76 protein-coding genes, 1 pseudogene and 2 riboswitches (1 of these 79 running past the window's edge) are annotated in these 106,341 nt (G+C 68.7%); of the genes and pseudogenes, 43 read left to right on the forward strand and 34 right to left on the reverse strand.

The window, feature by feature from the left end; genetic code table 11:
- Positions 1-732, forward strand: the 3' portion of a protein-coding gene (locus tag H5407_RS11640) for an efflux RND transporter periplasmic adaptor subunit (RefSeq protein ID WP_183104616.1). Its footprint begins 432 nt before the window's first position; only the last 732 of its 1,164 coding nucleotides appear in the window; its start codon lies beyond the left edge, outside the window; it ends in the stop codon at positions 730-732.
- 3 nt (positions 733-735) lie between these two features.
- A complete protein-coding gene (locus H5407_RS11645; RefSeq protein WP_183104617.1) occupies positions 736-3,957 on the forward strand; it encodes an efflux RND transporter permease subunit in 3,222 nt (1,073 codons plus the stop codon).
- On the opposite strand, the gene H5407_RS11650 is transcribed toward H5407_RS11645, so the two are convergent.
- Positions 3,954-5,381: an FAD-binding oxidoreductase gene (locus tag H5407_RS11650; RefSeq protein ID WP_310737639.1), complete on the reverse strand. Its 1,428-nt coding sequence runs from the start codon at positions 5,379-5,381 to the stop codon at positions 3,954-3,956. The two genes, H5407_RS11645 and H5407_RS11650, sit on opposite strands and share 4 nt — an antisense overlap.
- Positions 5,382-5,801, reverse strand: a complete 420-nt coding sequence (locus H5407_RS11655; RefSeq protein WP_183104618.1) for a DUF2069 domain-containing protein — start codon at positions 5,799-5,801, stop codon at positions 5,382-5,384. It abuts the gene before it with no gap.
- A gap of 19 nt (positions 5,802-5,820) precedes the next feature.
- On the opposite strand from H5407_RS11655, the gene H5407_RS11660 reads away from it, so the two are divergent.
- Positions 5,821-7,101 carry a YihY family inner membrane protein gene (locus H5407_RS11660; protein ID WP_183104619.1) on the forward strand — a complete coding sequence of 427 codons (1,281 nt, stop codon included), beginning with the start codon at positions 5,821-5,823 and terminating at the stop codon, positions 7,099-7,101.
- A 15-nt stretch (positions 7,102-7,116) separates the two neighbouring features.
- On the opposite strand, the gene H5407_RS11665 is transcribed toward H5407_RS11660, so the two are convergent.
- Positions 7,117-7,695 carry a helix-turn-helix domain-containing protein gene (locus tag H5407_RS11665; RefSeq protein WP_183104620.1) on the reverse strand — a complete coding sequence of 193 codons (579 nt, stop codon included), beginning with the start codon at positions 7,693-7,695 and terminating at the stop codon, positions 7,117-7,119.
- A gap of 134 nt (positions 7,696-7,829) precedes the next feature.
- Here H5407_RS11665 and kbl point away from each other — a divergent pair, with 134 nt between their 5' ends.
- From kbl to H5407_RS11680, 3 genes are all read left to right on the forward strand, one after another.
- A complete protein-coding gene (gene kbl, locus H5407_RS11670) occupies positions 7,830-9,035 on the forward strand; it encodes a glycine C-acetyltransferase (protein ID WP_183104621.1) in 1,206 nt (401 codons plus the stop codon).
- Between the two features lie 50 nt (positions 9,036-9,085).
- Positions 9,086-10,039, forward strand: coding sequence for an NAD-dependent epimerase/dehydratase family protein (locus H5407_RS11675; protein WP_183104622.1), 954 nt, complete (start codon positions 9,086-9,088; stop codon positions 10,037-10,039).
- 83 nt (positions 10,040-10,122) lie between these two features.
- Positions 10,123-11,001: a MipA/OmpV family protein gene (locus H5407_RS11680; protein ID WP_183104623.1), complete on the forward strand. Its 879-nt coding sequence runs from the start codon at positions 10,123-10,125 to the stop codon at positions 10,999-11,001.
- Positions 11,002-11,013: 12 nt separating this feature from the next.
- Here the strand turns inward: H5407_RS11680 and H5407_RS11685 are convergent, their stop codons facing one another.
- Positions 11,014-11,331 carry an Mpo1-like protein gene (locus H5407_RS11685; RefSeq protein ID WP_183104624.1) on the reverse strand — a complete coding sequence of 106 codons (318 nt, stop codon included), beginning with the start codon at positions 11,329-11,331 and terminating at the stop codon, positions 11,014-11,016.
- Between the two features lie 192 nt (positions 11,332-11,523).
- Here H5407_RS11685 and H5407_RS11690 point away from each other — a divergent pair, with 192 nt between their 5' ends.
- Positions 11,524-12,357, forward strand: coding sequence for a hypothetical protein (locus H5407_RS11690; RefSeq protein ID WP_183104625.1), 834 nt, complete (start codon positions 11,524-11,526; stop codon positions 12,355-12,357).
- A 3-nt stretch (positions 12,358-12,360) separates the two neighbouring features.
- On the opposite strand, the gene H5407_RS11695 is transcribed toward H5407_RS11690, so the two are convergent.
- Together H5407_RS11695 and H5407_RS11700 are read right to left on the reverse strand one after the other, a co-directional pair.
- Positions 12,361-13,167, reverse strand: coding sequence for an alpha/beta fold hydrolase (locus H5407_RS11695; RefSeq protein ID WP_183104626.1), 807 nt, complete (start codon positions 13,165-13,167; stop codon positions 12,361-12,363).
- A 10-nt stretch (positions 13,168-13,177) separates the two neighbouring features.
- Positions 13,178-14,497 (reverse strand): O-acetylhomoserine aminocarboxypropyltransferase, encoded by a 1,320-nt coding sequence (locus tag H5407_RS11700; RefSeq protein ID WP_183104627.1) that lies wholly within the window; start codon positions 14,495-14,497, stop codon positions 13,178-13,180.
- An 85-nt stretch (positions 14,498-14,582) separates the two neighbouring features.
- On the opposite strand from H5407_RS11700, the gene H5407_RS11705 reads away from it, so the two are divergent.
- The 5 genes from H5407_RS11705 (at position 14,583) to H5407_RS11725 (ending at position 21,959) form a co-directional block, all read left to right on the forward strand.
- Complete coding sequence (locus tag H5407_RS11705) at positions 14,583-15,050, forward strand: CBS domain-containing protein (protein WP_183104628.1); 468 nt, start codon at positions 14,583-14,585, stop codon at positions 15,048-15,050.
- Positions 15,051-15,152: 102 nt separating this feature from the next.
- Positions 15,153-16,253: a chorismate synthase gene (gene aroC / locus H5407_RS11710; RefSeq protein ID WP_183104629.1), complete on the forward strand. Its 1,101-nt coding sequence runs from the start codon at positions 15,153-15,155 to the stop codon at positions 16,251-16,253.
- Positions 16,254-16,444: 191 nt separating this feature from the next.
- Positions 16,445-17,674, forward strand: coding sequence for an efflux RND transporter periplasmic adaptor subunit (locus H5407_RS11715; RefSeq protein ID WP_183104630.1), 1,230 nt, complete (start codon positions 16,445-16,447; stop codon positions 17,672-17,674).
- 12 nt (positions 17,675-17,686) lie between these two features.
- Positions 17,687-20,926, forward strand: a complete 3,240-nt coding sequence (locus H5407_RS11720) for an efflux RND transporter permease subunit (RefSeq protein WP_183104631.1) — start codon at positions 17,687-17,689, stop codon at positions 20,924-20,926.
- Positions 20,927-21,188: 262 nt separating this feature from the next.
- Positions 21,189-21,959 (forward strand): ABC transporter substrate-binding protein, encoded by a 771-nt coding sequence (locus H5407_RS11725; RefSeq protein WP_183104632.1) that lies wholly within the window; start codon positions 21,189-21,191, stop codon positions 21,957-21,959.
- Between the two features lie 19 nt (positions 21,960-21,978).
- Here the strand turns inward: H5407_RS11725 and glk are convergent, their stop codons facing one another.
- The 8 genes from glk to H5407_RS11765 form a co-directional block, all read right to left on the reverse strand.
- The gene (gene glk, locus H5407_RS11730; protein ID WP_183104633.1) at positions 21,979-22,950 is read right to left on the reverse strand and encodes a glucokinase; all 972 of its coding nucleotides are present in this window, start codon (positions 22,948-22,950) and stop codon (positions 21,979-21,981) included.
- Positions 22,947-24,011 (reverse strand): ABC transporter ATP-binding protein, encoded by a 1,065-nt coding sequence (locus H5407_RS11735; protein ID WP_183104634.1) that lies wholly within the window; start codon positions 24,009-24,011, stop codon positions 22,947-22,949. Before H5407_RS11735 ends, glk begins: the two co-directional genes overlap by 4 nt.
- Positions 24,012-24,015: 4 nt before the next feature.
- Entirely contained in the window at positions 24,016-24,891 is an 876-nt protein-coding gene (locus tag H5407_RS11740; protein WP_183104635.1) for a carbohydrate ABC transporter permease, read from the reverse strand.
- Positions 24,888-25,769, reverse strand: a complete 882-nt coding sequence (locus H5407_RS11745) for a carbohydrate ABC transporter permease (RefSeq protein ID WP_183104636.1) — start codon at positions 25,767-25,769, stop codon at positions 24,888-24,890. The genes H5407_RS11740 and H5407_RS11745 overlap by 4 nt, the downstream gene beginning before the upstream one ends.
- 202 nt (positions 25,770-25,971) lie before the next feature.
- Complete coding sequence (locus tag H5407_RS11750) at positions 25,972-27,225, reverse strand: ABC transporter substrate-binding protein (RefSeq protein ID WP_183104692.1); 1,254 nt, start codon at positions 27,223-27,225, stop codon at positions 25,972-25,974.
- Positions 27,226-27,299: 74 nt separating this feature from the next.
- Positions 27,300-28,478, reverse strand: a complete 1,179-nt coding sequence (locus H5407_RS11755) for a carbohydrate porin (protein ID WP_183104637.1) — start codon at positions 28,476-28,478, stop codon at positions 27,300-27,302.
- A 261-nt stretch (positions 28,479-28,739) separates the two neighbouring features.
- Positions 28,740-30,212 (reverse strand): sensor histidine kinase, encoded by a 1,473-nt coding sequence (locus H5407_RS11760; protein ID WP_183104638.1) that lies wholly within the window; start codon positions 30,210-30,212, stop codon positions 28,740-28,742.
- 18 nt (positions 30,213-30,230) lie between these two features.
- Complete coding sequence (locus H5407_RS11765) at positions 30,231-30,932, reverse strand: response regulator transcription factor (RefSeq protein WP_183104639.1); 702 nt, start codon at positions 30,930-30,932, stop codon at positions 30,231-30,233.
- A 192-nt stretch (positions 30,933-31,124) separates the two neighbouring features.
- Here H5407_RS11765 and H5407_RS11770 point away from each other — a divergent pair, with 192 nt between their 5' ends.
- Complete coding sequence (locus H5407_RS11770) at positions 31,125-31,976, forward strand: PEP-CTERM sorting domain-containing protein (protein WP_183104640.1); 852 nt, start codon at positions 31,125-31,127, stop codon at positions 31,974-31,976.
- 200 nt (positions 31,977-32,176) lie between these two features.
- Here the strand turns inward: H5407_RS11770 and H5407_RS11775 are convergent, their stop codons facing one another.
- From H5407_RS11775 to gcvT, 5 genes are all read right to left on the reverse strand, one after another.
- Positions 32,177-33,568 carry an L-serine ammonia-lyase gene (locus H5407_RS11775; protein ID WP_183104641.1) on the reverse strand — a complete coding sequence of 464 codons (1,392 nt, stop codon included), beginning with the start codon at positions 33,566-33,568 and terminating at the stop codon, positions 32,177-32,179.
- A gap of 9 nt (positions 33,569-33,577) precedes the next feature.
- On the reverse strand, positions 33,578-33,955 hold the full coding sequence (locus H5407_RS11780) for an ASCH domain-containing protein (RefSeq protein WP_183104642.1): 378 nt from the start codon (positions 33,953-33,955) through the stop codon (positions 33,578-33,580).
- Positions 33,956-33,981: 26 nt separating this feature from the next.
- Entirely contained in the window at positions 33,982-36,882 is a 2,901-nt protein-coding gene (gene gcvP, locus H5407_RS11785) for an aminomethyl-transferring glycine dehydrogenase (protein WP_183104643.1), read from the reverse strand.
- 144 nt (positions 36,883-37,026) lie between these two features.
- A complete protein-coding gene (gene gcvH, locus H5407_RS11790; protein ID WP_183104644.1) occupies positions 37,027-37,401 on the reverse strand; it encodes a glycine cleavage system protein GcvH in 375 nt (124 codons plus the stop codon).
- Between the two features lie 91 nt (positions 37,402-37,492).
- Positions 37,493-38,617, reverse strand: a complete 1,125-nt coding sequence (gene gcvT, locus H5407_RS11795) for a glycine cleavage system aminomethyltransferase GcvT (protein ID WP_183104645.1) — start codon at positions 38,615-38,617, stop codon at positions 37,493-37,495.
- A 60-nt stretch (positions 38,618-38,677) separates the two neighbouring features.
- Positions 38,678-38,786: riboswitch (glycine riboswitch) on the reverse strand.
- Positions 38,787-38,795: 9 nt separating this feature from the next.
- Positions 38,796-38,899: riboswitch (glycine riboswitch) on the reverse strand.
- Between the two features lie 110 nt (positions 38,900-39,009).
- Between gcvT and H5407_RS11800 the strand changes: the two genes are divergently transcribed.
- The 3 genes from H5407_RS11800 (at position 39,010) to H5407_RS11810 (ending at position 42,713) form a co-directional block, all read left to right on the forward strand.
- Positions 39,010-39,669 carry a response regulator transcription factor gene (locus H5407_RS11800; protein ID WP_183104646.1) on the forward strand — a complete coding sequence of 220 codons (660 nt, stop codon included), beginning with the start codon at positions 39,010-39,012 and terminating at the stop codon, positions 39,667-39,669.
- A 38-nt stretch (positions 39,670-39,707) separates the two neighbouring features.
- On the forward strand, positions 39,708-41,081 hold the full coding sequence (locus H5407_RS11805) for an ATP-binding protein (RefSeq protein WP_255501202.1): 1,374 nt from the start codon (positions 39,708-39,710) through the stop codon (positions 41,079-41,081).
- Between the two features lie 75 nt (positions 41,082-41,156).
- Positions 41,157-42,713: a DegQ family serine endoprotease gene (locus tag H5407_RS11810; RefSeq protein ID WP_183104648.1), complete on the forward strand. Its 1,557-nt coding sequence runs from the start codon at positions 41,157-41,159 to the stop codon at positions 42,711-42,713.
- Positions 42,714-42,774: 61 nt separating this feature from the next.
- Here H5407_RS11810 and H5407_RS11815 read toward each other — a convergent pair whose 3' ends face one another.
- A complete protein-coding gene (locus H5407_RS11815) occupies positions 42,775-46,092 on the reverse strand; it encodes an amidohydrolase family protein (RefSeq protein WP_183104649.1) in 3,318 nt (1,105 codons plus the stop codon).
- A 122-nt stretch (positions 46,093-46,214) separates the two neighbouring features.
- The gene (locus H5407_RS11820) at positions 46,215-46,472 is read right to left on the reverse strand and encodes an AAA-associated domain-containing protein (RefSeq protein WP_310737640.1); all 258 of its coding nucleotides are present in this window, start codon (positions 46,470-46,472) and stop codon (positions 46,215-46,217) included.
- A 565-nt stretch (positions 46,473-47,037) separates the two neighbouring features.
- Here H5407_RS11820 and H5407_RS11825 point away from each other — a divergent pair.
- Both H5407_RS11825 and H5407_RS11830 read left to right on the forward strand, forming a co-directional pair.
- On the forward strand, positions 47,038-47,496 hold the full coding sequence (locus tag H5407_RS11825; RefSeq protein WP_183104651.1) for a hypothetical protein: 459 nt from the start codon (positions 47,038-47,040) through the stop codon (positions 47,494-47,496).
- 38 nt (positions 47,497-47,534) lie between these two features.
- Entirely contained in the window at positions 47,535-48,602 is a 1,068-nt protein-coding gene (locus tag H5407_RS11830) for a PHB depolymerase family esterase (protein ID WP_183104652.1), read from the forward strand.
- A gap of 120 nt (positions 48,603-48,722) precedes the next feature.
- Here the strand turns inward: H5407_RS11830 and H5407_RS11835 are convergent, their stop codons facing one another.
- Together H5407_RS11835 and H5407_RS24005 are read right to left on the reverse strand one after the other, a co-directional pair.
- Entirely contained in the window at positions 48,723-51,092 is a 2,370-nt protein-coding gene (locus H5407_RS11835) for a M4 family metallopeptidase (RefSeq protein WP_183104653.1), read from the reverse strand.
- Positions 51,093-51,771: 679 nt separating this feature from the next.
- Positions 51,772-53,553 carry an immunoglobulin domain-containing protein gene (locus H5407_RS24005; protein WP_220800575.1) on the reverse strand — a complete coding sequence of 594 codons (1,782 nt, stop codon included), beginning with the start codon at positions 53,551-53,553 and terminating at the stop codon, positions 51,772-51,774.
- A gap of 242 nt (positions 53,554-53,795) precedes the next feature.
- Between H5407_RS24005 and H5407_RS11855 the strand changes: the two genes are divergently transcribed.
- The 8 genes from H5407_RS11855 to cobA all read left to right on the forward strand — a co-directional run bounded on the left by H5407_RS11855 (position 53,796) and on the right by cobA (position 64,223).
- Complete coding sequence (locus H5407_RS11855; RefSeq protein WP_183104654.1) at positions 53,796-54,440, forward strand: ANTAR domain-containing response regulator; 645 nt, start codon at positions 53,796-53,798, stop codon at positions 54,438-54,440.
- 303 nt (positions 54,441-54,743) lie between these two features.
- Complete coding sequence (locus tag H5407_RS11860; RefSeq protein ID WP_404935623.1) at positions 54,744-55,961, forward strand: CmpA/NrtA family ABC transporter substrate-binding protein; 1,218 nt, start codon at positions 54,744-54,746, stop codon at positions 55,959-55,961.
- A gap of 40 nt (positions 55,962-56,001) precedes the next feature.
- Positions 56,002-56,883: a nitrate ABC transporter permease gene (ntrB, locus tag H5407_RS11865; protein WP_183104656.1), complete on the forward strand. Its 882-nt coding sequence runs from the start codon at positions 56,002-56,004 to the stop codon at positions 56,881-56,883.
- A gap of 10 nt (positions 56,884-56,893) precedes the next feature.
- A complete protein-coding gene (locus H5407_RS11870; protein WP_183104657.1) occupies positions 56,894-57,724 on the forward strand; it encodes an ABC transporter ATP-binding protein in 831 nt (276 codons plus the stop codon).
- A gap of 67 nt (positions 57,725-57,791) precedes the next feature.
- The gene (gene nirB / locus H5407_RS11875) at positions 57,792-60,218 is read left to right on the forward strand and encodes a nitrite reductase large subunit NirB (RefSeq protein ID WP_183104658.1); all 2,427 of its coding nucleotides are present in this window, start codon (positions 57,792-57,794) and stop codon (positions 60,216-60,218) included.
- A 9-nt stretch (positions 60,219-60,227) separates the two neighbouring features.
- Complete coding sequence (gene nirD, locus H5407_RS11880) at positions 60,228-60,623, forward strand: nitrite reductase small subunit NirD (RefSeq protein ID WP_183104659.1); 396 nt, start codon at positions 60,228-60,230, stop codon at positions 60,621-60,623.
- A gap of 4 nt (positions 60,624-60,627) precedes the next feature.
- Positions 60,628-63,426 (forward strand): molybdopterin-dependent oxidoreductase, encoded by a 2,799-nt coding sequence (locus tag H5407_RS11885; protein ID WP_183104660.1) that lies wholly within the window; start codon positions 60,628-60,630, stop codon positions 63,424-63,426.
- A complete protein-coding gene (cobA, locus tag H5407_RS11890; protein WP_183104661.1) occupies positions 63,423-64,223 on the forward strand; it encodes a uroporphyrinogen-III C-methyltransferase in 801 nt (266 codons plus the stop codon). The genes H5407_RS11885 and cobA overlap by 4 nt, the downstream gene beginning before the upstream one ends.
- On the opposite strand, the gene H5407_RS11895 is transcribed toward cobA, so the two are convergent.
- The 8 genes from H5407_RS11895 to nosZ form a co-directional block, all read right to left on the reverse strand.
- Positions 64,202-67,549 (reverse strand): EAL domain-containing protein, encoded by a 3,348-nt coding sequence (locus H5407_RS11895; RefSeq protein ID WP_255501203.1) that lies wholly within the window; start codon positions 67,547-67,549, stop codon positions 64,202-64,204. The two genes, cobA and H5407_RS11895, sit on opposite strands and share 22 nt — an antisense overlap.
- A gap of 97 nt (positions 67,550-67,646) precedes the next feature.
- Complete coding sequence (locus H5407_RS11900; RefSeq protein WP_183104663.1) at positions 67,647-68,321, reverse strand: nitrous oxide reductase accessory protein NosL; 675 nt, start codon at positions 68,319-68,321, stop codon at positions 67,647-67,649.
- The gene (locus tag H5407_RS11905; RefSeq protein ID WP_183104664.1) at positions 68,318-68,875 is read right to left on the reverse strand and encodes a nitrous oxide reductase accessory protein NosL; all 558 of its coding nucleotides are present in this window, start codon (positions 68,873-68,875) and stop codon (positions 68,318-68,320) included. Before H5407_RS11905 ends, H5407_RS11900 begins: the two co-directional genes overlap by 4 nt.
- The gene (locus H5407_RS11910; protein WP_220800577.1) at positions 68,872-69,708 is read right to left on the reverse strand and encodes an ABC transporter permease; all 837 of its coding nucleotides are present in this window, start codon (positions 69,706-69,708) and stop codon (positions 68,872-68,874) included. Before H5407_RS11910 ends, H5407_RS11905 begins: the two co-directional genes overlap by 4 nt.
- Positions 69,705-70,652, reverse strand: coding sequence for an ABC transporter ATP-binding protein (locus H5407_RS11915; RefSeq protein WP_183104665.1), 948 nt, complete (start codon positions 70,650-70,652; stop codon positions 69,705-69,707). Before H5407_RS11915 ends, H5407_RS11910 begins: the two co-directional genes overlap by 4 nt.
- Complete coding sequence (locus H5407_RS11920) at positions 70,633-71,940, reverse strand: nitrous oxide reductase family maturation protein NosD (RefSeq protein WP_183104666.1); 1,308 nt, start codon at positions 71,938-71,940, stop codon at positions 70,633-70,635. Before H5407_RS11920 ends, H5407_RS11915 begins: the two co-directional genes overlap by 20 nt.
- Complete coding sequence (locus H5407_RS11925; RefSeq protein ID WP_183104667.1) at positions 71,937-74,600, reverse strand: NosR/NirI family protein; 2,664 nt, start codon at positions 74,598-74,600, stop codon at positions 71,937-71,939. The genes H5407_RS11920 and H5407_RS11925 overlap by 4 nt, the downstream gene beginning before the upstream one ends.
- A 294-nt stretch (positions 74,601-74,894) precedes the next feature.
- On the reverse strand, positions 74,895-76,814 hold the full coding sequence (nosZ, locus tag H5407_RS11930; RefSeq protein ID WP_183104668.1) for a TAT-dependent nitrous-oxide reductase: 1,920 nt from the start codon (positions 76,812-76,814) through the stop codon (positions 74,895-74,897).
- A gap of 274 nt (positions 76,815-77,088) precedes the next feature.
- Between nosZ and H5407_RS11935 the strand changes: the two genes are divergently transcribed.
- The gene (locus tag H5407_RS11935) at positions 77,089-77,499 is read left to right on the forward strand and encodes a c-type cytochrome (RefSeq protein WP_183104695.1); all 411 of its coding nucleotides are present in this window, start codon (positions 77,089-77,091) and stop codon (positions 77,497-77,499) included.
- 23 nt (positions 77,500-77,522) lie between these two features.
- Positions 77,523-78,581 carry an FAD:protein FMN transferase gene (locus H5407_RS11940; protein ID WP_183104669.1) on the forward strand — a complete coding sequence of 353 codons (1,059 nt, stop codon included), beginning with the start codon at positions 77,523-77,525 and terminating at the stop codon, positions 78,579-78,581.
- Positions 78,582-78,603: 22 nt separating this feature from the next.
- Here the strand turns inward: H5407_RS11940 and H5407_RS11945 are convergent, their stop codons facing one another.
- Positions 78,604-79,524, reverse strand: coding sequence for an AraC family transcriptional regulator (locus H5407_RS11945; RefSeq protein WP_183104670.1), 921 nt, complete (start codon positions 79,522-79,524; stop codon positions 78,604-78,606).
- A gap of 129 nt (positions 79,525-79,653) precedes the next feature.
- Complete coding sequence (locus H5407_RS11950; protein WP_183104671.1) at positions 79,654-81,288, reverse strand: M64 family metallopeptidase; 1,635 nt, start codon at positions 81,286-81,288, stop codon at positions 79,654-79,656.
- 445 nt (positions 81,289-81,733) lie between these two features.
- On the opposite strand from H5407_RS11950, the gene H5407_RS11955 reads away from it, so the two are divergent.
- The 15 genes and pseudogenes from H5407_RS11955 to H5407_RS24865 all read left to right on the forward strand — a co-directional run.
- Positions 81,734-83,569 carry a TonB-dependent siderophore receptor gene (locus tag H5407_RS11955; RefSeq protein ID WP_183104672.1) on the forward strand — a complete coding sequence of 612 codons (1,836 nt, stop codon included), beginning with the start codon at positions 81,734-81,736 and terminating at the stop codon, positions 83,567-83,569.
- A gap of 65 nt (positions 83,570-83,634) precedes the next feature.
- A complete protein-coding gene (locus H5407_RS11960; protein ID WP_183104673.1) occupies positions 83,635-83,916 on the forward strand; it encodes a hypothetical protein in 282 nt (93 codons plus the stop codon).
- Positions 83,913-84,203 carry a hypothetical protein gene (locus tag H5407_RS11965; protein WP_183104674.1) on the forward strand — a complete coding sequence of 97 codons (291 nt, stop codon included), beginning with the start codon at positions 83,913-83,915 and terminating at the stop codon, positions 84,201-84,203. The genes H5407_RS11960 and H5407_RS11965 overlap by 4 nt, the downstream gene beginning before the upstream one ends.
- Positions 84,200-85,840, forward strand: coding sequence for a PepSY domain-containing protein (locus H5407_RS11970; RefSeq protein WP_183104675.1), 1,641 nt, complete (start codon positions 84,200-84,202; stop codon positions 85,838-85,840). The genes H5407_RS11965 and H5407_RS11970 overlap by 4 nt, the downstream gene beginning before the upstream one ends.
- A gap of 2 nt (positions 85,841-85,842) precedes the next feature.
- Complete coding sequence (gene fes / locus H5407_RS11975; RefSeq protein WP_183104676.1) at positions 85,843-87,132, forward strand: enterochelin esterase; 1,290 nt, start codon at positions 85,843-85,845, stop codon at positions 87,130-87,132.
- 27 nt (positions 87,133-87,159) lie between these two features.
- Complete coding sequence (locus H5407_RS11980) at positions 87,160-87,405, forward strand: MbtH family protein (RefSeq protein ID WP_255501205.1); 246 nt, start codon at positions 87,160-87,162, stop codon at positions 87,403-87,405.
- Positions 87,406-87,414: 9 nt separating this feature from the next.
- The gene (locus tag H5407_RS11985; RefSeq protein ID WP_183104677.1) at positions 87,415-94,815 is read left to right on the forward strand and encodes a non-ribosomal peptide synthetase; all 7,401 of its coding nucleotides are present in this window, start codon (positions 87,415-87,417) and stop codon (positions 94,813-94,815) included.
- Positions 94,812-96,083: an enterobactin transporter EntS gene (entS, locus tag H5407_RS11990; protein ID WP_183104678.1), complete on the forward strand. Its 1,272-nt coding sequence runs from the start codon at positions 94,812-94,814 to the stop codon at positions 96,081-96,083. The genes H5407_RS11985 and entS overlap by 4 nt, the downstream gene beginning before the upstream one ends.
- Before the next feature lie 99 nt (positions 96,084-96,182).
- A complete protein-coding gene (locus H5407_RS11995) occupies positions 96,183-97,418 on the forward strand; it encodes an isochorismate synthase MenF (RefSeq protein WP_183104679.1) in 1,236 nt (411 codons plus the stop codon).
- Positions 97,415-99,094 carry a (2,3-dihydroxybenzoyl)adenylate synthase gene (locus tag H5407_RS12000; RefSeq protein ID WP_183104680.1) on the forward strand — a complete coding sequence of 560 codons (1,680 nt, stop codon included), beginning with the start codon at positions 97,415-97,417 and terminating at the stop codon, positions 99,092-99,094. Before H5407_RS11995 ends, H5407_RS12000 begins: the two co-directional genes overlap by 4 nt.
- Positions 99,091-99,975, forward strand: a complete 885-nt coding sequence (locus H5407_RS12005; RefSeq protein ID WP_183104681.1) for an isochorismatase family protein — start codon at positions 99,091-99,093, stop codon at positions 99,973-99,975. Before H5407_RS12000 ends, H5407_RS12005 begins: the two co-directional genes overlap by 4 nt.
- A complete protein-coding gene (gene dhbA, locus H5407_RS12010) occupies positions 99,972-100,730 on the forward strand; it encodes a 2,3-dihydro-2,3-dihydroxybenzoate dehydrogenase (RefSeq protein WP_183104682.1) in 759 nt (252 codons plus the stop codon). Before H5407_RS12005 ends, dhbA begins: the two co-directional genes overlap by 4 nt.
- The gene (locus H5407_RS12015) at positions 100,731-101,876 is read left to right on the forward strand and encodes a 3-deoxy-7-phosphoheptulonate synthase (RefSeq protein WP_183104683.1); all 1,146 of its coding nucleotides are present in this window, start codon (positions 100,731-100,733) and stop codon (positions 101,874-101,876) included. It abuts the gene before it with no gap.
- A gap of 100 nt (positions 101,877-101,976) precedes the next feature.
- A complete protein-coding gene (locus H5407_RS12020; protein WP_183104684.1) occupies positions 101,977-103,062 on the forward strand; it encodes a 3-deoxy-7-phosphoheptulonate synthase in 1,086 nt (361 codons plus the stop codon).
- Between the two features lie 1,484 nt (positions 103,063-104,546).
- Positions 104,547-105,171, forward strand: a pseudogene (locus H5407_RS24865) (MaoC/PaaZ C-terminal domain-containing protein); the annotation flags it as partial.
- Positions 105,172-105,186: 15 nt separating this feature from the next.
- Here the strand turns inward: H5407_RS24865 and H5407_RS12030 are convergent.
- Positions 105,187-106,029 carry a helix-turn-helix domain-containing protein gene (locus H5407_RS12030; RefSeq protein ID WP_183104686.1) on the reverse strand — a complete coding sequence of 281 codons (843 nt, stop codon included), beginning with the start codon at positions 106,027-106,029 and terminating at the stop codon, positions 105,187-105,189.
- Positions 106,030-106,341 lie beyond the last annotated feature (312 nt).

Raw genomic sequence — 106,341 nt, forward strand, 5'->3', positions numbered from 1 at the left:
GGCATGACCTCCATGCAGGGCCTGGAGGATGCCGAGATGCGCCGCAACAACGCGCAGAGCGACCTGGTCGCCGCCAAAGCCCGCGTGGTCACGGCACGCCAGCAGCTGCAGCGCACCGAGGTCCGCGCCCCCTTCGATGGCGTGGTCAGCGACCGCAAGGTCTCGCCGGGCGACACCGCCCAGCTGGGCAAGGAGCTGGTCAAGGTCATCGACCCGCGCAGCCTGCGCTTTGAGGGCCTGGTCTCCGCCGACAAGCTGGCCGAGCTCAAGGTGGGGCAGGGCGTGCATTTCCGCGTGAACGGCTACGGCAGCAAGCAGTTCCAGGGCAAGATCAAGCGCATCGACGTCGCCGCCAATGCCACGACCCGCCAGGTCGAGGTGCTGGTGGACCTGGGCGAGGGCGAGAAGCCCCAGGCGGCCGGCCTCTACGCCGAGGGCAATGTGGAGGCCCGCTCTACCGAGGCGCTGATGCTGGAGGAGTCCTCCATCGTGCGCGCCGGGGACCAGGCCCATGCCTGGCGGGTGAAGGACGGCAAGCTGACCAAGGTCGCCCTGAAGCTGGGCGAGCGGGACACCCGCACCGGTCAGATCGCCGTGCTGGCCGGCCTCAGCAAGGGCGACAAGGTCCTGCGCAAGCCCAGCACCACCCTCAAGGACGGCCAGGCCGCCGAATTCGCCAAGGCTCCGGCATCGCCCGCGGCCTCGGCTTCTGCCGGCGTGGCTGGAGGCTGATCCATGTTCCTTTCCAACTTCAGCATCAAGAAGCCGATCGCGACCATCGTCGTGATCATCTCCCTGATGGCCCTGGGCCTGATGGCGCTGAACAAGCTGCGCGTCAACTCCATCCCCGACGTGCAGGAGCCCATGCTCTTCCTGAGCATCGCCTATCCGGGCGCCTCGCCGGACACGGTGGAGCGCGAGGTGGTCAACCGCATCGAGAAGTCCCTGCAGGGCCTCTCCGGGGTGCGCAAGGTCTACTCGACCTCGCGCGAGGGTGCGGCCGAGTTCCAGTTGATCTTCAACTTCAGCAAGAACCTGATCGAGGCCGCGGATGACGTGCGCAACGCCATCGCCACCGTGCGCTACAAGCTGCCGGTGGAGATGCGCGAGCCCGTGCTGCAGCGCTTCGACGTTTCAGCCCAGCCGGTGATGCAGGTCTCGCTCTCGTCCACCACACAGAGCCATGCCGAGATCAGCCACATCGCCGAGGACCAGCTGGCCGACAAGTTCCGCGCCATCAATGGCGTGGCCACGGTCAACGTCAACGGCGCCCTGCATCGTGAGCTGAGCGTGCTGCTGCGCGCGGAGAAGCTGCGCGAGTTCAATGTTTCGGTGACCGACGTCGTCGCTGCTCTGCGTGCCCAGAACATTTCGGTGCCTGTGGGCAAGGTGCGCGGCGCCATGGAGGACCAGAGCATCCGCCTGCAGGGCCGCATCGAGCGCCCGGCCGATTTCCAGCAAGTGGTGGTCAAGCGCAATGGCGACGAGTCCATCCGCCTGGGCCAGCTGGCGCAGATCGAGGACGGCTTCGCCGAGCTGTCCAGCTTCAGCGTGCGCAATGGCCACCCCAATGTGGGCATCGCGGTGACGCGCTCGCGCGATTCCTCCACCGTGACCGTGGCCAAGGAGGTGCGCAAGCTGGTCGACCAGATCGCCCCGACCCTGCCCAAGGGCACCACGCTGGAGGTCACGCGGGACGAGGGCAAAGAGTCGCAGGAGAACCTCAACAACGTGATCCACGCCCTGGTGTTCGGCGCGGGCCTGACCATTGCGGTGGTCTACGTCTTCCTGAATTCCTGGCGCTCGACCTTGATCACGGCGCTGAGCCTGCCCACCTCGGTGATCGCGGCCTTCATCGCCGTGTGGCTGTGCGGCTTCACGCTGAACTTCATGAGCCTGCTGGGCCTGTCGCTGGCCATCGGCGTGCTGATCGACGATGCCATCGTGGTGCGCGAGAACATCGTGCGCCACATGGAGCGCGGCTCGGACCGCCGCACGGCGGCCCTCAACGGCACAGCCGAGATCGGGATGGCCGTCGCGGCCACCACCTTCTCCATTGTGGCCGTGTTCATCCCTGTGGGCTTCATGCCCGGCGTGTCGGGAGAGTGGTTCCGGCCCTTCGGCCTGACCGTCGTGGCCTCGGTGCTGGTGAGCCTGCTGATCTCCTTCACGCTGGACCCCATGCTGTCGGCCTTCTGGGGGGATCCACCCCATGCCCACGACGCACCGCGCCGTGGCCTGGGCCGCGTGCTGGAGCGCTTCAACAAGTGGTTCGACCACCAGTCCGACCGCTACGGCCAGGTCATCGCCTGGGCCCTGCATCACCGCCGCTGGATGGCCGCCTTCGCGGTGGGCAGCCTGATCGGCGCCATCGTGCTGGCCGCCAAGTTCCTGGGCACGACCTTCCTGCCGTCCTCCGACGCCGGCATGCTGATGGTCAATGTGCGCACGCCGGCCAGCAGCAATCTGGAGTACGCCAAGCTCAAGCTGGAGGCTGCGGCCAGCCTGGCCCGCACCATCCCCGAGACCGTGGCCACCAACAGCCGCGTGACCGTGAGCGGCGGCACCATCTACGTGGACCTGGGCAAGGCCAAGAACCGCAAGCGCTCCGCCGAGGAGATCGCCGTCGATCTGCGCGGCAAGATCTCGCGCCTGGTCGGCGCCGAGTACACGGTGCAGTCCAACCTCAACAACGGCGGCCAGAAGCCGGTGCAGATCCAGTTCTACGGCACGGACGCCCGCCGCCTGCTGGACATCAGCAATGACTTCATCGCCAAGCTGCGCGAGGTCAAGGGCGCGGTGGACGTGGGCCTTTCCGAGCAGGCTCCGCAGGACGAGCTGCAGATCGAGCTCAACCGTGGCCTGGCCAACTCGCTGGGTATCTCGGTGGGCGATGCCGCGCAGGCGCTGCGCGTGGCCTTTGCCGGCGTCGAGGTCGGCGACTGGGTCGACCCCACCGGCGAGACCCGTGACGTGGCCGTGCGCCTGCACCCGCAGGACCGCGTGGACCTCAGCAATATCGAGCGCCTGCCCGTGGCCGTCACCGGCACCAGCCGCATGGTGCCGCTGGAGCAGATCGCCAGCATCCGCATGGGTCGGGGCCCGGCCCAGATCGAGCATGCCAATGGCAAGCGCACGATCACCGTCTCGGCCAATGCTCATGACCGTTCGCCGGGCGAGGTCACGCAGGACGCGCTGAAGATCGCCAAGGCCATCGACTTCCCGCCGGGCTTCGGCCTGGAGCTGGGCGGTGATTCGGAGACGCAAGCCGAGGTCTTCGGTGCCATGTTCATCGCCCTGATCAGCGGTGTGGGGCTGATGTACCTGATCCTCGTGATGCAGATGGGGTCCTTCACCGCGCCGCTGGGCGTGATGCTGTCCCTGCCGCTGTCACTGATCGGTGTGGTGGTCGCCTTGCTGCTCACCAATGGCACGCTGAACCTGATGAGCTTCATCGGCATCATCATGCTCATGGGCTTGGTGGCCAAGAACGCCATCCTGCTGCTGGACGCCGCGCGCCAGGAGGAGGCCGAAGGCATGGACCGCGAGGAGGCCCTGATGCATGCGGGCCGCAAGCGCCTGCGGCCCATCCTGATGACCACCTTCGCCCTGATCGCCGGCATGCTGCCGGTGGCCATCGGCGTGGGCGACGGCGGCGAGTTCTACCGCCCCATGGCCGTGGCCATCATTGGCGGCACCATTACCTCGACGCTGCTGACGCTGCTGGTGGTGCCGAGTTTCTATGACAGCATCGAGATCACCAAGGTCAGTCTGATCGAACGCTTTCCCCTGCGGCGTGCGCGCTGGAGCATGGTGGGCGCGATTCTTTTGACGCTGGGCGAGGTGCTCGTCATGATCGTCGCCTTCCTGACGCTGACGATCTTCGTCTACTGGGGCCTGTTGGGACTCTGGCGCAAGTTCCGCTCGCCAGGCTTGCCGGCAGGCAGCGCGGCCTAAAGTAGACGGCCCGGATTCATGAGGCCCTGGGGATCCAGGGCCTTTTTTATTTGCCGCATCAGCGCCAGGGCCACGGGGCCCTTGGTCATTGCGAGCTGCTCGCGCTTGAGCTGGCCGATGCCATGCTCGGCCGAGATGGAACCGCCCCGTTGCAGGACCCGCTCGTAGACCAGCGCATTGATGGCCGGCTCCTGCGCGCGCAGGAAAGCGGCGGGGTCATGGCCCTCGGGCGCCTGCACATTGAAATGCAGATTGCCATCACCCAGGTGGCCGAAGCAGACCAGGCGCACGCCCGGGCAATGCGCCTGCAGCGCGGCCTCGCAATCCGCCACGAAGGCCGGAATGGCCGAGATGGGCAGGGCGATGTCGTGCTTGATGTTGAGCCCTTCCTCGCTCTGCGCCAGCGGGATGTTCTCGCGCAGGTGCCACAGCTGCCGCGCCTGGCTCAGGGACTGAGCCACGGCGGCATCCAGGGCCTCGCCGGCCTCCAGCGCTTCGCCGAGGATGCGCTCCAGCAGCTGACGGGCATGGGCCTCGTCCTCGTGGTCGGACAGCTCCAGCAGCACCGCCCAGGGCGCGGCGGCGGCGTCGGCCAGAGGCTGGGGGATCTGCGGAAAGTGGCGGCGCACCAGCTGCAGGCAGAAGCGGCTGATCAGCTCGAAACCGGTCAGCGTGGCACCGGCCAGGGCCCGGGCGCGGTTGAGCAGCGCGACGGCCGCGTCCAACGTGGGGCAGGACGCCAAGGCCGTCATGCAGGCCTGCGGGGCGGGGAAGAGCTTCAGCGTGGCGGCGGTGATCACGCCCAGCGTGCCCTCGCTGCCGATGAAGAGGTCGCGCAGGTCGTAGCCGGTGTTGTCCTTGCGCAGGCCGGACAGGCCGTGCCAGACCTCGCCCTGCGGCGTCACCACCTCCAGGCCGAGACACAGCTCGCGCGCATTGCCGTAGCGCAGCACCTGGGTGCCGCCGGCATTGCTGGCGAGGTTGCCGCCGATGGTGCAGCTGCCTTCGGCGCCCAGGCTCAGCGGGAAGAGCAGGCCGGCGGTGCTGGCTGCGGCCTGGACCTCGGCCAGCAGGCAGCCGGCCTCGGCGGTGAGGGTCAGGTTGGCCGGATCGACCTGGCGGATCTGGCGCAGGCGGCGCAGCGAGAGCAGCAGCTGGTGGCCGCTGCCATCCGGCACGCCGCCGCCGACCAGGCCGGTGTTGCCGCCCTGGGGCACCAGGCTCACGCGCCGATCGGCACACAGGCGCACCAAGGCCGCCACCTCGGCCGTGGTGCCAGGTCTTGCCACGGCCAGGGCGCGGCCGGCGTAGCGCTTGCGCCAGTCTTTCTCGTAGGCGTCCAGGCCGTCGCCGCTCAGCAGGTGCTCGGCGCCGATCAGCTGGCGGGCCCGTGCCAGGAAGTCCTCATGCGCAGGCCCGTCCACTCAGGCCTCCGGCTGCGCATTCGCCGCACGGGCGGCCGCCAGGCGCTGGCGCACCTGCATCGAGCAGGCCACGAAGATCAGCACGCCCAGCAGCACCTCCACAGCGGCCAGCCACACGGAGAGCCCGCGGTCGCTGGTGGCGCGCACCAGGCCCTCGGCCACGTAGAGCCAGACCATGAGGCTCAGCCAGCGGAAGGTGTAGAGCCGGTAGCGCCAGAGCCCTGCCAGGGGCACGAGCAGGGGCAGGGCCTTGATGGCCAGGGTGCCTCGGCCCACCGGGGCCAGCCACAGCTCCCAGGCCAGGCACAGCACGAACAGCGCCAGCAGGCTGTAGAAGGCCAGGTTGCGCGACAGCGTTTCGGCGCTGCTGGGCGCCATGCGGGTCGTCGGGGGTAGGGGGGCGGTGGGGTGGCTTGACATGGCTGGCATCATAGCCAGCATGAGTGAAGAGAGCCGCTACGAGAGCCGAGACCACGGCCGCCAGGACAGCGCCCGCCGCCAGGAGGGCGGCAGCCACAATCCCATCGCCCTGATCCATGGATTCTTCGAGGAGTTCATCAGTTGGCCCTGGTTGCAGACCCTGCAGACCTTCAAGGTGCGCTTCAAGGAAGAGCGCCTGGGCCTCACCGCGGGCAGCCTGACCTTCACCACGCTGATTTCGCTGGTGCCCCTGCTGACGGTGATGCTGGCCCTGTTCACCGCCTTCCCCATGTTCTCGGCCTTCCAGGCGGCTCTTGAGAAGTACTTCCTCAAGAGCCTGATCCCACCCAACATCGCCAAGCCCGTGCTGGCCTCGCTGACCCAGTTCGCGGCCAAGGCCAACAAGCTGGGCGTGGTGGGCCTGATCGCTCTGGGCTTCTCGGCCAGCGCGATGATGCTCACCATCGACCGCACGCTCAACGCCATCTGGCGTGTGCAGAAGCCGCGCCCCATCGCGCAGCGCGTGTTGGTCTACTGGGCGGCCATGACGCTGTGCCCCCTGCTGCTGGGCGGCAGCCTGACGCTCACCAGCTATGCCATCTCCGCCGGCCAGGGCCTGGTGGACAAGCTGCCCCAGGGCCTCTCGGTGGTGCTCAACAGCATGGACGTGGTGGTGCTGGCCGCCGCCATGGCCGCGCTCTTCCACTACGTGCCCAACACCCATGTGCGCTGGCGCCATGCCATCCTGGGAGGCGTCTTCGTGGCCTTGGCCTTTACCCTGGCCAAGGGTCTGCTGGCCTGGTATGTCAAGCAGGTGCCGACCTTCTCCACCCTCTACGGCGCCTTCGCGACGGTGCCCATTTTCCTGATCTGGATCTACGTGGCCTGGGCCATCGTGCTGCTGGGCGCCATCCTGGCGGCCAATGCGCCGGCGCTCACGAACAAGATGCTGAGGCGCGGAGATGCGCCGGGCCTGGCCTTCGAGCTGGCGCTGGAGGTGATCCGCGAGCTGCGCCGTGCCCGCGATGCCGGGGAGGGCGGTGCCAGCAGCCTGAGCCTCGCTACGGCGCTGCGGGTGGATGCCCTGCAGTTGGAGCCGGTGGTCGATACCCTCATCGGCATGAGCCTGGTCGGCCGCCTCGAGGAAGCCGGCGCCCAGCGCCTGACCCTGCTGTGCGAACCTACCCACACGCCCGCAGCGCCGCTGATTAAGGAACTGCTGGCCGAGCACAGCGAGTCGCTCGCTCTGCTGTGGGCTCGCAGCGACTGGACGCGGATCCGCCTGTCCGAGCTGCTCTGAGCTGATCCCCTGCGCTCAGGGGTGGATGACCACCAGCAGCGCCGTCGCGGCCTGTTTGCCCGTATTGCGGATGGCGTGCGGGCCGTCAACGGCGTAGCGCGCTGTCTCGCCCGTCTTGAGTTTCTGCGTGGTGTTGCCCGCCGAGACCTCCAACTGCCCGCCCAGAACGCTGAGGTGCTCGCGCGATCCAGGCTCATGCGCGCCGGACTCCAGCGCGCCGCCGGGCTGCACCGTCAGCTCGTACCACTCGAACTGGCCCGCCATGTCGATGGGGCCCAGGATGCGCAGCAGGCACTTGCCGTCCGGGCTGCTCATGCCGGGGATGCCGTGGGCCGGTACCACCTCAATGGCCGGCGCGGCCGGCTTCTCGCCGCCCAGCAGCTCAGACAGCTCCACCCGCAGCGCATTGGCCAGCCGCCAGACCACAGCCACGGTGGGATTGGCCTGGTTTCTCTCGATCTGCGAGAGCATGCTCTTGGACACGCCGGCCCGGCGCGAGAGCTCGTCCAGCGAGAGGCCCTGGGCCTGGCGCAGCGCCTGCAGGGTGGCACCGACGCGCGGTGGTTCAAGGCTGTCGGGATGCGGGACGGACATGAGGGCGACCTTCAGAAGAGCCTGCAGTGCGAGCTGGTTCACTTGACCCTGGGATGCAATTCCCAGATACTGCACGAAAGTTCGATATAGTGAACTGAATTCGATTTAACGGATTGTGCCCCAGGAGACCGAACATGGCCAATGCTGACGACTTCTACGCCCACCTGCGCAGCGAACTGCAGTCCATCCGCGAGGCCGGCCTCTTCAAGAGCGAGCGCATCATCACCAGCCATCAAGGCGCCGTGGTGCAGACGAACGAGGGCCGCGAGGTGATCAACCTCTGCGCCAACAACTATCTGGGCCTGTCCTCTCACCCCCAGGTCATCGAGGCCGCCCACGAGGCCCTGCGCACCCACGGCTACGGCCTCTCCAGCGTGCGCTTCATCTGCGGCACCCAGGACATCCACAAGACCCTGGAGCAGCGCATCGCCCGCTTCCTGGGCACCGAGGACACCATCCTCTACGCGGCCGCCTTCGACGCCAACGGCGGTCTCTTCGAGCCCCTGCTGGGCGAGCAGGACGCCATCATCAGCGACGAGCTCAACCACGCCTCCATCATCGACGGCATCCGCCTGTGCAAGGCCAAGCGCTTCCGTTACAAGCACAACGATCTGGCCGACCTGCAAGCCCAGCTGCAGGCTGCAGACGCCGCAGGTGCGCGCTTCAAGCTGGTCTTCACCGACGGCGTGTTCTCGATGGACGGCACCATTGCCCAGCTGGACAAGATCCGCGAGATCTGCGACCGCCACGGTGCTCTGCTGGGCATCGACGAGTGCCATGCCAGTGGCTTCCTGGGCAAGACCGGCCGCGGCACGCACGAGCACCGCGGCGTCTTCGGCAAGATCGACATCATCACCGGCACCCTGGGCAAGGCCCTGGGCGGGGCCTCGGGCGGCTTCACCACCGGCCGCAAGGAAGTGATCGAGCTGCTGCGCCAGCGTTCGCGCCCCTACCTCTTCTCCAACACCGTGGCGCCCAGCATCGTGGGGGGCTCCATCGCCGTGCTGGACATCCTGGAAGGCTCTACCGAGCTGCGCGACAAGCTGGAGGCCAACACAGCCTACTTCCGCGAGGCCATCCAGGCCGCCGGCTTCGAGATCAAGCCTGGCACCCATCCCATCACACCCATCATGGTCTACGACGCCGTCAAGGCGCAGCAGCTCAGCGCGCGGCTGCTGGAGCTGGGTGTCTATGCCGTGGGCTTCTTCTACCCCGTGGTGCCCAAGGGCCAGGCCCGCATCCGGGTGCAGATCTCGGCCGTGCACGAGCGCCACCACCTGGAGAAGGCCGTGGCTGCCTTCACACAGGCCGGCCGCGAACTGGGCCTCATTCCCGCTTGAGCGTCCTCTGAACGTCGCCTGAATCCCGCCAGAACCGAAAGAGCTGCCCAATGAGCCGCCAAACCAAGATCCTCATCATCGGCGCCAATGGCCAGATCGGCACCGAGCTGGCGCAAGAGCTGGCCCTGCGCCACGGCAATGCCAACGTCATCACCAGCGACCTCGCCCCCGAGGGCCGGGTGAAGTCGCTGACGCACGAGATGCTGGATGCCACCGACGGCGCCGCCGTCGCCGCCGCCGTGAAGCGCCATGAGATCACCCAGATCTATCTGCTGGCCGCCGCCCTCTCGGCCACGGGCGAAAAGCACCCCATGTGGGCCTGGGACCTCAACATGAAAGGGCTGCTGAACGTGCTGGAGCTGGCCCGCACGCAGAAGCTGGATCGCGTCTTCTGGCCCAGTTCCATCGCCGCCTTCGGTCCCAGCACGCCGGCCGTGATGACGCCACAGAGCACGGTGATGGACCCCACCACTGTCTACGGCATCTCCAAGCAGGCCGGCGAGCGCTGGTGCGCCTGGTACCACGCCAAGCACGGCGTGGACGTGCGCAGCCTGCGCTACCCGGGCCTGATCAGCTACAAGACCCCGCCCGGCGGCGGCACGACCGACTATGCCGTGGACATCTTCCACAGTGCGCTGAAGACCGGTCGCTACAGCTGCTTCCTGGAAGAGGGTCAGGCCTTGCCCATGATGTACATGCCCGACGCGCTGCGCGCCACCATCGAGCTGATGGAGGCCCCGGCCGAGGCCATCACCGAGCGCGGCTCGTACAACCTGGCGGGCTGCAGCTTTACGCCGGCCGAGATCGCCGCCGAGATCCGCCGCCGCATCCCCGGTTTCGAGATCAGCTACGCGCCTGACTTCCGCCAGCAGATTGCCGCCAGCTGGCCGCAGTCCATCGATGACAGCGTGGCGCGGCGCGACTGGGGCTGGAAGCCTCAGTACGACCTCTCGGCCATGGTCGATGACATGCTCGTCAACCTCAAGCCGCTGCTGCAGGCCTGAAACTGCGGGCGCGGCACACGACGCTCCCGCTTTCGAGCAGGGCTGCTCATCGAGGCAGGAGCGGCTGCTGCTAAGCTGGACCCATGGGTCAAAGCCTGTGGATCTGCGGTTTCGGGGATCAGCTGCCTCTCCCGGGCGCCTGTCGTCTGGCGTTGGGCCTGCTGGCGGCAGCCCTGCTGACCCTGCCGGTCCTTGCGGAGCCAGCCGCTGCCGCCCCCCCGCCGGACGAGCCTCGCTACCTGCTGGGCCTGCGTGTCTCACGAGGGCCCGAGTACCCGGGCTCACGCCGCCAGGAGCAAGGCCTGACCCCCTTGTGGGCGCTCTACTGGGGCCGCTGGCGTATCACGACGGCCGGCACCGGGGCGATGATGGGCTTTGGCTCCGACGCCGCCGGCCCCGGGCCGGGAGCCTCGCGCGAATGGCTGCACGGGGATCACTGGAAGCTGGGCCTGGGCCTGCGCATCGACAGCGGTCGTGACAGCGAGCGCGCCGAGATCACCCGCGGTCTGCCCGACGTGCCGCGCACGCTGCGAGGCCGCCTGAACCTGCGGCTAGAGCTGGATCCGAAGTGGACCCTCAGCGTGGCGCTGTCGCCCGATCTGCTGAATCATCGCGGCGGCACCGAACTGAGCCTTGACCTCGGGCGCAGCCTGTACCGCAGCGGCCATGCCTCGCTCACTCTGGGGCTGGGACTCAGCGCCTCCGACCGTCGCCACCTGCAGAGCTACTTCGGCGTGCCCGAGGGCAGCGATGCCGCCAGGCGCCTGGGCCAGCACTACGAACCCGGCAACGGCCTGACGGGGGCCTACATCAACCTCAGCTACATGCAGGCCCTGAGCCCGCGATGGGTGCTGGTGGGCAGCTGGAGCGAAGGGCGGCTGCTGGACGCGGCGGCGGCCAGCCCTATCGTGGAGACGACGCGCCAGCGCAGTGCTTCGATCGGGCTGGCGTACCGGAACTGAAAGGGCTCGCGTTCAGAACGGGATCCGCCCGGTCCAGATCTCCCAGTACATGCGCCAGTCCCCCATGAAGCTCCACAGTGGCCGGCGGAAGCTGGCGGGCTTGTTCTTCTCGAAGACGAAGTGGCCCACCCACGCGAAGCCGTAGCCGCAGAGCAGGCCGGCCGGCAGCCACAGCAACTCGCCCGTCACCAGCAGCGTGCCCAGGCACAGCAGGGCCAGGCTGGAGCCCAGGAAATGCAGGCGTCGGCAGGTCCTGTTGCGATGCTCGCCGAGGTAGAAAGGGTAGAACTCGGCAAAGCTGCTGATGGCAGCAAGGGCGTCGTGAGCCATAGGGACTCCTGGAGGGAGAGGCGGGCGCTGCCCGCATTGAAGCGCAAGTGGAGCGTCCTGGCATCCGGTCCGATACCAGGGGCGATGTCCGCACGGCCTGTCCTTGCCGTCCTGCCGTTGGTCGCGCCTGGCTCGCCTCTTCTGGTGGCGCGCGCTAAGGTCGCGTGCATCGCATTCCTGAGCTCCTGCACCATGCCTTTTTCCCAAGCCCGCTCGCGCGCCTTCCTGTCACTGCCGGGCGCACTGGCGCTTGGCCTGCTGCCCGGCCTGGCCCAGGCGCAGGCTTCGGCCTTCTCGCGCCAGGCCGGCACATCCGTCGTCGCCGGCACTGTCTGGCACTACGAGAAGTCCAATCGCGACGGCAGTGACGCCTGGCATTTCGCCATCTACTTCGCCAGCCCCAGCCGCCTGGAAGTGCTCAAGTGGTTGCCTGGCGAGGACCTGGTGGAGGTCCACGCCGACCTGGACCTGGCTCGGGCCATGCCCGTGCACATGCAGCAGTGGAACCTTGTCAAGGGCGAGCGGCGGCCGACGCTCAGCGCCGATGCCGCGCCCAAGGCCCCGCGGCTGAAGGTCCACTTCGCCAAGGGTGGGACCGTCGAGCTGGACGGCGGCGCGTTGCCGCTGCATGTCTGGGGGTTCGACCTGGCCTCGCTGGCGCCCCTCCTGCCGATGCTGCGGCATCCGCAGCAGGGCTTCAAGCTCAGCATGGTAGACCCCAACCGCCCGGGCCGCCACGGCGAGCCCGCCCTGGTGGCAGAGGCCCGCTTCGAGTACCTCGGGCGGCGCGAATGGCAGGGGCGCCCAAGCCATCAGTACCGCATCGCCGGCCCCGCATTTGACGGCAAGGCCGGCCTGTTGGTCACCAGCCTGCAGGGGCAGCTCCTGCACGCCGAGCATCCCATCCCCACCAGCACGGACTGGAAGGACTGGCGCCTGAGCTTCACGCGGTCCGAGCAGCTGAACGGCAACCAGTGGGAGCAGTTCAAGCTGGAGCTGCAACGCCAGCTCGCGGCCGGCGACTGAGCCTCAGCAGGACAGGGCCTGGCGCAAGGCCGCCAGCACGGCGTCCGGCGCCTCGGCCATCATCGAGTGGCCGGCAGCCGGGATGCGGTGCAGCCGGGCCTTGAGCGCCTGCACCAGGGCCTGGGCCTGCTTGGGCGCGGTCATCACGTCGCGTTCGGCGGTCAGCACATGGCATTCGCAGCGGACCCGTGCCGCCGCCTCCAGCCCGCCCGCATAGCGGTCGCAGACCTGGAAGTCGTGCAGAAAGAGGTTGGCCTCGCTCGATCCGGCCTGCGTGTGCTTCATCAGCGCCAGATTGCCGCCATGCAGCCAGCTGCCCGGGCCCGGGTAGCCGGGCTTGGCTGCCTGCGTGCTGTGGGAGAAGACGTTGACCATGGCCATGGCCTTCTCCGGCGCCTCGGCGGCGGTGTTCAGCAAGGCCTCGGAGACCTTCATCGGGAAGGCCGTGCCCAACAGCAGCAACTGGCTGGCACGCTCTGGCGCCTGGGCGGCAGCCTCAAGCGCGATCAGGGAGCCCATGCTGTGCCCGGCCAGCGCGGCGCGCTCGGCGCCCGCGGCGCTCAGCAGTTCCAGCACCCAGGCGCCGGCGGCTTCCACGCTGGGCAGGGCCGGGCCTTCGCTGCGGCCATGGCCGGGAAGGTCCACGGCCAGCACGCTGAAGCCGTGATGGGCGAACCAGCGGGCCAGCAGCGTGAAGACGCTGTGGTCATGCAGGGCGCCATGCACGAAGACAAGGCAGGGCAGGGCGGGATCGAAGGCGCGCCCGCCGGTATAGGCATAGGCCTGGCGGCCTTGAACAGTCACTTGCATGGGGCGGCGCTCACTTGGATGCGATCTTCAGGGCGGTCTTGAGGTCGGCGATCAAGTCGTCGGCGTCCTCAAGGCCGATGGACAGGCGGATGGTGCCGGGCGTGATGCCCGCCTGCGCCAGCGCGGCGTCGTCCATGCGGAAGTGGGTGGTGCTGGCGGGGTGGATCACCAGGGAGCGGCAGTCGCCCACGTTGGCCAGGTGGGAGAAGATCTTGAGGCTCTCGATGAAGCGGCGGCCCTGCTCGCGGCTGCCGTTCAGGTCGAAGCTGAAGACGGCGCCGGCGCCCTTGGGCATGAGCTTGCGGGCCAGCGCATGGCCCGGGTGAGAGTCCAGCCCGGGGTAGGCCACACGGCTCACCTGGGCCTGCCCCACCAGGAACTCGGCCACCTTCTGCGCATTGCCCACATGGCGCTCCATGCGCAGGGACAGGGTCTCCAGCCCCTGCAGCATCAGCCAGGCCGTGTGCGGGCTCATGCAGGCACCGAAGTCGCGCAGGCCCTCGCGGCGGGCGCGCAGCAGGAAGGCACCCGTCGTGCTCTCCTCGGCGAAGACCATGCCGTGGAAGCCCTCGTAGGGCTCGCAGAGCTCGGCGAAGCGGGCCAGGCCGGCGGACTGGCTGCGCTCATAGGCTGATTGCCAGTCGAAGTTGCCGCTGTCCACCAGCACGCCACCCACCACGGTGCCGTGGCCGCAGAGGAACTTGGTGGCGGAATGGAAGACCAGGTCCGCACCATGCTGCAGGGGCTTGAGCAGGGCAGGGGGCGTCAGCGTGGCGTCCACGAGCAGGGGTAGGCCGGCTTCATGGGCGATGGCGGCCACGCCGGGGATGTCCAGCACGTCCATGCCGGGGTTGCCCAGGGTCTCGCCGAAGAGCAGTCGGGTCTCGGGGCGGATGGCGGCGCGCCAGGCGTCCAGCTCATCGGGGCGCACGAAGGTGGTGCTGATGCCGAATCGCTTCAGCGTGTAGTGCAGCAGGTTGTGCGAGCCGCCATAGAGTGCGCTGGAGGCCACGATGTGGCTGCCCGCAGGCGCCAGCGTGCTGATGGCAAGGAACAGCGCGGCCTGCCCGCTGGCCGTGGCAATGGCGCCACTGCCGCCTTCCAGCGCGGCCATGCGCTCTTCGAAAACGGCCGTGGTGGGATTGGAGATGCGGGAGTAGACGTGGCCCGCGCGCTCCATGTTGAAGAGCGAGGCCGCGTGCTCGGCGCTTTCGAAGACGAAGGAGGTGCTGAGATGCAGAGGGACGGCCCGGGCGCCGGTGCTGGGGTCGGGTGCCGCCCCCGCATGAAGCGCCAGGGTGTCGAAGCCGGGATCGCCGTAGCCTGACATGCTGTCTTTCGTGGTTTCAGGATGCCGGGATTGTGTGCTATGTTGGACCCAATTCTGATCTGCCCGCCTGTCGAGGAGAAAACACATGAAAGTCGCCGACATCCTGCGCGTGAAAGGCAACGCCCTGTATACCGTGCCGCCCGAACAGCCCCTGGCCGAAGCCCTGGCCACCATGGCCGAGCGGGACATGGGCTCCCTGGTCGTGATGGAGTTCGGCGAGCTGGTGGGCATGCTGACCTTCCGCGAGGTGATCGCCGCCGTGGTCCGCAATGGCGGCAGCGTGGGCTCCAGCCTGGTCCGCTCCGTCATGGACGACCACCCCCTGACCTGCACCCCCGAGACCGAGATCGACGAAGTCCGCCGCATGATGCTGGGCCGTCATGCCCGCTACATGCCCGTGCTCAACGGCCGCCAACTGATGGGCGTGATCTCCTTCTATGACGTCGCCAAGGCCGTGGTCGATAGCCAGGACTTCGAGAACCGCATGCTCAAGGCCTATATCCGCGACTGGCCGGTCGAGGAAGAGGGCGCTTCGCACGAGCCGAAGCTTTGAGCCGCTGATCGCCAAGCCCGCAGACCGGCGAGGCCGGGGGGCGCACCATAGAATCCAGGGCATGCCCGGGCGCTCCCGCCGGGGACCGACCCTGGATTTTTCATGGCTGGCAGCACCTTCGGCGAACTTTTCCGTGTCACCAATTTCGGCGAAAGCCACGGCCCGGCCATCGGCTGCGTGATCGATGGCTGCCCGCCGGGGCTTGAACTCAGCGAGGCCGACATCCAGCCCGAGCTGGACCGCCGCCGCCCGGGCACCTCGCGCCACGTCACCCAGCGCAATGAGCCCGATGCCGTGCAGATCCTCTCCGGCGTCTACGAGGGCCAGACCACCGGCGCACCCATCTGCCTGCTGATCCAGAACACCGATCAGCGCAGCAAGGACTACGGCAACATCCTGGACACCTTCCGTCCGGGGCATGCCGACTACACCTACTGGCGCAAGTACGGCCTGCGCGACCCGCGCGGTGGCGGTCGTTCCTCCGCCCGCCTTACCGCCCCGATGGTGGGCGCCGGCGCCGTGGCCCGCAAATGGCTCAAGGCGCAGTACGGCACCGAGTTTCGTGGCCACATGACCCAGCTTGGCGAGCTGCCCATTGCCTTTGAGGGCTGGGAGCATGTGCCGAACAACCCCTTCTTCGCCGCCAACGCCAGCCAGATCGCCGAGCTGGAGGCCTATATGGACGCGCTGCGCAAGTCCGGCGACTCCGTCGGCGCGCGCATCGAGGTGCAGGCCACGGGCGTGCCCGTGGGCCTGGGCGAGCCGCTCTTCGACAAGCTGGACGCCGACATCGCCTTTGCGATGATGGGCATCAACGCCGTCAAGGGCGTGGAGATCGGCGACGGCTTCGGCGTCGTGCCCCAGCATGGCAGCGAGCATGGCGATGAACTCACCCCCGAAGGCTTCGCCAGCAACCATGCGGGCGGTGTGCTGGGGGGCATCTCCACCGGCCAGGACCTGCGCGTGTCCATCGCCATCAAGCCCACCAGCTCCATCCGTCTGCCCAAGGCCTCCATCGATCGTGCGGGCCAGGTGACCGAGGTGGTGACCCATGGCCGCCACGACCCCTGCGTCGGCATCCGCGCCACGCCCATCGCTGAGGCCATGCTGGCCCTGGTGCTGATGGATCACGCATTGCGCCATCGCGCGCAGTGCGGTGACGTCCGGCACCCCCTGGCGCCGATTCCGGCCCAGCGCGCTTGAAGCCGGGCCGGAGTCAGTCCGGCCTTGCCTTCCTGCAGTTCATCCCCAACTGCAGCAGCAAATCCCGACGGGCGACGCCCTGACCCCTCTTTTGTGCGCTTCGTCGCAGGCGCGCTGCAAGGCTCGTGCGCTCTTCCTAGACTGCGCCGCAGTTCGACACTCGCGGTAACCCTGCAGCAATGGAGAGACACATGGACAAGAAGAAGCGCAATCGCTGGCTGGTGTGGGGAGGGGCGGCCGTCGTCGTCCTGAGTGCAGGCGCTGGCGCTGCCGTCTATGCCGGCAAGGCCGACAGCAAGGCTTCGGCCAGCAAGCAGGCGTCCAAGGATGCGGCCAAGGATGCGGCCAAGGACGGCAAGGACGACAAGAAGAAGGAAGCCACCCTGGAGTTCGCCTCCCGCGAGGTGACCAAGCCCCAGATGGCCACCATGCCCGGCAGCATCGAGTTCTCCGGCCCCCTGGTGGCGCCCAACACGGTGGTCGTGCGCAGCAAGGCCAGCGGCGTGCTGCTGAACCTGCACGTGGCCGAGGGCAGTCGCGTCCGCAATGGCCAGAGCCTGGGCGAACTGGACCTCGAAGAGCTGCGCTACCGCGTGGCCGAGCGCCGCGCCAGCCTGGAGGCCGCGCAGGCCCAGTTCCAGCAGGCTGAGCGCAGCTACAAGGCCAACGAGGATCTGGCCGCCAAGGCCTTCATCTCCAGCACCGCGCTGGACAACTTCCGCGCCAGCATGGAATCCGCCCGCGGCCAGTGGCTGGCCGCTAAGGCCCAGTTCGAGACGGCGCAGAGCAGCCTGCGCCTGGCCTCCCTGGTGGCGCCCATCAGCGGCGTCGTGGCCAAGCGCCATGCCGTGCCGGGCGAGAAGCTCAGCGCCGAGCAGCAGGTGCTCAGCATCGTGGACCTGGGCAAGCTGGAGTTGGCCGGTCTGGTCGGCACACACGAGGTCGCCCGCCTGAAGCCCGGCATGGCCGTGGCCGTGAAAGTGGAGGGTGACGAGCAGCCCGTGCAGGCCCGCATCTCGCGCATTGCGCCGGCGGCCGAACCGGGCACGCGCAGCATCGGCGTGACCCTGGAGATCGCCAATGCCGAGGAGCGCTTCCGCGCCGGCCAGTACGCCGTCGCCCGCGTTGAGCTGCCGGACAACGCCCAGCGTCTGACCCTGCCGGCCACCGCCGTGATCAACGCCTCCGGCCAGGATCATGTCTGGGTGCTGGAGAAGGGCACCCTGGTCCGCCGCGTGGTGACCACCGGCCGCCGGGATGCCCGCGAAGGCCGCATCGAGATCCTGCAAGGACTCAAGGCCGAGGACCAGGTGCTCGCCGCCCGCTTTGACAATCTGCGCGATGGCGCCGCGGCCAAGATCGTGGACGGCCGCGCGCCGCGCGTGGCCAGTGCCGCCGCCAGCGCCCCCGCGCTGCAATAAGGAGACCGCATCATGTGGATGACCCGCGTCTCCATCCAGAACCCGGTCTTCGCGACCATGGTGATGGTGGCCCTGTGCGTGATGGGCCTGTTTGCCTATTCCAAGCTGGGCGTCGAGCCCATGCCTGACATCACCTTCCCCGGCGCGCAGATCGACGTCGCCTACCCCGGCGCCTCGCCCGAGGCCATCGAGCGCGAGATCCTGCGTCCGCTGGAGGAATCGCTCAACACCATCTCCGGTGTGGACACCATCCGCTCGCGGGCCTACGAAGGCCGCAGCCAGGTCTGGGTCATGTTCAACCTGAACGCTGACATGAACCGCGGCATGCAGGAGATCCGCGACCGTGTAGGCATGGTGCAGGCCGGCTTCCCGCGTGACGTGAAGGCCCCCACCATCACCCGCTTCCAGGGGGACAATCAGCAGCCTGTCGTCGTGATGTCGCTGATGAGCGAGACCCGCTCGGCGCGCGAGCTCTCGATGATGGCCGAGCTGACCGTCTCCAAGCGCCTGACGCGCGTGGAGGGCGTGGCCCTGGTGGACATCGGCGGCATGGTCTCCCGCGAGGTGCGCGTGGACCTGGACCCGCAGCGCCTGCGTGCCTACGGCGTGACGCCGGCCGAGGTGGCCACCGCCCTGCGCGAGGCCAATGCCGACCAGCCCGTGGGCCTGCTGTCCGACAAGCTCAGCGACGCCATCCTGCGCGTCGAAGGCCGCGTCAAGGACCCCAAGGAGTTCGCCAAGATCGTCGTGGCCCGCCGCGGCAACCTGGTGCTCACCCTGGGCGACCTGGGGACGCTGGTCGAGCGTGAGCGCGAGGCCACCACCATCGCCCGCATCAACGGCAAGCCCGCCGTCACCTTCAGCGTCTTCAAGCAGCAGGACGCCAACGTGGTCGCCACCGGCGAAGCCGTCAAGGAGGCGATGGAGGAGCTGCGCAAGACTCTGCCCAAAGATGTCGAGCTGCGCCTCATCAATGCCAACAGCGACTGGGTCAAGGGCTCGCTGGACGGCCTGCGCCACACCCTCATCGAGGGCGCGCTGCTGACCGTGGCCATCGTCTTCCTGTTCCTGCACAGCTGGCGCTCGACCATCATCACCGGCCTGACCCTGCCCATCGCGGTGATCTCCAGCTTCCTGGCCGTGCATGCCTTCGGCTTCACACTGAACTTCATGACGATGATGGCGCTGTCGCTGTGCATCGGCCTGCTGATTGACGATGCCATCGTGGTGCGCGAGAACATCGTCCGCCACGTGGGCATGGGCAAGGACCATCACCAGGCGGCCTTCGATGGCACCAACGAGATCGGCGTGGCTGTGATGGCCACGACCTTCGCCATCTGCGCCGTGTTCGTGCCCGTGGCGTTCATGGGCGGCATCATCGGCAAGTTCTTCCATCCCTTCGGCATCACCGTGGCGGTGGCCGTGCTCGTGTCGCTGTTCGTGAGCTTCACGCTGGACCCGATGATGTCCAGCATCTGGAAGGACCCGCCCAGCACCTGGCTGCGCAAGTTCTGGGGCCTGCGCCATCTGATCAACGGCACCGACCGCGTCATGGACGTGCTGCACGGTACTTATGAGCGCGTGATCCGCTGGGTCTTCAGCGGCCGCCGCTACCGCGTCTTCGTGCCGCCGGTGCCCGCCTATGGCCGCCCTTTTGACGAGCAGGGCCAGCGTGACCGCAGTCAGAAGCGCCGCCTGCGCTTCGCCACCCTGACCCCGCGCGGCCTGGTGATGTGGGGCGGCTTCATGAGCTTCGTCATTGCCATCGTGCTGGCGGGTTTCGTGGGCAGCGAGTTCGTTCCCCAGACCGACCAGGGCTTCACCCAGCTGAGCCTGCGCATGCCCGTGGCGACCAGCCTGGAGCGCGGCGATGCCAAGGTGGCCCAGGTCGAGGAGATCCTCAAGGGCTATCCCGAGATCAAGACCGTGTCCACTGTCGTGGGCGCCTCTGGCGATGGCATGGCCACCGGCCGCAATCAGGCCGTGTTGAACATCGCGCTGACCGACCGCAAGGAGCGCAAGCGCACGCAGAAGCAGATCGAGGACGCCATGCGCGAGGACCTCGCCCGCATCCCCGGCATCGAGCTGTCGGTGGGCTTTGACCGTCCCGTGTGGATCAACCTGCTGGGCAACGACGCCGAGCAGCTGACCAAGGCCGCCAACGAGCTGGCCGCCGCCATCCGCAAGGTGCCCGGCGCCGTCGATGTGGACACCACTGTCAAGCCCGGCCTCCCGGCCTTCGCCGTCAGGCTGAAGGAATCGGCCGTGCGCGAGCTGGGGCTCACCGCCCCGCAGCTGGCCTCGTCCCTGCGCGCCTACGTCAACGGCGAGATCGCGACCTACTGGACCACGCCGGACGGCAACCAGGTCGAGGTGCTGCTGCGCCTGCCGCAGTCGCAGCGGGAGCGCATCGACCAGATGCAGAAGCTGCCTGTGGCCTTTGCCAAGGACGGCAGCCCCATCAGCCTGGACCAGGTGGCCACCATCGAGCCGGTGTTCAACCCCGAGGTGATCCGCCGGGAGTCCCTGCAGCGCCGCGAGGCGGTGTATGCCGCGGTCAAGGGCCGCAGCGCGGGTGAGGTCAATGCCGACGTGCAGAAGATCGTCAAGAACATGCAGCTGCCCCCGGGCGTCAGCTTCAAGGTGGATGGCGCCGGCAAGCAGCAGGCCGAAGCCTTCAAGGGCTTGCTCTCGGCCATGGGCCTGGCGGTGATCTTCATCTACATCGTGCTGGCCAGCCAGTTCGGCAGCTTCATCCAGCCCATCGCCATCATGGCCTCGCTGCCTCTGGCCCTGATCGGGGTGATGCTGGCCCTGCTGTTCTGGGGCTCGACGCTCAACGTCTTCTCCATGATCGGCCTGGTGATGCTGATGGGCCTGGTGACCAAGAACGCCATTCTGCTGGTGGACTTCGCCAACCATGCGCGCAAGGCCGGTGCCACGGTCAGCGAGGCCCTGCTGGAGGCCGGCCTGATCCGCATGCGCCCCATCATCATGACCACGGCGGCAATGATCTTCGGCATGCTGCCCATGGCCATGGCGCTCAACGAAGGCAGCGAGCTGCAGGCGCCCATGGGCCGGGCCATCATCGGCGGGGTGATCACCTCCACGCTGCTGACCCTGGTGGTCGTGCCGGTGCTGTACTCCTACCTGGTTCGCGACAAGAAGCGCAAACCCGCGGCACAGGCCGAGGCCGGAGCTCCGCACGCCCCCGTGCTGAGCGGCAATGCCGGCGTCGTGCCCGCCAAGTGAACCTGCTATGAGCGTCAAGTAAGCGCGGGATCGGCGGGGCTCTTTGCCCCGCCTGTCACCCTCCAGGCCGCAGGCACTGCCCGCGGCCTTTTTTCATGAGCCGCCGACCGGCGTGCCCTCCCGTGTGCGAACCGTGCACTGTTGCCGCGGCGGACGGATATTTGTCATCACGTCGTCGTCAGCTCCATGCAAGGCGGTGCAGACTTGCCTATCATCCGCGCCGCCTGTCTTCGGCCTGTCCCAGCCACGCCTTCTGTACACCATGCGCGCCCTCGTCCTCGCCCTGACCCTCTGCAGCCTCGGCTGCGTACCGCGGGCATGGGCGCAGGGCCTGCCGCCGCCGGCCAGCGAGCCGTTGCGCCTGCTCACCGAGGACTTCCCGCCCGTCAACTTCCAGCAGGATGGGGTGGTCAAGGGGCTCTCCGTGGAGATCGTGCAGGAGATCGAGCGCCGCCTTGGCCTCAAGGACGAGATCACGCTGATGCCCTGGTCCCGCGCTCTGCGCGAGGTGCAGGGGCCGGGCCGGGTGGCCCTCTTCGCCATGGCGCGCACGCCGGCCCGCGAGAAGCTGTTCAAGTGGGTGGGCCCCATCGTCACCTTCTACAGCTCGCTCTATGCACCGGCTCGTGGCGGCCTGCGCCTGCGCTCCATGGAGGACGCCAAGCGGGCGGAGTCCGTGCTGGTCGTGAGGGACTGGTACACCTCGGAACAGCTGGCCACCATGGGCTTTAAGAACCTGGTCCCCGTGTCGGATCCGGTGACCGGCATCCGCATGCTGCTGGCCGGGCGGGCTACGCTCTTCGCCACCGAGCGGCTTTCCATGCCGCAGACGCTGGCGCAGGCGGGCATCCCGGAGGAGAGCCTGGAGATCGTCTACAGCTATGCCAGCTCCGAGGGCTACATCGCCTTCTCGCACGAGACGCCCGACAGCCTGGTCCAGCTTTGGAACGAGAAGCTGCGCGAGATGAAGCGCGACGGCAGCTTCCGCACCATCTACAAGCGCTGGCTGCCAAACGACGCGCCGCCGCTGTGAGCGGCGAGACCGTGGCTGCCTAGGCCATGGCGAGGGCCATGCCTCGCAGGGCGGGCGACTCCTGGGCCGTGATCAGGTAGACCGGCATGCTCTGCAGCAGCGGCCGCATGCGGCCCTTGGCCAGGAAGCGCTCCATGAAGCCCGATGCCTGCAGCGCCTCAGCCATGCGCGGCAGCACACCGCCGCCCAGGTAGACACCGCCACGCGCTCCCAGGGTCAGCGCCAGGTTGCCTGCCACGGCGCCCAAGAAGCCGAAGAACAGGGTCAATGCTTCCACGCCCCACGCATCGGTCTGCGCCAGCGCGGCATCGGCCAGTTCGGGAGGCTGGGCGAAGCGCGGTGGCACGCCATCCAGCGCGCACAGGGCCTCGTAGGTCCAGACCAGGCCGGGCCCCGACAGCACGCGCTCGGCCGAGGCATGGCCGAAGCGCCGCTGCAACTGGCCCAGCACCTGCCACTCCCGTTCGGAGGCGGCACACAGGGAGGCATGGCCGCCTTCGCTCTCCAGCGCCCGCCATCCGCCACCGGGCTGGGGCAGCAGGCCCGAGACGCCCAGCCCCGTGCCCGGCCCGATCAGCGCGCGCGCCGCGTCGGGCAAGGCCGGGCCGCCGCCCAGGTGCAGCAGCTCGTCCTTGCGCAGGGTGGGCAGGGCCAGGGCCAGGGCGGAGAAATCGTTGTAGATGGCCAGCTTGTGCAGGCCCAGGGCCTGTCGCATCGCTTCGGTGGAGAAGGCCCAGTGGTTGTTGGTCATCTGGACCCAGTCGCCCGTGACCGGATTGGCCAGGCCCAGGGCCGCCTGCGCGGGGCGCTCGCGCCTGATGCGGTCCAGGTAGGCCTCGACCGCCTGCTGCAGCTGCGGGTAGTCCTGGCAGGGCAGTGTCTCCACGCACTCCAAGGGCGCCTGTGCGTGCGCCTGCCAGGCGAAGCGGGCATTGGTGCCGCCGATGTCGCCCACGAGTCGTGGGCGGGCACGGAGGGAGTCCTGCGTCATGCGATGCGCCTCTCATCCTGGCCCTGGAACAGATGGACGGCCTGGGGCGCCCACTGCAGATGGACCGTGTCGCCCACCTGGGCATGCAGCGCTCCCGGCACGCGGCTGGTGAGGCGGCCCACGGCTGTCTCGACTGTGGCGTAGGTGTCGGGCCCGGTGGGCTCGATCATGTGAAGGCGGCCAGGGAGGCCCTCGCTCGACAGGCGGACGTCTTCAGGCCGCAGGCCGTACAGCACATCCTGCCCAGACAGGGGCTGCAGCGCGAGGCGCTGAGCCTCCGACAGCGGCAGGGCCCGGCCCGCGGCCTGCGCCTGGCTGCCATCGAAGCGGGCGCCGACGAAGTTCATGGTCGGCGAGCCAATGAACTCGGCCACGAAGCGATTGGCCGGGCGGCTGTAGATGTCCTCGGGCGTGCCGAACTGCTGGACCTGGCCATCCTTCATTACCGCGATGCGGTCCCCCAGGGTCATGGCCTCGACCTGGTCATGGGTGACGTAGACCGTGGTGGTGCGGGTGCGCTGATGCAGCAGCTTGATCTCGGCGCGCATCTCCACGCGCAGCTTGGCATCGAGGTTGGACAGCGGCTCGTCAAAGAGGAAGAGCTTAGGGTCGCGCGCCAGTGCCCGGCCCATGGCCACGCGCTGGCGCTGGCCGCCGGACAGCTGCCCGGGCTTGCGCTGCAGCAGGTGCTCGATCTGCAGCATCTTCGCGACGCGGGCCACGGCGGCATCCCGCTCGACGCGCTTCATGCCGCGCATCTCCAGCGCGAAGGCGATGTTCTGGGCCACGTTCATGTTCGGGTAGAGCGCATAGCTCTGGAAGACCATGGCGATGTCGCGATCCTTGGAGGGCAGGTCGGTCACGTCGCGCTCGCCGATGTGGATGCGGCCCGTCGTGGGCTGCTCCAGCCCGGCGATCATGGCCAGCAGGGTGGATTTGCCGCAGCCCGAAGGGCCCACGAGGATGAGGAACTCACCGGCATCGATCTCCAGATCGATGCCCTTGAGGATCTCGACGCTGCCATAGCCCTTGCGAATCTGCTGGAGGTTCAGTGCACCCATGGTGTCATCCTTTCACGGCGCCGGCGGTGAGACCGCGCACGAAGTACTTGCCCGCCAGCACATAGACCAGCAGGGTGGGCGCGGCGGCGATAAGGGCCGCCGCCATGTCCACGTTGTATTCCTTGACCGAACTGGAGGTGTTGGCCAGGTTGTTGAGGCCCACGGTGATGGGCTTGGCGTCGGCGCCGGAGAACACCACGCCATAGAGGAAATCGTTCCAGATGGCCGTGAACTGCCAGATCAGCGTCACCACGAGGATGGGGCCGGACAGCGGCAGCACGATGCGCCAGAAGATCTGCCAGAAGCCCGCGCCATCGAGCATGGCGGCCTTCACCAGCTCATCCGGCAGGCCCGCGTAGTAGTTGCGGAAGAACAGCGTGGTGGAGGGCAGGCCCGCCAGCACGTGCACCAGCACCAGGCCCGCCAGTGAGTTGGCCAGGCCCAGCTGCCCCAGCACCTGGCTCATGGGCAGCAAGACCACCTGCATGGGCATGAAGACGCCGAAGAGCATCAGGGCGAAGATCAGCTCGCTGCCGCGGAAGCGCCACTTGGTCAGCACATAGCCGTTGATGGCACCCAGGGCCGTGGAGATGATCACCGCGGGCACCACCATGGCGACCGAATTCATGAAGAAGGGCTTGAGGCCGTTGCAGTCCGTGCCCGTGCAGGCGCTGGACCAGGCCTTGGCCCAGGCGCCCAGGTCCGGCGCCGAGGGGATGGACAGCAGGCTGCCCTGGCGCAGTTCCTCCATGCTCTTGAGCGAGGTGCTCACCATCACGTAGAGCGGGGTCAGGTAGAACAGGGCCAGCAGGCCCAGAGCCGCGAAGAGCGCCAGGCGCGCCAGGCTCAGGCGTGGCGAGACCGTCAGGGTGGAGCTCATGCGTGCCTCCCGCGTTGGCGCAGTTCGGAGTAGAGATAGGGCACGACGATGGCCGCGATGGTGGCCAGCATCACCGTGGCGCTGGCGGCCCCGAGACCGATCTGGCCGCGGCTGAAGGCCATGGTGTACATGAAGGTGGCGGGCAGGTCCGTCGCGTAGCCGGGCCCGCCGGCGGTGAGTGCCATCACCAGGTCGAAGCTCTTGATCGCGAGGTGGCTCACCACCATCAGCGTCGAGAAGAAGACCGGGCGCAGGCTGGGGATGAGGATGCGCCAGTAGATGCGCGGCAGGCTGGCCCCATCGACTTGCGCGGCCTTGATGATGCTGTCGTCGATGCCGCGCAACCCCGCGAGGAACAGCGCCATCACGAAACCCGAGCTCTGCCAGATGGCGGCGATGACGACGCAGTACAGCGCCATGTCGGCGTCCACGAGCCAGTCGAAGCGCGCGTTCTCGAAGCCCCATTGCTGCAGCAGGTGCTCCAGGCCCAGGCCGGGGTTGAGGATCCACTTCCAGGCCGTGCCCGTCACGATGAAGGACAGCGCCATGGGGTAGAGGTAGACCGTGCGCAGCACGCCTTCGGCACGGATGCGCTGGTCCAGCAGGATGGCCAGCAGCAGGCCCATGACGGTGGCGCCGCCGACGAACAGCGTGCCGAAGACGGCCAGGTTGCGCAGGGCCAGGGTCCAGCGCTCGGACTCGAAGAGCTGCGCGTATTGCGCCAGGCCCACGAACTCGTAGTTGGGCAGCAGGCGTGAGGCGGTGAGCGAGAGCACACCGTTCCAGGCCATCAGGCCGTAGATGAAGAACAGCGCCAGCAGGAAGGAGGGCGCCAGGACCAGCTTGGGCAGCCAGGGGCTGCGGGGAGGGGCATTCATGGCAGGCCTTTGGAAGGCGTCGAAGGAGTCAGCCGAGGGCTCAAAAAGACCTGCACGCCGCGCCCATCCTGGGCCTTGGAGGCGGCCTGCGGACGAGCGCAGGCGTGCAGGCAAGGGTCCACAGGGGGCACCCGAGCTACAAGAGATCCTTGAGGAAGAAGGGGCAGGGCGCTCGCCGTGGCGAACGTCCCTGCCGTGACGCTCAGCGCTGCTTGGCGGCGGCGAGGAGGCGGTCCATGGCCTGGGCCGTGCTCATCTTGTCGCTGTTCCAGAACTGGCTGACCACGTCCTTGATCGCGCCTTCAGCCGCCGAGGGCACGGCCATGCCGTGGGCGATGGACGGCACCAGGGTGGAGGCCTTGGCGCTGTCGGCGAAGTCCTTGGACGAGGCGCGGGCGCAATCGTCGAACTTGTCCATCTTCATGTTCATCCGGACCGGGATGGAGCCCTTGTTCAGGTTGAACAGTTCCTGGAAGTCCGGCGACATGATGGCCGAGGCCAGGTCGCGCTGCGCCTTCTGGTTGGCCTCGTTCTTTAGCTTGAAGAAGGCAAAGGAGTCGATGTTGAAGGTGAAGGCCTTGGCGGTGCCCGGCGCCGGCAGGCACAGGAAGTCCTTGCCGGCGGTCTTGCCTGCGGCCACGAATTCGCCCTTGGCCCAGTCGCCCATGATCTGCATGCCGGCCTCGCCCTTGATCACCATGGCGGTGGCCAGGTTCCAGTCGCGGCCGGGGGCATTGCGGTCGGTGTAGTCCTTGAGGCGGCGGAAAGTGCTCAGGACCTTCTCCATGGCAGGGCTCTTCAGTGTGGCCGGGTCCAGCTGGACCAGGGCCTTGCGATAGAAGTCCACGCCGCCCAGGCCGAGGGCCACGGCCTCGAAGCTGGTGAAGTCCTGCCAGTTCTGGCCGCCATGGGCCAACGGCACGATGCCGGCCTTCTTCAGGGCGTCGGCCGCTACGAAGAACTCGTCCCAGGTGGTCGGGGCCTTGGCGCCGGCCTTCTTCAGGGCCTCGGGGTTCACCCACAGCCAGTTCACGCGGTGCACGTTCACGGGCGCGGCGATGTAGTGGCCCTGGTACTTCATGATGTCGCTGACGACCTTGGGCAGGCTCTCGTCCCACTTCTCGGCCCGGGCCAGATCGTCCATATTGGCCAGCACGCCCTCCTGCGCCCATTCCTGCAGTGAAGGGCCCTTGATCTGCGCTGCCGCCGGGGCGTTGCCCGAAACCACGCGGGACTTCAGCACCGTCATGGCGGAATCGCCGCCGCCGCCGGCCACGGCGAAGTCCTTCCAGCTGTGGCCCTTGGCCTGCAGCGTGCCCTTCAGTGCAACGGCGGCCTTGGCCTCGCCGCCGCTGGTCCACCAGTGCAGGACTTCCACTTCGCCGGCCTGGGCCGAGGTGACCGCGCAGGCCGTGATCAGGGCCAGGGCCAGGGGGCGCAGGACGCCCTTGTTCATGCTTTGCATGCTTGTCTCCAGATTCTTTTGTGCGTTGAGCGTGATTGTGCGTTCATCTGTCGTTCATGGACGACTCAGAACCACCATTCCACCTGGGCGCCGGCACTGGTGCCGGAGGTCTTGTCCGCGAAGGCGGCCTGGCCGGTGACGTTGCCGGCGGCCTCGTTCCAGCGGGCGTGCGTCAGGTAGAGGCGGAACTCGGGGCGGCTCCAGAAGTCATTGGCGATGGACAGCGTCGGCGCAATCGTGAACTTGGTCAGGCGGGCCTTGGCGCCGCCGTCCGGCTTGTACTGCGACACGCCCACCTCGCTGACCAGCTTGAAGTTGCGGCTCATGCCATAGGAGGCGCGAGCACCGATGGACAGGGTCTTGGTGCTCTTGCCCGCCGCATCCGTCTCCTTGGCCAGCAGCAGCATGGCCTGGCCGCCGAAGACGCCTTCCTGCCAGCCGATGGAGTCCACCAGGCGGTAGCTCTTGGCGGAGGAGCCGGCGCCGAGGTCGCCGAAGTTGGAGTTCAGCCCGGCCGAGCCCTGGGCGTACTGCAGCCACAGGGTGTTGGACAAGCCCGTGCCGAAGAGTTTGGCCTGATCATGGCGCAGCGCGACGCCCAGCCCCGAGGTGCCGCCGTCAAAGCTGCCCCTGGTGGCCGTGAGGAAGACGTTCAGCTTGCCATCATCATTGGCGGCGATGTCCACCCACTCGACGTTGGCGCGATGGCCGGGCTTCACGGCGCTGGCCTCGGTCTTGTAGAAGGCCACGCCCAGCTTGCCGGCGCCGCCATCCAGACCCTTGACGCCGGCACCGACGCCGGCCATCTCGGTGAAGTAGGTGTCGACGATGTGCACGTCACCGCGGCGGCCGCGCTCCTTGCCGATCCAGAAGGTGGCATTGGGCGCGACGTCGAATCCCTTGGCCTCGGCAAACATCTGCTCGATGGCCAGGCCCTTGCCGTTGGTGTCGGTGGCGCCGGTCCAGTGGTTGGTCATCAGGGTGACGCGGTAGTCCACGCCATCTTTCTGGAAGCCCTGGCTCAGCTGGAATTCGCCGTAGAAGTCGCACTCGTTGCCCAGGCGGTACTTGATGCCGGCGCTGCCGCCGTTCAGGGCGTAGCAGGCGCGGGAGGCATTGTTGGAGGTGAGGCCGGGGCCGGCACGGAAGTAGCCGGTCCAGTCCAGCGCCTGAGCGCTGGCAGCAGCGCAGCCAAGGCTCAGCAGGAGGGTCAGGCGCGTCAGCGCTTGCGGGGGGAACTTCATTTGCATTGTCTCCGTCGTGGGGCTCCTGAGCGCCAGCGTCCGGTCGCCAGCGTTCATGAAGCGTTTATGTTCTGTGCATGCGACGTTAATGTTAATGTTTCGTTCATGTACGTTTATTGGTGATTACCATTAGGGTGCATCTGGCTCTCGGTTGGTGCAGGGGATGAGGCTTGTGGAGTGGCGCAGGGACCCCTAAGCGGCGTGGCCTGGCCTTCTGGTGAGGGCGGGCCTTGCACAAGGCAAGGAGGACCCTGCCAGGCCTCAATGCGCCAGCGGGAAGATCAGGTCCAGCTGCAGCCCATGCGGCTGCACTGGAGCGGCGCAGACGCGGCCGCCGTGGCGTTCCACGATTTCCTTGACGATGGCAAGACCCAGGCCGCAACCATTGCCGCCCAGCGTGCCACGGTAGAAGCGCTCGAAGAGCCGGCCTTCGCTGCCGGCGGGGACGCCGGGCCCGTTGTCGCGGATGCTGAGGCAGACATGCTCATTCGCCGAGCCGGCCTGCACGGTGACCGTGGCGCCGCGGCCGGCATAGCGCAGGGCGTTGTCGACCACGTTGACCAGCGCCTCCTTCAGCAGCAGGGGCACGCCGTGCACCCACAGGGGCGTGGCGCCGTCACTGTCATCCGCGGCCTCGAAGCCCAGGTCCACGCCCGCCTGCAGCGCGCGGGGCACCAACTCGGCCGTGACCTCGCGCGCGAGGCGGGCCAGGTCCAGCTTCACGCGGGACTGCGCCCCTTGCGACTCCGGCTCCGTGCGAGCCAGGGTCAGCAGCTGGTTGACCAGGTGGGCGCTGCGGCTGGCGCTCTCATGCACGCGCTGCAGGCGCTCTCGCAGCGCGGGCTCGCCAGGCAGTTCGGCGGCTTCCTTGAGCGCCAGCTCGGTCTGGCTCTTGAGGCCGGCCAGGGGCGTGCGCAGCTGGTGGGCGGCGTCGCTGATGAAGCGGCGCTGGGCCTGCACATTGCTCTGCACCGCTTCCAGCAGCTCATTGATGGCATGGGCCAGGCTGCGCAGCTCCTGCGGTGCCACATGCAGCTCGATGGGGCGCAGGTCATTGGGCTTGCGCCCCTCGACCAGGCTGCGCAGGCGCGCGATGGGCGCCAGGCCGGCGCGAATGCCCGCGGCCACGATCATGGTCATCAGCACCATCAGCAGGGACAGGGGCAGGACCATGTCGGTCAGCAGGCGTCGGGCGAGCTCCTCGCGGTTGGCACTGGACCGCGCAACCTGGACCAGCATGGTGCGGCCCTTGTCCTCCCCGTCGGCGTCACCGTAGTGCAGGTACAGGGCGGCCACGCGCAGACGGTCCGTGCTGCCGGACTGCGGATGGGCGACCTGGCTGTCGTAGTAGTAGGGCTCGCCCAGGCGCGGATGCTCGGGCACGGACTGGGGCAGGGGTAGGGGCAGCTGGCGGTTGCCCAGGATGAATTCGCCGGGGGGAGAGCTGACGGTGTAGAGCAGCTTGTCCGCCGGATCGGCCTCCAGCACATCCTGGGCGGCGCGGGGAAAGTCGATCAGCAGACCGGTGCCCATGGGCTTGACCTGCCGCGCGAGCGCCCGGCTGGCCTGCGAGAGGCTGGCGTCCACGGCCTGGTTGGCATAGCGCTCGGCCAGCTTGAAGGTGAAGAGCGCCCCACCCAGCCACAGCACCAGTTGGGGCAGCAGCAGCCACAGCAGCAGCTGCCGGCGCAGCGAGGTGCCGGCACCGAACCAGCGCAGGACGCGGTGCAGCATGCGCCTGCCTGCCCTGGCCTAGGCGCTGGCGGAGGTCTCGGCCTCCAGCAGATAGCCCAGGCCGCGCACCGTGCGGATGGCCACGCCGGCGCCTTCGAGCTTGCGGCGCAGGCGGTGGATGTAGACCTCCACCGCATTGGTGGCGCTGCCTTGCGGATCATTGCCGCCGCCGTCGGCCGAGGCCCAGGTCTGGTTGATCTGTTCCTTGGTGACCACGCGGTCCCTGTTGGACATGAGCAGGTCCAGCAGCATCCACTCGCGCGGGCTGAGGTCGATGGGCTCGCCGTGGATCAGTGCCCGGCGGGCGTCCTGGTCCAGGCTCAGCCCGGCCACCTCGGCGCGCGGGGCCTGGGCCCCCGTGCGACTGCGGCGCAGCAAGGCACGTAGGCGGGCTTCCAGCTCGGGGAAGTCGAAGGGCTTGGTGAGGTAGTCGTCAGCGCCGGCGTTGAGGCCGGCCACGCGGTCCTCCAGGCTGTCCAGGGCGGTGAGGATCAGCACCGGCAGCGCGGGCTTGGCCACGCGCACATGCTTGAGCACGGTGAGCCCGTCCACCATGGGCAGGCCCAGGTCCAGCACCGCGACATCAAAGGGCTGCTTGACCAGCAGGTACTCGGCGACCGCGCCATTGGGGGCGTGCTCCACGGCGAAGCCGCTGCGGCGCATCTGGGCACACAGGGCGTCGGCGAGCAGGGGATCGTCTTCGGCAAGCAGCAGGTTCATGAACGGGAGCTTAACAGCCGTTCAGATCGGAGGTGACAGGAGTTTCCTGCGGTTTCGGGAAGACTGGGCGCTCCGGGCGCCGTGCAAGCTCCCAGAGTTCGCAGCTGCGGGGGGTGTGATGCCGGACCAAGATCCCGGAGCCCTGGCCCGGCGGACGGGCGGGGGCTTGCTCAAGCTCTGGAGGAACTGAACATGAAATCAGCAACCATGGCGCTCGTTGCGTCTGCGTGTCTTCTTTCGGCGGGACTCTCGCCGGCCGCGCCGGTGAAGTCCACCGCCGTGCCCATACCCATCGAGGAGGAGTTTGTCGTGGCACAGCAGCTGCACGTCGATGCCAGCCTGGATACCATCGTGATGCAGCTGATCGGGGACGGCCTGTTTGCCCCCGGTGCCGCATGGCACTACAAGGGCGGATACGAGGTGTCTGAAACCTCCCCGGGCGTTTTCTCCGGCAGCTATACCGGGGTTCTCGCCGGCAGCTATCTCGGCGAGGACTGGGCCTTCGAGTACGCGGCCGCCATGGCGACCGATGCTGTGCTGAACAAGGTATGGAACCTCGACAGCAAGGGCAAGTGGAAGAAGGGGCCCAATGCCGGGAAGAACTTCAAGGACAAGGGGAAGCTGACCGAGAAGACCGACAGCACGGCTGATCTTGAACTCGAGATCGAAACCGACGGTGTCACGCCCAAGGCCCAGACCACCGCCTCCAACCTCAAGAAGGAAAAGGGGGGCGGCAAGCTGAAGGTGGGAGGGAACATTGACGTCACCGACGACAAGGGGAAGAAGCACACGGAGAAGCTGGCCATCGATCTGGATCAAGCCAGCAAGACCTTCACCTCCAAGCTGACCAGCCCGGTGCTTGGCTTTGATGTGGTCGTCCTGGAGAACACGGGCAGCTTCACTGCAGAGAAAGTCGGAAGCAAGATCACCGGGAATACCTCGTTCGACATCACGATCGCGCAGGTGCCGGAACCGGCCACGCCCTTGCTGTTCGCCGCGGGATTCGGCGGCTTCATGGCGTCGCGCCGACGCAAGCCAGCCTGAACGGGCACCCATGGAGGCTCCCTCGGCCCCCGTACTGGTTCACCGCGGGCTGGTCGCGAGCAGCAGCCCTGGCCGGCGGAACTCCGGCGGCGGCATCGGGCGCTTTGGAGAAACGAGGACTGGCCGGAACCGGCCATCGACCTCGTGGACAAAGGCCAGGCCGCGGTGAGGGGCGGCGCCCGCAACAGGACGCGGCGTGCTCAGCACTCGACGATGTTCACCGCCAGGCCGCCGCGGGCCGTTTCCTTGTACTTGGTCATCATGTCGGCGCCGGTGTCGCGCATGGTCTTGATCACCTTGTCCAGGCTGACGAAGTGGGTGCCGTCGCCGCGCAGGGCCATGCGGGCGGCATTGATGGCCTTGACCGAGGCGATGGCATTGCGTTCGATGCAGGGGATCTGAACCAGGCCGCCCACCGGGTCGCAGGTCAGGCCCAGGTGGTGCTCCATGCCGATTTCCGCGGCGTTCTCCACCTGCTCGGGCGTGCCGCCCATGACCTGGCACAGCGCGCCGGCCGCCATCGAGCAGGCCACGCCGACCTCGCCCTGGCAGCCGACCTCTGCGCCGGAGATGGAGGCGTTCTCCTTGTAGAGGATGCCGATGGCGGCGGCGGTCAGGAGGAAGTCCACGACGCCGTCTTCGCTGGCGCCGTGCACAAAGCGGCTGTAGTAGTGCAGCACGGCCGGCACGATGCCGGCGGCGCCATTGGTGGGGGCGGTCACCACGCGGCCACCCGCGGCGTTCTCCTCGTTCACCGCCAGGGCGTAGAGGTTGACCCAGTCCATCACCTGCAGCGGGTCACGCAGGGCGGCTTCCGGGTTGGCGGTGAGGTCGCGATAGAGCTGCGAGGCGCGGCGTTTGACCTTGAAGCCCCCGGGCAGGATGCCCTCGGTGCGCAGGCCGCGGCTGACGCAGTCCTGCATCACTTGCCAGATGCGCAGCAGGCCGTCCCGCGTGTCCGCGTCGCTGCGCCAGTGGCGCTCGTTGCGGCGCATCACCTCGGCGATGCTGATGCCGTGGGCCTTGGTCAGTGCCAGCAGTTCGTCGCCAGTCTTGAAGGGATAGGGCAGCACGGTGGCATCGGGCGCGATGACCTTCTGCTTGCTGCCGTCGGCCGCGACCTCCTCGCTGACGACGAAGCCGCCGCCCACCGAGTAGTAGGTCTTTTCCGAAAGGAGCGCACCCGCTGCATCGAAGGCACTGAAGCGCATGCCATTGGCATGGAAGGGCAGGCTCTGGCGGCGGAAGAAGACCAGGTCCTTGGCTTCGTTGAAGTCCACCCAGTGCTCGCCCAGCAGCTGCAGGCGGTTGCCCTGGCGGATGTCGTCCAGGTACTGCGGTACGCGCTCGACATCGACGGTGTCGGGCTCATGACCGGCCAGGCCCAGCAGCACGGCGGTGTCGCTGCCGTGGCCCTTGCCGGTGGCGCCCAGGGAGCCGTAGAGCTGGGACAGCACGCGCGCGGTGTGCGGCAGCTGGCCCTCGCTGCGCAGGCGCGAGGCGAAGAGACGGGCCGCACGCATCGGGCCCACCGTGTGGGAGCTGGAGGGGCCGATGCCAATCTTGAACAGGTCGAAAACGGAAACGGCCATGGGGCTCTCTCAGGTGACGGCAGTCTCGGCGAGGCTGCTCAGGCAGATGGTGTAGAGGCCGCCGCGCGCGGGCAGCGGGCTCAGCTTGGGGGTGATGGGGCGGACGTTGCCAAGCCTCCAGCCATACATGCCGGGCGCGCTCGGCCAGGGTTCCACCGACAGTACATCGACCAGGGCGACCCCTGCCGCCTCAGGGTCTAGCTGGTCCTCCGAGGCCACCTGGCGTCGGCTCTCGATGATCAGCAGGTCGCGCAGGGGCAGCTGCGGCGGACACCAGGAGCGCAGCTCCAGGCGGTGCCGGCCCTGCGCGATCAGCTTGCCCGCCGGGCTCAGTACGGCAAGAGCGGTGAAGCTCTGGTCCAAAGCGAATTCACTGTTGGGGTCCATGCTGGCTCCTGCCGTGGGCTGCGGTCTTATGCCTGGTCGAATTCGCTCATCGGAATGCAGGAGCAGAACAGGTTGCGGTCACCGTAGACGTTGTCCACGCGACCCACCGGCGACCAGTACTTCTGGCGGCGCAGGGTGGCCACCGGGTAGGCGGCTTCCTCGCGCGTGTAGCCATGGCTCCACTCGGTGGCCAGCAGCACCTCGGCGGTGTGCGGGGCATTGACCAGGGGGTTGTCCTCGCGGGCCCACTGGCCGGCCTCGACCTTGGCGATCTCGGCGCGGATGGCCAGCATGGCATCGCAGAAGCGGTCCAGTTCGGCCTTGGACTCCGACTCGGTCGGCTCGACCATCAGCGTGCCGGCCACCGGGAAGGACAGGGTGGGGGCATGGAAGCCGTAGTCGATCAGGCGCTTGGCCACGTCTTCGGCGGACACGCCGGAGCTGTCCTTCAGGGGGCGCAGGTCCAGAATGCACTCGTGGGCCACGCCGCCACCCTTCACGCCGGCGATGTTGCCGCTGAAGTGGATGTCGTAGGCGTCCGAGAGTCGGGCGGCCACGTAGTTGGCGGAGAGGATGGCCACTTCGGTGGCAGCCTGCAGGCCGTCGGCGCCCATCATGCGGACATACATCCAGCTGATGGGCAGCACGGCGGCATTGCCCAGCGGAGCGGCCGAGACGGCGCCCACATTGGTGGCCACGCCCACGCCGGCGCTGCGGTGCGCGGGCAGGAAGGGCACGAGGTCGGCGACCACGCAGACCGGGCCGACGCCCGGGCCGCCGCCGCCGTGGGGGATGCAGAAGGTCTTGTGCAGGTTCAGGTGGGACACGTCACCGCCGAACTCGCCGGGCGCGGCCACGCCGACCAGGGCGTTCATGTTGGCGCCGTCCACGTAGACGCGGCCTCCGTGGCTCTTGACCATCTGGCAGATCTCCTTGACCTGGGTGTCAAAGACGCCATAGGTCGAGGGGTAGGTGATCATGATGGCCGCCAGCTTGGCGCTGTGCTGCTCGCACTTGGCCTTGAGATCGACCAGGTCGATATTGCCTTCCTTGTCGCACTTGGTGACCACCACCTGCATGCCCACCATCTGGGCTGAGGCAGGGTTGGTGCCGTGGGCGGACTCGGGGATCAGGCAGATCTTGCGATGGCCCTCGCCGCGCGACTCATGCCAGGCCTTGATGGCCAGCAGGCCGGCGTACTCGCCCTGCGAGCCGGCATTGGGCTGCAGGCTGATGCCGGCATAGCCCGTGGCCTGGCACAGCCAGGCGGTCAGCTGCTCGTTCAGCAGTTCATAGCCGGCCAGTTGCTCGCGCGGGGCGAAGGGATGCACGTGGGCGAACTCAGGCCAGGTGATGGGGATCATCTCGCTGGTCGCGTTCAGCTTCATGGTGCAGGAACCCAGCGGGATCATGCTGCGGTCCAGGGCCAGGTCCTTGTCGGACAGGGCGCGCAGGTAGCGCAGCATCTCGGTTTCGCTGTGATGGGTGTTGAACACCGGGTGGGCCAGATAGGCGCTCGTGCGCACCAGCTCGGCCGGGATCATGGCGGCGACCCCCTTCTCAAAGGCGGCGAAGCCCGGCAGGGTCTTGCCTTCGGCGAAAACTGCCAGCAGGGCGCCGAGGTCCTCGCGGGTGGTGGTCTCGTCCAGCGACAGGCTCAGCGACTGAGCCGAGGCGCGGCGGAAGTTCATGCCGGCCTTGACGCCGGCGGCCAGCAGGGCGTCCGTCTTGTCGCCGGTCTGCACGTGCAGGGTGTCGAAGGCGGCGGCATTGGCGATGCAGAAGCCCAGACCCTTCAGGCCTTCGGCCAGGATGGCGGTGAAGGCCGCCACGCGCTGGGCAATGCGCTTCAGGCCTTGCGGGCCATGGTAGACGGCGTACATGCTGGCCACGACGGCCGGCAGCACCTGGGCGGTGCAGATGTTGGAGGTGGCCTTCTCGCGGCGGATGTGCTGCTCGCGGGTCTGCAGGGCCAGGCGGTAGGCCTTGTTGCCTTGCGCATCGACCGAGACGCCCACCAGGCGGCCCGGCAAGTTGCGCTTGAACTCGTCCTTGCAGGCCATGTAGGCGGCGTGCGGGCCGCCGTTGCCCATGGGCATGCCGAAGCGCTGGGTCGTGCCCACGGCGATGTCGGCGCCTTGCTCGCCCGGCGCCTTCAGCAGGGTCAGGGCCAGCAGGTCGGCGGCGGCGATCAGCAGGCCGTTCTGGGCGTGCACGGCGTCGGCGATCGGCTGCAGGCTGCGCACATCACCGTTCACACCGGGGTACTGCACCAGGGCGGCGAAACACTCGGTCTTGCCGGCTTCGGCGGCGGGGCCAACGACCACGGTGATGCCAATGGGCTCGGCGCGGGTACGCACCACTTCGAGGGTCTGCGGCAGCACGTCGTCGGCCACGAAGAACGTCTGGCTCTTGCTCTTGCCCACGCGGGCGGCCAGAGTCATGGCTTCGGCGGCGGCGGTGGCCTCGTCCAGCATGGAGGCGTTGGCGATGGCCATGCCGGTGAGGTCGGTCACCATGGTCTGGAAGTTGACCAGGGCTTCCATGCGGCCTTGAGAGATCTCGGCCTGGTAGGGCGTGTAGGCGGTGTACCAGGCGGGGTTCTCCAGGATGTTGCGCAGGATGACGCCCGGGGTCAGGGTGCCGTAATAGCCCTGGCCGATGTAGCTCTTGAGCACCTGGTTCTTGCCGGCGACGGCCTTCAGCTCGGCCAGCGCGGCGGCCTCGGTGGCGGCGGGCGGCAGCTGCATGCCGGCCGAGCGCTTGATGCTGGCGGGCACGATGGCTTCGATCAGGGCGCGGCGCGAGGCCTGGCCGATCACGGACAGCATCGCGGCTTCGTCAGCGGCATCGGGGCCGATGTGGCGGGCGTGGAATTCGGCGGCGTTCTCGAGCTCGCGCAGGGGCTTCAGAGCAGACATCAACATGGCAAATCCTTCATCGGTGACCGCGGCGGGCTCATGGCCTGCTGCGGCAGTCCGGGGCAGGGCGGCGGCAGGCTGGGGCCGCCCCGCAGATACGGAAACGGGCACGGACAGGACTGTCGGTGCCCGTTGTTCACCTCACGGCGATCAGCTGTTCTTGACCAGCTCGTCGTAGGCGGTGGCGTCCATCAGGGCGTCCAGCTCGGCCGGCTTGGACAGCTTGACCTTGAAGAACCAGCCCGAGGCCAGCGGGTCGCTGTTGGCCAGCGAGGGGTCGGCGCGCAGAGCTTCGTTCACCTCGGTGATCTCGCCGCTCACGGGCATGTAGACGTCGGCGGCGGCCTTGACGGACTCGACCACGCCGGCCACTTCCTTCTCGGCGAAGCTCTTGCCGACGTCCGGCAGATCCACGAACACCACGTCGCCCAGCGCGTCTTGCGCATGGACGGTGATGCCCACGGTGGCGGTGCCGTCAGCGTTGATCTGGATCCACTCGTGGTCGGCGGTGTACTTGATGCTCATGGTGTGCTCCGAATGTCGGGAGAAAAGACCAGGGAAAACTGGAAGGGGGAAAGCAGGCGAGGGGCCAGTATCGGCCCCCCACACGCGGATGTCAGCCGCGGAAGTAGCGGTGCGGTGCGAACGGCGTGGCGGCCACGGTCATGGCGACGCGCTTGTCGCGTACCAGGGCGAAGACCTCGGTGCCCTGGGCGGCGTAGGCCGTCTGCACATAGGCCAGGGCCACCGGCTGGTTGACCGTGGGGCCCAGGGAACCGCTGGTCACGACGCCGATCTCGGCGCCGTCGGCGTTCACCAGCTTGGCGCCTTCACGCACCGGCATGCGCTCGGTGGAGATGAGGCCCACGCGCTTGCGCTGCACGCCGTTGGCGAACTGCTCGTTGATGATGTCGGCGCCGGGATAGCCGCCGGCACGGGCGCCACCGGCGCGGCGCACCTTCTGGATGGCCCAGGTCAGGGCGCCTTCCACGGGGGTGGTGCTGGTGTCGATGTCATGGCCGTACAGGCACAGGCCGGCTTCCAGGCGCAGGGTGTCGCGGGCGCCGAGGCCGATGGGCATCACCTCGGGCTGGGCCAGCAGCTTGCGGGCCAGCTCGACGGCCTGGTCGTTGTGCACGGAGATCTCGAAGCCGTCCTCGCCGGTGTAGCCCGAGCGGGTCAGGAAGGTCTCGATGCCGTCCAGAGTGAAGTAGCCGCCAGTCATGAAGGTCAGCTTGGCAACTTCGGGGTTCAGGCGGGCCAGGGCGGTCACGGCCTGCGGGCCCTGCAGTGCCAGCAGTGCGCGCTCAGGGGTGGGGATCACCTCGCAGCGGCTGCCGATCTTGGCCTGCAGATGGGCGGTGTCCTGCTCCTTGCAGGCGGCGTTGACGACCACGAAGATGTCGTCGGGGCGGCGGCAGACCATCAGGTCGTCCAGGATGCCGCCCTGCTCATTGGTGAAGAGGGCGTAGCGCTGCTTGTAGACGGGCAGATCGACGATGTCCACCGGCACGATGGATTCCAGCGCGGCGCCGGCGTCGGCGCCCACGAGACGCAGCTGGCCCATGTGCGACACGTCGAAGAGGCCGGCGGCCGTGCGGGTGTGCTTGTGCTCGGCCAGGATGCCGGCCTTGTACTGCACGGGCATGTCGTAGCCGCCGAAGGGCACCAGCTTGGCACCGAGTTCGACGTGCAGGGCGTGCAGGGGGGTCTTCTTGAGATCGGCGGAGGGGGCGGACATGGCAATTTCCTGCGAGGGCATTCTGAAACCCCAGCCCGGCCTTTGATCCGGGGATGGGGAGCTGCCCTCGCTGTCCGCTTTACCTGAGAGATTGGCCGCCAGCGAATCGCCCGCAGCTTGCCCCTTCGGTGGGCGGGTTCAAGACCCGCCTCTCTCCAGTGAGGAACGTTCCGATCGGAACGTTTTGTCAGTCCTTTTGCCTGAGCGTTCGAAGCGTGGGATCACCAGTGCCTCTGCGCCTTCGGCGGCTCCCGCTAGAGAGCTCTCTCCTGACGGGCCGCATTGTAGCCATGGATTCACCCAGCCCGGCAAGAGATTAAGGGGCTGCTAAGGGCGGGGGCTTTCTTCCGTGGAGAATTCTCCTTTTCCCTCTGGAATTCCTGAGCCGCGCCATGAGACTGCTGCTGGTCGAAGACGACCTGATGATCGGTGAGCCCCTGCTGGATCTGCTGCGTGCGGAAGGCTATGCGGTGGACTGGGTCCGGGACGGCGAGATGGCCGACACCGCGCTGCTGAGCCAGAACTACGACCTGCTGATCCTGGACCTGGGCCTGCCCAAGGCCGATGGCATGACGGTGCTGAAGCAGCTGCGCAGCCGCAAGCAGGGCCTGCCGGTGCTGATCGCCACGGCGCGCGACGCCCTGGAGCAGCGCATCGCCGGCCTGGATGCAGGGGCGGACGACTACGTGCTCAAGCCCTATGAGTTCCACGAGCTGCTGGCCCGCATCCGCGCCCTGTTGCGCCGGGCCCAGGGCCGCGCCGAGCCGGTCTACGAGCACAAGGGTGTGGCCATCAACCCCGCCACGCGCGAGGTCAGCAAGGATGGCCGGGAGGTCGTGCTCTCGGCCCGGGAGTGGGCAGTGCTGGAGCCGCTGCTCGCACGGCCTGGCATCGTGCTCTCGCGCCAGCAGTTGGAAGAGAAGCTCTACGGCTGGAAGGACGAGATCTCCAGCAATGCCGTTGAGGTCTACATCCACGGCCTGCGCAAGAAGCTGGGGGCCGAGCTGATCCAGAACGTGCGCGGCGTGGGCTACCGCGTGCCCAAGGAATGAAGGGCGCCGAGCTCCTGACGACGCTGCGGCGCTGGCTGATGCCACGCTCGCTGCGACAGCGCCTCCTGATGTTTCTGCTGGCCGCCGTCTCGCTGGCGGCCTTTCTTCAGGCCTACAGCGCCTACCGCACGGCGCTGGCCGAGGCTGACCAGCTCTTCGACTACCAGATGCAGCAGATGGCCTTTTCCCTGAGGGGCAGCGTGGCGGGGCCGGGCAGCGGCACCATCTCCCTGCCGCTGGGCGAGCAGCAGAGCTTCGACTTCCATGTGCAGGTCTGGAGCCTGGACGGCGCCTCGCTGTTCCGCTCGCCCGGGCCCTGGCTGCTGCCGCAGCGGGCGGTGCTGGGCTTCTCGGACGTCAGCGACCGCGGCCGGACCTTCCGCGTTTTCTCGGTGCAGACGCCGCTGCAGGTGATCCAGGTGGCACAGGACCTCTCGGTGCGCCAGCGCATGGCCTCGCAGCTGGCCTGGCGCACGGCCATGCCCACACTGCTGATGCTGCCGCTGCTGGGTCTGGTCGTCTGGCTGGTGATCAGCCGCTCCCTGGATCCGGTGGAACGTGTACGGGCCCAGCTGGCGGACCGTTCCCCGGGCGACCTCGCCCCGGTGCCCGCAAGCGACCTGCCCAGCGAGCTGCGGCCCATGGTGCAGGAGTTCAATGCCCTGCTGGGCCGCGTGCGCAGCGCCTTCGAGGACCAGCAGAATTTCGTGGCCGACGCGGCCCACGAGCTGCGCACCCCGCTGGCGGCGCTGAAGCTGCAGCTGCAGGCGCTGCAGCAGGGCGGTGGCATCAACGGCACGCAGGGCGAGCCCGGCCTCAGGCGCCTCGAGCAGGGCATCGAGCGGGCGTCGCGCCTGATCGAGCAGCTGTTGTCCCTGGCCCGCCAGGAGGGCGCGGCGGCGCAGCGCGATCTGGAACCCCTGGCCCTGGATGAACTCTGCCGCCAGGCCGTCACCGACGCCAGCGAGCTGGGCGGCCTGCGCGGCGTGGACGTAGGACTGCAGGACTGTGACACCGCCTGGGTCATGGGCCAGCCCGAGGGCCTGAGCGTGCTGCTGCGCAATCTGCTGGACAACGCCATCAAGTACAGCCCCGCAGGTGGACAGGTGGACCTCAGCCTGCACGCCACGCCGGGCGAGGGTCAGGTCTTGCTGCTGGTAGAGGACAGCGGCCCCGGCATCCCCGCAGGCGAGCGCCAGCGGGTCTTCGACCGCTTCTACCGTAGCAGCGCTGCGGCCACGCAGGCGCCGGGCAGCGGCCTGGGCCTGGCTATCGTCAAGGCCATCGCCGATCGCCATGGCGCCCAGCTGCGCCTGAGCCAGTCCAGCCGCCTGGGGGGCCTGCAGGTGGAGCTGCGCCTGCCCGCCTGCGAACCGCCACAGGCCTCCTCAGACAAGGCTCAGCTTCATTAAGCGGCTTCTAAGCGAGGCGTTCGACAGTGCTGCTCATCGCGACCGCCCAGGTCGCAGCAGCCCAAGGAGAACGCCATGACTGACCACCGCTCCATCCGCATGATTCCGGCCCGCCGCCTGGTCTGGGCCCTCGTTGCCGCTGGCGTGCTTGGTGCCGCCGGCGGCGCCGGCGCCATGCACGCCAGCAACACGATCAAGACCAGCGCCACGGCAGCACCCCTGCCCGAAGCCGCCACCACCAGCCCGGTGCAGGCCGGCACGGCGCCTGTCGCTGGCGCAGTGGCGCCTGCTGCCGCCGCGGCCCAAAGCCCGGCCGCGTTGCCCGACTTCGCCACCATCGCCGCCCGCCAGGGCCCGGCCGTGGTCAACATCAGCGTCACCGGCACCGTGAAGACCCAGGGGCAGCGCCGCGGCGCCATGCCCGAGATGGACCCGGACGATCCCTTCTACGAGTTCTTCCGCCGCTTCCAGCCGCAGCTCCCGCGTGGGGGCGAGATGCCCACCCGCGGCCAGGGCTCGGGCTTCATCGTCTCCGAGGACGGCACCATCCTGACCAATGCCCATGTGGTGCGCGATGCCACCGAGGTGACGGTCAAGCTGACCGACCGCCGTGAGTTCAAAGCCAAGGTGCTGGGCTCCGACCCCAAGACCGACGTGGCCGTGCTGAAGATCGAGGCCCGCGGCCTGCCCACCGTGACCCTGGGCAATACCCGGGACCTGCGCGTGGGCGAATGGGTGCTGGCCATCGGCTCGCCCTTCGGCTTCGAGAACAGCGTCTCGGCCGGTGTTGTGAGCGCCAAGGGCCGCGCGCTGCCGCAGGAGAGCTTCGTGCCCTTCCTGCAGACCGACGTGGCCATCAACCCCGGCAATTCCGGCGGTCCGCTGTTCAATGCGCGCGGCGAGGTGGTGGGCATCAACTCGCAGATCTACAGCCAGAGCGGCGGCTACCAGGGCCTGTCCTTCGCCATTCCCGTCGAGGTGGCCCAGCGCGTGCGCCAGCAGATCGAGAAGGGTGGCAAGGTGCAGCACGCCCGCCTGGGCATCACCATCCAGGACGTGAACCAGGGTTTCGCCGATTCCTTCAAGCTGCCCCGCCCCGAGGGCGCGCTGGTGGCCAATATCGAGGAGGGCAGCGCTGGCGCCAAGGCCGGGCTGAAGTCGGGCGACGTGATCCTGAAGTTCAACGGCCAGCCCATCGTGGCCAGCAGCGACCTGCCGGCGCTGGTCGGCCAGGCCATGCCGGGCGAGACGGCCACGCTGGAAGTCTGGCGCCATGGCAAGCTCGAGACGCTCAAGGCCAGCCTGGGCGATGACGGCGAGAAGAAGGGTCGTCTGGCCAAGTCCGACGACGCAGCCGGTCCGCAGCAAGGCAGGCTGGGCCTGGCGCTGCGCCCGCTGGAGCCGCAGGAGCGCCGTGACAGCGGCGTCAAGGAAGGCCTGGTGATCGACGACGTGAGCGGTCCCTCGGCCCAGGCCGGCGTGCGCCCGGGGGACGTGCTGCTGGCGGTCAACGGCACGCCGGTGAGCTCGGTCGAGCAGGTGCGCAGCGTGGTGGCCGGCGCGGAGAAGTCCGTGGCCCTGCTGGTGCAGCGCGGCAAGGACCGCATCTTCGTGCCGGTGAAGCTGGGCTGAGCCGCGCCGCCATGAAGAAGGGCGCCCCGCGGGGCGCCCTTTGCCTTGCGTGGCGGGTGGCTCAATGCCCGTGGTGCCCATGCCCTTCGGCCAGGGCATCGCTGTCCAGCGGCGTGCCGGCAGCCTCGCCCTCGAAGAAGAAGGGCTTGCGGGCCTTCTGCCGCGGCGCGACCTCGTTCATGCTGGGCACGGCATAGAGGCGGCCACCCACCATGACCTGGCTGATGCGGTCGCTCTGGCGGATGTCCTTGAGCACATCGCCGTCGATCACCACCAGGTCGGCCAGCTTGCCTTGTTCGAGTGAGCCGATGTCCTTGTCCAGGCCGAGGTAGCGGGCCGGGTTGAGCGTCGCGCTGCGCAGGGCTTCCATCGGGCTCATGCCGCCCAGGCCGAACATCCACATCTCCCAGTGCGCACCCAGGCCCTCGCGCTGGCCGTGGGCGCCGATATTGGTACGGGTGCCGGCGCGCTCCAGTTCGGTGGCGGTCTTCGCGACCTGGATGACGTTGAAGTCCTCGTCGGGGGCCGTCTCGCGGCGCACGCTGCGCGGCTCCAGCACCGAGCGAGGCACGAACTTCGACAGGATGGGGTGCTTCCAGACGTCCGTGCGGGCGTACCAGTAGTGCTCGCCGTCTAGGCCGCCATAGGCCACGTTGAGGGTGGGCGTGTAGCCCACGGCCGTCTGAGGCCACAGCTGCTTGACGTCCTCGTAGACCTTGGCCACGGGCAGGGCGTGCTCAACGCCCGTGTGGCCGTCCACCACCATGCTCATGTTGGTCTGGAACAGCGAACCGCCCTCGGGCACCACCATCATGCCGGTCTCGCGCGCGGCGGCCAGCACCTGCTGGCGCTGTTCGCGGCGGGGCTGGTTGTAGCTCTTGACGCTGATGGCGCCCGCAGCCTTCATGCGCTTGAGGTGGGTGAGCGCGTCCTCGTAGCTGTTGACCAGGGCGCTGACATCGGCCTTGGCGCCGTAGAGGATGGTGCCGGTCGAATAGATGCGCGGTCCCACCACACGTCCGGCGCGTTGCATCTCGGACTGCGTGAAGATCTCGGCCGTGCTGTTGCTCGGGTCGTGGATGGTGGTGAGACCGAAGGCCAGCGAGGCATAGTTGACCCAGCTCTGCTGCGGGATCAGGCGGGACTCCGCCATGCCGCCGTGCCAATGGGCATCGATGAGGCCGGGGATCAGGGTCTTGCCGCTGACGTCCACGCGGCGCGCGTCAGCCGGCACGGCAACGGCGGAGGCAGCGCCCACGGCCACGATGCGGTCGCCCTCGACCAGCAGGGTGCCGTTCTCGATGACCTCATCGCCCTTCATGGTCACGATGCGCCCGCCGGTGAAGGCGATGCGGCCCTGCGGCTTGTCCGCTTTCTGCCTGAAGCCGATGGGCTGGCCCTGCTCCACGGGCTTGTAGGCCTGGCCCTCGCCCTTGGCGAAGACCTGGTCCAGCGGCACGCTGAAGAGCTGGTCGGCCAGGGCATAGTGCAGGGTCTTGCTGTCGCCGGACCACTGCAGGTATTCACCGGCATTGATGTCCAGCTGCTTCACTGGCACGGCGTCCATCTTGGGTGCCAGCGAGAGGGTCTTGCCCGTGGCCGGCAGCGGCACGACATAGGCGTGGAAGCGCTCGACGAAGCCCAGCCAGCGGCCGTCCGGCGAGAGGCTGAACTCGCTGGCGAACTCGCTCTTGGCGATCTCCAGCTCGTTGCGGTCCCTGAGGTTCAGGCGCACCAGCTTGTACACGCTGTCCACTTCGGTGGGATGAACGCTGCGGGTGAAGTAGACGTTGTCGCTGTCCCGGCCCCACTGCGGGGCGGCACCGTCCTTGCTGAGCAACTGGGGCTCGCCTTGGCCGTCGGCGCGGGCGAGGTAGAGGCCGGTCTCCAGGCCGTGAACGGGCGAGGTCAGGTAGCCACCCTTGGACTTCTGATAGACCACCCACTTGCCGTCCGGGGACAGGCGCGGCGAGAGGTACTTGCCCGGCGCCTGCGTGAGCCGGGTCTCGCGGCCCGAGGCCAGGTCCAGCTTCCAGACGCTGCCGAGCTGCGCGTCGTCCCAGCGCACATAGACCAGCTCGCGACCGTCGCGCGAGAAGCTGGGGTAGTAGGCGAAGCCGGCGTCATCCTTGCTCAGCGGGCGTGCAGGTGCCTGGCTCTTGAGGTCTTTCGCGTACAGACGGCCCAGGGCCGAGTAGACGGCTTGGCCGCCGTCCGGCGAGACGCTCACCCAGCGCAGCTGCCTGACGTCGAACTCGGCCGGTGCCACCTCGTGCGCAAAGCGCAGGGCCGGGCGAATCTCCCGCGTGTCCTTCACGTGGAAGGGGATCTCGAGGGCGCTGCCCTTGAAGGGGTCCACGCGCCAGAGCTTGCCCTGGGCCCACACAACGATGGCCCGGGCATCGGGCGTCCAGGCAAAGGCGGGGTAGACACCATGCACGGACCAGCTTTCCTGCAGGTCGCGCTCCAGCTGACCCCAGGCAGCGAACTCGCGGCCGCTGCGAAGGTCCTTGAGGAAAAGGGTGGACTGCGGCCCGTTGGCGCCGCGCACCCTGCGCACGAAGGCCAGGTACTTGCCATCCGGCGAAGGCGTGGGACGGACGGCACCGCCGGGGCCGCTCACGAAGGGCTCGGTCGTGCCCTCCTGCAGATCCTGGCGGTAGATGCGGAAGATCTCGCCGTTGCCGTCCTTGTTGTACTGGAAGCTGCTGCCGGGCGTGCTGTCCTGCGAGTAATAGAGGAAACGGCCGTCGGGCGAGACGGCCGGCTCGCCGCGGTCCTTCTGCCAGCTGGGCTTCTCGTTGAGCTGCACGCCCTTGCCGCCGTCCAGGTGATACATCCAGATCTCGCCGGAGCCCAGCGAGCGGGTGCCGGTGAAGTGCTTGCGCGCCAGCACGTACTGGCCATTGGGATGCCAGACGGGGTTGTTCATCAGACGGTAATCTTCCGTCGTGAGTGCGCGTGCGCCGCTGCCATCGGCGTTCATCACCCAGATGTTGTCGCCGCCACCGGCATCGGACATGTAGACGATCCTCTTGCCGTCCGGCGAGAAGCGGGCCTGCATGTCCCAGGCCAGGCCGCGGGTCAGGGGCTTGGCCTCGCCGCCGGCCATGGGCAGGGTGTAGAGATCACCCAGCAGGTCGAAGACCAGGGTCTGGCCGTCGGGGCTCACGTCCACACTCATCCAGGTGCCGCTGCGCACGTCGATGGACACGGTCTGCGCCTCGCCGGGCGGGTGGTTGACGTCCCAGGCCGGCTTCTTGGCTGGCGTGGTAGGAGCCGCCGCCTGTTCAGCGGCCAGGGCCAGGCTGCTGCAGAGCAGGGCGCTGGCCAGGGCCAGCAGGGCGGGAGCGGATGGGCGTTGGACAGGTATTTTCATGGCGCGCGAGCATAGCCCGCGCTTCCTCGGCCGCCATTGGGGCCACCATGAACGGCGGTTTTCGAGGGCTGAACGCAGGTGCCGCGCACGATGTGGGCGCAGGCCGCACCGCGCCCGTAGGCTCAGACCGGCTCGTCCTGCGCCTCCAACTCGCCGGTGGGCAGGCGCAGGACGGGCTGCTCGGGCAGTTGGCCGCTGCTCTGCTGCTCCAGGCTGTGGCGGATGTGGGCGACCAGGGGCACGCGGTCCAGCAGCTGCTGTCCAAAGAGCTCCTGGCGCAAGGCATGGCCGCCCTCCACGTTGCGTCGCCCCAGGGGGCTGAGCTGCAGATCGCCGCTTTCCAGCTGCGCCAGGCCCAGCAGTGCCAGGGCGTGGGCCACGGGCAGCATCTAGGCGGGCAACGAATTCGCGCGTGTTCTTGCCCATGGGCGGGACACTCATGCGGTGCGCTGTGGCCAGGGGGGGCAGGCTGCCGCTGTGGCCGCACGGGACCCAGGCCTGCAGCCGGCCACCGGCCAGCAGACGGGAAAGGAGATGACGGGACGAGGCGGTCCGCCGGAAGTGGAGGCCTTGAAGAAGGCCGGGTCCGGGGCGGCGATGGCAGCGGCAGGACGCCGTGCCGCCGGTCAACGGGGGCTCAGTGCGTCAGCGCTGCGAAGGCCGATGCGGCACGCTTCGCGAAGGGGCGTTGAGGGCTGGGACTGTCCACGTGGGGACTCCGTTGTGGTGACGGGCGCGCTTGTTCCAGTGCACCAATTCCGGCGTCAAGCGCAGGCGGGCCCCGCAGGCCAGCTTCAAGAACCTTTATATGGGCGCTTCGCAATTCTTGACCGACGGGACATGCGGCGCACCGGCAGCCGCGCTGCAATGGCCAGGGCCAGCCGCCGGAGCCGATCAGGGACAATGTCAGCCTCCGCCCGCAGGCGCTTCGTCAAGAGATTCACCATGACCCAAGTCTCCAAATTCCTGCCCCAGGGCCAGGGTCTGGCCGCCGTGCTGCTCAAGCGCGCCTGCCAGCTCAGCCTGGACGCCAGCCAAACCGGCGCGGCCGCCTTCCAGGCCACGGACAGCCTCGGCCGCACGCTGACGGTACAACTGCCCGCAGGCACGCAGCTGCACGACGGCGACGTGCTGGTGGGCGAAGACGGCTCGCTGATCCGCGTCCTCGCACCGCATGCGCCGGCGCCGCATGTGCACGGGCCCGGCTGTGGTCATGACCATGGGCACGCCCACCACGGGCAGCAGGATCAGCAGGGGCATGTGCACGGCCCGGGCTGTGGCCATGGGCATGAGCAGGCCCCGCGAGGCAAGCCCGTCGGCGTGGCGGTTAAGGCCGAGGCCCATGTGCACGGGCCCGGCTGTGGCCACGAGCACCACGACCACGACCATTCCCACAGGCACTGAGCCCGGTGCACGCCCGGGCGGCATCGAGGAAAACGCGCATGATGCTGTCGATGACCGGGCGTCGGCTGACGCTGCTGGCGGGCCTGATGGCCGCCCTGATGTGGCTGGGCCTCGCGCCGGTGGCCAAGGCACAGCAGGGCACCCTGCGTGAACGCATCCGTGAGCGCATGGCCGAGCGTCGCGAAGGGCGGGACACTCGCAAGACGGAGCCCGCCACCGACGCAGCGCTCGCCAGCCCAGGCACCCACCAGGGACGCATCGAGGTCATGGGCGTGGAGCGGCTTTTCATGATCCATGTGCCGCCCGGCTACCGGACGGACCAGCCCATGCCCATGCTGCTGGCCTTCCATGGCGGGGGCGGGAGCATGGCGCTGCAGGCCGACAACAGCCGCTATGGCCTCATCAGCAAGGCCGACAGCGCCGGATTCATCGCCGTCTTCCCCAACGGCCACAGCGGCACGCCCGGCCACCACCTGGCTACCTGGAATGCCGGTGGCTGTTGCGGCTCCGCGCGCGACAGCGGCAGTGAGGACGTGGCCTTCGTCCGCGCCCTGATCGAGCACCTGAAGCAGCGCCTGTCTATAGACGCGCGCCGCATCTACGCCACCGGCATGTCCAACGGCGCAATGATGAGCCACCGCCTGGCCTGCGAGCTCAGCGAGCAGTTGGCCGGCATCGCCGCCGTGGCCGGCACGGACGCCACCAGCCGCTGCCAGCCGCGGCGGCCCATCCCCGTGCTGATGATCCATGCTCTGGACGACGACCACGTGCTCTACCAGGGCGGCGCCGGCCCCGAGGCCTTCCGCGACCGCAGCAAGGTGATGGACTTCGTCTCCGTGCCCGAGACCACACAGCGCTGGGTGCAGCGCAACCATTGCAGCGGCACGCCCCTGAAGGTGCTGCAACAGCCGGGAGCCTGGTGCGAGCGCTACAGCGGCTGCGCCGAGGGCGTGCAGGTGCAGCTGTGCACCACCGAGACCGGCGGCCACAGCTGGCCGGGCGGGCGCAGCCGCCCGGGCAAGGGCCAGCCCAGCCAGGCCCTGGATGCCAACGACACGATGTGGGCCTTCTTCCAGTCGCAGTCGCTGTCGCAGCCACGGCGCTGATCCTCGCCCCCGCCTCGACAGACGAAAAAGGCGCCCTGCGTCGCAAGACACAGGGCGCCTCCAAGGGTCAGGTCTTGCGGCGGGCGAGTCTCCTCGTCCGCCGCGAGAGCCGCGAGTGCCTTACTTCGGCAGGGTGTAGTTCAGCGTGAAGCTGCCGCTGCCCGAGTAGGAGTAGACCTCGATGTAGTAATAGCCCGCCGTGCCGTTGTAGTTGATGGACTCAGTGGAGGTGGAACCCTCCGACTTCGCCACCACGGCCCAGTAGCTGCCGTTCCACTTGTACAGGTAGAGGTCGAAGTCAGCGCTGGACGGGCCGGTGAGGCTCATCTTGAATGCGCCGCCACCGGTGCTCTGGTGGTAGCCCGGGCTGCCGCTGGGGTAGGTGGCCGAGCCGCCGCTGCTCAGGGTGCCGGTCACCGTGGTGCCGCCGGTGCCGCCGCCATTGACGGTCAGGGTGGCGTTGCCGCTTGTGGTGCTGCCGTTGGCATTGGTGACAACCACGCTGAAGAGCGCACCGTTGTCGGCCGTGGTGGTGGCCGGGGTGGTGTAGCTGGCGGAGGTTGCACCGCTGATGGCGCTGCCGTTCTTGCGCCACTGGTAGCTCATCGCGCTGCCGCTGGTGGCCGTGACCGAGAAGGTCGCGGGGCTGCCAGCGTTGACGGTCACGCTGGCCGGCTGGCTGGTGATCACCGGCAGGGTGGTGTCGCTGCTCTTGACGGTCAGGGTGGCGTTGGCACTGGTCACGCTGCCCTTGGCATTGGTCACCACGACGCTGAAGAGCGCCCCGTTGTCAGCGGTGGTGGTGGCCGGCGTGGTGTAGCTTGCCGAGGTGGCGCCGCTGATGGCGCTGCCGTTCTTGCGCCATTGGTAGCTCAGGGTCGTGTCGCTGGTGGCGGTCACGCTGAAGGTGGCGGTGGAGCCGACCGTCACCGTCGCGCTGGCGGGCTGGCTGCTGATGGCGGGCAGGCCGTCCGAGGGCGGGTTCGGGCAGGTCACGCCGACCACGTTGAAGGCGCTGATGACGTTGGCGATCGAGTAGCCCCGGCTCTGCGCAGCCTTCATGACGCCGCAGGAGCCGTTGTTGAAGGTCTCGTTCTGGCCCCAGTACAGGCGGTTGGCGTCAGCGAAGACCTCGAAGGCCTTGCGCGTGTCCCAGCCTGCCGTCTTGGCCAGGGTGTAGAAGGCCTTGTTGTAGACGCCCGAGGTCAGGTGCACGTCCAGCGAGTCGGTGTAGTTGGAGGCATGGGCGATGGAGCGGCCGTCCTTGGTCGGGTCGTCCATGTAGCGCAGGGCGCCGGATCCCTTGAAGATCTCGTAGCCCACCAGCCAGTCGTTGCTGCCGCGGTCGTAGAACTCGGCGGCCTCGCCGGCCATGTCCGAATAGGCTTCGTTCATGCCGCCGGACTGCTTGGAGTAGACCAGGCCGGAGTTCTGCTCGGTGAAGCCATGGCTGACTTCGTGCGAGGCCACGTCCAGGGAGACCAGGGGGTAGAAAGTCGAGGCGCCGTCACCGAAGGTCATGGCGGTGCCGTCCCAGAAGGCGTTCTCGTAGCTGGAGCCGTAGTGCACGCGCATCTGCAGTTTCTGGCTGATGGGGCGCACGCCCAGCCAGTCGCGGTACATGCGGAACACCACATTGCCGAAGTGATGCGCGTCGTTCAGCGGCGAGTAGGCGCCGTTGATCTGCTTCACGGTGTTGCGGGGGCAGGTGAAGCTGTGGGCCGTGCTGCCGGAGGTGCCACCGTTGAGGTTGACCGTCACCACGTCGGCGCTGTCCAGCTTGCAGGTGCTGCCGCTCTGCGTGACATCCAGGTAGGGCCGGCCATTGCTGCCGTACTCGTATGAGCCCGTCTTCTGGTTGCCGCCGGGGCCGGTGCCGTTGGCGTGGTTCAGACCTTCCCAGCGATCGAGCACCGTGCCGGTGTTGGCATCGATCAGGAAGAAGGGGCGGCTCAGGGACTTGCCCTCACCGGCCAGCAGGGACACCTGGTAGACCAGATGGGCCTTGTCCTTGTCGTCCAGACGGACGAAGAGCTGTGCCTGCTCGTTGCGCGAATCGACCGCGCGAGCCAGACCGCGGGCCTGGGCCAGCACATTGGCCTGGCTCAGGGCTGGGCGTGCGCTGGCGAGGTCCTGCTCGATCTTGTTGACCAGCACGCCGGTGAACTGCGAGCTGGCCGCGGTCAAGCCACGGGCCGCCGCGCGGTGCTCGACGATGCCATGGCCCCAGACAGGCACGCCTTGGAAGAGCTGCTGATGGCGCGTCACCACCAGGCCATTGGCGTAGGTCTGGCTGCGGCTTGCGCGCAGGTCCTCGGCGCGCAGGCCCAGGGCGGCGGCGCCCTGGGCACCGGGGGCCAGCGTCTGGCCGAGTGCAAGGCCCTTGGCGCGTCCCAGCTCGACGCGTTCTGCCGCCAGCACCTGCGTGGCCGATGCCACGGCCGCCAGCGCGAACAGTGTTCGCAGGGTCTTGTTGGAAGTCTTGTTCATAGCTTGTCTCTCTCGCTCTGAGGATGGAAGTGCTGGCCATCGGTAGACGGCCAGGGAGGTACTTCTTTCAAACACCGGATCGCCACCGGGCGGCCTGACGGCCCAGGCCGGCCGGGCCGTACGACTTCAACGTCCCGGCCGGTCCCTGTGCAATCCGGTCTCTGCAAATGCAACGCGTCGCTGGCGCGTATCCCTCGTTGGCGGCCACCTGTTCGGCGCCGGCCTCTTTGGCTCATCGGCTCTTGTTCGGCACCTGGCCCCACGGCCCCGGGATGCTTCCTCGCTTGGGCCTGGTGTGGTGTGCGCGGCCCAGCTCTTTTGGTTTGGCCGGACTATTTCGCCAATCGCCCACATTCACTTGTACGATTCCAAGGGGATGGCGGCGAAAAACGTACAAGAAACGGGCGGGGCAGGGATACCTCGCCCCCCCGGATTACCCTCGGCGTCTCGGGTTTCCCCGGGCAAAAAAAGAGCGCCGATGGGCATCGGCGCTCAAAGAGAGAGCAAGCCAGGGCTTGGCGGTGTCAACGGGCGATGGCTTGTTGAGGGGCCTGTCCCCAGCTGCCTCGATCTTGCACTGCCTGGGCAGGGCTGGCTTGTATGCAAGTTGGGGTCATGTCCGAATGCCGCACAAATGCCTTGTTATTGAAGACGATTGCAATCATGCGGCACCCTCCGGTCAGGGATAGACGGAGTACTTCAGCGTGTAGCTGCCGCTGCCGGAATAGGACTTGAGCTGCAGGTAGTAGTAGCCGGCCTCGCCCACATAGCTGATGGCCTCCGTCGAGCTGGGGCCCTCGGACTTGGCGACCACCGTCCAGCTGCCGTTCACGTATTTGTAGAGGTAGATGTCGAAGTCAGCGTTGGCGGGGCCGCTCAGGTTGAAGCGGAAGTTGTAGCGGGTGGAGACCTGCCAGAAGCCCGGGCTGCCGCCGGGGATGCGGGCCTGCCCGCCCGCGCTGAGCGTGCCGGTGACGGTGGTGCCGGAGTCCGTGGGTCCGTTGACGGTGATGGTGGCCTGGGCGCTGCGGCTGCCGTCGGCCACGCTGGTGGCCTTGACGTGGTAGGTGCCCAGGCGGGCTGGTGCCGTGTAGAGGCCGCTGCTGCTGATGCTGCCGCCATCGGCCTCCACCACCGACCAGGTGACGGCCGTGTTGCCGCTGCCCTTGACCGTGGCCGAGAAGGCCTGGGTGGCGCCCATGTTCATCGTGACATTGGCCGGGCTGACGCTCACCTGCACCGCCGCGGGATTGACTGTGAGGCTGGCCGCGCTGCTGGCGATCGAGCCCAGGCTGTTGCTGACCACCACGTTGTAGCTGCCGGCGTCGGCCGCCTGCGCGCTGGCGATGCTGTAGGTGGCGGCGTTGCCGTTGGCGGGCACATTGCTGCCGTTCTTGCGCCACTGATAGCTCAGCCCCCCCCCGCTGGCCGTCACGCTGAAGCTGGCACCCTGGCCGGCCGACACCACGACGTTCTGCGGCTGGCCGCTGATCACAGGCGCGGTGCCGGTGCCCGAACCCATGCAGGTGTCGCTGATGCGGGTGGGGAACTTGTAGCCGCTGAAGTCTTCCAGGATGGCCAGGTTCTCCGGCGCATAGACCCGGCTGATCAGGGCCGGCACCTTGCTGCTGCCGAGCTTGGCGGCGTAGGCGTCGGACTGGGTGACGAAGTAGGCCGTGCGCAGGAACTGCACCAGCACGTACTTGCGCCAGGTGGCGTCGCTCTTGAGCTTGGCGTAATAGCCCGCGTGGCTGGACTTGGCCACGCGCAGGTAGAGCTGCAGGTAGTTGAGGTTGGTCAGCGCGATGTCGCGGGCGTTGCTGGCCCCGATGCCGTCAATGAACTCAGCCACCGCCAGCGAGGCAGGCAGCCCCATCAGGCCGGCATTGAGCTCGGCCGTCACGCCTTGCAGGTGGTAGTCGCCCTGGGCGCTGTCCTTGAGGTAGAGATTGTCCATGTCGGACGAGGCGTCGTCCTTGATGAGCGAGAGGATTTCCTTGCGCGGGAAGCCGCCGTCCGCGTCATAGAGCGGGAACTTGAGGAACTGCGTCGTGTCGTCGATCCAGGAAGAGGTGAAGCTGTTCCACTGGGTGCGGCTGCCGTCGAGGTCCCACATATGGGTCTCCTCGTGAATGGCCACCATGAGGGACTCGGCCAGCTTGTTGAAGCTGCTGGTGTCCACGAAGCCCTTGAAGTACTGGTCATTGGCCTGAGCCTGGGCGAGCGCCTTGCCGCTGGGCCAGCGCCGGCCGTAGACGCCGGAGAGCGTGGCCAGCCAATTGCTGGCATTGAAGCCGGCCTTGAGGTCACTGACATCGGCACGCAGGTTGAGGGGCTCGCTGTAGCAGAAGGTGCCCTTGTCGATGTCGCCCAGCGCGATGCTGGCGGGGCCGGCACGGCCGGACTGGGGAAGAAGAAGGGCACCGGCCAGCAGGCCGGCGCCAAGGAGTCGAGCAAACATGAAAAGCAGTCTCCATGGGGGTCAGAGAGGGCATCGCAGCGCCGGATCACGGCGCTGCCCGGGGGATCCCCTCTCTGGCGGTTCCGACCAAGGAGGGCCGCTGTGACGGAGGGCCTGCATCGGGCCCACTTTCTGTGCCGCGGATGATGACGCCCGGACCTCGCGCTGGCTTGTACGCATTTGGGCGCGAGGCTGGCAGCCCGCACAAGAGTGGCCCGGCACGCTTCTTGCGCCATGCGGGCATGGACAGTCATGAAAGCAAAGGGCAGGGCGACGAGCTCCGCAAGCCGCAAGCCGGCATGCGGGGCGTGCGTGTTCTGCTGATCGAGGACGGCGTCGCCAGCCCGCAGCTGCTGCGCCAGGAGCTGCAGTTGCTGGGCTGCGAGGTGCTGGGCACCGTGGACAACGCCGCCCTGATCCACGACTGCGTGCAGCGCCTGCAGCCTGATGTGGTGATCGTCAACGCCGAGTCGCCCACGCGCGACACGCTGGAGAACCTCGCCGCCCTCAATGACGCCCTGCCGCGCCCCGTGGTCGTCTTCGCCGAAGACCCGGCGGACGCGCCCATGCGCCGCGCCCTGCAGGCCGGTGTCAGCGCCTACGTGGTCGCGGGCCTGCAGCCGCAGCGCCTGGCGCCGGTGCTGCAGGTAGCCATCGCCCGCTTCGAGCAAGACCTGGCCCTGCGCCAGGAGCTGGACCGCGCCCAGGCCCAGTTGGCCGCGCGCAAGACCATTGAGAGGGCCAAAGGCATCCTGATGCAGGAGGCCGGCCTGGACGAGGAAGCGGCCTACCAGCGCCTGCGCAAACTGGCCATGGACCGCAAGCTGCCCATGGCCGAGCTGGCAGCGCGCATCATCGAGGCGCAATCCCTGCTGCGCCCGACATGAGGCGCACGCGCACCAAGGCGAGGCGCGAAGGGCTTGTTGCGGTGCATCAAACCGCAGCTCTGGCCCGATGCGGGCCCGGAAGCCCATTGAAATGCCCTGGCACGCTTCCTGCTGAATGAATTGTGAAGGCCACAAAGGCGTGGCCCTCGACGAGAAGCCGATTGCATCGGCATCCCTTTTCCGGACAAAGGCGTCTGACCCCTGAGCCGTGCTTTCGCGCACGCCGCCATGAGGTCGCGACGCCTTTTTTGTTTTTTAGTCGTCAGGAGCACACGCATGTCCCGCAGTCATAAGGAGGGTTTGATGAGCCAGGAGAGACGCCAGATGCTGGGAGCCGCCGTCGGCGGTGTCGCCAGCCTCGGCCTGCCCCAGGCCTGGGCCGCAGGCTCGGACAAGCCGGAGAAGGAGGAGGTCCGCATCGGCTTCATCCCGTTGACCGACTGCGCCTCCATCGTGATGGCCTCGGTGATGGGCTTCGACCGCAAGTACGGCATCCGCATCGTGCCCAGCAAGGAGGCGTCCTGGGCCGCCGTGCGCGACAAGCTCGTCAACGGCGACCTCGACATGGCCCACGTGCTCTACGGCCTGGTCTACGGCCTGCATCTCGGGGTCTCCGGTCCGAAGAAGGACATGGCCGTGCTGATGACCCTCAACCGCAACGGCCAGGCCATCACCCTCTCAAAGAAGCTGGCCGACAAGGGCGCGGTGGACGGCGCCTCACTGGCCAAGCTGATGGCGACGGAGAAGCGCGAGTACAGCTTCGCCCACACCTTCCCCACGGGCACGCACGCCATGTGGCTCTACTACTGGCTGGCCACGCACGGCGTGCACCCCTGGGGCGGCGCCAAGGTCATCACCGTGCCGCCGCCGCAGATGGTGGCCAACATGCGCGTGGGCAATATGGACGGCTACTGCGTGGGCGAGCCCTGGAACCACCGGGCCATCATGGACGGCATTGGCATCACCGCGGCCACCAGCCAGGAGATCTGGCCCGACCACCCCGAGAAGGTGCTGGGTGCCAGCGGCGACTTCGTCAAGAAGTACCCCAATACCGCCCGCGCCGTGATCATGGCCGTGCTGGAGGCCAGCCGCTGGATCGATGCCGGCCTGCAGAACAAGCTCAAGATGGCCGACACCATCGCCGACAAGAGCTACGTCAACACCAGCGTCGATGCCATCAACCAGCGCATCCTGGGCCGCTACCAGAACGGCCTGGGCAAGACCTGGGACGACCCCCGGCACATGAAGTTCTTCGACGACGGCGCGGTGAACTTCCCCTACCTCTCAGACGGCATGTGGTTTCTCACCCAGCACAAGCGCTGGGGCCTGATCAAGGAGCACCCGGACTATCTGGCCGTGGCGAAACAGATCAACCAGGTCGATCTCTACCGCGAGGCCGCCGCGCAGCTGAAGGTCAGCGTGCCCAAGGATGCCCTGCGCAGCAGCAAGCTGATCGACGGCACGGTCTGGGACGGCAAGGAGCCCGCGCGCTACGCCGAAGGCTTCAAGCTCAAGGCATGAGCCACCCCCCTGCGCATCGATCGCTTTCCAAGGAGTACCCATGGTGTCTGCCGTCTTCCATTCTCCGGGCGAGGCCACTGCGTCTGCCGTGCCCGCTGCAACGCCTCCAAAACCGCTGCCGGATCGCCCCAAGGCCCCGCGCCAGCCCGTGGACTTTTCTGCCCTGCTGGCCCGGGTGTTACCACCCGTGCTGGGCCTGGCCCTGCTGATCGGACTGTGGGCCCTGCTGACCTTCAAGGGCGGTCCCATTCCCACGCCGGCCGCGACCTGGGACTCGGCCGTGCAGCTTTTCAGCGACCCCTTCTATCGCAAGGGCCCAAACGACGTGGGCATCGGCTGGAACGTGCTGAACTCGCTGCAGCGCGTGGCCCTGGGCTTCGGCCTGGCGGCGGCGGTGGGCATCCCGCTGGGCTTCTTGATTGGCCGCTTCGAGTTCGCGAGCCGCATGGTCTCGCCGCTGATCAGCCTGCTCAAGCCCGTCTCGCCCCTGGCCTGGCTGCCCATCGGCCTGCTGGTCTTCAAGAGCGCCGACCCGGCCGCCATCTGGACCATCTTCATCTGCTCCATCTGGCCCATGGTGGTCAACACGGCGGTGGGCGTGCAGCGCGTGCCGCAGGACTACCTCAACGTGGCCCGCGTGCTGAACCTCTCGGAGTGGAAGCTGCTGACGCGCATCCTCTTCCCCTCCGTCCTTCCCTACATGCTGACCGGCGTGCGACTCTCGGTGGGAACGGCCTGGCTGGTGATCGTGGCGGCCGAGATGCTGACCGGCGGCGTGGGCATCGGCTTCTGGGTCTGGGACGAGTGGAACAACCTGAACGTGCAGCACATCATCGTGGCCATCTTCGTGATCGGCATCGTGGGACTGCTGCTGGAGTCGGCCCTGGTGGCCCTGGCCCGCCGCTTCACTTTCGAGGAATGAGGAGCCTGTCATGAGCAGCAACACCCCCTTCATCCAGATCCAGGGCGTGGACATGGTCTACAAGACCCGCAAGGGGCCGTTCAAGGCTCTGGAAGGCATCAACCTGGACATCCGCCGCGGCGAGTTCATCAGCCTGATCGGCCACTCGGGCTGCGGCAAGAGCACGCTGCTGAACCTGGTGGCCGGCTTGCTCAGGCCCAGCCAGGGTGCGCTTTTGTGCGATCAGCGCGAGATCGCCGGCCCCGGGCCCGAACGTGCCGTGGTCTTCCAGAACCACTCCCTGCTGCCCTGGCTGAGCTGCCTGGACAACGTGCTGCTGGCCGTGGAGACCGTCTTCGCCGCCAAGGAGGCGCGCCCCCGCCTGGTGGCCCGCGCCCAGGCCGCGCTGGAACTGGTGGGCATGGCCCATGCCGCCTACAAGCGCCCGCACGAGATTTCTGGCGGCATGAAGCAGCGCGTGGGCATCGCCCGCGCCCTGGCCATGGAGCCCAAGGTGCTGCTGATGGACGAACCCTTTGGTGCACTCGACGCGCTGACCCGCGCCCATCTGCAGGACGAGCTGCTGAAGATCGTGGCCACCACCCGCAGCACCGTGCTGATGGTGACCCACGACGTGGACGAGGCCGTGCTGCTCTCGGACCGCATCGTGATGATGAGACCGCCCACGCCCGAGGGCCGTGCCGCCACGCTGGCCCAGATCCAGACCGTGCCCCTGCCGCGCCCGCGCAAGCGGGTGCAACTGGCTGAGGATCCGGTCTACCTGCAATGCCGCAAGGCGGTGATCGACTTTCTTTACGCCGGCCACGCTCAGTCCGAGGCTGACGCCGCCCTCGAGGCCTGACACCCCTGTTTCCGACCTGCATGCCTGCCTTCGCCGCGGGCAGGGTCAGGTTTTGCCTGGAGCACGCATGAACAAGATGAAGCTGGTGATGGTGGGCAACGGCATGGCCGGCGTCCGCACCCTGGAAGAGCTGCTGAAGATCGCGCCCGATCTGTACGAGATCACCGTCTTTGGCGCCGAGCCGCACCCCAACTACAACCGCATCCTGCTCTCGCCCGTGCTGGCGGGCGAGCAGACCCTGGACGAGATCGTCCTCAACCCCCTGAGCTGGTACGAGGAGCACGGCATCACCCTGCACCTGGGCAAAACGGTGACCGAGATCGACCGCCGCCGCCGCGTGGTGCGCGCTGCCGATGGCACCGAGGCCGCCTATGACCGCCTGCTCATCGCCACGGGTTCCACGCCCTTCATCCTGCCGGTGCCAGGCAAGGAACTCGACGGCGTGATCGCCTACCGCGACATCGCGGACACCCAGGCCATGATCGAGGCCGCTACCCGCTACCGCCAAGCCGTGGTCATCGGCGGCGGCCTGCTGGGGCTGGAGGCGGCGAACGGCCTGATGCTGCGCGGCATGGACGTCACCGTGGTCCATCTAGGCGACTGGCTGCTGGAGCGCCAGCTGGACGAGCAGGCGGGCAGCCTGCTGCGCGAATCGCTGATCCAGCGCGGCCTCAAGTTCCGCCTGGGCACGCAGACCGAGGCCCTGATCGGCGATGAGAACGGCCGCGTCAGCCAGGTGCGCTTCAAGGACGGCACCGCCATCCCGGCGCAGCTGGTGGTGATGGCCGCCGGCATTCGCCCCAACACGGCACTGGCCGAGTCCGCAGGCCTGCTGTGCCAGCGCGGCGTCGTGGTCAGCGACACCCTGCAGACCGTCACGGACCCGCGCATCTACGCCGTCGGCGAGTGCGCGGCGCACCGCGGCGTCGCCTACGGGCTCGTCGCGCCGCTGTTCGAGCAGGGCAAAGTCTGCGCCACGCACCTGGCGCAGTTCGGCATCGGCCGCTACTCCGGGTCACAGACCAGCACCAAGCTCAAGGTCACCGGCATTGACCTCTTCTCGGCCGGCGACTTCATGGGCGGCGAGGGCAGCGAGGAGATCCTGATGAGCGACCCGCACGCCGGGGTCTACAAGAAGCTCGTCATCAAGGACGACAAGCTGGTCGGCGCCTGCCTCTACGGGGACACCGTCGATGGCAGCTGGTATTTCAAGCTGCTGCGCGAGGGCCGCAGCATCGCCGACATCCGCGAGCGCCTGATGTTCGGCGAGTCCAATATCGGCGACGTCGGCCACGAGGGTCACAGCAAGGCCGCCGCCATGGCCGACAGCGACGAGGTCTGCGGATGCAACGGCGTCAGCAAGGGTGCCATCTGCAAGGCGATCAAGGAGAAGGGCCTCTTCACGCTGGAGGAGGTGCGCAAGCACACCAAGGCCAGCGCCTCCTGCGGTTCCTGCACGGGCCTGGTCGAGCAGCTCATCATGTTCACGGCCGGTGGCGACTACTCGGCCACGCCGCGCAAGAAGGCGATGTGCGGGTGCACCACCTTCAGCCATCAGGAGGTTCGCGAGGCCATCCGCGACCGCCACCTGACGAGCCGCGAGGCCGTCATGCAGACCCTGGAATGGACCAGCGCTGACGGATGCCCGAGCTGTCGCCCGGCGCTGAACTACTACCTGATCAGCACCTGGCCCCATGAAGCCGCGGACGATCCGCAGTCGCGCCTGATCAACGAGCGCAGCCACGCCAACATCCAGAAGGACGGCAGCTACAGCGTGATCCCGCGCATGTGGGGCGGAGAGACCACGGCCGCCGACCTGCGCCGCATCGCCGACGTGGTCGACAAGTACGCCATCCCCACCGTCAAGGTCACCGGCGGCCAGCGCATCGATCTGCTGGGCGTGAAGAAGGAGGACCTGCCCGCCGTCTGGCAGGACCTGGGCATGCCCTGCGGCCACGCCTACGCCAAGGCCCTGCGTACGGTGAAGACCTGCGTGGGCAGCGAGTGGTGCCGCTTCGGCACCCAGGACTCCACGCAGATGGGCAAGGACCTGGAGCGCGCGCTGTGGCGCATGTACGCACCGCACAAGGTCAAGATCGCCGTCAGCGGCTGCCCGCGCAACTGCGCCGAGGCCGGCATCAAGGACGTCGGCGTGATCGGCGTGGACTCCGGCTGGGAGATCTACATCGCCGGCAATGGCGGCATCAAGACCGAGGTGGCCGAGTTCCTGTGCAAGCTGCGCACCGCCGAGGAGGTGCTGGAGTACAGCGGTGCCTTTCTGCAGCTCTACCGTCTGGAGGGCTGGTACCTGGAGCGCACGGTGCATTACGTGGCCCGCGTCGGCATGGACCACATCCGCCGTCGCATCCTGGAGGACGCTCCGGGGCGCCAGGCCCTGTGGGCCGAGCTGCAGGCCGCGCTGGCGAACGAACCCGATCCCTGGTTCGAGCACGGCAAGGCGCGCGTGGACCTGCGCCAGTTCGAGACTCTGTGAGGAAACCCCATGCATACGATCCCGAATGACGGCTGGGTCGCCGTCTGCCGCCTGGACGATATCCCGCCCCTGGGCTCGCGCCGCATCCAGCGCCCCGCGCTGCCGAACGCCGCGCCCGTGGCCCTGTTCCGTACCTCGGACGACGAGGTCCACGCGCTGCTGGACCGTTGCCCGCACCAGGGCGGCCCGCTGAGCCAGGGCCTGGTCTTCGGCAAGGCTGTGGCCTGCCCCCTGCACAACTGGACCATCGAGCTGCGCACCGGCTGCGCCCGGGAGCCGGACGAGGGCCGCACGCCGCGCTTCGAGGTGAGGCTGGTCGAGGGTCAGGTCTTGCTGCTGGCCAGCGAGCTGGCCAGCCTGGGCGCCGAGGCCGTCGCGCCCAGTGCCTGCGGCCGCCGCTGCTGATGCCATGATGGAGACGCGAAGCACCTGTGCCTACTGCGGCGTGGGCTGTGGCCTCATCATCGAGAGCGAAGGCCGCCACATCGCCGGCGTGCGGGGCGACCCGGAGCACCCGGCCAACTTCGGCCGGCTCTGCAGCAAGGGCGCCAGTCTGCACCTGACGGCGACCCCTGAGGTGCTGTCCAGCCGCCGCCTGCTGGTGCCACGCTGGCGCGAGGACCGGGCGCAGGCGTGGCAGGAGCCGGGCTGGGAGGGCGTCCAGCAGCGCCTGGTCGAGCGCCTGCTGGCCCTGCGTGCGGCCCATGGCCCGGAGGCCCTGGGCTTCTACATCTCCGGCCAGCTGCTCACCGAGGACTACCACGCTTTCAACAAGCTGGCCCGCGGGCTCTGGGGAACGCCGCATATCGACAGCAACTCGCGCCTGTGCATGAGCTCGGCCGTGGTCGGCTACAAGAAGGCCCTGGGCGCCGACGCGCCCCCCTGCAGCTACGAGGACATCGAGCAGGCCAGCTGCCTCTTCATCGCCGGCGCCAACACCGCCTGGGCCCATCCCATCCTGTTCCGGCGCATCGAGGCGGCCAAGGCCGCGAACCCGGCGCTGCGCATCGTCGTCGCGGACCCGCGCCGAACCGAGACCGCAGAGTTCGCCGACCTGCACCTGGCCCTGCGTCCCGGCAGCGATGTCGCCTTGTTCCAGGCCATGCTGCACCAGATGATCTGGCAGGGCTGGATACGCGATGACTTCATCGCCGCCCACACCGAGGGCTTCGAGGCCGTGCGCGGGCAGGTGCAGGCCATGACGCCGGCCCGCGCGGCGCAGCTGTGCGACCTGCCCGAGGCCCAGATCATCGAGGCCGCGCGGCTCTTCGCGCAGAGCCCGGCCACGCTGTCGCTCTACTGCATGGGCTTGAACCAGAGCAGCGCCGGCACCGACAAGAACCAGGCCCTGATCCAACTGCACCTGGCCAGCGGCCAGATCGGCCGACCGGGCTGCGGTCCCTTCTCGCTGACCGGTCAGCCCAACGCCATGGGTGGGCGCGAGGCCGGCGGCATGGCGACCTTGCTGCCGGGGCATCGCGATCCGGCCTCGGCGGCGGATCGAGCCGAGGTGGCCGCGCTGTGGGGCGTGGACCGCCTGCCGGAGGGCCCGGGCAAGACGGCTGTCGAGATGTTCGAGGCCGCTGCGGCCGGAGAGATCAAGGCCCTTTGGATTGCCTGCACCGACCCGGCCCAGTCCCTGCCGAACCAGGCCCTGGTGCGCGCCGCCCTGCAGCGCTGCGAGCTGGTCGTGCTCCAGGACGCCTTCAGCGGCAGCGCCACCGCCGAGTTCGCCCACGTGCTGCTGCCGGCTGCGACCTGGGGCGAGAAGGAGGGCACCGTCACCAACAGCGAGCGCCGCATCAGCCGCGTGCGCGCGGCCGTGCCACCGCCGGGCGAGGCCCGCAGCGACTGGCAGATCGTGCGCGACCTCGCCCGGCGCCTGGAGCACGCCTTGCGGCCGGCCCAGCCCAGCCTCTTTGCCTGGGACCGCCCCGAGCAGGCCTGGCTCGAACACCGCGAGGCCACCAAGGGTCGTGACCTGGACATCGGCGGCCTCAGCTACGCGCGCCTGGAGCAAGCGCCTCAGCAGTGGCCCTTCCCGGAGGGTGCCGAGGCGGGCCGGTCGCGGCTCTACCTGGACCATCGCTTCGCCACCCCCTCGGGCCGCGCGCGCTTCCAGCCCATCAGCTGGCGGCCGCCCGTCGAATGGCCGAGCGTCGAGCGCCCGCTGCAGCTCTCCAGCGGCCGTCTGCGTGACCAGTGGCACAGCCTCAGCCGCAGTGGCACGGTGCCGGCTCTGTTTGCCAGCGCTCCCGAGCCGCGCCTGGCCCTGCATCCCGAGGAGCTGAGCCGGCAGGGCCTGGCCGAGGGCGAACTGGCGGCGGTGAACTCAGCGCGCGGCCGCCTGCACGTCAAGGTGACGGCCGACCCCCAACTGGGCCCGCGCCAGGCCTGGTTGCCTATGCACTGGGGCAGCGAGTACCTGCTGGGCCGCGACGAGTCCGGGGCGGCGCTGCAGGGCGTGAATGCCCTGAGCCAGTCCCAGTGCTGCCCGGATTCGGGCCAGCCCGAGCTCAAGTTCGCTGCCATCGGCCTGAAGCGCCTGACGCTTCCCTGGCGGGTGCTGGGCGCGGCGCAGGTGCCCGAAGCGCAGGCCGAGGCCCTGCATCAAGCCCTGCTGGCCCTGGGGCGCGAGGCGGTCTATGCCTGCTGTGTTCCCGTCGCAGGCGTGCTGCCGGGGCAAACTGGCTGGCAGCTGGAGGCGGCCTTCGCGCAGGCGCCGGACAGCCGCTGGGTGCAGGACCTGACTGCGGCTCTGGCCCTGGACGCACCGGGCGCGCTGCGCTATGCCGACGGCCGTCGCGGCCCGCTGCGATTGCTGCGCCTGCAGGGCGAGGGCGAGCGGGCACGCCTGCAGGCCTGGCTGCGCGTCAGCGAAGTCCGCGAGAGGCAGGGCCAGGGCGACGGCGCCTGGCTGGACGACTGGTGGCGCGAAGGCCGGCCGGTGGCCCCCCTGGGTCGCCAGCTGCTGGCGCCCCAGCCCCTGGGCAGCAGCGCCTCTGCCAGCCCGGTCGTCTGCCAGTGCCTGGGCGTGCGCGAGTCCGCCATCGTGAGCCAGCTCCGCCAGTGTCAAGACCTGACCCCATCAGGCCGACTGCAGGACTTGCAGTCGTCCCTGCGCTGCGGCACTCAGTGCGGGTCCTGCCTGCCGCAGCTGCGCCGCCTGGCCCAGTCCCCTTCGACTTCAATGGAGACATCGCGATGAACGCCACTGCCACTCCTCGCGGCCGCGTCAGCCTGGTGGGCGCCGGACCGGGTGATCCCGAGCTGATGACGCGCAAGGCCTGGGCCTGCCTGATGCAGGCGGAGCTCGTCCTGGTGGATGAGTTGGTGGACCGCCGCATCCTGGCCGAGCTGCCTGCGCACACCCGCGTGCTGCAGGTGGGCAAGCGCGGCGGCTGCGCGTCCACGGAACAGGGCTTCATCCACGCCCTGATGATCCGCTCGGCCCGCCAGGGCCTGCGCGTGGTGCGGCTCAAGGGCGGCGATCCCTTCATCTTCGGTCGTGGCGGTGAGGAGATGGACGCGCTGCAGGCGGCGGGCATCGAAGTCGAGGTGATCAACGGGCTCAGCGCGGGCCTGGCCGGCCCGAGCAGCGTGGGCATCTCGGTGACGGACCGCCGCTGCGCGCCCGGCGTGGCCCTGGTGACGGGCCACAACGGCGAGGGCGGCCGCGCTCCGGACTGGGCGGCCCTGGCGCGCTCCGGCCTGACCCTGGTCGTCTACATGGGCGTGAGCCGCTGCGCCGGGATCGTGGCGGCGCTGATGGAAGGCGGGCTGGCCGCCAGCACGCCGGTCGCGGTGATCAGCGCCGCCCACACCGAGCAGCAGCGCGAAGCCTTCGGGGTGCTGGCGCTGCTGCCGGCGCTGCTCGCCAGCGAGGGTCTGGGCTCGCCGGCCGTGCTGGTCATCGGCGAGGTCGCCGCGATGGCCGAGGCCCGAAACTTCCTGAACGACAGCGCTCGTGCCGAGCGGCAGGCTCAGGCCTCTGGCAGCCGGTAGCCCCGCAGCCAGGCAGGGAACTGCTCAGCGGGCATGGGTCGTGCGATGAAGTAGCCCTGGCCGACATCGCATCCCATGCCCAGCAGGCGGCGCCAGTGCTCGTGGGTTTCGATGCCCTCGGCCACGGCACGGCGGCCCAGGTCATGCACCAGATCGATGGTGGAGCGCACGATGGTGGCGGAGTGCTGGCTCTCGGTCATGTCGAAGACGAAGGACTGGTCGATCTTGATGTAGTCCACCGGCAGGCGCTGCAGATAGGCCAGCGAGGAATAGCCGGTGCCGAAGTCGTCCACGTACAAGGGGATGCCAGCCTCGCGCAGGCCATGCAGGACGCCCAGGGCGAAGCAGGCATCGTCCATGACCGTGCTCTCGGTGATCTCCAGCTCCAGTGCCCCCGGCATGACCTCCCACTGCCGGTGCAGGCGCAGCACGGTCAGCAGCAGGTCTTCGTCGCGCAGGTTGCGCGCCGAGAGGTTGACGGCCAGCGGCAGCTGCAGTCCCTGTGCCTGCCAGGCCTTGAGCTGCGCCAAGGTGCGGTCCAGCACCCATTCCGTCAGCGGCTTGATCAGGCCGGTCTGCTCGGCCAGCTCGATGAATTCACCCGGGCCCAGCAGGCCGTGTTCCGGGTGCTGCCAGCGCACCAGCACCTCGGCGCCGCAGACGCGTCCTTCGCGCATATCGACCTTGGGCTGGAGGTAGAGCCGCAGCTCGTCCCGCTCGATGGCGCGCTTGAGCTCGCCGGCCCGCTTGAGCTTCCCGGGGTCGATGCGGTCCATGCCCAGCTCGAAGGGCGCGCAGGGCAGGCCCCTGCGCCGCGCATGCTGCATGGCGATGTCGACGCGGCGGAAGAGGTCGTGCGGGCTGGTGCCGTCCTCCGGGCACAGCACCAGGCCCATGGTGACGTTGATGTGCAGCGGGATGTCCGCCACGATCACCGGCCTCGCCAGGGCCTGCTGCAGGGTCGCGATCAGGGCCAGGGCCTGCGGGCGGTCGCTGCCGTGCAGCAGCAGGGCGAACTCGTCACCGCGCAGGCGGACCACCAGGGCGGAGGTCGGCGCCACGGCCCGCAGCCGAGCGCCGATCTCGCGCAGCAGCTGGTCACCCTGCTTGAAGCCCAGGGTGTCGTTGATGTCCTTCAGCCGTTCCACATTGCATTGCAGCAGGGCGAAGCCGGCTTGCGCTGGGTCCGCCAGCCGCTGCTCCAGCGCGGCGGCCAGGGTCTCGTCGAGCTGGGTGCTGTTGGGCAGGCCGGTCAGTGCGTCGGTGCGCTCCAGGCTGTGCATGGCAGCCAGCGCCTGGCGGCGCTCGGCGCGCGCGCGCAGGGCGTCCAGACCGAAGGCCAGGTCCTCGGCGGCTTCGGCCAGCAGCCTGGCCTCTTCCTGGTCGAAGGTCGAGGCCCTGCGGTCGTAGATTGCCAGCACGCCGAAGCAGCGCCCAGCGGTGATGAGCGGGCAGGCCACGGCGCAGGCCACGCCGCCCAGGCCACGGTGCCACTGGGCCTCGGCGGGCTCCTCGGCGATATTGCCGACAAAGGTGGACAAGCCCTGGCGCACGGCACGGGCCGGTGCGCCCTGGCCCTCGGGCGTGTCGGCCAGCACCCACGTCTGGGCGCGCAGGAAGTCGAGCCCGGCCGCCAGCCCGCTCTGCGCCACAGCCTGCAGCCGGCCTGGGGTCTCGGCATCGGCCAGCCATACGATGGCCAGCTCGTAACCGCCAGCGCTGACAACGGCCTCGCACATGCCGTCCAGCAGGGTCGATTCGTCCTGGGCGCGCAGCAGGATCTTGTTGCCGGCGCTGAGGGTGCGCAGGGCGCGGCTGACGCGCTGCAGCTCGTCGATATGGTCTGCCAAATGCTGGTTCAAGTCCTGGATGCGGCGCTCGGCCTCCTTGCGCAGGGTGATGTCCGTGCCCAGCACGTAGTAGCCCTCCACCGTGCCGTCAGCCAGGCGGCGCGGCGCATAGCTGATGGCCTGCCAGAGGCCGGGAAAGGGCTCCCAGTCGTAGTCCTGCGCTTCGCCGGCCAGTACGCCGGCAATCATCGGGCTGGCGATCGCGAAGCGCTCTTCGCCCAGCACCTCCTGCTCGGTGAGGCCGGTGAGGTCCGCCAGCGCCGGCGCGAAGCAGTCCAGGTACTTCCTGTTGACGTAGACGTAGTGCAGGCTCTTGTTCACATAGGCAATCATGGCCGGCACGTGGCTGAGCAAGTTGCGCAGGTGGTCCTCGCTCTCCAGAAGCTGCACGCCGCGCTCCTGGGCGTTTCGATCGGCCTGCTCCTTTTGCTGCCGCAGCAGCGCCTGCAGGGCCCGTTCGTCGCTGATGTCCCGCACCACGTACACCAGGCCCAGGAACTCGCGTCGGCGGCTCCACAGAGGGGCCGCCGTCACGTTGACGACGCACAGGCTGCCGTCGCCGCGTTGCAGCCGGGCCTGAAGGCCGCTCGTGCGGACGGCCTCGGCCAGGCGGGCCAGGGGCAGAGGCGTGGGGTAGGGCGTGTCGGCATCCACGAGGCTCAGCAGATCGCCCACGTCATGCCCCTGTGCCTGGTCCAGTGGGCTGTCCAGCAGGTGCTCGGCCGCGGGGTTCATGCGGCGCACGTGGCCTTCGGGGTCGGTGACCAGGACGGCGTCGCCGATGGAACGCAAGGTCACGTCCAGGTGCTCCTCGCGCTCGGCGAGGTCCTGCTGATGCTCGTCGGCCGCGCGCAGCTGGCGCCGGATCAGGCCGTGGCTGGCGACCAGCACCGCCAGCAAGGCGGCGGACACCACGACCCCGGCCCAACGCAGTTGGTCGCGGGTGCGGGTCTGGCGCTCGCTGTAGAGCTGCTGCTGCCGCAGCGCCTCGCTCTCGATGGCATCCAGCAGCGCATGCATGCGTGCGCGGGTGGCCTGCAGAGGCACAGCGGCGGCAAGGGCGGCGGCGGCGGCCTGGCCCTGCTCCTCACGCAGGCGGACGATCTCGTTGACGATTGCTACGCGCTCGTCGATGACGGCGCGCAGCTGTTGCCAGCGCCCCTGCTGGACCGCATCGTCCTGGACCAGGCGCTGGATGCTGGCCAAGGCCGCCTCGCGACGCACCAGCTGCAGGTCGCGGGAGCGGCGGTAGGCCTGTTGGCCGGTGAGGCGAAAACTCTGGGTGTCCAGCTCGGACTGCAGGGTGCTGTTGCGCACCAACGAGACCTTGACCAGCAGCTGGTGAGTCTGCGTCACCAGACGTGCGGCTTCCTCGGCATCGAGGCTGAGCTTGTACAGGGCGGCGCACAGGATCAGGGTGGTCGCCAGCGCGGCCGCGAACACCCGGCGCACCGTCAGGTCGAATCTGGATCGCAATATCACCCGCTCCATGAATCCAAGCAGGGGAGTATGCGCTGTCCCGTAGACCCCGCCCGGATGTCGCCGGCAGCTGTAGGGTTATGAGGGCGGACGGTCAGCGCGCGCCATGGGCATGGCGCGGGCCCAGGCCGCGCAGTGAGGGCGGCCATTGCACCGCAGGCAGGGCCTGCAGGCGCTGCCAGGACCACAGCTCGCCGCCATGGGCGGTCTGCAGGGCCCTGGCCTGCGCGGCATCGGCAAAGGCCGGCAGGGCACCCCGGCGCATGGGGCTGCCCACGCTGCCGCTCCAGGTGCTGTCCAGCAGGAGGGTGGCGTCTTCTGCGGCGATCCAGCGGTGATCGTCTGCGCCGGCCTCGGGCAGATACAGACGCGCGATGTCCCGCCGGCCGTAGCCGGGCGCATGACGACCGGGGTCCTGCAGGTAGAGCAGCAGGTCCAGTGCGGCATCGAAGAAATGCGCGGCCCCATCGCGGTAGATCAGCTGGCAGGCCCAGCGGGGCTGGCGTGCCGGGAACATGCCGCAGACCGGGCAGCGGGCCTCCGGTGGCGGCATGCGCGCAGCGAGCCTGCCGCGGCCCAGGGCCGGGGTCCAGGCCTGCAGAGGTGCGACGCGGCAGATGTCCTCGGGCACCGCGGGCTCCCCACTGTGCTCGAGCCGCCAGGCCGTGCCTGCGCCGTAGCCGACAGCCAACGCGGGCAGGCCCAGGCCGCCCAGCAGCCAGCGCGCGGCACGGCGGCGGTCCGGCCGGGGAGCGGACAGGGTGTTCACATCCGGCTGTCCTGCTGGGCGCCGCCGCTGAGGTCCACCATGTCAGGCTTCAGCGCTGCAAAGGCCAGCACCTTGCCGCCAAAGGCCTGGGCGAAGGCCTGGGCCGCGGCCTGCTCCTTGAAGCTGGCGATGGTGGGCCCCATGGAGCCCTGGCGCTTGCTGCCCAGCACGTAGAAGCCCTGGCGCACGTCAAACCAATGGCCGCGCGGGATCTCCCAGTCGGCCTGCGCCATGTCCTGCGTGTAGGCGATGCGCACGGCGCGCTGCTGCTCGGGCTTGAGCAGCACGTTGATGAGTTCCACGGTGTCGCAGAACCAGTGCGGCTTGCTCTCGCCCACGTAGAGGATCTGGCCCTTGGGGCCGGGGTAGTCGGAGAGCAGCATGCCGTCGAGGTCGCAGCTGAGGCCGGCGACGATGTCGCTGGGCGCGGGGGGGGCTTCGTCCTGCCGACCACAGGCGCTCAAGCCGCCGACGAGGCCGCCCAGGCCGAGCAGCCCGAGGGCGAGGCCCTGGCGACGGGTCAGTGAAGGCAGGGGGACGAGCGTGCTGTTCATGGCTTGAATCTCCAGGAGGCAAGGGCCAGCGGGGCGAGGATCCAGCCCAGCATGGCGGAGGCCAGCAGCCAGGGCTGGCCCAGGCTCGGCGGCACCACGGCGGCCAGGCCGTAGAGGCGCCGGACATCGTCCAGCGCAAAAACGTTGAGGATGCGGAAGAGATCCGCCGGATTCAACAGCAGCGCGTAGGCGAGGGCCTCTCCGCCCAGGCCACCCAGTTGGCCCTGGCTGGCCACCAGCAGGCCCATCAACGCCAGGTCGAAGACCAGCACCAGGACAAACCACAGGCTGATGGCCAGGCCCGAGGCCCGGGTGCGGTCCCGAGCCAGCACCGAGATCAACAGGGCCAGACTCAGGAAGGCCAGTCCCAGGAGCACGGAGCTCAGCACGAAGCCGCTGTAGTGGTAGAGCCCGGCCTGGCCGAAGCGTTGCCACAGCAGCACGCCCACCAGTGCAAAGCCGATCAGCGTGGACAGGCTCAGGGCCGCGGCCAGGCCCAGGTACTTGCCCAGCAGAAGCTCCAGGCGCGTCAGCGGGTGGGCCAGCAGCAGGTCCAGGGAGCCCCGTTCGCGCTCGCCCACGATGGCGTCGAAGCCCAGCAGCAGGGCGATCAAGGGGATCAGGTAGATCACCAGACTGACAAGGCTAGCGATGGTCAGCTCGATGGAGCGCGGCCCCACTACGCCCTGCGCGGCGCTGCCGAAGTAGGTGATGGCCAGCGAGAAGGCCGTGAAGACCAGGGCCACCGCCAGCACCCAGCGGTTGCGCAGGCGGTCGCGGAATTCCTTGCCGGCCAGGGTGGCCAGGGCATGCCATTGCAGTGGACGGCTCATGCAGCCTCCCTCAGCTCAAAGTAGACGTCTTCCAGGCTGGGCTCCTGGATGCTGAGGTCCGAAAGCTCCAGCGTGGACAGGCGCTGCAGCACGGGCATCTTCAGCTCGCGCGGGCAGCGCAGGCAGGCCTGCCCCGGGCTCTCGCGCTGCAACTGCAGACGCTCCATCAGGCCCAGCAGCTGCTGAGGCAGGGCGTCCAACTGGGGCGGCGTCCCGCTGAGCAGGATGCGAATCGGCATGGCAGAGCGCTCGCGCAGGGACTGCACCGTGCCCTGGGCTTTGAGCCGGCCGCCGCTGAGCATGGCCAGCGAATCGACGCGGCCCTGCAGCTCAGCCAGGATGTGGGAGCTGATCACTAGGGTCACGCCGCGGGCGCGCAGGGCGTCCAGCTGCTGGTAGAAGTTGCGGATGGCCGCAGGGTCCAGGCCGGTGGTGGGTTCGTCCAGCAGCAGCAGGCGGGGCTCGCCCAGCAGGGCCTGGGCAAAACCCAGGCGCTGGCGCATGCCCTTGGAGTACTCGCGCACCGCGCGGCGGCTGGCGCCGGCCAGGCCCACCTGCTCAAGCAGGCCCTCGCACTGCGCAAGTGAGGCTCCCTTGAGCCGGGCGAAGAACTGCAGGGTCTCCAGGCCGCTGAGGTTGTCGTAAAGCACCAGGTTCTCGGGCAGGTAGCCCAGCTGGCGACGCAGCTCGCGATAGCGCGGGCCGTCCACCGGCTCGCCCAGCACGCGCAGGCTGCCCGCCGTGGGGCGGATCAGGCCCAGCAGCAGCTTGAAGAGCGTGCTCTTGCCAGCGCCGTTGTGGCCGATCAGGCCGAAGAGCTGGCCGGGGGCCACGTCCAGATCCACGCCGTCCAGGGCCTTCAGCAGGGCAGGGCCGGCGCCGTAGTGCTTGCAGAGGCCGCGCAGCTGCAGCACGGCCCCGCTGTCATTGTGCGAGCTTGTCACGCCAGGTACTCCAGTCGCGGTGTTGAGGGGTCATGCGCGGTGCCGCGTCGACGACGCTGGGCACCCGCAGCACGGGGAATTGCTGGCCGAGCACGCGCAGCGCCTGCACGGCCGGACTGCCGCTGAGCAGAGCCATGGCCGGGTGCTGGTACTGCAGGCGATCGACCAAGTCATTGGCTTCGTAGGGCAGGTCGCCCAGGCCGTCGCCGTCGCGGTCCCAGCCCTGGTAGTTGCTCCAGTGGTTACCCTGGCCACGCTTTTCACCGGGCTTGCCGGCCTTGTCACCCCAGGCCTCGTCACGGCTGCCCACGTAGCGGACCTGCTCGCGGTTGCCGATGAAGTCATTGCCTTGCACGGTGTTGCGGGTCGAGCCGGCGCTGAGGTGCACGCCCACGGCGTTGTCCAGAACAAGGTTGCCACGCAGGGTGGCGTACTCGACGTCGTAGATGAAGAAGCCGCGGCCGTTGCCCACCACCACATTGCCTTCGATGACCGAGTCCTGCAGGGTGCGCAGCATGATGCCGTGGTCCGTGTTGGCCCAGGTGCGGTTGTTGCGCACGACTTGGTCGCGCACTTCCATCAGGGCCAGACCTCCGCGATTGTGATGGCTGTCATTGCCCTCCCACAGGTTGTAGTAGGAGTTCATATAGTGGGTGCCATAGCGGCTGTGGTGCAGTTCGTTGCCCTTGAACTCGGCATGGTGGGAGACGTCCACATAGAGCGCGTCCCGCACGAAGCTGATGCGGTTGCCGAGGATGCGCGCGCCCTGCGTGTTGTAGAGCTGCACGCCGTTGCCGCGCTGCGAGGTGTTGAGGTCGCGCAGGCCGGTGATGTTGTTGCGCTCCACGCGCACATCATCCGCCTTCTCGATCCACAGGCCGAAGAGGTTGTAGACCAGCTCGCAGTCCTTCACCACCGCGCGGTGCGAGCCGGGCGCCAGGTAGATGGCGGCGTGCTGGTCCTTGAGGCTGTGGCCGCTGTCGCGCACGATGAGCCCCTCGATGCGCACATCGGGTGCCGTCACGCGAATGGTGTCCCCGCGCCGGCCCCCGCTGAGCGTGGGCCGGTCGAGGCCGCGCAGGGTCAAGGGCTTGGCGATGCGCAGCGACTCGTCGTGGAAGGCGCGCTCGATCTCCACCACGTCGCCCGCGGCGGCCCGGTCCAGCACAGGCTGGATGGCCTCGCCGGGTTTCACCCGCCAGGTGGCGGACCAGGCCGCGCCGCACAGAAGCAGGCCCGGCACCAGGCCCAGCAGCGTCGCGATCAGCCGTGCGGTGGGGGGCTTCATGGCTGCAGCACTCCCAGGCCCTTGAGCAACAAGAAGAGGCTTGCGCCCAACAGCAGGTTCTTGAAGCCGACGTAGCTGAGCATGTCCATCACGCTGGCGCGGCGGTAGTTCGCCTGCCACCAGGGGCCATCCTTGACGTAGCGGCGACCCTGCAGGCGGATCAGCACCTCGTAGACGCTCCAGCCGAACCACCACAGGATCAGCGCGGGGCCGGACAGCCGCCCGGTCGCCGCCAGCGCCCAGGCCACGCTGGCCGCAAGTGCCAGGGCCACGCCAGCCAGCAGCAGGGCGCGCGGGCCGCGCAGGCTCTGCGGGCTCCAGGGCCAGAGGTGGTCGCGCAGCTCCAGCAAGAGCCAGCGCAGTCCCCGGGCGCCGGCCTTGTGGGGCGGCTGGTGCGGCTCGGTGGGCATGCGCGGGTCCGGCCCCTGGGCCACCTTGGCCGGCAGCTCGGGCGCCACGGGGGTGATGGGGATGAAGTAGCCATCGCGGCCGATGGCCGTGATCAGCAGACCGTCGCGCTCGCGTCGCTTGCGCTCCTTGGCCAGGGGCGGGCAGCCGGCGGTGTCGGTGTAGAGCACCATGCAATCGAGGCAGTGCAGGCACTCGCGGTGGTCGATGCGGCCGGCGGCGTCGATGGCCTGGGCGCCGCAGCCCACGGCGCAGGCCTTGCAGCTGTTGCAGTCCATCTTGCGGCGCAGGCCGAACCAGCGGAAGGTGCTGGGCATGGCCAGAGCGGCCCCCAGCGGGCAGATGTACTTGCAATAGGGCCGCTCGATGAAAAGCGAGACACCCAGCAGCGTGCACACGAAGAGGCCGTAGGGCCAGGCCCGGTGCAGGATGCCCACGAGGAAGGTGGTCTTGAAGGGCTCCACCTCGGCCAGCATTTCCGCCGTGCTCATGGACACCATGGAGACCGCCAACAGGCCGAAGAAGATGCCGTACTTCAGCCACTTCAGCTTGTCATGCACGGCCTGTGGAACCCGGCGCTGCCAGCGCCTGAGGCCCAGCATGCCGCCGATCTTGTACAGCGCTTCCGAGAGCGAGCCAAAGGGGCACATCCAGCCGCAGAACAGGCCCCGGCCGAACAGGAAGACGGTCAGGATGATGAAGATCCAGAAGACGAAGATGAAGGGGTCGGAGAGGAACAGCGACCAGGTCCATTGGAACAGCAGCGCATGGAACCAGGTCAGCACCTGCGTGATTGATGGCTGGGCCATCACGCCGAAGCCCACGAAGGCGATGGACAGGCCCCAGGCGCTGTACTTGAAAACGTTGACCGGCCACTTGTTGCGGTGCGTGGCACGGCGAGTGAGGCGTTCGCGCAGGGCATAGACCACGGTTACGCCCAGCAGCAGCGCGATGAAGGCGCCGATGCCGGGCGCGCGAGCCTTCCAGACGCGGCGCCAGGGCGCTTCGTCCTCTTCGACCTCGGGGCGGCCTCCCTGCATCAGCTCGGCCGGCAGCCAGTACTTGGCCTCGAAGTTGGCGAAGCTGCGCTGGCCCGTGGCGCGGTCCACGCGGTTGCCCAGGAAGGCCAGCTTCCAGGGGTAGGCCGCCGAGAAGCTGGGCGCGCGGATGATGAAGATGGCCGATTCGGTGTAGCTCGGGGCACCGGCGGCTTCGAGGCCATAGAGGTTGAGATAGTCCAGGTCGCGGAAGGTGAAGGACTCTGCGCCCTGACGCACCTGCACGCGGTCGTAGATGCCGCCGCGCACGAAGCCCGAGCCCTTGAAGGACTCTGCCCCGGCGGTGCGGATGATGAAAAACGCCTGCTCATGGGCCTTGAGCCGGCTGCGCAGGTTCTCGTAACCAGTCGCGCCTAGCAGACTGCGGCCGAGATCGGGGTGGTTCAAGTCCCCGAACCAGAGCTCGATGAAGGGCTCTGCGCTCCTGTCCAGGCCGACCTGTTCCGGCCGCACCTGCAGGCGCTGCACGGCGCCCAGCTTGAGCAGTTGGTCCCAGCCGTAGCGCGCGCCGGTCTCGATGGCCTTCAGCGGTTCGCGATGCACAGGGGCAATCAGGCCCACCTGCCGCGCCACGGCGCTGCTGGAGAGCTGCATCACCTGGTTCTGGGCGATCACGGTGACGGTGGCGCCGGAGATGGCGTCCACACCCAGCACCTGTTCCTCGGGGCGCGAGGGGCCGACCTCGATCTTGTCCCGCACCGACTTGCCGACGTACTGGTGGTTGAAGTTGACCAGGGCGGCCTCGGGGATGCCCAGCAGCAGGATGGGCTCGGAATGCTTGAGCACCTTGACGCCAACATAGCGGCCCTCACGGTCCATGCCGATCAGGGTGACCACGGGCTTGCCGGAGTAGGCGGGGGTGTCGGTGATGTCGGTGGACAGCATCACATAGCCCAGCAGCGGACCATGCGCTTCGCCGTTCTGCGCCGGGCCATAGGCCTCGACATAGGGCGGCTGCCCCTTGCGTGGCGAGAAGCTCACAGCACCGGGAAACACCGCCGCGCAGTCCAGTCGCGCACACAGCTCCGGCGCCGTGGCCAGGTCATCCGGCAGATGCGCCTCGTAGGCCTGATGCGTGCCGCGCTCCAGCGCCTTGGCCGAAGACGCTTGATCTGCCGCAAGCGCCAGATCCGTGAATCCGCCAAGAAAAAGCGCGGCCGACAAGGCCGCGATGAAACGAAGAACTACCGACATCTTCTCTTTCCCAACCTGTCGAATGGTCTCGAGTCACCCGACAAGCACTCCCATCGAAAACGTGTCCGGCACAGCCAGGCCCCCTACCGAGCCCCAGCGCCAGAGCGCGCCCGGCGCAGCCGTGGCGCCCCCAGCGACATCCGAGGATCCGGCTTCGCCGGTCCTAGGGGTGGCCTTGCAGGCCGCGGCGGGCCTTGTGGCCCGACTCGTCGCCAGGCAGGATGAGCCCGCTGGGCTCATCCTGTCCGGGCTCAGCCCCCTTGAGGGGGCGCGAAGCGCGTAGGGGGTGGGCTCTTACTCGACGATCATGCGCGTGCGCATCTCGAGGTGCAGGGCATGGCAGAAGTGCGTGCAGTAGCACCAGAACACGCCCGGCTTGTCCGCCACGAAGCTCACCGACGCGGTCTCCAGCGGGTTCACGATGAAGTTCACGTTGTACTTCGGGATCGCGAAGCCGTGGGTCAGATCCTCCACCTTGTCCAGGTTGGTCAGGATCAGCGTGACCTCGTCACCCTTCTTCAGCTTGAACTCGCGCATGCTGAAGGCCGGAGCCTGCGAGGTCAGGCGCACGGTGACCTTCTTGCCATTGCGCTCGACGCCCGATTCCTTCGCGTCCTTCACCGCCAGCGGGAAGTCCTCGAGGTTGTAGACCTGCTTGGGCTTGACCAGCTCGCGCTTGAAGATGATGAAGTCGTGCGGCTCGCCACGGACCGGGTGGTCAGCCATCAGGACCATCTTGTCGCCCGAGATGTCGATCAACTGCTCGTTCTCGGGGTGCAGCGGACCCACCGGCAGGAAACGGTCCTTGGAGAACTTGCAACCCACGGCCAGGTACTTGCCGTCGGCGGCGCGCGTCTCGGACTGGCTGGCGTTCAGGTGGCCCGGCTGGTATTGCACGTCCAGGCGATCGACCACGTACTTGGCACTCTTGTCGCCTGCATGGAACTTGATGGCAGCGTCTACGTTCCACTTCACGACTTGGCTGTCCAGGAAGAGGGTGGTGAAGGCATTGCCGCGGCCGTCGAAGGCGGTGTGCAAGGGGCCCAGGCCCAGTTCGACCTCGGCCACGATGGCCTTGTCCGCCGCTTCCAGCTTGCCGTCGAAGTAGTCCAGCACCTTGGCCAGTTCGATCACGGTGGCGGTGGGCGAGAGCTTGCCGGCGCAGATGAAGTACTTGGCATCCGGGCTGGCGTTCACGCCGTGCGGGTTCTTAGGCACGCTCACGTAGGCGGTCAGCGCCGTCTTGGGGTCCTTGTTGGAGTCGCGCGTGCCATCGACCACCGGCACCTTGGAGTCGCCGTAGGTCTTGAACTTGCCTGCCTTGACGGCGGCCTCGATGCGGGCCACGTTGAAGAAGAGACAGGCGTCGCGCTCAGAGGACATCATGTCCTCGTACTTCGCACCCATCTCGGTGTTGTACTGGTTGGTGGCGGCCAGCTTGCCGTCGTAGGAGGTGGCCACCAGGTCGCAGTTGCCGTCGATCAGCACCTGCCAGCGGACTTCCATGGTCTCCGCATCGACGCAGCTGAACAGCGAGCGGTACTTGCTGCTGTCCTCGGTGCCGGTGTTGGGCAGGGGGATGGCGAACTCGCCGCCGCAGAAGACGCGGGTGGTGTAGTTGATCTTCGGATCGACCGGGTCGGCCTTGTCCGGGAAGATGCCGTGGAAGCCCTGCACATTGGGCAGCTCGGTGATCTTGTCGCAGACGAAGTAGTCCAGGCGGATGCGGGCGATGCGGCTGTTGATCTTGTCGTTGACCCAGGCGTAGCGGCCGTCATAGTTGCCGTCCTTGTAGGAGGCATGCACGTGGTGGGTGTCGGCCACCGTGTAGCGCAGGCTGCCGTCGGCCTTGGTGCCCATCACCTTCTTGGATTCGTTGGTGATGCCCCAGCCCACCAGGGCGTCAGGGTTGAAGCAGGGGATGCGCAGGATCTCGCGGCCCGAGGGCAGTCCCAGCACGCGAACGTCGCCCGTGTGGCCACCGCTCCAGAGGCCGTAATAGCTGTCCAGCTCACCAGGCTTCAGGTGCGAGGCGTTGCCGCCATGGCCGGCCGCAGCAGGCGCGCTACCGGCGGCGGCGGGGGCGCCATCGCTCTTCTTTTCGGCACAGGCCGCGACGCCCAGCGTCAGACCGGCAAGTGCCGCGGAATTCATGAATCGACGGCGTCCCAGGCCGCTGGATTCCTCGCTCGTCAACTTCTTTTCGTCCTTCATTGGGTGACCTCAGGTGAATGAAACTCGGGCTTCGGGACGCTGCGCCGCAGCGCTGGGGGAGGGCGTCCTCGTTTTGCCTGCATCGTCTGGAAACCCGGGTTTGCCCTCCTTGATCCAGTTCAAGGTTTGAAACGTTTCTCAAAAATATAGCTTTAACCGGGGTGATGGACTTGTGCGACCGGCCTGGCATGCACAGAATCCGGCCTGTCCGGCACCCGCATCGCTGCGGAGGCCATTGCGGAGAACACTCATGACCCCCATTTCCAGCGGCCGCATGGCCACTCGCACGCTCATCAGCACCCTGGTCGTCCTGGCTGCGGCCAGCCTTGCCGCCTGCGGCAAGCAGGAGGCTTCCAACGCCCCTGCCAACACGGCCACCCCTGCGGCCAGCGCGCCAGCGCCGGCACCTGCCGCCGCGCCCGCAGCGGAGAACACCGTGGGCAAGTCGGTTTTTGGCAAGACCTGTTCCATGTGCCATGCCGCCGGTGTGGCCGGCGCTCCCAAGCCCGGCGACAAGGCCGACTGGGGCCCGCGCATCGCCCAGGGCAAGGACGTGCTCTACAAGCACGCCATCGAGGGCTTCACTGGTGCCAAGGGCATGATGCCGGCCCGCGGCGGTGGCGCCTCGCTGAGTGACGACGAGGTCAAGGCCGCGGTCGATTTCATGGCCGATCAGTCGCGCTGAGCGGTCACGAGCCGGAAGGACACATGATGCAGAGGCGTCAATGCCTGCGTCGCCTGGGCCAGCTGGCGGGCGGCCTTCAGCTGATGGCTTGGGGCGCCGTCGTTCTGCCGTCCCACGCACGCGGCGCGGCCGCCCCTTGGCAGGAAAGCCGTGTGCTGATGGGCACCCGGATCGATCTCTCGGTGTGTGCCGTGCCCCAGAGCCTGGCCCGTTCGGCCATGGCCCGAGCTTGGGACCGCATGACGGCCCTCGCCGCCCTGATGAGCCGCTTCGAGGCGGGCAATCCCCTGGACCAGCTCGCCGTCCAGGCGGGGCGGGGTCAGGTCTTGCCATTGCCTCGCGAACTGGCGGAGGTCATGCAGGCCGCGCTGCAGCGCGCACAGGACAGCGGCGGCCATTACGACCCCACCGTCGGCAGCTACCAGGGCTGGGACTTCCGTCCAGGCCAGGAACACCGGCCCGGCGAGGGTGAGCTGCAGGCCCAGCGCTCCCTGAGCGGCTGGCGTCACCTGAAGCTGGACATAAGCCGGCAGCAGGCCTCCCTGGACCGCGCCGGCGTGCGCCTGGACCTCGGCGGCGCAGCCAAGCTGCCCATCCTCGAGGCCGGCCTCGCGGTGCTCAGGCAGGAGGGCGTCGCCCACGCCCTGCTCAATGGCGGAGGAGACATCCTCAGCCTGGGCCAGGCCGAGGCCGATCGCCCGTGGCGAGTGGCCCTGCGGGACCCGCGCCAGCCCTCGCGCTGGCTGGGCGTGATCGACATGCCCGTCGCCGGCGCCGTGCTGGCCGCCTCGGGTGACTATGAGCGCTGCTTCGAGCGCCAGGGGCGGCGCTTTCACCACATCCTGGACCCGCGCAGCGGCGAACCCAGCCAGGGCCTGCACGGCCTGGCCCTCCTGGGCCGGAGCGTGGCCGAGCTCAATGCCTGGGGCCCCGCCATGATGGTGGCCGGGCCGGCCCAGGCGCGCCGCTGGGCGCAGGGTCTGCAGGGCGTCGAGCTGATGCTGGCTGGGCCAGGCGAAGGCCAGGGCTCGCAGCAGCTCTGGATGAGCACCGGGCTGGGCCGCCAACTGCAGCGCGCCTGAAGGCTGGGCCGCCGGCCCGACCTCAGTGCACCCAGGGCTCCCATGGCCAGGGCATCGCCCCCGATGCCTGAGTCGTCCATTGGCGGCGATAGGCCGAGGGCGCCATGCCCACCACGCGCCGGAATTGGCGGCTGAACTGGGCCTGGTCGTAGAAGCCGCAGCCCAAGGCCACGTCCATCAGGGACTCCCCATCCTGGCGCAGCAGGGCGCAGGCGGCGCGCACGCGGTGGCGCACGATGAATTCCTGCGGGCTCATGCCGAACACCCGTCGCACCAGGGCCGAGAAGCGCGCCTGGCTCAGGCCCGCCATGCCTGCGAGCTGTGCCACGCTGTGGCGCCGCTCGCAGGTCTTGGTCATGGCATCGACCGCCTCGACCAGGGCTGCGTCGTCGGCGTCGCGCCGCAGACCGGGCACGTCCTTGGACAGGCACAGGATGCCGTGCATCTGCCCGCCCGCCGAGCACAGCGGGTACTTGTGCGTTACGCACCAGCCCGCGCTCCCGCCAGGCAGCAGAATGGGGTCCAGCTGGTAGAGCAGGGGGCTGCGCCGGCTCAGCACCCATTCATCCTGGGCCATGTAACGGCTGGACAGGGCGTCCGGCCACAGCTCCGTGACCGTGCGACCGTGCAGGCTCGCGTCCTGCGGCAGGCCCAGGCGCTGCAGCAAGGAGGCGTTGAACGAGACATAGCGCCCCGCCCGGTCCTTCACCACGAACAGAAAGCCGGCCAGGCCTTCGAACAGCATCGCCGTCTGTGCGGCGCCAAAGAGCAGGGCCTGCTCGGTGGCCGTATCGACGCGCGCGTCTTCACCCCGGGGCAGGCCGGGACCTTCGCACCAGGGTCCACCGGACGCAGGCTGATGCACAGCCGGCGGTTCGACACCTGGCCGTTCGACATCGGCCCGCGTGGGCGGCCGGCACGGGGCACGCATGCTTTCCTGCATGTTGGGCTCCTTCCTTGCACTCTCTCCGTGCCTGATATTGACGCAGCAGCCCCCCTTTCGGGGGCCGCCGGGGTCCGGCCTCAGGGCATGTCCGCATGTGGTTATCCCTGAGCCCGGCCACGCCATGAATCACTTGGGGAAGGTGTAGCTGAGCGTGAAGGCGCCGCTGCCCGCATAGGACTTGACCTGGGCGTAGTAGTAGCCCGCCGTGCCGTTGTAGCTGATGGATTCCGTGGAGCTGCTGCCTTCGCTCTTTGCCGCCACAGCCCAGGCGCTGCCGTTCCACTTGTACAGGTAGAGGTCGAAGTCGGTGCCCGCGGGGCCGCTCAGCTTCAGCGTGAAAGCGCCTCCTGCGGTGCTCTGGTGGTAGCCATTGCCGCCGCTGGGATAGGTGGCGGTGGCGCCGGTGCCGCTGAGGCTGCCCTTGACCGTGACTGAGCCATCGCCGTTGCCCGAGCCGCCGGTGTAGCTGTTGAAGACCTGGGCCGCACGCGCCTCATTGACGGCATGCCAGGGCTGGCCCAGGGCGCGCATGCGCGAGTTCTCTGTGGGGCGATACAGGCCGCTGGTGCAGTACTTGGCGCCCACAAACAGGCCCACGGTGCCATTGGCGTAGCTGCCGGCCTGGGTCGGCACTGGCGTGCTGCTGTTGATGAAGGCGGACCACTTGGCCGCGCTGCGCGTGCTGGCCCGCGTGGCATTGGCCTCGCTGGGCTCGCTGCTGGCGTCGCAGGTGCCGTAGTCGTACTCGTCCGCCAGCTTGAAGGCTGTGTGGCCGATCTCATGCAAGGCGATCTCGATGGACTGCGGGTGCATGGTCATGGTGCCGATATTGCCGCCGGCGCCGCCATAGGTCGTGCTGTTGGCCACCACGATGATGACGTCGCGCGCGTCGGCCGCGGTGACCGCGCCGACCGCGGTGAAGACCTTGCTCTCGTCGGCGCAGACCAGGCGGTCGATGCCATAGCAGCCGATCACCGTGCCCAAGGCCGTGTTGCGGGTGACGCCGCCCTCGCTCACACCGGACTGCGGGCTGACGATGTCCACCCGGCGGATGTTGATCGAGTTCTTGTAGCTGGCGAACAGTGGATCGGCCAGGATGCCGGTGCTGATCTTCTGGGCGTCGGACACCCACTTGCTCTGGTCCGCGCTGGCATAGCCGTCGCCGATCAGCACGATGTCCATGCGCTGGCCGCTCGCGCCGCTGTTCCACAGTACGGTGCTGCCGGTGGGCGTGGCCAGGCTCAACAGGCTGCGCTGGCTGCTGTCCAGCGCGGAGCGGGCGGCCAGTTGGTCCAGCTCGGTCCGCGCCAGGCGCTTGAGGGGCGTCGCGCCGGCCAGTGCGCCGCGCGCGGCCAACTGGCTGCTGTGCTCCACGATGTCCACGCTGTGCACCTGGGTCGACCAGGGCAGGCGCAGCTCCACGCTGCCGTCGCGCTGCAGGGCTCGGGCCTGCTGGATCTGGCCGGTGGCCGGGTTGAACACCTCGGCCCACTGGCGGCTCGGATTCGCGATGGTGCGGCGCAAGAGCTCCTGGCCCCTGGCATCGCGGGCGATGAGGACCAGATCGCCGTCACGGGGCTCGCCGGGCTGGGCCTGGCTGCCGAAGCTGCCTTTCTCGACGTGGCTGAGCTGCAGCCCCGCAGCGGGGTTCAGGGGATCGTGGCGCAGGCGCAGCAGCAGATCCTCGGCCTGTGCAGCCGAAGCCAGTGCGAGCGGCAGGGCCAGAAGCAGGCGCTGTCGCAGGGCAAGGGGAGTCTTCATGGGCAGTCTCGCTTGTCTTGTCTTGTCTTGTTGATGTGGTCCGCTGCCCTTTGTGAGACAGGCGGCACGGCGCTGGATGGCCGTGGTGCGATCTTGGCGAGGGGCTTTCGCCCGGCCTTGTACGCATTCAGCTCGGCAGCCCCAATCGCGACAAAGCGTTGCGTCCGGGCGGCAGGGGATTGCCCGGGGCTTGCGTGCGGTTGGCGCGGCAATGCCAGGCAATAGGCCTTTTCACAGGGCGTGAACTTCCTATTCGCAACACAAATGCGTATGATTCGCATTTGTGTTGAATAGTTGAACAAGATCTCTCGGAGGAGGAACGATGTCGCTTGAGTGGAAAGCCCGCACCTGGCTGGGCGGAGGATGCACCGTCTTGATGGCCACAGTGGCACAGGCCCATCAGCCTAGCCCCCAATCGCTGCCCTCGGTGGTGGTGACCGCAAGCATGACTGAGCGTGAACGGCTGGCCAGCCCGGCCTTCACCACGGTGATCAGCGCCGAGGACATCGCTCGCTCGCCGGCGAACAGCATCCCGGACCTGCTGCGCGATGCCGTGGGTGTGCACAACCAGAGCAATGCTAATGGCCGGGACGAGATCCAGATCCGCGGCATGGACGGCCGTTACACGCTGGTCCTCGTCGATGGACGCCGCGTGTCCTCGGCGGGTGCGCTGTGGCGAGGCTCGGACTTCGACCTCACGACCGTGCCCCTGGCCAGCATCGACCGCATCGAGATCGTGCGCGGCCCCATGTCGGCGCTGTACGGCTCCGATGCCATCGGCGGCGTGGTCAACATCATCACCAAGCGGCCCGGCAAGGATTGGCACGGCAGCCTGGGGGCCGAGCTTCGCTTGATCGAGTCTGGCGAAGAGGGCAGGCAGCAGCGCGTCCATGCCGCGGCCTCAGGCGCCTTGGGTGCGGATCTCAGCCTGGCCGTCGCAGGGGAGTTCTACCATCGTGATGCCTGGTTCCAGCACAGCGCACAGGACCCCAAGGAAGTGCCCGGCCTGGAGGCCAAGCGCAGCGCCAACCTGGTATCGACGCTGACCTGGCGTGTCGATCCGCGCCAGACGCTGGACCTGGATCTCGGCTACAACCGCGACAAACGCCCCTACGCCCTGGACAGCTACGTCTACTACCCGGCCTGGAACTACGAGGCCTTCAGCTACTCCGAGCAGCAGATCTCCCGCAAGACCCTGGGCCTGAGCCACCGCGGCCGCTGGGACTGGGGCCAGAGCTTTACCACCTACAAGCGCGAGCGGGCCCGCATCGACGACTTCGCCTCCAGCTATGACGCGCCCAAGCAGCGCCACTACCAGGAGCACAACGACTACCTGCGCAGCTACGCCGTCAGCCAGGTCGGCGCCCACGCGCTGACGGGCGGGGTGGACCTGCGTCGCCAGGAGGTGAGGGACCCCAGTACCTATCTGCAGACCGGCCGAGTGCGCAGCACCCAGTACGCCGCCTTCATGCAGGATGAATTCAAGGCCAGCGACGCCTGGCTGCTGACCCTGGGCGGGCGCATGGACCACCACCCCAGCTTCGGCCGGCACTTCTCGCCCAAGGCCTACGCCAACTACTTCCTCGGCAGCGATGTGGTGGTCAAGGGTGGCGTCAGCACCGCCTTCAAGGCACCCGATGCCTACCAGCTCAGCCCGGAGTACCGCATCATCAGCTGCGGCGGCCGCTGCCACCTGTCCGGCAACCCGGCCCTCACGCCGGAGAAGAGCCGCAGCGCTGAGATCGGCCTTGAAGTGACCCGGGCCGACTGGGAGTTCAGCGCCGTGCTCTTCCACAACAAGGTCAGGGATCTGATCGTGGCGGTCTACGACCCCGGCGTGCCCTCGCGCGCATGGAAGAACGTAGCCCAGGCCAAGACCCAGGGCATCGAGCTGGGCGGTAGCTGGCAGCTCAGCAGGGCCTGGGGCCTCAAGGGCAGCCTCACGGCGCTCAAGGCCGACTTCACCGACGCCGCGGGCCAGACCGTGAAGCTGGAATTCCGCCCCGAGCACAAGCTGATGGCCGGCGTGAACTGGAGGGCCAACGCGGCACTCAAGGTCTTCCTGGACCTGAACTACACGGGCCGGCAGTTCTACGAGGACAAGTCGCTGCCGGCCTACACGCGGGGGGACGTGGGCGCCTCGCTGCAGCTGGGCCGGCCCTGGACGCTGCGGGCCGGCATCAAGAACCTGGGCGATGTGAAGCTGAAAGACAGAAACGGGAAAGTCATCGCCTCGGAGCTGGGACGCAATCTGTATCTGTCGGCGAGCTACGGCTTCTGAGCCGGGCAAGGAGGACTGGCGCGCAGGCGGGAGCCGCCTGCCGCGCCGGCCAGGGAGGAGAAATCATGAACGAACTGTTCTTCATCGGTCTGTGGGGGGCTGTGGGACTGGCCTATCTGTCGAATGCGCACCAGCGCCTGCTGGCGGTGTCGCTGCCGGCCGGCCCGGCGCGTCTGGCTGCGCTGGGCCTGGCGGCCATCGCCATCGCGACTGGCTGGCACGCCCTTGGCGCAGCCGTGGCCTGCTTTGCGGGCCTGGCCTGGGCCCTGTTGTGGGCGGGCCTTTGGCCGCTGGCAGGTGCCTTGCCGTGGGCGCATGCGGCTGGTCGCAAGGAGGCCTGCCGATGAGGGCGGCGATCCAGCGGGACTGGTGGCTCAAGAGCCTGTCGGGCACCGTGCTGGGCGCCAGCCTGGCCCTGGGGCTGGTCGGCCTGTGGGCGTGGTGGGGGCCGGGCGGCCTCCGCGAGCCCGACAAGGTGCAGTTCAACATGTGGATGATTGCGCCGCTGTGGATGCTGGCCCTGTGCACCGTGTACTTCATGCGTTCGGGCGCGCGGGCCTTGCTGGCCCTGCTGACCCTCAATGCGTTGGCGTACGGCCTGCTGATGTGGGCGCAAGGCGGGGCGGGCGCATGAAGATCTCCAGCGATCTGATCAAGGTACACAAGCGCCTGCACACCTGGGTCGGCATCACTGCGGGCTGGCTTCTTTTCGTGGCCTTCTTCGCCGGTGCCCTGACCATGTTCAAGGAGCCCCTGGACCGCTGGGTCCACGCCGGCGCCGAACCCGTGGCCAAGGCCTGGGCCCAGCCGCTGGATGACCGGCTGATCCCCGAGCTGCTGGCGCGCCAGCCCAGGGCCGCGGCCGAGTTCACCCTGCACCTGCGCCCGACAGAACACCTCGTGGCGCCCATCAGCGGGCCCCGTGATCCGGGCGATGGGGCCGGGGTGGACGCCGATGCCAGCGCGGGAGAGCCCTGGGTGGCCGGTCGTGATACTCAGGGCCGGCTGCAGGTCTGGTCGCAGCCCCCCTCGAAGCTGGGTGAGCTGGTGGATCTGCTGCACCGCACCGGAGGCATCCCAGGGACGCTGGGTGACGAGCACCTGGGCGTCTACGTCATGGGCGTGGCCGCAGTGCTGTACTTCCTGGCCCTGGTGTCGGGCGTGGTCGTGCTGCTGCCCACCCTGGTCAAGGACTTCTTCGCCATCCGGCCGGGCGCGAACCGCAAGCGCTTCTGGCTGGACTTCCACAACGTCCTGGGCATCTCCAGCCTGCCATTCCATGTGGTGATCAGCCTGACGGCCCTCGTATTCGCCTTCCATGACCAGTTCTACGGCGCCCTGCAGCAGGTGGTGTACGGCCGGCAGCCGATGTTCTCGCCGCCGGCACTGAAGATGCCGGTGGAACCGGGCCGCCCCCTGCTTCCGCTGTCACACCTGCTGCAGCGCGTGCAGGAGGAAGCCCCGGGCTTCGAACCGACCGAACTGCTCTTCATGCGCACCGGCGGACCACATCCCGTGCTGCGCGTGGCCCTGAACCATCCCGATGCGCTGGTGCACGGGCCGCGCAGCGCCTACCTGGTGCTGCAGCCACATACCGGCGAGCTGATCAACAGCAGCATGCTGCCCGGCCGGGAAAGCCGATGGAGCCTGCCTGTCAACACCTTCTTCGCCCTGCATTTCGGCAGCTTCGGCGGCGAGACCCTACGCTGGACCTATTTCGCCTTGGGTCTCATGGGCACCGCTCTGTTCTACAGCGGCAATCTGCTGTGGCTGGAGTCCCGGCGCAAGCGCCAGCGCACTGCCGAGCCGCAGGGAGGCCAGCCCACCTCCGTGCGCTGGCTGGCGGCCGCCACCGTGGGGTTTTGCCTGGGTTGCCAACTGGCCGTGATCGCGGGCCTGCTGGCGGGCAAGCTCAGGCAGGGCGGCGGGGGGCAGGCTGAGGCTCTGTACCTGAGCGTCTACTACGGCGTCTGGCTGGCCAGCCTGGCCTGGAGCCTGTGGCGCGGGGCCGCACGTGCGGCGCCGGTGCTGCTGGGCGCCTGTGCCCTGGGCAGCCTGCTGCTGCCGGGGCTCTCCTGGCGCAGCGGCTCTGGCCTGCTGGCTGGGCTCAACGGCGGGCATTGGGGCCTGTGGGTGGTGGACCTCGTGGCCCTGACGGCAGGACTGGCCTTTGCCGCCATGGCCTGGCGGACACGGCAGCGCGTGCTGCAGGCCCCGCCGGACACCATCTGGTCGCTGAGCGGCTCGGCTGCACAGCCGCTGAGGGCCTGAGCTTGCACAGCCTCATCGCCCTCACGCCCTGGCTGCAGGCCGTGGCCCCGTCACATGCCATTGGGTCGGTCGCCTGGTGGCAGGGCGTCGCCCGCGCTGGCACGCCCCTGCGTCGCGCCAGCACGGAAGCCGGCCTGCAGGAACTGCTGTTTCTGTGGCGCCGGCCGGCCGCTGAAGCTCCGCCACAGGCCGTCTGCATCGATGTGGACGGCCACACCCCGCATCCCACGCAGGGGGCCGCATTCATGCAGAGCTTGGCCGGGACGGACGTCTGGCTCTGGGCGACCCAGCTGCCCAGGGACTGGCTGGGCAGCTACGCCTTCCTGCCGGTGCCTGCGCAGTGGCCGAGCTTTCCCGACAGCGCCCCGGCGCGGCGTGACTGGTGGATGCGCACTTCGCAGACCTTCAGCCAGTCCGACCCCGGCAGCCCGCTGCCCGCAGCCGCCGACGGCTGGGGCCGTCCGCGCGCCGTGCTTCGGCCGGAAGAAGGAGGGCCGAGCGCGCCGCCTGACTCGGAGTCGGCGGGGCTCAGCCACGGCTGGACCTGGACCAGCGAATGGCTGGGCACGCAGCGCTCGGCCTGGCTGCATCAGACAAGGCCGTCAATCCCAGCCCGCAGTGAGCTCGCCACGCGCCCCTGGGTGCTCCTGCTGGATGGCCAAGCCTGGGCGGGTTCGCTGCAGCTCTTTCCCTTGCTGGACAGGTGGACAACGCAAGGGCTGCTGCCCGCCGCGGACTATCTCGCCGTGGACGCGCGAGACCCCGAATCCCGCCAGCAGGAGCTGGGCTGCCGGCCCCGCTTCTGGCAGGCGCTCCACGAGGAGCTCTGGCCCGAGGCCCTGCGACTGGCCGGACGCAGTCAGGAGCCCTGCTGCCAGTCCCCCTGCCTGGTCGCGGGGCAGAGCCTGGGCGGACTGGCGGCGACCTACGCTGCACTGCACTGGCCCGATCGCTATCGCGCCGTGCTGAGCCAGTCCGGCTCCTTCTGGTGGCCGGACCTGCAACAGGACAGCCCCCGTTACGCATGGCTCCTCCAGCAGGTCCGAAGCGGCCTGGGGCAGCGCCAGCGGCTGCACGCAATGTTCCAGTACGGCGAGCGCGATCCCGAGGACATGCAGGCCCTGAGCCTGCAAATGGCCGCGTCCCTGCAGGTCCGCACGGCGATCCCTGGCGCCGTGCGGGCCCAGCAGGTGCGAGGCGGCCACGACTGGGTGTGCTGGCGCGAGGCGCTGCTGCCCGGCTTGGCCGCGCTGCTGCCAGGGCTGCATGAGCGCACGCTCCACGCGCACTGAATGAACTCTGGCCATGAACAGCGATTCATGGCCGCATCAAGCAAAGGACTTGCCATGAATTCCCAGGCTTCGGGAACGGTCAACCCGTTCGACGACGATCGCCACAGCTTCCTCGTTCTCGTGAATCAGCGCGGCGAATACAGCCTCTGGCCCACGTTTGCCGCTGAACCAATGGGTTGGATGCGCGTTCATGGCCCAGATTCCAGGGGCGCCTGCATGGACTGGATCGACAGTCATTGGACGGCGCTGCAGAACGCTGCCGCCCTGCATTGAGGAGCGGGCATGCAACACGACACCTTGCTCGCCCCTTCTGGCTCAGCGCCTGACACCGCCTCCGCGCTCAACGGCCAGTGGATCGCGCTGCCGCTGGTGGCTGCCCAGCCCGGCATCTGGATGGCCGAGCAGACGGCTGCGCAGCCCGGTTCGGCCTACACCATTGCGCACTGCGTAGCGCTGAGCGGGCCGCTGAACCCCGATGCCATGATCTGGGCCATGCGCCAGGGCCTGGCGGAGGCACAGACCCTGCACGCCCGCTACGAGCCGTGCGAGGACGGCACAGTGCTGCAAAAGCTCCCGCAGTCCCTGCCGCTCGACGACGTAGCGCCGCCCGTGCTGCTGGACTGGCAACAGGCGCCCGACGCCAGCGCGCGCGCCGAGGCCTGGATGGCGCAGGACATCGCCCAGCCCCGCGATCTCACCGACTTCCGGCAGGCCTACTGCCACGCCCTGATCCGCATGCCGGATCTGGCGGGCGTCGCCCAGTGGTGGTGGTACTTGCGCTGCCATCACCTGGCCCTGGATGGCTACAGCTTCACCGCGCTGACGCGCCGGATCGCTGCCCTGTATCGAAGCCGGCGCGAGGCCCAGGCTCCCGATGCCGCCCCCTGGGTCGGCGCTGCGGCCGTGCTGCAGGAGTACCAGGCCTACGAGGCATCGCCTGCCTTCGAGGCCGACCGCCAGTTCTGGGCTGCGTATGGCGAGGCGCTGCCGGCGGCGGCAGGACTGTCCACCCGCGCCCGGGCGGAGCAGGCCCCCTCCGCCACAGTGAACCGCCAGGACCTGACACTGCCGCTGGAGCGCCTGGAGGCCCTGCGCGCCCTGATCGAGTCGGACGATCGGGCCCGCCAGGCGCGCCTGACGGCGGCCGACCTGCTGCAGGCCGCGATGGCGGCCTACCTCGGACGCTGGACAGGCCTGGACCTGGTGCTGGGCGTGCCCTTCATGCGGCGCCTGGGCTCGGTAGCCCTGCAGGCGCTGCTGCCGGTCGTCAACGTTCTGCCCGTGCGCCTGTCGCTGGAGCCGGGTATGGACTGGATCGCCGCCGCCGTCGCGTTCAGGAAGGCCCTGCTGACCGTGCGCCCGCACCAGCGATATGCGGCGGAGCAGGTGCAGCGCGACCTGCATCGGCTGGGTGCCGGGCGGCGCCTGTATGGGCCGGTGCTGAACCACAAGCTCTTCGATCTGACGCTGGACCTGGGCGAGGTCAGCGGCGCGGTCCGGCATCTGGCAACGGGCCCGGTGGATGAGCTCGAGATGAGCCTCATGGTCCACCCCGATCGCGTGCAGCTGGAGTTGCGGGCCTCGCCGGCCTGTCACGACGAGGCCGATCTCGCCGAACACGCCGGCCGGCTGGCGCAGTGGCTGGACGCCTGGTTCGCCCAGCCAGCGCTTCGGCTGCGGGAGCTGCCCTGGTGCACGGCGGCCGAGCAGGCGCGAATCCAGTCCTGGTCCGCAGGCCCTCAGCCGGCTGCAGACAGTGCCTCAGCCCTCGCGCTTCCTCAGGCACTGGCACAGCAGGCCCTGCTGCATCCGCAGCAGACCGCCGTGGTCTTCCAGGACGCCTCGCTGAGCTTCGGCGAGCTGCATGGGCGGCTGCGCACCCTGAGTGTCTGGCTGAGAACCCAGGGGGCCGGGAGAGGGACGGTGGTGGCACTGGGGCTGCCGCGGGGCATCGATGCCCTGGTCGGTTTGCTGGCCATTCTGGACAGCGGTGCCACGTTGCTGCCCCTGGACCTGGACCACCCCGCCGAGCGCCTGGGCTGGATGTGCGAGGACGCCCGCCCGTTGCTGGTGCTGACCCTGGAAGCGGTGCTCGATGTGTTCCCGCCGGCGCTGCGCCGGGTGAACCTGGACGATGCCGAGGTCCGCGCACAGTTGGGCCGGTGCCCGGCACAGGACGATCTCCACGGGCCGCAGCCGGACGACGTGGCCTGCATCATCTTCACCTCCGGCAGCACGGGCCGGCCCAAGGGCGTGATGAACACTCATGGCGCCTTGATGAACCTGCTGGCGGCGCACCGTCCGACCTTGTACGAGCCCGCGCAGCAAGCCGTGTCCCAGCGCCATGGCGGCCGGCGGCTGCGGGCGGCGCACACGCATGCCTTCTCCTTCGATTCCTCCTGGTTGCAGCTCTTCTGGCTGGCCCTGGGCCAGGAGCTGCATCTGATCGACGACGACACGCGACGCGATGCGCATGCGCTGGCCGCGCAGATCCGCCGTCAGGGGCTCGACGCCCTGGACCTGCCGCCTTCCTTCCTGGCCCAGATGATGGGGGAAGGGCTGTTCGATCCCGCCGCGCATCAGCCCACCCTGGTGCTGATCGGTGGCGAGGCAGCGCCGGCCGCGCTCTGGCAGCAGCTGCGCGCCGTGCCAGGTCTGCAGTCCCACAACCTGTACGGCCCCACGGAGAACACGGTCGATACCTTGCGCGCCCTGATCGAGAAGCATGAGGCGCCCGTCGTCGGCCGGCCGATCGCGGGCGTGCGGGTCCATGTGCTGGACAGCTGGCTGCAGCCGGTGCCCGTGGGCGCGGTGGGCGAGCTTTACATCGCCGGGGCCGGCCTGGCGCGCGGCTACCTGGCCCGCCCAGGGCTCACGGCCAGCCGCTTCGTGGCCGATCCTTTCGCCCCGGCAGGCACGGCGACGCGCATGTACCGCAGCGGCGACCTCGTGCGATGGACGGCCCAGGGCCAGCTCGAGTACCTGGGGCGCAGCGATGACCAGGTCAAGGTGCGCGGCTACCGGGTGGAGCTGGGCGAGGTCGAGCGCGTGCTGTCCCTGCTGCCCGAGGTGGAGAGCGCCCTGGTGCTGCCGCAGGCGGTGCATGGGACGCAGCGCCTGCTGGCCTACTGCGTGGTGCCAGGTCTTGACCCTACCGGGCGACTGCAGCGCGGCAGCGATTTGCGCGCGCGGCTGCGGGAACTGCTGCCGGAGTACATGGTCCCCGCGGCGCTGACGGTGCTGGACAGCTTCCCCCGCAACGTCAGTGGCAAGATCGACCGTCAGCGCCTGCCCGCGCCGCAGTTCCCATCTTCGCAGGCCCTGCCGGCCACGCCACAGGAGGCGCTGGTTTGCGCGGCCATGGCCCAGGTCTTGCAGCGGGCCTCGGTGGGACCGGACGAGGACTTCTTCCAGCAGGGCGGTGACAGCATCTCCGCCATCATGCTGTGCGCAGCGCTGCGCCGCCAGGGCTGGGTGCTGACGCCGCGGCAGGTCTTCATGCTGGCAAGGCCACAGGGCATGGCCGCGGCGCTGCAAGCGCTGGGCGCCGATTCTCCAGGCGCCATGAGGGCGACGCCAGTGCTCGCGCCTGAGCTGGCCGATGTCCTTCGGGCCCGGCACGGTGAATTTTCGGCCGCGCTGCCGCTCCTACCCTTGCAGAAGGGCATGCTCTTCCAGACCCTGCTGGCCCAGGACCAGGCCGGCAGGGCCTCCGTCGTCGAGGGCGGCTATGCGGCCTTCACCCGCCTGCGCCTGCAAGGCCCCCTGGACAGCGCACGCCTGCGTCGCGCCCTGGACGCCGTGCTGAGCCGCCATCGCCAGTTGGCGGGCCTCTTCGATCCGCATCCTGATCTGCAGTCCGGCGCCGAGCCCCTGTTCCTGATGCCGGCGCAGGGCGCCCGCCTGCATTGGCCCTGGCAACAGCAAGACCTCTCCGGGCAGCCCGAGGCCGCACAGGCCGAGGCACTGGCAGACCTGCAGGCGCGCCTGCTGTCCCAGGGCCACTCGCCGCTGCGCTGGAGCGGCATGATCCAGGCAGTTCTGGTCCGCCACGACGAGACGCAGCACAGCCTGCTGCTCATGGTGCACCACCTCCTCATCGACGGCTGGTCAAGCCCTGTGCTGCTGCGGGACCTGCTCGCCGCCTACCGCGCCGACCCGGGGCCGTTGCCGGCCTTGCCGCGCCCTTATGCCGAGGTGCTGGGCCAGTTGGCCCGGCGCGAGCTCGGCGAAAGCCGGGCCTGGTGGCGCCAGGCCGTGCAAGGCCTGACCCCCACGCTGCTGTGCGAAGGCCGGCCAAGCCAGGGCGCCGTGGTGGAGCACAGCCTGCAGCTGGATCAGCCCCTGTCCGAAGCCCTCCGCCAGGCCCTGCGCCAGCGAGGCCTCACCCTGCATGTGTTGATGCAGGGGCTGTGGGCGATGGCGCTGTCGTCCCTGACAGGGCGGGACCACCTGGTCTTCGGAACGCCGGTCTCCGGCCGAAGCGCGGCGGTGGAAGGCATTGCGGATCAGGTCGGACTCTTCCTGAACACCTTGCCCGTCGAGGTGCGGCTGCAGCCGGACCAGGCCTTGTGGCCCCAGCTCGACGTCCTGCAGGCAGGGCATGCCGAGCGCATGGCCCATGATGGCGTGGGGCTGGCCGAAATCCAGCAGATGGCCGGCGGTGCGCTGTTCGACACGCTGCTGGTCGTCGAGAACTACCCGGACCATGACTACCTGACCGAACCGCTGCCCGCCCCCGATGGAGCGCAGGGTCAGGTCTTGCGTGTGGCGGAGGTGCATAACCGCGGCACCAGTCACTATCCGCTGGCCCTGCTGGTCCTGCCCGGCGAGCGGCTCACCCTGCTGCTGGAAGACCGTGGCGCCGTGGGCGATGCACCGGCGATGCTGGAGCGCATCGAACAATGGCTGTCCCTGCTGCTGGCTCAGCCTGCGCTGCCGTTGTGCCGCTATCCGCTGCAGATTCCCCGGGAGAGCCGCTTCATCGAGGCCGTCAACGACACCACGCATGAGGTTCCCGATCACACGCTGCGCTCCTGGCTGGCGGCGCAGGCCCAGTACAGCCCTGACAGCACGGCCCTGGTCGATGACTCGCTGCGCCTGAGCCATGCCGAGGTGCGGCACCAGGTCTGCGCGCTGGCGGCAGAGCTGCAGGCCCTGGGCGCTGGCCCGGGCCGCATCGTGGCCGTTGCGCTGCCACGCTCGGTGCGCCTGAGCCTGGCCCTGATGGCGGTGATCGAGGCGGGCGCCGCTTACCTGCCGCTGGACCTCGGCTACCCCGAGGACCGCCTTCGCTTCATGCTGGAGGACGCCGCGCCGGCCGTGCTGATCAGCACCGGCGAGCACATGCCCCGCCTGCTGGCTGCACCGCCGCAGGCCGGCACGGGGCCCCGCCCGTTGATCTATGAGACTCTCCGCCCGGGCCATGCCGCACCTGTGATCAAGGTCGCCCTGCAGGCGAGCGATCCGGCCTACCTCATCTATACGTCGGGCACCACTGGCAGGCCCAAGGGCGCGCTGGTGAGCCACCGCGCCATCGTCAACCGGCTGGCCTGGATGCAGTGGGCCTATCCGTTGGGCCCGCAGGATGTGGTGCTGCAGAAGACACCCTGCGGCTTCGATGTCTCGGTGTGGGAGTTCTTCTGGCCGCTGCTGGCGGGTGCACAGCTTGTGATGGCGCCGCCGGACAGCCACAAGGATCCTGCGGTGTTGCTGCGGCTGATCGAGCAGAGGCGCGTCAGTTGCCTGCACTTCGTTCCCTCCATGCTGGCAGTCTTCGACGAGCACCTGGGCTCGTTGACGCCGCACCGCGTGGCCTCTGCCTGTGCCAGCCTGCGCCTGGTGTTCTGCAGCGGCGAGGCGCTGCCCAGGGCGCTGGCTCGCGAGTTCACGGCCCGGCTGCCCGTCGCCCTGCACAACCTGTACGGTCCCACCGAAGCGGCAGTGGACGTGAGCTACCACCCCGCCTTTGGCATGGGGCTGGCGCCAGACCGCCCTGGCGTACCGATAGGCCGCCCGGTCTGGAACACCCGGCTGCAGGTGCTGGATGCCTGGCTGCGCCCCGTGCCTGTTGGGGGGGTGGGCGAGCTCTATCTGGGCGGTGTGCAGCTGGCCCGCGGCTACCTGGGCCGGCCGGCGCTCACCGCCAGCCGCTTCGTGGCCAGCCCCTTCGGGGAGGGCGAGCGTCTCTATCGCACGGGCGATCTGGTCCGTTGGCTGCCCGGCGGCGAACTGGAGTACTTGGGGCGCAGTGACGACCAGCTCAAGCTGCGCGGCCAGCGGGTCGAGCTGGGCGAGATCGAGCAGTGCCTGTTGGCCCAGCCGGGCGTGGCACAGGCCGCCGTGCAGGCGGTGGTGCTGAACGACAGCGAAGCCAGTGTTGCCGTCGGCGACCAGCGCCAGCTGGTCGCCTATGTGGTGCCCGAGGAGGGCCAGGCGCTGGACACCGAGACCCTGCGCCGCGCCCTGGCCCAGGCCCTGCCGGCGCACATGGTGCCGGTGAGCTGCCAGCACCTGGATGCCTTGCCTCTGAGTCCCAATGGCAAGCTGGACCGAAGGGCGCTGCCCAGACCCGTCCTACGGGCGGGGCCAGGTCTTGCCTCACGGGCTCCCATCCTTGGGTTGGAAAGCCGCCTGGCCGAGGTCTTTGCCAGCGTGCTGGGGCGGGAGGCTGTCGGGGCCGAGGACGACTTCTTCGCGCTGGGCGGCCATTCGCTGCTGGCCATGCGGCTGGCGGGGGAGATCCGCCGGGTGTTGCAACGGCCGGTCCCGGTGGGCCAGATCATGCTCACGCCCACCGTCGCCGGCCTCGCCGAGGCACTGCAGCGAGAACTCCTTCCCCAGGACTTCGGCGCAGACGGCTTTGCGCCTGTGCTGCGGTTGCGGCAAGGGCAGGGCACGCCCCTGTGGTGCTTCTACCCGGGCTCCGGCTTTGCCTGGCAGTACGCGGTGCTGGCGCGCCACATCAGCGGCGACCGTCCGGTGCTTGGCTTGCAGTCACCCAGGCCGGCCGGTCTCATCGCCACCAGCGCGGACATGGAGGAGCTGGTCAGCGCGCAGTTGGCCCTGATCCGGGAGATCCAGCCTGACGGGCCCTACGACCTGCTCGGCTACTCGTTGGGCGGCACGGTGGCCTACGGCGTGGCCGTGAAGCTGCGCGAGGCCGGCCAGCGCGTGCGCTTCCTGGGCCTGTTGGACACCTATCCCGCCGAGGTGCACGACTGGTCGGACCCGCAGGGCGCGCAAGCCGCACTGGGCGCCGAGCGCGAGCAGACCCTGGTCCTGGATCAGGCCTTTGCAGACGAGCCGGCGCCGGATCAGGAGCAGGGCAGCGAAGCCGCGGAACTCCAGGCCTTGATGCAGCGCGAGAAGCAGGCCCTGCTGAACCAGATCTTCGCCAACTACCAGGACGCGGTGCGCCTGCTGTCGCGTGCGCGGACCCCGCGCTACGACGGCCGGGTGACGCTCTTCGTGGCCGAGCGCTCGCTGCCGGCTTACATCGACCCCAAGCAGGCCTGGGTTGGGCTCGTTGGGCGGCTGGACATGCACCGGCTGCCGGACTGCAGCCATGAAGACATCCTCTCCCCGCAGCACCTGCAGACGCTGGGCCCGCGGATCGACCACCTTCTGGCACAGGCCGTCGCCGACGACACCCAGCCAACACCCAACGGACAAGCGACATGAGCAATACCGCCACCCCAAGCCGCCCCAGCCTGGACTGGGGCCTGCTGGCCCGCAACCCGCACTTCCGCCATGTGTTCATCGCCCGCAGCATTTCGCTCCTGGGCCTGGGCTTCCTCGCGGTGGCCGTGCCGCTGCAGGTCTTTCAGCTCAGCGGCGACAGCGGTGCCGTCGGCCTGGCCATGGCGTTGGAGGGCGCCGGGATGTTCTTCGGCCTGCTGGCCGGCGGCGTGCTGGCGGATCGCCATGACCGCAAGCGCCTGATCCTGCTGGCCCGCTGTGCCTGCGGCTTGGGCTTCCTGGGCCTGGCCGTCAATGCCTGGGCGGCGAGCATCTTGCCCCGGCCGCTGGTGCTGGGCATGGTCTACGCGCTGGCAGCCTGGGACGGGCTGTTCGGTGCCATCGGCGTCACGGCCTTGCTGGCGGCCATGCCCGAGCTGGTCGGTCGCGAAAACCTGCTGCAGGCCCGGGCCTTGAGCATGTTGAGCATGCGGCTGGCCACCGTGGGTTCGCCCGCGCTGGGCGGCGCGCTGATCGCTGCCTGGGGCGTGGCCTGGAACTACCTCCTGGCCGCGGTGGCCACGGCCCTGACCCTGCTGCCGCTGTTGCGCCTGCCACGCATGCGCCCGCAGATGGTGGATGACAAGCACCCGCTGCGCGCGCTGGCTGAAGGCATGCGCTACCTGATCCGCAACAAGGTGGTGGCCGGCGTGGTGCTGGTGGGCAGCCTGGTCAGCTTCACGACCGCTGTCCGCGCGCTGTTCCCGGCACTGTCGGAGCAGGCCTTCGGGGGCGGTGCGCTGAAGCTGGGCCTGATGTACTCGGCCGTGCCGCTGGGCGCGGCGCTGTCGGCCTGGCTCAGCGGCTGGGCGCAGCGCGTGGAGCGACCCGGGCTGGTCCTTCAAGGGCTGGGCCTGGCCGCCTTCGCCTGCCTCATGGCCCTGGGCATGAACCGCTCCTTCGTGCTGGCCCTGCTCCTGCTGGCGGTGTTCGGGGCCCTGGTGTCGCTGGCCGGGCTGCTGCAGTACGCCCTGGTGCAGGGCCACACGCCGGACGCCTATCTGGGCCGCGTCAACGGCCTGTGGAGCGCGCAGGACGCCCTGGGCGATTCCGTCGGCACCGTGGCCATCGGACTGCTGGCCCAGACGCTCTCGCCGCTGGGCGGCGTGGCAGCCGTCGGCGCCGCCGGCCTGGCCCTGGGGCTCTGGGCGCTCGCACGCCTGCCCGGCCTGCGCGAGGCAGGGGCCGAGGCGGCATCGCCACAGGCATGACCCGAGGGCCTGCAGCCCCCATGGCTGCAGGCCCGCCCGATTCCTCACTGCGCAGGCCCTTGCCGCGCAGTGGACAACCCAGACGAAAGAAGGTGACCCATGTTGACTACCACCCGAAGACCTGGCGCGGCCCCGCAGCACGCAGGCTCGCAGGACCCGCAGGCCCCCGCAGTTCCGGAGCAGGCATTCGTGTTCAGCTCGCCGCATCGCTGCCTGGTCGCGCGGGGCAGCCTGCGGCGCATCGAGCATCCGGTGCATGCGCAGGCCGGCGAAGGGCGCGACCCGTCCACCGCGTTTCTGGCGACGGTCCAGCAGGCCCTGGACCAGGCCCGGCAGCTGGGGCAGCGCCATCCGCTCGTCCTGGGAGCCATTCCCTTTGACACGCGCCAGCCCTCGACCCTCGTGGTGCCCCGCGAGGTGGAGTTCATCGATCGCGAGGTCCTGATGTCGCGCGCCCGCTCCCAGCCCCTGCATGCGCGCGTCGCTGCAGCGCGCAGCATCCCCGACCAGCAGCGCTTCAAGCAGGGCGTCCGTCAGGCCATTGCCAACTTCCAGCACAGCAGCATCCGCAAGGCCGTGCTGTCCCGCCTCTGCGAGATCGAGCTGGAACAGGCGCCGGACACTGAGCAGCTGCTGGCCAACCTCATGGTCCAGAACCCGGCGGCCTATCACTTCCGCCTGCCGATGGGAGACGGTTCCGAGCTGGTCGGCGCCAGCCCCGAGTTGCTGCTGCGACTGCAGGACCAGCGGGTCGAGACCTTCCCGCTGGCGGGCACGGCAGCACGGCAGGCCGCGTCCGCGGATGACGATGCGGTGGCCCGACGCCTGCGGGCCTCCAGCAAGGACCTCCATGAGCACCGCCTGGTGGTGGCGGACATCCAGGAACGCCTGCGCCCGCTGTGCGATGTGCTGGACGTCCCGGCCGAGCCCTCGCTCGTGGCCACGCCGCAGTTGTGGCACCTGGGCACGCCCATCTCGGGCCGACTCAAGGCAGGGGAGGCAGCGCCGCTGGCTGCGCTGGACCTGGCCTGCCGGCTGCACCCCACGCCCGCGGTCTGTGGCTTTCCCCGACTGAAGGCACGGCAGTTGGTGCAGCTGATCGAGTCCTTCGAGCGCGGCCCCTTCACCGGTATCGTGGGCTGGTGCGATGCCCAGGGGCAGGGCGAATGGGTGGTCACCATCCGCTGCGCCACGGTGCAGGCCCGTCAGCTGCGGCTCTTCGCCGGCGTGGGCGTAGTCGAGGCCTCCTGCCCCGATGCCGAGTGGGCGGAAACCCAGGCCAAGCTGGGCACCATGCTGCGCGCCATCGGCCTAGGCCCGGAGGTGCTGGCATGAGCGCGCTGCAAGCCCGGCCACCTGGCATCGAGTTCACGCCCTGGCCGCCCGAGCTGGCCCGTCAGTACCGGCAGGCCGGCTACTGGCTGGACCGTCCTCTTGATGCGCTGCTGGCGGACGGCCTTGCCATCGCGCCGGACGCCACCGCCCTGATCTGCGGCGAAGGGCAGTTCAGCTATCGCGACATGGCGCAGGCTGTTGAGCGCCTGGCTGCCAGCCTGTGGACCCGAGGGCTGCGCCGGCATGACACCGCGCTGGTCCAGCTGCCCAATGTGGCGGAGTTCTACCTCGTCTTCTTCGCGCTGCTTCGCCTTGGCGTGGTGCCGGTGAATGCCCTGTTCAGCCACAGGCGCCACGAGCTGCTGGCCTATGCGGCCCAGGTTCGGCCGCGGCTGCTGATCGCCGACCGAAGCCATGCGCTCTTTGCCGACGAGGCCTTCCTGACGGTTCTGCAGCAGGATCATCCACAGCTCGGACAGGTCCTGCTGCGGGGGGAGACCACCGGCCCGCGCAGCCTCGCGCAAGCCCTGGGCAGCCCCTTGCCGCCGACCTGGCCGGGCGATGCCGGACCCACGCCGGCAGACGAGGTGGCCTTCTTCCAGCTCTCAGGCGGCAGCACAGGCACACCCAAGCTCATCCCCCGCACGCACAACGACTACGACTACAGCGTGCGCCGCAGCGCCGAGATCTGTCGCCTGAGCCCACGGACCCGCTATCTGTGCGCCTTGCCCGCGGCCCACAACTTCCCGCTGAGCTCGCCGGGCGCATTGGGTGTCTTCCACGCCGGCGGCTGTGTGGCGCTGGCCGGCAGTCCCGAGCCTCTGGCCTGCTTCGAGCTGATCGAGCGCCACCAGCTCACGATGACGGGCTTGGTGCCCTCGGCCGTCTCGCTGTGGATGCAGGCGGTACAGGACGAGCCCGCCCGGCGCCACCAGCTGCAGACGCTGAGCCTGCTTCAGGTTGGCGGCGCGAGCTTCGCCGAATCCCAGGCGCGGCGCGTCACCGAGGTTCTGGGCTGCCGACTGCAGCAGGTCTTCGGCATGGCAGAGGGCCTGGTGAACTACACGCGGCTGGATGACGAGGAGGCCCGCATCCTGGGCACCCAGGGCCGCCCCATGAGCCCGGCCGACGAGGTCCAGGTGCGCGACCCCCAAGGACTGCCCTTGCCGCCGGGCGAGGTGGGCCTGCTCGCCACGCGCGGCCCTTACACCTTCCGCGGCTACTACCGAAGCCCCGAGCACAACCAGCGCGTCTTCGATGCACAGGGCTTCTATTGCTCGGGGGACTTGGTGCGGCAGACGGCGCAGGGGGATCTGTGTGTGGTCGGCCGAGTCAAAGATCAGATCAACCGCGGCGGCGAAAAGATTGCCGCCGAGGAAGTCGAGGACCTGCTGCTGCGCCACGTCGATATCCGCCAGGTCGGCGTCATCGCCGTGCCCGACGAGCGCCTGGGTGAGAAGAGCTGCGCATGCTTCGCCAGCAGCCGCTCAGACCTCGACGCGCCGTCCCTGCGCCGCTTCCTGCGCGAGCAGGGCGTGGCCGACTACAAAGTGCCCGACCGCTTTGAGCGACTGCCGGCCCTGCCCCTGACCGCCGTCGGAAAGATCGACAAGCAGGCCCTGCGCGCGCTCATCGACAAAGCGGCGCCCCTTTCCCAAGCCAGAGAGACACCATGAGCATTCCCCCCATTCCTTCCTATGCAATGCCCGCCGTCGCGGACTTCCCCGCGTCCCGCGTGTCCTGGGGCCTGCAGCCGCACAGGGCCGTGCTGCTGGTCCACGACATGCAGGACTACTTCCTGCGCAGCTACGGCGCGCACAGCCCGCTGCGGGACACCCTGCTTCAGCACCTGCAGGCCCTGGTTCACTGGGCCCGTGCGAACGGACTGCCCGTGGTCTATACCGCACAGCCTTCGACGCAAAGCCCGCAGGATCGCGCCTTGCTGAACGACATGTGGGGCCCAGGCCTGAGCGCCGCCGATCCCTCGCTGGCCGGCATTGTGAAGGCCCTGGCCCCGGCCGCCGGAGACACCGTGCTCGACAAATGGCGCTACAGCGCCTTCCAGCGCTCGGCGCTGGCGAGCCTCATGCGCCAATGGGGTCGCGACCAACTGCTGATCGGCGGCGTGTATGCCCACATCGGCTGCCTAGCGACGGCGGTCGAAGCCTTCATGCAGGACATCCAGCCCTTCATGGTGGGCGACGCCGTGGCCGACTTCTCCCTGGATGAGCACCAGATGGCCTTGCGCTATGTGGCCGGCCGCGCCGGCCGCGTGATCGGCACTGGGGAAGTCCTGGCGCTGGGGCGCAGCAGCATCACCTGGGAAGTCTTCAGAGCCAGCGTGCTGGCACGCCTTCCCGAGGGGCAGGAGGCGCCGCGGGACGATGACAATCTGCTGGACCACGGCATGGATTCCCTGATGCTGATGGAGCTGATCGCCGGCTGGTCCCGCCAGGGCATGCGCCTGCGCTTTGAGGACCTCGCCCAAGGACCCAGTCTGACGGCCTGGTGGGCGCTGGCGCAGAAGACCCAGGCCCAGGCAGGGGCGCAGGCATGAGCGCTGCGGTCTTCATGGACCGCCGGGTCTGGGTGACCGGCGCGGGAAGCGGCATCGGCCGTGCGGCAGCACGCGCGTTTCATCAGCAGGGTGGGCAGGTGCTCGGCCTGGACCGCTGCTTCGATGGCAGCGATCTCGCCCCTTACGAGACACAGCTGCTGGACCTGACGCAGCCTGCGGCCGTGTCGAGCCTGTGCCGCCAGCGCCTGCCTGCAGGCGAGCGCATCGACGTGCTGGTACATGCCGCCGGCCTCCTGCGCATGGGATGTTCTGACGAGCTGTCACCGGATGACTGGCATCAAAGCCTGCAGGTCAATGCGTCGGCCGCCTTCCATCTCTTCCAAGGCCTTGTGCCGCATTTCAAGCGGCAGGGGCAGGGCGCCATCGTCGTGCTGGGCTCCAATGCCGCGCATGTCCCGCGCCTGGGCATGGCCGCGTACTGCGCCTCCAAGGCTGCGCTGCGCAGCCTCAGCCAGTGCGTGGCGCTGGAGCTGGCGCCGCATGGCGTGCGCTGCAATCTGGTGTCGCCGGGCACCACCCGCACGCCCATGTTGCAGGCCATGGGTCTCGATGAGCCGGGCCTGCAGCGCACCATCCAGGGCCTGCCAGGGCAGTACAAGCTGGGCATTCCCCTGGGCAAGATCGCCGAGCCCGCCGATGTGGTGGACGCCATCCTGTTCATGGCCTCGCCTGCGGCCGGACACATCACCCTGCATGATCTGGTCGTCGATGGTGGCGCCAGCCTGGGAGCCTGAATGGATACTCGCTTCAGCCCCGAAGTGGCTGCCCGCCACGCCCGTCCGGCGCAGGCCCTGCCGTCGCCCCTGCAGCTCATGCAGCAGACCGATGCGCCGGGCCGCGATGTCCTCGACCTGGTCGGCCGCACGAGAGCGCGCATCCGCCTGCTGATGCAGGGCCGGGACGACAGGCTGCTGGTGCTCATCGGCCCCTGCTCCATCCACGACCCACGCTCTGCGCTGGACTACGCACGGCGCCTGGCCCAGGAACGGGAACGGCTGGGCGACGAGCTGGAGCTGGTGATGCGCGTCTACTTCGAGAAGCCCCGGACCACGCTGGGCTGGAAGGGCATGATTCAGGACCCCTGGCTGGACGGAAGCGGCCAGTTCCAGGAGGGCCTCTTCCTGGCCCGCCAGCTGCTGCTGGACATCAACCGGCTTGGCGTGCCGGCCGCCACGGAGTTCCTGGACCCGCTGGTCGCGCCGTATCTGGAAGACCTGGTCAGCTGGGGTGCCGTGGGAGCGCGAACGACCGAGAGTCAGACCCACCGCGAGATGGCATCGGGCCTGCCTCTGCCCGTGGGCTTCAAGAACGGCACCGATGGCAATGTGCAGACGGCCTGCGATGCCATCGAGGCGGCGTCCGCACCGCATCACCGCCTGGGGCTGGATCCAGGCGGTCATGTCGTGGTCCAGCACACCGCCGGCAATCCCGATGGGCACCTGGTTCTGCGCGGCGGCCTCGAGCCCAACTATCACGCGCAGCCAGTTTCCGATGCTTGCGAGACCCTGAAGGTCAGGGGACTGCCCCCGCGCTTGGTGGTGGACTGCAGCCACGGCAACAGCCGCAAGCAGCATGAGCAGCAGCGCCTGGTGGCCGCGGACATCGCGGCCCGCATCCAGCGCGGAGAGCGCAAGGTCTTCGGCCTGATGATCGAGAGCCACCTGAAGGCCGGCAGGCAGCCCTTCGTGCCGGGCGTGCACGCGCCAGACGCACTGGTCTACGGCCAGAGCATCACCGACGCCTGCCTGGACTGGCCAGGCAGTCTGCAGGTGCTGCAGGGCCTGCAGGATGCGGTGAGGGCTCGGCGCCGACGGATGGCACTTTCCAATCCCGTGGACAGCACGGGCGGTGAACCTGACGGCAACTCAATGCAAGGTTGATCTTCATTGCATCTAGTGCCAGTTCCTCATCAGCGGTAACTGAGGCTCAATCGCATCTACCCGCTGCCCGAGGGGGCGGCGGCGCAGAAGGAGATGTGACATGACCGTCGAATTGGTGCGCACTGCGCCCGGCTTTGTGAGCGAGCTGTTGACCCCCGCGCAGCTCAAGCGCCTGATTCCCTGCAGTGCGAATTCCGCTGCCACCGTGCAGCAGGCGCGCAGGAACATACGCAGCATCCTGCAGGGGCGCAGCGACCGGCTGCTGGTGGTGATCGGCCCCTGCTCCATCCATGACTGCATGGCCGCCCGCCACTATGCGCGGCGCTTGCTGCACATGCGGGAGCAGTGGGGGCAGGAGCTCGAAATCGTCATGCGGGCCTATCTTGAGAAGCCCCGCACCACCCTGGGCTGGACAGGCCTGCTCAACGACCCCTTCCTGGATGGCAGCGGGCTCATCGCCCATGGCCTGGAGATCGGGCGCAGCCTGCTGGAGGAGCTCAATGCCATGGGCGTGCCGGTGGCCCATGAGATCGTGGCGCCGGCCACGATGAGCTACCTGGACGACTTGCTGTCCTGGGTGGCCGTCGGGGCCCGCACCTCGGCCTCGCCGGTGCACCGTCAGCTTGCCTCGGGGCTGGACATGCCGGTGGGCTTCAAGAATGGCGTCGAGGGCCAAGTGCAGGTGGCCGTGGATGCCATCCAGTCGGCGCGCCATGCCCACAGCTATGTGGCGGTGCGCCCCCAGGGCACTCTGGGCGTCTACAGCAGCCGGGGTAATGCCGACGCCCACCTCGTGATGCGCGGCGGCAAGCAACCCAACTACGACAACGACAGCCTGTGCGCCGCAGTGGCGTTGCTGCGAACGGCCGGCCTGCATGAAGCCCTGGTGGTGGATGCCAGCCATGGAAACAGCCAGAAGGACCACCACAGGCAGTCAATGGTATGCGCTGACCTAGCTGGGCAGATCAGCGGCGGAAGTCACAGCATTTCTGGCGTGATGATCGAGAGCAATCTGCGCTCGGGGCGGCAGGACCTGCAGGCCGGCAAGGTGCCCGACCCCGAGCTGAGCGTCACGGATGCCTGCATCGGCTGGGACGAAAGTGCGGAGCTTCTGCGCCTGCTCGCCGAAGCCGTGCGTGCGCGGCGCAGCCGCAGCGTCCATCGGGCGCCGGCCGTGGCCTGCTGACCCCCTCGCGCTGCGCCCCCGCGCTGCGCCCCGTCTCGTATTTGCCCGCCATGCCGTCTTCGCGGCGCGCTGGCGGCCGCTGCATCCCAGGAGCCCCACCTCATGAACGTCCAGACAGACCGCCAGCCTGCGCCCGCCGGCAGCAGCCAGCGCGCCAAGCAAGACCTGACCCCGGCTGCCAATGCGGCCCGCCGGGAGGCCGATCCCACCACGCAGCTGAGCCAGAACCTCGCCAGCCTGCGCCAGGCTGCCGCCAGGCTGCCCGTGCCGGGCGGCTTTCCCGGCCGCGCACGCCTGCTGCTGCAGCTGTGCGAGCAGCTGCAGCAGCACCGGGAGTCCCTCATGCATGCAGGCTGGCTCGCCGGCTATGCCCCCTGGGACCAGCACCTGGACTTCGATGCCGGCCTGGCCGCCGTCCGGCAGTTGGCGCAGGAGCTCGCAAAGGAGTGGTCGGATGCCGCGCTGGTCGTCGATGGCGAGCCGCAGTCGCTCGACAGGGAGGGCCGCTACTGGGCCGCCCAGGCCCTGACGCGCGCCGAGGGCGTGGACGTGCTGGTCCTGGGCCTGCACCGGCCCTGCGCCCACCTGCTGCTGGGCTTCTCCAGCGCCTGGTTGGCCGGCCGCGCCTGCCTGGTGCTCTGCCCGGAGGAGCACCCACTTCTGGAGGCTCTCATGCTGGCCCTGCGCCGCGGCCTGCCGCATGGGGGCGCGGTGCTTCGCAGCATGGTAGGCGTGGACCTGGGCCTGGCCCTGGCGCAGTTGCAGGCGACGGACCACCTGCAGGTCTGGAGCACGCCCGAGAGCACCGATCGGGCCGAGATGCGATGGGAGCAGCTGCCGGGTTGTGCCGCGGAGCGCCTGCTGCAGCTGGCCGCACCGGGCCTGGCGGTGCTGGATGCGTCTGTCGAGCCCGGCGGTCCGCAATGGCAGCGCCTGGTGGACCTGGTCGCCCTGGGTGTCCTGGCCCTGCAGGGACTGCACGAGCATGCGGTGCGCATGGTCTGGCTGCCGCGCGAGCAGCTCGGGGCCTTCCACCAGGCCCTGCAGCAGCGCTGGCTGGCCTGGCAGGGCTGCCACCCAGCCCGGCACTGGCAGGGTGGGGCGGACGCCGTGCAGCGGCTGCGGGCGCAGGCCTGGGTACAGGACGCCCTCGCGCGGGGCGCACAGGGCCTGCCAGGCGATCCGCAGGGGCCCAGCGTCGTGCAGCTGCGACAGCCGGCGGGCGGGGAGGGCCCGGGTCTCGCTCCGCCGCCCCTGGGCCCAGTGCTCGCCCTGTGGGCCTATGACGACGTCGCAGACCTGGACGCCGCCCTGCAGGCCCTGAGCAAGGGCTGCCGGGGCGGGCTGGCCGTGCTGGCCAGCGAGGAGCCCGAGCACCGGCGTGCCTGGAGCGAGCCCCTGGCTCGGCATCACCGCTTTCTGCACCTGCTCGATGCCCGGCCAACCCAGCCCGCCGACCACGAACAAACCCTGCGTGGCGCCTGGGAGCTGCTGGCGGCCCTGGACCGCTCAACGGTGCGCGTCACGCTCAAGTCCCTGCTGCAGCCCTGCACGGTGCTGGCCGAGCCTGTGCCCCTGGGCGAATGCCTGCAGCAGTACCTGCCGGGCGCGGCGCGGCGTGAACTTGACGTCCATCCCTTCCGCCGCTGCTTCGAGGACCTGGCCGTGGGGGACTCGCTGCTGACCCATCGCCGCACCGTCACCGAGGCCGATATCGCGGCCTTCGGCGGCGTCTCGGGCGACTATTTCTACATGCACTTCGACGCCGAGGCGGCCGCTGCCTCGCCTTTCGGCCGGCGTATCGCCCACGGCTACTTCGTGCTGTCCGCGGCGGCCGGCCTCTTCGTGTGGCCGGGCGAGGGGCCTGTGCTGGCCAACTACGGGCTGGACCGCTTGCGCTTCATCCAGCCCGTGGGCATCGGCGACACCATCCAGGCGCGGCTCACTTGCAAGCGAAAGCAGGACAAGCCCCAGGCCGGCTCCCGGCGCGGCCAGGGCGTGGTGGTGTGGGACGTGCAGGTCACGAACCAGCAGGGCGAGACCGTGCTGAGCTACGACATCCTTACCCTGGTGGCCAAGCGGCCGCGCGAGGCCACGGCCACGGCCTGAGCCTTTTGCCGCGGCTCAGCGGCTCGGCGCTCGCTGCGCGAAGTAATGAGCCGGCGAGTCGCCAAAGCAGCGGCGGAACATCGCGATGAAGTTGCTGGGCGTCGCATAGCCCAGCGCATCGGCCACATTGGCCACGCTGTCACCGCGGGCCAGTCGTTCCAGGGCATGGGTGAGTCGGGCCTGCTGCCGCCATTGGGCAAAGCTCACCTGCGTCTCTGCCATGAAGAGCCGGCCCAGGGTGCTGGGCGAGAGGCCCGCCCACTGGGCCCAGTCGTCCATGGTGCGCTTGTCCTCGGGCTGCTCCAGGATGGCGTTGGCGATGCGCAGCAGGCGGCGGTCCTCGGGCATGGGCAGGTGCAGGGGCTCGTGCGGTGCCTGGCGCATCTCGTCCAGCAGCACGGCCAGCATGCGCTCCTGCTCTGGGTTCAGCCGCTCCTGCTGCGTCCAGGACACCGCCCGGCGCACCAGGGCCCGCATCAGCTCGCTGATGCCGAACACGCAGGGGGTGGTCGGCAGGGACTGGCAGGCCAAGGGCGCGATCACCACGCTCCAGCCGCTCATGGCGCCGCTGATGCTGACCTTGTGCGCCATGCCCGGCGGGATCCAGCCGGCCCGGTGCGGCGGCAGCAGCCAGGAGCCATGCGGGGTGCGCACATGCACGAGTCCGTTCTCCACGCAGAAGGCCTGGCCGCGCAGATGGCTGTGCCAATCGATCTCGCGGGTGCCCAGGCGGTACTCGGTCCCGGCGTCGTCCTCGCCCCAGATGGCGATCAGGGGCGGGCCGTCGGCCTGTTCGCTGAGATCGACAGAGGGCTCAGGGCTGGCCAGGGAAGGGGGGGCAGCGCTGTGGTGGGTCATGACTGAATTTCATTATTTTTAGATTGAACAACGCTATCACGCTTTTGACCCCTCGCCCAAGAATGCGCCTCAGGGAGAGGCAACACCATGAACCGCCACACGCAAGAATTCGCATTTGCCGTCCGCCGGGCCGGGGTCACCGCGCAGGGTCGCCACGCTCAATCCGGCCGCCCGGCAGCCGTTCTGGCAAGTCTGGTCCTTGCAGCCGCAGCCTTGGGCGGCTGCGCCACGCCGCCGGCCCCGGGCCAGCCGCTGGGGCTGCTGGACGCACAGGCGCTCCAGGCACCGGCGACCTCCGCCCCTGCCCGGGCG

It is taken from the genome of Mitsuaria sp. WAJ17 (assembly GCF_014174515.1).
In the GTDB taxonomy this organism is placed as follows: Bacteria; Pseudomonadota; Gammaproteobacteria; order Burkholderiales; family Burkholderiaceae_C; genus Roseateles_B.

What these genes read in the sequence shown, in the direction of transcription:
- H5407_RS11645 (WP_183104617.1), top strand. Translation starts at nt 736, where the DNA reads ATGTTCCTTTCCAACTTCAGCATCAAGAAGCCGATCGCGACCATCGTC.
- H5407_RS11655 (WP_183104618.1), bottom strand. Translation starts at nt 5,801, where the DNA reads ATGTCAAGCCACCCCACCGCCCCCCTACCCCCGACGACCCGCATGGCG.
- H5407_RS11660 (WP_183104619.1), top strand. Translation starts at nt 5,821, where the DNA reads ATGAGTGAAGAGAGCCGCTACGAGAGCCGAGACCACGGCCGCCAGGAC.
- H5407_RS11665 (WP_183104620.1), bottom strand. Translation starts at nt 7,695, where the DNA reads ATGTCCGTCCCGCATCCCGACAGCCTTGAACCACCGCGCGTCGGTGCC.
- kbl (WP_183104621.1), top strand. Translation starts at nt 7,830, where the DNA reads ATGGCCAATGCTGACGACTTCTACGCCCACCTGCGCAGCGAACTGCAG.
- H5407_RS11675 (WP_183104622.1), top strand. Translation starts at nt 9,086, where the DNA reads ATGAGCCGCCAAACCAAGATCCTCATCATCGGCGCCAATGGCCAGATC.
- H5407_RS11680 (WP_183104623.1), top strand. Translation starts at nt 10,123, where the DNA reads ATGGGTCAAAGCCTGTGGATCTGCGGTTTCGGGGATCAGCTGCCTCTC.
- H5407_RS11685 (WP_183104624.1), bottom strand. Translation starts at nt 11,331, where the DNA reads ATGGCTCACGACGCCCTTGCTGCCATCAGCAGCTTTGCCGAGTTCTAC.
- H5407_RS11690 (WP_183104625.1), top strand. Translation starts at nt 11,524, where the DNA reads ATGCCTTTTTCCCAAGCCCGCTCGCGCGCCTTCCTGTCACTGCCGGGC.
- H5407_RS11695 (WP_183104626.1), bottom strand. Translation starts at nt 13,167, where the DNA reads ATGCAAGTGACTGTTCAAGGCCGCCAGGCCTATGCCTATACCGGCGGG.
- H5407_RS11700 (WP_183104627.1), bottom strand. Translation starts at nt 14,497, where the DNA reads ATGTCAGGCTACGGCGATCCCGGCTTCGACACCCTGGCGCTTCATGCG.
- H5407_RS11705 (WP_183104628.1), top strand. Translation starts at nt 14,583, where the DNA reads ATGAAAGTCGCCGACATCCTGCGCGTGAAAGGCAACGCCCTGTATACC.
- aroC (WP_183104629.1), top strand. Translation starts at nt 15,153, where the DNA reads ATGGCTGGCAGCACCTTCGGCGAACTTTTCCGTGTCACCAATTTCGGC.
- H5407_RS11715 (WP_183104630.1), top strand. Translation starts at nt 16,445, where the DNA reads ATGGACAAGAAGAAGCGCAATCGCTGGCTGGTGTGGGGAGGGGCGGCC.
- H5407_RS11720 (WP_183104631.1), top strand. Translation starts at nt 17,687, where the DNA reads ATGTGGATGACCCGCGTCTCCATCCAGAACCCGGTCTTCGCGACCATG.
- H5407_RS11725 (WP_183104632.1), top strand. Translation starts at nt 21,189, where the DNA reads ATGCGCGCCCTCGTCCTCGCCCTGACCCTCTGCAGCCTCGGCTGCGTA.
- glk (WP_183104633.1), bottom strand. Translation starts at nt 22,950, where the DNA reads ATGACGCAGGACTCCCTCCGTGCCCGCCCACGACTCGTGGGCGACATC.
- H5407_RS11735 (WP_183104634.1), bottom strand. Translation starts at nt 24,011, where the DNA reads ATGGGTGCACTGAACCTCCAGCAGATTCGCAAGGGCTATGGCAGCGTC.
- H5407_RS11740 (WP_183104635.1), bottom strand. Translation starts at nt 24,891, where the DNA reads ATGAGCTCCACCCTGACGGTCTCGCCACGCCTGAGCCTGGCGCGCCTG.
- H5407_RS11745 (WP_183104636.1), bottom strand. Translation starts at nt 25,769, where the DNA reads ATGAATGCCCCTCCCCGCAGCCCCTGGCTGCCCAAGCTGGTCCTGGCG.
- H5407_RS11750 (WP_183104692.1), bottom strand. Translation starts at nt 27,225, where the DNA reads ATGAACAAGGGCGTCCTGCGCCCCCTGGCCCTGGCCCTGATCACGGCC.
- H5407_RS11755 (WP_183104637.1), bottom strand. Translation starts at nt 28,478, where the DNA reads ATGAAGTTCCCCCCGCAAGCGCTGACGCGCCTGACCCTCCTGCTGAGC.
- H5407_RS11760 (WP_183104638.1), bottom strand. Translation starts at nt 30,212, where the DNA reads ATGCTGCACCGCGTCCTGCGCTGGTTCGGTGCCGGCACCTCGCTGCGC.
- H5407_RS11765 (WP_183104639.1), bottom strand. Translation starts at nt 30,932, where the DNA reads ATGAACCTGCTGCTTGCCGAAGACGATCCCCTGCTCGCCGACGCCCTG.
- H5407_RS11770 (WP_183104640.1), top strand. Translation starts at nt 31,125, where the DNA reads ATGAAATCAGCAACCATGGCGCTCGTTGCGTCTGCGTGTCTTCTTTCG.
- H5407_RS11775 (WP_183104641.1), bottom strand. Translation starts at nt 33,568, where the DNA reads ATGGCCGTTTCCGTTTTCGACCTGTTCAAGATTGGCATCGGCCCCTCC.
- H5407_RS11780 (WP_183104642.1), bottom strand. Translation starts at nt 33,955, where the DNA reads ATGGACCCCAACAGTGAATTCGCTTTGGACCAGAGCTTCACCGCTCTT.
- gcvP (WP_183104643.1), bottom strand. Translation starts at nt 36,882, where the DNA reads ATGTTGATGTCTGCTCTGAAGCCCCTGCGCGAGCTCGAGAACGCCGCC.
- gcvH (WP_183104644.1), bottom strand. Translation starts at nt 37,401, where the DNA reads ATGAGCATCAAGTACACCGCCGACCACGAGTGGATCCAGATCAACGCT.
- gcvT (WP_183104645.1), bottom strand. Translation starts at nt 38,617, where the DNA reads ATGTCCGCCCCCTCCGCCGATCTCAAGAAGACCCCCCTGCACGCCCTG.
- H5407_RS11800 (WP_183104646.1), top strand. Translation starts at nt 39,010, where the DNA reads ATGAGACTGCTGCTGGTCGAAGACGACCTGATGATCGGTGAGCCCCTG.
- H5407_RS11805 (WP_255501202.1), top strand. Translation starts at nt 39,708, where the DNA reads ATGCCACGCTCGCTGCGACAGCGCCTCCTGATGTTTCTGCTGGCCGCC.
- H5407_RS11810 (WP_183104648.1), top strand. Translation starts at nt 41,157, where the DNA reads ATGACTGACCACCGCTCCATCCGCATGATTCCGGCCCGCCGCCTGGTC.
- H5407_RS11815 (WP_183104649.1), bottom strand. Translation starts at nt 46,092, where the DNA reads ATGAAAATACCTGTCCAACGCCCATCCGCTCCCGCCCTGCTGGCCCTG.
- H5407_RS11825 (WP_183104651.1), top strand. Translation starts at nt 47,038, where the DNA reads ATGACCCAAGTCTCCAAATTCCTGCCCCAGGGCCAGGGTCTGGCCGCC.
- H5407_RS11830 (WP_183104652.1), top strand. Translation starts at nt 47,535, where the DNA reads ATGATGCTGTCGATGACCGGGCGTCGGCTGACGCTGCTGGCGGGCCTG.
- H5407_RS11835 (WP_183104653.1), bottom strand. Translation starts at nt 51,092, where the DNA reads ATGAACAAGACTTCCAACAAGACCCTGCGAACACTGTTCGCGCTGGCG.
- H5407_RS24005 (WP_220800575.1), bottom strand. Translation starts at nt 53,553, where the DNA reads ATGTTTGCTCGACTCCTTGGCGCCGGCCTGCTGGCCGGTGCCCTTCTT.
- H5407_RS11855 (WP_183104654.1), top strand. Translation starts at nt 53,796, where the DNA reads ATGGACAGTCATGAAAGCAAAGGGCAGGGCGACGAGCTCCGCAAGCCG.
- H5407_RS11860 (WP_404935623.1), top strand. Translation starts at nt 54,744, where the DNA reads ATGAGCCAGGAGAGACGCCAGATGCTGGGAGCCGCCGTCGGCGGTGTC.
- ntrB (WP_183104656.1), top strand. Translation starts at nt 56,002, where the DNA reads ATGGTGTCTGCCGTCTTCCATTCTCCGGGCGAGGCCACTGCGTCTGCC.
- H5407_RS11870 (WP_183104657.1), top strand. Translation starts at nt 56,894, where the DNA reads ATGAGCAGCAACACCCCCTTCATCCAGATCCAGGGCGTGGACATGGTC.
- nirB (WP_183104658.1), top strand. Translation starts at nt 57,792, where the DNA reads ATGAACAAGATGAAGCTGGTGATGGTGGGCAACGGCATGGCCGGCGTC.
- nirD (WP_183104659.1), top strand. Translation starts at nt 60,228, where the DNA reads ATGCATACGATCCCGAATGACGGCTGGGTCGCCGTCTGCCGCCTGGAC.
- H5407_RS11885 (WP_183104660.1), top strand. Translation starts at nt 60,628, where the DNA reads ATGATGGAGACGCGAAGCACCTGTGCCTACTGCGGCGTGGGCTGTGGC.
- cobA (WP_183104661.1), top strand. Translation starts at nt 63,423, where the DNA reads ATGAACGCCACTGCCACTCCTCGCGGCCGCGTCAGCCTGGTGGGCGCC.
- H5407_RS11905 (WP_183104664.1), bottom strand. Translation starts at nt 68,875, where the DNA reads ATGAACAGCACGCTCGTCCCCCTGCCTTCACTGACCCGTCGCCAGGGC.
- H5407_RS11910 (WP_220800577.1), bottom strand. Translation starts at nt 69,708, where the DNA reads ATGAGCCGTCCACTGCAATGGCATGCCCTGGCCACCCTGGCCGGCAAG.
- H5407_RS11920 (WP_183104666.1), bottom strand. Translation starts at nt 71,940, where the DNA reads ATGAAGCCCCCCACCGCACGGCTGATCGCGACGCTGCTGGGCCTGGTG.
- H5407_RS11925 (WP_183104667.1), bottom strand. Translation starts at nt 74,600, where the DNA reads ATGTCGGTAGTTCTTCGTTTCATCGCGGCCTTGTCGGCCGCGCTTTTT.
- nosZ (WP_183104668.1), bottom strand. Translation starts at nt 76,814, where the DNA reads ATGAAGGACGAAAAGAAGTTGACGAGCGAGGAATCCAGCGGCCTGGGA.
- H5407_RS11935 (WP_183104695.1), top strand. Translation starts at nt 77,089, where the DNA reads ATGGCCACTCGCACGCTCATCAGCACCCTGGTCGTCCTGGCTGCGGCC.
- H5407_RS11940 (WP_183104669.1), top strand. Translation starts at nt 77,523, where the DNA reads ATGATGCAGAGGCGTCAATGCCTGCGTCGCCTGGGCCAGCTGGCGGGC.
- H5407_RS11945 (WP_183104670.1), bottom strand. Translation starts at nt 79,524, where the DNA reads ATGCAGGAAAGCATGCGTGCCCCGTGCCGGCCGCCCACGCGGGCCGAT.
- H5407_RS11950 (WP_183104671.1), bottom strand. Translation starts at nt 81,288, where the DNA reads ATGAAGACTCCCCTTGCCCTGCGACAGCGCCTGCTTCTGGCCCTGCCG.
- H5407_RS11955 (WP_183104672.1), top strand. Translation starts at nt 81,734, where the DNA reads ATGACTGAGCGTGAACGGCTGGCCAGCCCGGCCTTCACCACGGTGATC.
- H5407_RS11960 (WP_183104673.1), top strand. Translation starts at nt 83,635, where the DNA reads ATGAACGAACTGTTCTTCATCGGTCTGTGGGGGGCTGTGGGACTGGCC.
- H5407_RS11965 (WP_183104674.1), top strand. Translation starts at nt 83,913, where the DNA reads ATGAGGGCGGCGATCCAGCGGGACTGGTGGCTCAAGAGCCTGTCGGGC.
- H5407_RS11970 (WP_183104675.1), top strand. Translation starts at nt 84,200, where the DNA reads ATGAAGATCTCCAGCGATCTGATCAAGGTACACAAGCGCCTGCACACC.
- H5407_RS11980 (WP_255501205.1), top strand. Translation starts at nt 87,160, where the DNA reads ATGGCCGCATCAAGCAAAGGACTTGCCATGAATTCCCAGGCTTCGGGA.
- H5407_RS11985 (WP_183104677.1), top strand. Translation starts at nt 87,415, where the DNA reads ATGCAACACGACACCTTGCTCGCCCCTTCTGGCTCAGCGCCTGACACC.
- entS (WP_183104678.1), top strand. Translation starts at nt 94,812, where the DNA reads ATGAGCAATACCGCCACCCCAAGCCGCCCCAGCCTGGACTGGGGCCTG.
- H5407_RS11995 (WP_183104679.1), top strand. Translation starts at nt 96,183, where the DNA reads ATGTTGACTACCACCCGAAGACCTGGCGCGGCCCCGCAGCACGCAGGC.
- H5407_RS12000 (WP_183104680.1), top strand. Translation starts at nt 97,415, where the DNA reads ATGAGCGCGCTGCAAGCCCGGCCACCTGGCATCGAGTTCACGCCCTGG.
- H5407_RS12005 (WP_183104681.1), top strand. Translation starts at nt 99,091, where the DNA reads ATGAGCATTCCCCCCATTCCTTCCTATGCAATGCCCGCCGTCGCGGAC.
- dhbA (WP_183104682.1), top strand. Translation starts at nt 99,972, where the DNA reads ATGAGCGCTGCGGTCTTCATGGACCGCCGGGTCTGGGTGACCGGCGCG.
- H5407_RS12015 (WP_183104683.1), top strand. Translation starts at nt 100,731, where the DNA reads ATGGATACTCGCTTCAGCCCCGAAGTGGCTGCCCGCCACGCCCGTCCG.
- H5407_RS12020 (WP_183104684.1), top strand. Translation starts at nt 101,977, where the DNA reads ATGACCGTCGAATTGGTGCGCACTGCGCCCGGCTTTGTGAGCGAGCTG.
- H5407_RS12030 (WP_183104686.1), bottom strand. Translation starts at nt 106,029, where the DNA reads ATGACCCACCACAGCGCTGCCCCCCCTTCCCTGGCCAGCCCTGAGCCC.